This is a genomic window from Arcobacter sp. CECT 8985 (assembly GCF_004116495.1).
Taxonomy (GTDB): Bacteria; Campylobacterota; Campylobacteria; order Campylobacterales; family Arcobacteraceae; genus Malaciobacter.
The window spans coordinates 1-115343 of record NZ_PDKC01000001.1 but is presented as its reverse complement, the minus strand read 5'-3'; the positions used below and the strand labels follow the sequence as shown (position 1 = coordinate 115343).

118 protein-coding genes and 1 tRNA gene (1 of these 119 running past the window's edge) are annotated in these 115343 nt (G+C 26.7%); 95 read left to right on the top strand and 24 right to left on the bottom strand.

The window, feature by feature from the left end; all coding sequences use genetic code 11:
* Both CRU93_RS00590 and CRU93_RS00585 read right to left on the bottom strand, forming a co-directional pair.
* On the bottom strand, positions 1-160 hold the 5' portion of the coding sequence (locus tag CRU93_RS00590) for a fibronectin type III domain-containing protein (protein ID WP_129102240.1). It extends 1121 nt beyond the left edge of the window; only the first 160 of its 1281 coding nucleotides appear in the window; its start codon is at positions 158-160; the stop codon falls past the left edge of the window.
* On the bottom strand, positions 108-1094 hold the full coding sequence (locus tag CRU93_RS00585; RefSeq protein WP_129102239.1) for an RluA family pseudouridine synthase: 987 nt from the start codon (positions 1092-1094) through the stop codon (positions 108-110). Before CRU93_RS00585 ends, CRU93_RS00590 begins: the two co-directional genes overlap by 53 nt.
* Positions 1095-1113: 19 nt before the next feature.
* Between CRU93_RS00585 and CRU93_RS00580 the strand changes: the two genes are divergently transcribed.
* Positions 1114-2220, top strand: coding sequence for an FtsW/RodA/SpoVE family cell cycle protein (locus tag CRU93_RS00580; RefSeq protein ID WP_129102238.1), 1107 nt, complete (start codon positions 1114-1116; stop codon positions 2218-2220).
* Between the two features lie 40 nt (positions 2221-2260).
* On the opposite strand, the gene CRU93_RS00575 is transcribed toward CRU93_RS00580, so the two are convergent.
* On the bottom strand, positions 2261-3529 hold the full coding sequence (locus CRU93_RS00575; RefSeq protein WP_129102237.1) for a coproporphyrinogen III oxidase family protein: 1269 nt from the start codon (positions 3527-3529) through the stop codon (positions 2261-2263).
* Between the two features lie 141 nt (positions 3530-3670).
* Between CRU93_RS00575 and phsA the strand changes: the two genes are divergently transcribed.
* The 6 genes from phsA to CRU93_RS00545 are packed head-to-tail and all read left to right on the top strand — an operon-like array spanning position 3671 to position 10188.
* Positions 3671-5965 (top strand): thiosulfate reductase PhsA, encoded by a 2295-nt coding sequence (phsA, locus tag CRU93_RS00570; RefSeq protein ID WP_129102236.1) that lies wholly within the window; start codon positions 3671-3673, stop codon positions 5963-5965.
* An 11-nt stretch (positions 5966-5976) separates the two neighbouring features.
* Positions 5977-6546, top strand: a complete 570-nt coding sequence (locus tag CRU93_RS00565) for a 4Fe-4S dicluster domain-containing protein (RefSeq protein ID WP_129102235.1) — start codon at positions 5977-5979, stop codon at positions 6544-6546.
* Positions 6539-7513 (top strand): NrfD/PsrC family molybdoenzyme membrane anchor subunit, encoded by a 975-nt coding sequence (gene nrfD, locus CRU93_RS00560; protein WP_129102234.1) that lies wholly within the window; start codon positions 6539-6541, stop codon positions 7511-7513. Before CRU93_RS00565 ends, nrfD begins: the two co-directional genes overlap by 8 nt.
* 42 nt (positions 7514-7555) lie before the next feature.
* On the top strand, positions 7556-8221 hold the full coding sequence (locus tag CRU93_RS00555; RefSeq protein ID WP_129102233.1) for a response regulator transcription factor: 666 nt from the start codon (positions 7556-7558) through the stop codon (positions 8219-8221).
* On the top strand, positions 8205-9371 hold the full coding sequence (locus CRU93_RS00550) for a sensor histidine kinase KdpD (RefSeq protein ID WP_129102232.1): 1167 nt from the start codon (positions 8205-8207) through the stop codon (positions 9369-9371). The genes CRU93_RS00555 and CRU93_RS00550 overlap by 17 nt, the downstream gene beginning before the upstream one ends.
* A complete protein-coding gene (locus CRU93_RS00545; protein WP_129102231.1) occupies positions 9361-10188 on the top strand; it encodes a cache domain-containing protein in 828 nt (275 codons plus the stop codon). The genes CRU93_RS00550 and CRU93_RS00545 overlap by 11 nt, the downstream gene beginning before the upstream one ends.
* Here the strand turns inward: CRU93_RS00545 and CRU93_RS00540 are convergent.
* A complete protein-coding gene (locus CRU93_RS00540; RefSeq protein WP_129102230.1) occupies positions 10178-10996 on the bottom strand; it encodes an energy transducer TonB in 819 nt (272 codons plus the stop codon). The two genes, CRU93_RS00545 and CRU93_RS00540, sit on opposite strands and share 11 nt — an antisense overlap.
* Positions 10997-11047: 51 nt before the next feature.
* On the opposite strand from CRU93_RS00540, the gene hemL reads away from it, so the two are divergent.
* The 3 genes from hemL to CRU93_RS00525 are packed head-to-tail and all read left to right on the top strand — an operon-like array spanning position 11048 to position 13196.
* Positions 11048-12328 (top strand): glutamate-1-semialdehyde 2,1-aminomutase, encoded by a 1281-nt coding sequence (hemL, locus tag CRU93_RS00535; protein WP_129102229.1) that lies wholly within the window; start codon positions 11048-11050, stop codon positions 12326-12328.
* 12 nt (positions 12329-12340) lie between these two features.
* A complete protein-coding gene (locus CRU93_RS00530) occupies positions 12341-12658 on the top strand; it encodes an AtpZ/AtpI family protein (protein ID WP_129102228.1) in 318 nt (105 codons plus the stop codon).
* Positions 12591-13196 (top strand): hypothetical protein, encoded by a 606-nt coding sequence (locus tag CRU93_RS00525; protein WP_258238777.1) that lies wholly within the window; start codon positions 12591-12593, stop codon positions 13194-13196. Before CRU93_RS00530 ends, CRU93_RS00525 begins: the two co-directional genes overlap by 68 nt.
* On the opposite strand, the gene CRU93_RS00520 is transcribed toward CRU93_RS00525, so the two are convergent.
* Complete coding sequence (locus tag CRU93_RS00520; RefSeq protein WP_129102226.1) at positions 13168-13854, bottom strand: hypothetical protein; 687 nt, start codon at positions 13852-13854, stop codon at positions 13168-13170. The two genes, CRU93_RS00525 and CRU93_RS00520, sit on opposite strands and share 29 nt — an antisense overlap.
* Before the next feature lie 2 nt (positions 13855-13856).
* The gene (gene rpoD, locus CRU93_RS00515; RefSeq protein ID WP_129102225.1) at positions 13857-15722 is read right to left on the bottom strand and encodes an RNA polymerase sigma factor RpoD; all 1866 of its coding nucleotides are present in this window, start codon (positions 15720-15722) and stop codon (positions 13857-13859) included.
* A gap of 171 nt (positions 15723-15893) precedes the next feature.
* Here rpoD and CRU93_RS00510 point away from each other — a divergent pair, with 171 nt between their 5' ends.
* The 9 genes from CRU93_RS00510 to pepV all read left to right on the top strand — a co-directional run bounded on the left by CRU93_RS00510 (position 15894) and on the right by pepV (position 25285).
* Positions 15894-16397 carry a 3-isopropylmalate dehydratase small subunit gene (locus CRU93_RS00510; protein WP_129102224.1) on the top strand — a complete coding sequence of 168 codons (504 nt, stop codon included), beginning with the start codon at positions 15894-15896 and terminating at the stop codon, positions 16395-16397.
* Positions 16397-17464, top strand: a complete 1068-nt coding sequence (leuB, locus tag CRU93_RS00505; protein ID WP_129102223.1) for a 3-isopropylmalate dehydrogenase — start codon at positions 16397-16399, stop codon at positions 17462-17464. Before CRU93_RS00510 ends, leuB begins: the two co-directional genes overlap by 1 nt.
* Before the next feature lie 17 nt (positions 17465-17481).
* The gene (locus CRU93_RS00500; protein ID WP_129102222.1) at positions 17482-18786 is read left to right on the top strand and encodes a tellurium resistance protein TerC; all 1305 of its coding nucleotides are present in this window, start codon (positions 17482-17484) and stop codon (positions 18784-18786) included.
* 118 nt (positions 18787-18904) lie between these two features.
* On the top strand, positions 18905-20158 hold the full coding sequence (locus CRU93_RS14095; protein ID WP_164967592.1) for a hypothetical protein: 1254 nt from the start codon (positions 18905-18907) through the stop codon (positions 20156-20158).
* 60 nt (positions 20159-20218) lie between these two features.
* Positions 20219-21148, top strand: coding sequence for an exopolyphosphatase (locus tag CRU93_RS00490; RefSeq protein WP_129102221.1), 930 nt, complete (start codon positions 20219-20221; stop codon positions 21146-21148).
* Between the two features lie 145 nt (positions 21149-21293).
* The gene (locus tag CRU93_RS00485) at positions 21294-22049 is read left to right on the top strand and encodes an amino acid ABC transporter ATP-binding protein (protein WP_129102220.1); all 756 of its coding nucleotides are present in this window, start codon (positions 21294-21296) and stop codon (positions 22047-22049) included.
* Entirely contained in the window at positions 22050-22715 is a 666-nt protein-coding gene (locus CRU93_RS00480) for an amino acid ABC transporter permease (protein ID WP_129102219.1), read from the top strand.
* A gap of 267 nt (positions 22716-22982) precedes the next feature.
* Positions 22983-23780 (top strand): transporter substrate-binding domain-containing protein, encoded by a 798-nt coding sequence (locus tag CRU93_RS00475; protein WP_129102218.1) that lies wholly within the window; start codon positions 22983-22985, stop codon positions 23778-23780.
* Between the two features lie 101 nt (positions 23781-23881).
* Complete coding sequence (gene pepV / locus CRU93_RS00470; RefSeq protein WP_129102217.1) at positions 23882-25285, top strand: dipeptidase PepV; 1404 nt, start codon at positions 23882-23884, stop codon at positions 25283-25285.
* 17 nt (positions 25286-25302) lie between these two features.
* Here pepV and CRU93_RS00465 read toward each other — a convergent pair whose 3' ends face one another.
* Entirely contained in the window at positions 25303-25671 is a 369-nt protein-coding gene (locus CRU93_RS00465) for an HIT family protein (RefSeq protein WP_129102216.1), read from the bottom strand.
* A 365-nt stretch (positions 25672-26036) separates the two neighbouring features.
* Between CRU93_RS00465 and rpmJ the strand changes: the two genes are divergently transcribed.
* The 19 genes from rpmJ to CRU93_RS00370 all read left to right on the top strand — a co-directional run bounded on the left by rpmJ (position 26037) and on the right by CRU93_RS00370 (position 37757).
* Complete coding sequence (gene rpmJ / locus CRU93_RS00460; protein ID WP_129102215.1) at positions 26037-26150, top strand: 50S ribosomal protein L36; 114 nt, start codon at positions 26037-26039, stop codon at positions 26148-26150.
* Between the two features lie 6 nt (positions 26151-26156).
* Positions 26157-26528 carry a 30S ribosomal protein S13 gene (gene rpsM, locus CRU93_RS00455; protein ID WP_129102214.1) on the top strand — a complete coding sequence of 124 codons (372 nt, stop codon included), beginning with the start codon at positions 26157-26159 and terminating at the stop codon, positions 26526-26528.
* Positions 26529-26537: 9 nt separating this feature from the next.
* Positions 26538-26930 (top strand): 30S ribosomal protein S11, encoded by a 393-nt coding sequence (rpsK, locus tag CRU93_RS00450; RefSeq protein WP_129102213.1) that lies wholly within the window; start codon positions 26538-26540, stop codon positions 26928-26930.
* 10 nt (positions 26931-26940) lie between these two features.
* Entirely contained in the window at positions 26941-27567 is a 627-nt protein-coding gene (gene rpsD / locus CRU93_RS00445; RefSeq protein ID WP_129102212.1) for a 30S ribosomal protein S4, read from the top strand.
* Positions 27568-27582: 15 nt separating this feature from the next.
* A complete protein-coding gene (locus CRU93_RS00440; protein WP_129102211.1) occupies positions 27583-28581 on the top strand; it encodes a DNA-directed RNA polymerase subunit alpha in 999 nt (332 codons plus the stop codon).
* A 16-nt stretch (positions 28582-28597) separates the two neighbouring features.
* Positions 28598-28951, top strand: coding sequence for a 50S ribosomal protein L17 (rplQ, locus tag CRU93_RS00435; RefSeq protein WP_129102210.1), 354 nt, complete (start codon positions 28598-28600; stop codon positions 28949-28951).
* A gap of 164 nt (positions 28952-29115) precedes the next feature.
* Positions 29116-30477 (top strand): Asp-tRNA(Asn)/Glu-tRNA(Gln) amidotransferase subunit GatA, encoded by a 1362-nt coding sequence (gene gatA, locus CRU93_RS00430; RefSeq protein WP_129102209.1) that lies wholly within the window; start codon positions 29116-29118, stop codon positions 30475-30477.
* Between the two features lie 20 nt (positions 30478-30497).
* On the top strand, positions 30498-31943 hold the full coding sequence (guaB, locus tag CRU93_RS00425) for an IMP dehydrogenase (RefSeq protein WP_129102208.1): 1446 nt from the start codon (positions 30498-30500) through the stop codon (positions 31941-31943).
* 424 nt (positions 31944-32367) lie between these two features.
* Positions 32368-32679 carry an immunity protein Tsi6 family protein gene (locus CRU93_RS00420; protein ID WP_129102207.1) on the top strand — a complete coding sequence of 104 codons (312 nt, stop codon included), beginning with the start codon at positions 32368-32370 and terminating at the stop codon, positions 32677-32679.
* 185 nt (positions 32680-32864) lie between these two features.
* On the top strand, positions 32865-33248 hold the full coding sequence (locus tag CRU93_RS00415) for a hypothetical protein (RefSeq protein WP_129102206.1): 384 nt from the start codon (positions 32865-32867) through the stop codon (positions 33246-33248).
* Between the two features lie 150 nt (positions 33249-33398).
* Positions 33399-33812 carry a GNAT family N-acetyltransferase gene (locus CRU93_RS00410; RefSeq protein WP_129102205.1) on the top strand — a complete coding sequence of 138 codons (414 nt, stop codon included), beginning with the start codon at positions 33399-33401 and terminating at the stop codon, positions 33810-33812.
* Between the two features lie 54 nt (positions 33813-33866).
* Entirely contained in the window at positions 33867-34412 is a 546-nt protein-coding gene (locus tag CRU93_RS00405; RefSeq protein ID WP_129102204.1) for an AAA family ATPase, read from the top strand.
* Positions 34413-34707: 295 nt separating this feature from the next.
* Positions 34708-34995 (top strand): hypothetical protein, encoded by a 288-nt coding sequence (locus tag CRU93_RS00395; protein ID WP_129102203.1) that lies wholly within the window; start codon positions 34708-34710, stop codon positions 34993-34995.
* An 84-nt stretch (positions 34996-35079) separates the two neighbouring features.
* Positions 35080-35400 (top strand): ankyrin repeat domain-containing protein, encoded by a 321-nt coding sequence (locus CRU93_RS00390; RefSeq protein ID WP_129102202.1) that lies wholly within the window; start codon positions 35080-35082, stop codon positions 35398-35400.
* 77 nt (positions 35401-35477) lie between these two features.
* Positions 35478-35621 (top strand): hypothetical protein, encoded by a 144-nt coding sequence (locus CRU93_RS14090; protein WP_164967591.1) that lies wholly within the window; start codon positions 35478-35480, stop codon positions 35619-35621.
* Entirely contained in the window at positions 35614-36051 is a 438-nt protein-coding gene (locus tag CRU93_RS00385) for an SMI1/KNR4 family protein (RefSeq protein ID WP_129102201.1), read from the top strand. Before CRU93_RS14090 ends, CRU93_RS00385 begins: the two co-directional genes overlap by 8 nt.
* 94 nt (positions 36052-36145) lie before the next feature.
* Positions 36146-36586, top strand: a complete 441-nt coding sequence (locus tag CRU93_RS00380) for a hypothetical protein (protein WP_258238776.1) — start codon at positions 36146-36148, stop codon at positions 36584-36586.
* A 256-nt stretch (positions 36587-36842) separates the two neighbouring features.
* Positions 36843-37262 (top strand): hypothetical protein, encoded by a 420-nt coding sequence (locus tag CRU93_RS00375; RefSeq protein WP_129102200.1) that lies wholly within the window; start codon positions 36843-36845, stop codon positions 37260-37262.
* Positions 37263-37388: 126 nt separating this feature from the next.
* Positions 37389-37757, top strand: a complete 369-nt coding sequence (locus tag CRU93_RS00370; protein WP_129102199.1) for a DUF4430 domain-containing protein — start codon at positions 37389-37391, stop codon at positions 37755-37757.
* A gap of 219 nt (positions 37758-37976) precedes the next feature.
* On the opposite strand, the gene CRU93_RS00365 is transcribed toward CRU93_RS00370, so the two are convergent.
* The gene (locus CRU93_RS00365; protein WP_129102198.1) at positions 37977-38258 is read right to left on the bottom strand and encodes a DUF3144 domain-containing protein; all 282 of its coding nucleotides are present in this window, start codon (positions 38256-38258) and stop codon (positions 37977-37979) included.
* A 113-nt stretch (positions 38259-38371) separates the two neighbouring features.
* Here CRU93_RS00365 and CRU93_RS00360 point away from each other — a divergent pair, with 113 nt between their 5' ends.
* The 4 genes from CRU93_RS00360 (at position 38372) to CRU93_RS00345 (ending at position 39951) form a co-directional block, all read left to right on the top strand.
* On the top strand, positions 38372-38725 hold the full coding sequence (locus CRU93_RS00360; protein WP_129102197.1) for a hypothetical protein: 354 nt from the start codon (positions 38372-38374) through the stop codon (positions 38723-38725).
* 84 nt (positions 38726-38809) lie between these two features.
* On the top strand, positions 38810-39160 hold the full coding sequence (locus CRU93_RS00355) for a rhodanese-like domain-containing protein (protein WP_258238775.1): 351 nt from the start codon (positions 38810-38812) through the stop codon (positions 39158-39160).
* Between the two features lie 47 nt (positions 39161-39207).
* A complete protein-coding gene (locus CRU93_RS00350) occupies positions 39208-39561 on the top strand; it encodes a hypothetical protein (RefSeq protein ID WP_129102196.1) in 354 nt (117 codons plus the stop codon).
* Positions 39562-39744: 183 nt separating this feature from the next.
* Positions 39745-39951, top strand: a complete 207-nt coding sequence (locus CRU93_RS00345; RefSeq protein WP_128997673.1) for a hypothetical protein — start codon at positions 39745-39747, stop codon at positions 39949-39951.
* A gap of 65 nt (positions 39952-40016) precedes the next feature.
* Here the strand turns inward: CRU93_RS00345 and CRU93_RS00340 are convergent, their stop codons facing one another.
* Entirely contained in the window at positions 40017-40175 is a 159-nt protein-coding gene (locus tag CRU93_RS00340) for a hypothetical protein (protein WP_258238774.1), read from the bottom strand.
* Between the two features lie 88 nt (positions 40176-40263).
* Here CRU93_RS00340 and CRU93_RS14275 point away from each other — a divergent pair, with 88 nt between their 5' ends.
* Positions 40264-40542 carry a hypothetical protein gene (locus tag CRU93_RS14275; protein WP_258238787.1) on the top strand — a complete coding sequence of 93 codons (279 nt, stop codon included), beginning with the start codon at positions 40264-40266 and terminating at the stop codon, positions 40540-40542.
* Positions 40543-40701: 159 nt separating this feature from the next.
* Here the strand turns inward: CRU93_RS14275 and CRU93_RS00330 are convergent, their stop codons facing one another.
* A complete protein-coding gene (locus CRU93_RS00330; protein ID WP_129102195.1) occupies positions 40702-41133 on the bottom strand; it encodes a hypothetical protein in 432 nt (143 codons plus the stop codon).
* 143 nt (positions 41134-41276) lie between these two features.
* On the opposite strand from CRU93_RS00330, the gene CRU93_RS00325 reads away from it, so the two are divergent.
* From CRU93_RS00325 to CRU93_RS00285, 9 genes are all read left to right on the top strand, one after another.
* Positions 41277-41762 carry a DUF1566 domain-containing protein gene (locus CRU93_RS00325; RefSeq protein WP_129102194.1) on the top strand — a complete coding sequence of 162 codons (486 nt, stop codon included), beginning with the start codon at positions 41277-41279 and terminating at the stop codon, positions 41760-41762.
* Complete coding sequence (locus CRU93_RS00320) at positions 41755-42375, top strand: hypothetical protein (protein WP_129102193.1); 621 nt, start codon at positions 41755-41757, stop codon at positions 42373-42375. Before CRU93_RS00325 ends, CRU93_RS00320 begins: the two co-directional genes overlap by 8 nt.
* Before the next feature lie 34 nt (positions 42376-42409).
* Positions 42410-43183 (top strand): bifunctional 2-polyprenyl-6-hydroxyphenol methylase/3-demethylubiquinol 3-O-methyltransferase UbiG, encoded by a 774-nt coding sequence (locus CRU93_RS00315; RefSeq protein ID WP_129102192.1) that lies wholly within the window; start codon positions 42410-42412, stop codon positions 43181-43183.
* 109 nt (positions 43184-43292) lie between these two features.
* Complete coding sequence (locus CRU93_RS00310; protein ID WP_129102191.1) at positions 43293-44351, top strand: hypothetical protein; 1059 nt, start codon at positions 43293-43295, stop codon at positions 44349-44351.
* Positions 44351-44734, top strand: coding sequence for a DUF2809 domain-containing protein (locus CRU93_RS00305; protein ID WP_129102190.1), 384 nt, complete (start codon positions 44351-44353; stop codon positions 44732-44734). Before CRU93_RS00310 ends, CRU93_RS00305 begins: the two co-directional genes overlap by 1 nt.
* A 102-nt stretch (positions 44735-44836) precedes the next feature.
* On the top strand, positions 44837-45103 hold the full coding sequence (locus CRU93_RS00300) for a hypothetical protein (RefSeq protein WP_129102189.1): 267 nt from the start codon (positions 44837-44839) through the stop codon (positions 45101-45103).
* Between the two features lie 65 nt (positions 45104-45168).
* Positions 45169-45594 carry a hypothetical protein gene (locus CRU93_RS00295; protein WP_129102188.1) on the top strand — a complete coding sequence of 142 codons (426 nt, stop codon included), beginning with the start codon at positions 45169-45171 and terminating at the stop codon, positions 45592-45594.
* 146 nt (positions 45595-45740) lie between these two features.
* A complete protein-coding gene (locus tag CRU93_RS00290; RefSeq protein ID WP_129102187.1) occupies positions 45741-46643 on the top strand; it encodes a polysaccharide deacetylase family protein in 903 nt (300 codons plus the stop codon).
* A 56-nt stretch (positions 46644-46699) separates the two neighbouring features.
* Positions 46700-47263 (top strand): TIGR00730 family Rossman fold protein, encoded by a 564-nt coding sequence (locus CRU93_RS00285; RefSeq protein WP_129102186.1) that lies wholly within the window; start codon positions 46700-46702, stop codon positions 47261-47263.
* 18 nt (positions 47264-47281) lie between these two features.
* Here the strand turns inward: CRU93_RS00285 and CRU93_RS00280 are convergent, their stop codons facing one another.
* On the bottom strand, positions 47282-48295 hold the full coding sequence (locus CRU93_RS00280) for a coproporphyrinogen III oxidase (protein ID WP_129102185.1): 1014 nt from the start codon (positions 48293-48295) through the stop codon (positions 47282-47284).
* Between the two features lie 161 nt (positions 48296-48456).
* On the opposite strand from CRU93_RS00280, the gene CRU93_RS00275 reads away from it, so the two are divergent.
* Entirely contained in the window at positions 48457-48885 is a 429-nt protein-coding gene (locus CRU93_RS00275; RefSeq protein WP_129102184.1) for a DoxX family protein, read from the top strand.
* A 15-nt stretch (positions 48886-48900) separates the two neighbouring features.
* On the opposite strand, the gene CRU93_RS00270 is transcribed toward CRU93_RS00275, so the two are convergent.
* The 4 genes from CRU93_RS00270 to CRU93_RS00255 all read right to left on the bottom strand — a co-directional run bounded on the left by CRU93_RS00270 (position 48901) and on the right by CRU93_RS00255 (position 51602).
* Positions 48901-49389, bottom strand: a complete 489-nt coding sequence (locus tag CRU93_RS00270) for a type II toxin-antitoxin system antitoxin SocA domain-containing protein (RefSeq protein ID WP_129102183.1) — start codon at positions 49387-49389, stop codon at positions 48901-48903.
* A gap of 53 nt (positions 49390-49442) precedes the next feature.
* On the bottom strand, positions 49443-50057 hold the full coding sequence (locus CRU93_RS00265; protein WP_129102182.1) for an ACP phosphodiesterase: 615 nt from the start codon (positions 50055-50057) through the stop codon (positions 49443-49445).
* 53 nt (positions 50058-50110) lie between these two features.
* Positions 50111-51190, bottom strand: a complete 1080-nt coding sequence (locus CRU93_RS00260; protein ID WP_129102181.1) for a YeeE/YedE family protein — start codon at positions 51188-51190, stop codon at positions 50111-50113.
* 160 nt (positions 51191-51350) lie between these two features.
* The gene (locus CRU93_RS00255) at positions 51351-51602 is read right to left on the bottom strand and encodes a hypothetical protein (protein WP_129102180.1); all 252 of its coding nucleotides are present in this window, start codon (positions 51600-51602) and stop codon (positions 51351-51353) included.
* Between the two features lie 127 nt (positions 51603-51729).
* On the opposite strand from CRU93_RS00255, the gene CRU93_RS00250 reads away from it, so the two are divergent.
* From CRU93_RS00250 to CRU93_RS00220, 7 genes are all read left to right on the top strand, one after another.
* A complete protein-coding gene (locus CRU93_RS00250) occupies positions 51730-52179 on the top strand; it encodes a protein tyrosine phosphatase family protein (RefSeq protein ID WP_129102179.1) in 450 nt (149 codons plus the stop codon).
* A gap of 92 nt (positions 52180-52271) precedes the next feature.
* Positions 52272-53381, top strand: a complete 1110-nt coding sequence (locus CRU93_RS00245; protein WP_129102178.1) for a homoserine O-acetyltransferase — start codon at positions 52272-52274, stop codon at positions 53379-53381.
* Positions 53378-53587, top strand: coding sequence for an exodeoxyribonuclease VII small subunit (locus tag CRU93_RS00240; RefSeq protein ID WP_129102177.1), 210 nt, complete (start codon positions 53378-53380; stop codon positions 53585-53587). The genes CRU93_RS00245 and CRU93_RS00240 overlap by 4 nt, the downstream gene beginning before the upstream one ends.
* Positions 53588-53644: 57 nt before the next feature.
* Positions 53645-54310 (top strand): DNA repair protein RadC, encoded by a 666-nt coding sequence (gene radC, locus CRU93_RS00235; protein ID WP_129102176.1) that lies wholly within the window; start codon positions 53645-53647, stop codon positions 54308-54310.
* A complete protein-coding gene (locus CRU93_RS00230; RefSeq protein WP_129102175.1) occupies positions 54307-54708 on the top strand; it encodes a type II toxin-antitoxin system PemK/MazF family toxin in 402 nt (133 codons plus the stop codon). The genes radC and CRU93_RS00230 overlap by 4 nt, the downstream gene beginning before the upstream one ends.
* Before the next feature lie 210 nt (positions 54709-54918).
* Positions 54919-56475 carry a type I restriction-modification system subunit M gene (locus tag CRU93_RS00225; protein ID WP_129102174.1) on the top strand — a complete coding sequence of 519 codons (1557 nt, stop codon included), beginning with the start codon at positions 54919-54921 and terminating at the stop codon, positions 56473-56475.
* A gap of 15 nt (positions 56476-56490) precedes the next feature.
* Complete coding sequence (locus CRU93_RS00220; RefSeq protein ID WP_129102173.1) at positions 56491-57663, top strand: restriction endonuclease subunit S; 1173 nt, start codon at positions 56491-56493, stop codon at positions 57661-57663.
* Here the strand turns inward: CRU93_RS00220 and CRU93_RS14085 are convergent.
* Positions 57643-57819 (bottom strand): hypothetical protein, encoded by a 177-nt coding sequence (locus CRU93_RS14085; RefSeq protein WP_164967590.1) that lies wholly within the window; start codon positions 57817-57819, stop codon positions 57643-57645. The two genes, CRU93_RS00220 and CRU93_RS14085, sit on opposite strands and share 21 nt — an antisense overlap.
* A 97-nt stretch (positions 57820-57916) precedes the next feature.
* Here CRU93_RS14085 and CRU93_RS00215 point away from each other — a divergent pair, with 97 nt between their 5' ends.
* The 6 genes from CRU93_RS00215 (at position 57917) to CRU93_RS00190 (ending at position 66197) form a co-directional block, all read left to right on the top strand.
* Positions 57917-60814, top strand: a complete 2898-nt coding sequence (locus tag CRU93_RS00215) for a type I restriction endonuclease subunit R (RefSeq protein WP_129102172.1) — start codon at positions 57917-57919, stop codon at positions 60812-60814.
* A 124-nt stretch (positions 60815-60938) separates the two neighbouring features.
* Positions 60939-61619: a ThiF family adenylyltransferase gene (locus CRU93_RS00210; RefSeq protein WP_258238773.1), complete on the top strand. Its 681-nt coding sequence runs from the start codon at positions 60939-60941 to the stop codon at positions 61617-61619.
* A 131-nt stretch (positions 61620-61750) separates the two neighbouring features.
* Positions 61751-64993, top strand: coding sequence for a carbamoyl-phosphate synthase large subunit (gene carB / locus CRU93_RS00205; RefSeq protein WP_129102171.1), 3243 nt, complete (start codon positions 61751-61753; stop codon positions 64991-64993).
* Between the two features lie 2 nt (positions 64994-64995).
* Positions 64996-65439 carry a Sua5 YciO YrdC YwlC family protein gene (locus CRU93_RS00200; protein WP_129102170.1) on the top strand — a complete coding sequence of 148 codons (444 nt, stop codon included), beginning with the start codon at positions 64996-64998 and terminating at the stop codon, positions 65437-65439.
* Positions 65440-65525: 86 nt separating this feature from the next.
* Positions 65526-65601: transfer RNA gene (locus CRU93_RS00195), tRNA-Glu, on the top strand.
* Positions 65602-65975: 374 nt separating this feature from the next.
* The gene (locus tag CRU93_RS00190; protein WP_258238772.1) at positions 65976-66197 is read left to right on the top strand and encodes a hypothetical protein; all 222 of its coding nucleotides are present in this window, start codon (positions 65976-65978) and stop codon (positions 66195-66197) included.
* An 87-nt stretch (positions 66198-66284) separates the two neighbouring features.
* Here the strand turns inward: CRU93_RS00190 and CRU93_RS00185 are convergent, their stop codons facing one another.
* Complete coding sequence (locus CRU93_RS00185) at positions 66285-67196, bottom strand: SPFH domain-containing protein (RefSeq protein WP_129102169.1); 912 nt, start codon at positions 67194-67196, stop codon at positions 66285-66287.
* A 76-nt stretch (positions 67197-67272) separates the two neighbouring features.
* Between CRU93_RS00185 and CRU93_RS00180 the strand changes: the two genes are divergently transcribed.
* The 3 genes from CRU93_RS00180 to CRU93_RS00170 all read left to right on the top strand — a co-directional run bounded on the left by CRU93_RS00180 (position 67273) and on the right by CRU93_RS00170 (position 70708).
* Positions 67273-67935 (top strand): hypothetical protein, encoded by a 663-nt coding sequence (locus CRU93_RS00180; RefSeq protein WP_129102168.1) that lies wholly within the window; start codon positions 67273-67275, stop codon positions 67933-67935.
* A 102-nt stretch (positions 67936-68037) separates the two neighbouring features.
* Complete coding sequence (locus CRU93_RS00175; RefSeq protein WP_129102167.1) at positions 68038-68469, top strand: MarR family winged helix-turn-helix transcriptional regulator; 432 nt, start codon at positions 68038-68040, stop codon at positions 68467-68469.
* Positions 68462-70708 carry an ATP-binding cassette domain-containing protein gene (locus CRU93_RS00170; protein WP_129102166.1) on the top strand — a complete coding sequence of 749 codons (2247 nt, stop codon included), beginning with the start codon at positions 68462-68464 and terminating at the stop codon, positions 70706-70708. The genes CRU93_RS00175 and CRU93_RS00170 overlap by 8 nt, the downstream gene beginning before the upstream one ends.
* Here CRU93_RS00170 and CRU93_RS00165 read toward each other — a convergent pair.
* Together CRU93_RS00165 and CRU93_RS00160 are read right to left on the bottom strand one after the other, a co-directional pair.
* The gene (locus tag CRU93_RS00165) at positions 70703-71083 is read right to left on the bottom strand and encodes a VOC family protein (protein ID WP_129102165.1); all 381 of its coding nucleotides are present in this window, start codon (positions 71081-71083) and stop codon (positions 70703-70705) included. The genes CRU93_RS00170 and CRU93_RS00165 overlap by 6 nt on opposite strands.
* Before the next feature lie 118 nt (positions 71084-71201).
* A complete protein-coding gene (locus CRU93_RS00160; RefSeq protein WP_129102164.1) occupies positions 71202-71726 on the bottom strand; it encodes a MarR family winged helix-turn-helix transcriptional regulator in 525 nt (174 codons plus the stop codon).
* 104 nt (positions 71727-71830) lie between these two features.
* On the opposite strand from CRU93_RS00160, the gene CRU93_RS00155 reads away from it, so the two are divergent.
* Genes CRU93_RS00155 through CRU93_RS00145 form a run of 3 tightly spaced genes read left to right on the top strand, consistent with a single transcriptional unit; the run spans position 71831 to position 77278 of the window.
* The gene (locus CRU93_RS00155) at positions 71831-73060 is read left to right on the top strand and encodes a TolC family protein (protein WP_129102163.1); all 1230 of its coding nucleotides are present in this window, start codon (positions 71831-71833) and stop codon (positions 73058-73060) included.
* The gene (locus CRU93_RS00150; RefSeq protein WP_129102162.1) at positions 73057-74172 is read left to right on the top strand and encodes an efflux RND transporter periplasmic adaptor subunit; all 1116 of its coding nucleotides are present in this window, start codon (positions 73057-73059) and stop codon (positions 74170-74172) included. Before CRU93_RS00155 ends, CRU93_RS00150 begins: the two co-directional genes overlap by 4 nt.
* Before the next feature lies 1 nt (position 74173).
* A complete protein-coding gene (locus tag CRU93_RS00145; protein ID WP_129102161.1) occupies positions 74174-77278 on the top strand; it encodes an efflux RND transporter permease subunit in 3105 nt (1034 codons plus the stop codon).
* Positions 77279-77296: 18 nt separating this feature from the next.
* On the opposite strand, the gene CRU93_RS00140 is transcribed toward CRU93_RS00145, so the two are convergent.
* The gene (locus CRU93_RS00140; protein ID WP_129102160.1) at positions 77297-78946 is read right to left on the bottom strand and encodes a BCCT family transporter; all 1650 of its coding nucleotides are present in this window, start codon (positions 78944-78946) and stop codon (positions 77297-77299) included.
* A 211-nt stretch (positions 78947-79157) separates the two neighbouring features.
* Here CRU93_RS00140 and aroB point away from each other — a divergent pair, with 211 nt between their 5' ends.
* From aroB to CRU93_RS00080, 12 genes are all read left to right on the top strand, one after another.
* Positions 79158-80195: a 3-dehydroquinate synthase gene (gene aroB / locus CRU93_RS00135; protein ID WP_129102159.1), complete on the top strand. Its 1038-nt coding sequence runs from the start codon at positions 79158-79160 to the stop codon at positions 80193-80195.
* Positions 80195-81871 (top strand): mechanosensitive ion channel domain-containing protein, encoded by a 1677-nt coding sequence (locus CRU93_RS00130; protein WP_129102158.1) that lies wholly within the window; start codon positions 80195-80197, stop codon positions 81869-81871. The genes aroB and CRU93_RS00130 overlap by 1 nt, the downstream gene beginning before the upstream one ends.
* Positions 81868-83136, top strand: a complete 1269-nt coding sequence (mtaB, locus tag CRU93_RS00125) for a tRNA (N(6)-L-threonylcarbamoyladenosine(37)-C(2))-methylthiotransferase MtaB (RefSeq protein ID WP_129102157.1) — start codon at positions 81868-81870, stop codon at positions 83134-83136. Before CRU93_RS00130 ends, mtaB begins: the two co-directional genes overlap by 4 nt.
* Positions 83117-84601 (top strand): AAA family ATPase, encoded by a 1485-nt coding sequence (locus CRU93_RS00120; RefSeq protein ID WP_129102156.1) that lies wholly within the window; start codon positions 83117-83119, stop codon positions 84599-84601. The genes mtaB and CRU93_RS00120 overlap by 20 nt, the downstream gene beginning before the upstream one ends.
* Positions 84591-85103 (top strand): pimelyl-ACP methyl ester esterase BioV, encoded by a 513-nt coding sequence (bioV, locus tag CRU93_RS00115; RefSeq protein ID WP_129102155.1) that lies wholly within the window; start codon positions 84591-84593, stop codon positions 85101-85103. The genes CRU93_RS00120 and bioV overlap by 11 nt, the downstream gene beginning before the upstream one ends.
* 9 nt (positions 85104-85112) lie before the next feature.
* Positions 85113-85652, top strand: a complete 540-nt coding sequence (mog, locus tag CRU93_RS00110) for a molybdopterin adenylyltransferase (RefSeq protein WP_129102154.1) — start codon at positions 85113-85115, stop codon at positions 85650-85652.
* A gap of 206 nt (positions 85653-85858) precedes the next feature.
* Positions 85859-87193, top strand: a complete 1335-nt coding sequence (locus CRU93_RS00105) for a DASS family sodium-coupled anion symporter (protein WP_129102153.1) — start codon at positions 85859-85861, stop codon at positions 87191-87193.
* A 33-nt stretch (positions 87194-87226) separates the two neighbouring features.
* Complete coding sequence (locus CRU93_RS00100) at positions 87227-89428, top strand: endonuclease MutS2 (protein ID WP_129102152.1); 2202 nt, start codon at positions 87227-87229, stop codon at positions 89426-89428.
* Positions 89429-89527: 99 nt separating this feature from the next.
* Positions 89528-92740, top strand: a complete 3213-nt coding sequence (locus tag CRU93_RS00095) for an ankyrin repeat domain-containing protein (protein WP_129102151.1) — start codon at positions 89528-89530, stop codon at positions 92738-92740.
* Positions 92741-92825: 85 nt separating this feature from the next.
* Complete coding sequence (locus CRU93_RS00090) at positions 92826-96044, top strand: ankyrin repeat domain-containing protein (protein ID WP_129102150.1); 3219 nt, start codon at positions 92826-92828, stop codon at positions 96042-96044.
* Positions 96044-99316: an ankyrin repeat domain-containing protein gene (locus CRU93_RS00085; protein WP_129102149.1), complete on the top strand. Its 3273-nt coding sequence runs from the start codon at positions 96044-96046 to the stop codon at positions 99314-99316. The genes CRU93_RS00090 and CRU93_RS00085 overlap by 1 nt, the downstream gene beginning before the upstream one ends.
* Before the next feature lie 140 nt (positions 99317-99456).
* On the top strand, positions 99457-100278 hold the full coding sequence (locus CRU93_RS00080) for a mechanosensitive ion channel family protein (RefSeq protein ID WP_129102148.1): 822 nt from the start codon (positions 99457-99459) through the stop codon (positions 100276-100278).
* A gap of 4 nt (positions 100279-100282) precedes the next feature.
* Here CRU93_RS00080 and CRU93_RS00075 read toward each other — a convergent pair whose 3' ends face one another.
* The 3 genes from CRU93_RS00075 to CRU93_RS00065 form a co-directional block, all read right to left on the bottom strand.
* Positions 100283-100834, bottom strand: a complete 552-nt coding sequence (locus CRU93_RS00075; protein ID WP_129102147.1) for a hypothetical protein — start codon at positions 100832-100834, stop codon at positions 100283-100285.
* A gap of 111 nt (positions 100835-100945) precedes the next feature.
* Positions 100946-103822 carry a DUF748 domain-containing protein gene (locus CRU93_RS00070; RefSeq protein WP_129102146.1) on the bottom strand — a complete coding sequence of 959 codons (2877 nt, stop codon included), beginning with the start codon at positions 103820-103822 and terminating at the stop codon, positions 100946-100948.
* A gap of 57 nt (positions 103823-103879) precedes the next feature.
* Positions 103880-104764, bottom strand: coding sequence for a LysR family transcriptional regulator (locus CRU93_RS00065; RefSeq protein ID WP_129102145.1), 885 nt, complete (start codon positions 104762-104764; stop codon positions 103880-103882).
* Positions 104765-104869: 105 nt separating this feature from the next.
* Between CRU93_RS00065 and CRU93_RS00060 the strand changes: the two genes are divergently transcribed.
* The 6 genes from CRU93_RS00060 (at position 104870) to CRU93_RS00035 (ending at position 110848) form a co-directional block, all read left to right on the top strand.
* Complete coding sequence (locus CRU93_RS00060; RefSeq protein WP_129102144.1) at positions 104870-105904, top strand: YeiH family protein; 1035 nt, start codon at positions 104870-104872, stop codon at positions 105902-105904.
* Positions 105905-105952: 48 nt separating this feature from the next.
* A complete protein-coding gene (locus CRU93_RS00055; RefSeq protein WP_258238771.1) occupies positions 105953-106756 on the top strand; it encodes a sulfite exporter TauE/SafE family protein in 804 nt (267 codons plus the stop codon).
* Positions 106757-106791: 35 nt separating this feature from the next.
* Entirely contained in the window at positions 106792-107892 is a 1101-nt protein-coding gene (dapE, locus tag CRU93_RS00050; protein WP_129102143.1) for a succinyl-diaminopimelate desuccinylase, read from the top strand.
* A gap of 82 nt (positions 107893-107974) precedes the next feature.
* Positions 107975-108538, top strand: a complete 564-nt coding sequence (locus CRU93_RS00045; RefSeq protein ID WP_129102142.1) for an ORF6N domain-containing protein — start codon at positions 107975-107977, stop codon at positions 108536-108538.
* An 11-nt stretch (positions 108539-108549) separates the two neighbouring features.
* On the top strand, positions 108550-110400 hold the full coding sequence (locus CRU93_RS00040) for a P-loop NTPase fold protein (RefSeq protein ID WP_129102141.1): 1851 nt from the start codon (positions 108550-108552) through the stop codon (positions 110398-110400).
* On the top strand, positions 110387-110848 hold the full coding sequence (locus CRU93_RS00035) for a GNAT family N-acetyltransferase (RefSeq protein ID WP_129102140.1): 462 nt from the start codon (positions 110387-110389) through the stop codon (positions 110846-110848). The genes CRU93_RS00040 and CRU93_RS00035 overlap by 14 nt, the downstream gene beginning before the upstream one ends.
* Positions 110849-110870: 22 nt before the next feature.
* Here the strand turns inward: CRU93_RS00035 and CRU93_RS00030 are convergent, their stop codons facing one another.
* Positions 110871-111407, bottom strand: a complete 537-nt coding sequence (locus CRU93_RS00030; protein ID WP_129102139.1) for a carboxymuconolactone decarboxylase family protein — start codon at positions 111405-111407, stop codon at positions 110871-110873.
* Between the two features lie 105 nt (positions 111408-111512).
* Between CRU93_RS00030 and mmuM the strand changes: the two genes are divergently transcribed.
* The 5 genes from mmuM to CRU93_RS00005 all read left to right on the top strand — a co-directional run bounded on the left by mmuM (position 111513) and on the right by CRU93_RS00005 (position 115192).
* Positions 111513-112451 carry a homocysteine S-methyltransferase gene (gene mmuM, locus CRU93_RS00025; protein ID WP_129102138.1) on the top strand — a complete coding sequence of 313 codons (939 nt, stop codon included), beginning with the start codon at positions 111513-111515 and terminating at the stop codon, positions 112449-112451.
* A 46-nt stretch (positions 112452-112497) separates the two neighbouring features.
* Positions 112498-113070: a TetR/AcrR family transcriptional regulator gene (locus tag CRU93_RS00020; protein ID WP_129102137.1), complete on the top strand. Its 573-nt coding sequence runs from the start codon at positions 112498-112500 to the stop codon at positions 113068-113070.
* A gap of 10 nt (positions 113071-113080) precedes the next feature.
* Positions 113081-113560 carry an ATP-binding protein gene (locus CRU93_RS00015; RefSeq protein WP_129102136.1) on the top strand — a complete coding sequence of 160 codons (480 nt, stop codon included), beginning with the start codon at positions 113081-113083 and terminating at the stop codon, positions 113558-113560.
* 172 nt (positions 113561-113732) lie between these two features.
* Positions 113733-114728: a GNAT family N-acetyltransferase gene (locus CRU93_RS00010; protein WP_129102135.1), complete on the top strand. Its 996-nt coding sequence runs from the start codon at positions 113733-113735 to the stop codon at positions 114726-114728.
* A 17-nt stretch (positions 114729-114745) separates the two neighbouring features.
* Positions 114746-115192 (top strand): GyrI-like domain-containing protein, encoded by a 447-nt coding sequence (locus tag CRU93_RS00005; RefSeq protein ID WP_129102134.1) that lies wholly within the window; start codon positions 114746-114748, stop codon positions 115190-115192.
* Positions 115193-115343: the final 151 nt, after the last annotated feature.

Genomic DNA, 115343 nt, shown 5'->3' with positions numbered 1-115343 from the left:
CATTAATATCACTTATTGATCTAATTGAGTTAGAATCAACCACTTCAAGTGAATCATCTATCTTTGGCTTATCTGCTGACATCATGTCACCTTTATAACTACAACCACTAATTAAAAGTGCTAAAGCTAGAGATGATGTTATTTTCATCAAGTTGTTCATCAAAATTCTCCGTATTAAAATATTGTGTAAAAAAATTGTTCATATCGTTTGGTATATCTGCTTTAAAGTTCATTTGTTTGTTTGTGATAGGGTGATTTAAATATAAACTATAAGCATGCAGATAAAATCTATTTATTTTATTTAATTCGCCCTTAAAACCATATAAATTATCACCTATTATATGCCTATTTATCGAACTTATATGAACTCTTATTTGATGGGTTCTTCCTGTAAAAAGTTTTGCAGCAATAAGCTCATATTTTTCATTTTTACTAAGGGCAATTTTATTAAATGCTGATTTTGCAAATTTACCATTTTCAACTATTGCCATTTTTAATCTATTATTTGGATTTCTTGCAATTGGTTTTTCAATTATTATATTTTCTTTTAATGGAAGATCAATAATGGCAAGATAATATCGACCCATAGTTTTATCTTCTAACTGCTTTGATAAGTTAATATGTGCTTCATTTGTCTTAGCTACTACCATTACTCCACTTGTACCTTTATCTAGTCTATGTACAATGCCATGTCTTTCTTCACCACTTATTGTTGATAATGAAATATTTTTTAGTTTTAACCAATCAACCAATGTTGCATCTTTTACACTTGGTGCATCATGCACAGTCAAATTATAAGGTTTGTTAACAACAAGAATATGTTCATCTTCATATATTACTTTTACTTCTTTATCTTTTAAAGACTCTTTTATAAAATCTTCATCTTTTCTTTTATTTAATTCAACTTCTGGAAAACTTACATCTATCTTTTGATTTTGTTTTAATTTAAGCCCTGTTTTCGTAGTTTGCTTATTATCTACTTTAACAAATCCTTTTTTTATTAGTTGTTCAATTTGGTTTCTTGATGCATCAATATGCAACGAAAGAAATTTATCTAGTCTATTTGTTTCAAAAACAATAAAATTTTTATCCATATTTTGCTACTCTTTCATAATGCGTTTATTTGACAAAAGAATTGTATCTCATTTTGATTATTTAATTATAATTTTAATTTTACCATTAATACTATTATCATACCATTTGATAAGTGAAAATAATGATGCATTAGCCAATAAACAACTTATATATTTTTCATTATCTATACCATTTTTTCTAGGAGTGTTTTTTCTTCCAATTAGAAAATATATAAGATTAATACCTTTATGTTATTGGCTAGGTGTATTTTTATTAGCAGCTGTTGAATTTTGGGGTGAATCACGGCTTGGGGCTAAGAGGTGGCTGAGCTTACCATTTGTTAGTTCTACAATACAACCTTCTGAAATAATTAAACCAGTATTTATTTTAATGCTGGGATATTTAATTCATAATAATCCTCCACCAAGGGGAGGTTATGGATTAAAAGAATTTATTTATTTTTCTATTTATATCCTTTTACCTTTTTTTCTTATAGCTATTGAACCTGATTTAGGAACTGCATTAGTTTTACTTTTAGTAGGATATGGCATTTTATTTGTAATTGGTGTAAATTGGAAAATTTGGGCAATGATATTTTTTATAATTGCAGTTAGTTCACCTTTAAGTTATACATATTTAATAAAAGATTATCAAAAGAAAAGAATAAAAGATTTCATATCAGAAAAGCCAAGTTATCACGTACAACAATCAATTATTGCAATTGGTTCAGGTGGATTAACTGGAAAAGATAGTGATGAAGCTACACAGACTCAACTTAAATTTTTACCAATTGCTACTAGTGATTTTATTTTTGCATTTTTTGTAGAAAGATATGGATTTTTAGGAGCAATGGGACTTATTTTAATTTATTGCTTTATTGTTTTTCACTTATTACTTATGAATTATTATTATAAAGATGATTATGTCATTAGAACTTTTGCTTCAGGACTTGGGCTATTAGTCTTTTTTAATATGAGTGTAAATATACTTATGGTTATAGGGTTTGCACCTGTTGTAGGATTACCTCTTCCTATGTTTTCATATGGAGGAAGCTCCTTTATTAATTTTGTAGTTTTATTTGCAATTTTAGAAAATCTTTTAGCTTTTAGATTTAAAGATATGTATGATTTTGAAAGAAAACTATAATTCTCTTAAGTTTTACTAGCCAAAACTTAAGAGTACTATTTTAAACTATTTGTCCACTTTTAAATATAGCTCTAACTTTATCCATTTTGGAATAGAAATTAGCCATGATTACAGTAAGTACATATTGTCCTTTTTTTGTAAGGTATAATACATCTTCTTTTTCATAAACAAAATCAAGTTTTTTAATTAAAAATAGCTCTTTTTTTAAATATTTTTCTAAATCTATATTAAAGGTTTCATAATATTTTTTTATATTAAAAGAACCAGAAAATAAAGTACATAAAAAGTAATATTGAATTACCTCTTTTTTATTAAAAGTACTTTTTGCAATTATTGTATCTTTTCTTTTATTTAGTAATTTTTCATAATTGTCTAAATCATAACTATTTACAAATAAATTACCTTCTAAATAGCTAAAACCACCACTTCCAAGTCCAATGTATTCATTGTGATTTGATACATATTCATCATTTAATATCTCTACACACTCTTTAGAAAATGACCACATATTATTCATATGATAATCTTTTAGAATATCACAAATCAAGTAATAAAATTTTTCTTTATTTTGATTTGCTTGAAATCTATTTATGAATTTACTATTTAATGTAGAACTCATAAGAGGGTATGTTGTGATTTGTTCTACTTCTAAATTTTTAGCAATTTCTAAATCTTTTCTCAATGAAGCTTCAGTTTGATTTGGAAGATTAAATATCAAATCAACATTTGTAATAGGAAGAATTCTTGTTATATTTTTGATTTTTCTTATTAATTCTTTATCATTTCCAAATCTATCATATCTACTTAGTTTTTTTAATATCTCATTATCAAAGCTTTGTACACCAATTGATAATCTTTTTACTAAACCTTTTAATTTTTTTACAGTTTCTAATTCAATATGATTAGGATCCGTTTCACAAGATATATCATCAACATCAAATAACTCTTTTAAAAGTTTTATTGTTTTAATTATCTCAACTTCATTTATTAAAGGACTTCCTCCTCCAATATATATAGAATCAATTTTTGTGTTATATGATTTTAATACTCTAATCTCTTTTCTTAAATTTTTAAAGTATTTAATAGATTTTTTATGGTCATATTTATATTTATGAAATGTACAAAAAGGACATAAATTATCACAAAATGGAATATGAATATATAATAAATAAGAAGCATCTTTATTTAAATGATTAAATTTATTATCCTCTTTTGATGTTTTTATTATTTTTACAGAAGAATCAAAAGCTTTATTTACCGTACTATTTATAAGATTATTTATTAGTACATCTTTAATATTGTTAATCATTTCTAACTCCTTTTATGAAATTATAAAAGTATTGAGTAAATTTAAAGTAAATTAAAAAAATATTTAAAATCAATTTAAAATTTACATAAAATTTACTTTTAAAGATTAAGATTCTTTTAACAAATAAATAAAGGATTCAAAATGAGTAGTACTTATACAAGAAGAGATTTTCTTAAAACTACTGCTTCTACTGCAGTTTTTGCAGCAGGTACATCTTGTATGGCGGGTAAACTAGGTTCTCTAGATTCTCCTGTATTTGATGGCTCTAATAAGAGTGTATATACTTACTGTGAAATGTGTAGTAGTAGATGTCAGATTGAAGCGAAAGTTGAAAAAGGTAAAGTTACTTTTATTCAAGGGAATAGTAATTCAAAAGGTATGAACACGTCAATTTGTGCAAGGGGTGGATCTGGTCATTCACAGCTGTATGATAAACAAAGATTAGTAAAACCTCTTATTAGAGTAGGAAAAAGAGGTGAAGATAAATGGATGGTAGTTTCTTATGATGAAGCTTTTAATTTTATTACTAAAAAATTGAATAAAATAAAAAAAGATCATGGTGCAAAATCTGTTATATTTTCAGCAAAAACAGGTGAGCAATTTCATCATTTAGCAACTTTTTCTAGTCTATTTGGGAGTCCTAATTTATTTTCCCATGTCTCAACATGTCCAATTACATATAAAGTTGCATTCCACCATACTTATGGGTCTGGATTAAAAAGAGATTTTTCAAATGCAAAATATATATTAAATTTTGGACATAATTTATTTGAAGGAATTGCTGTTAGTAAAACTAAAAAGTTTGCAAAAGCAGTTAATAAAGATGATTGTAAATTAGTAGTATTAGATCCAAGATTTTCAATTGTTGCTTCAAAAGCAGATGAGTGGCACAGTGTAAAACCAGGAACAGATTTAGCATTTATATTATCATTAATTCATGTTTGGTTAAGAGATGGTAAATATGATAAAGAGTTTGTAAAAAACTATACAGTTGGAATTGATGAGTTAATTAAAAGTACAAAAACAACAACTCCTCAATGGCAAGAGAAAATTACTGGAATTAAAGCACAAGTTGCTGAAAAAGTTGCAAATGAGATCTATCAAGCAGCACCAAAATGTATCATTGATTGGGGTCACAAAACAACAACTGGTCAAAGTGAGTTTCAAAGAACAAGAGCTATCTTAGTAGCAAATGCACTAATGGGAAACCTTGAAAAAGAGGGTGGATTATTTTTTGGTAAAAAAGCAAAAACTGTAAATAAAATTGCAAATAAAAATATTGTTCCAACTATTGGTAATCCAGATAAACATATAAAAATTATAAAAGATTTAAGAATTGATAATGCAAGTCAAGAGGGTAAAAATATTTTTGTTTCAAGAAAATATGGAGTTTTACCAGATCTTCCAGAAGCTATATTATCAAAAAAACCATATGAAGTAAAAGCTTGGATAATGACAAGAACTAATCCTCTTCAAACTGTTGCAAACCCACAAAAAATGAAAGAGGCAATGAATCAACTTGATTTAATTGTTGTAAATGATGTTTATATGTCTGAAACTGCACAAATGGCAGATGTTGTACTTCCAGAAGCTACTTATTTAGAAAGAGATGAAGGAATTCATGATGTTTCATCTAAAGCACCAGCTTATATGATGAGAAATAAAGTAGTTGAACCAATAAATAAAACATTAACTAATTATGAGATTTTTAGAGAACTTGCAAAAAGATTAAAAATTGATTCTGCATACAAATGGAATAACATAAATGGCTTTAGAGCACACCAAGCAAAAGGTAATATTAAACTTTTAGAAAAACTTGCAAAAGATGGTTATGTTTCTTTTGGTGTTCCTGCATTATTTTATAGAGAAAAAAAATATGTAGATGAATTTGTAAAAAAATATCCAACAGCTGCATCAAACTTAGATAAAGATGGGTTATTTACAAAAATGATTAAATTTAAAACACCAAGTGGAAAAATAGAATTATTTGCACAAAATGTAGAAGATGCATTTCCAGGTTATGGAGTTCCAGCAGATCATGATATGGATGTTCAAAATGGCTATCCATATATTATTACTTCTGGTAAAACAGCACTTCATACAAATGGGCATACTCAAAATATTCCTTTTTTAAATATGTTAATGAGTGATAATCCAGTTTGGGTAAATCCAATTACAGCAAAAAAAGAGAATATAAAAACAGGAGATAAAATTTTCTTAGAAAATGATATTGGAAAAGAGAAAGCCACAGTATTCGTAACAGAAGCTATTAGACCAGATACACTTTTTGTATATATGGGATTTGATAGAGATTCAAAAGAGTTAAAAAGAGCCAATGGTAAAGGTACATGTCAAGGTAAACTTTTATCTTTAAAAACTGCTCCAGTTTGTTCAACGATGATTACAAATATTGGTGTGAAAATCACTAGAGTTTAAAAGGGTTTATTATGAAAAAAAATTTTAGAATGATACACGATGAAAATTTATGTATAGGTTGTCAAGCTTGTAGTGTTGCATGTAGAAGTGAAAATGATGTACCAGATGATGTATTTAGATTACAAGTTCGAATTGAAACAAAAGGTAAATTTCCTAATCTAAAAACAGATATGAATAGACACTCATGTGTAATGTGTAAAGATGCACCATGTGTTACAGTTTGTCCTACAGGAGCATCTTTTCAAACAAAAGATGGATTAGTTCAAATAGATCACAGTTTATGTGTTTCTTGTAAATACTGTGTTGTTGCATGTCCTTATGAAGCAAGATTTGTTAATCCTATAACAAAAAATATAGATAAATGTACTTTTTGTTTTTCAAATAGAGTTTCAAAAGGACTAAATCCAGCATGTGTAACAGTTTGTCCAACTGATGCATTAGTGTTTGGAGATATAAATGATACAAAATCAGCTGTATATCAAAAAGCAAAAGAGTGTAATCTTTTATATCCTAAAGCAGACTTAGGAACTAAACCACAACTTGCATTTGTTCCTAATAAAAAAGGAGTAAGTTATGAATAATGTATGGGGAAGTATGGCTCAATATGATGTTATTAATTGGCCATGGCCAATTGCAGTGTATCTATTTTTAGCAGGTGCAAGTGCAGGTTCTATTATTATTGCTTTATTAGTAAAATGGAATAGACATGATAAAGAAACATCAACAATTTGGGATGCAATGATTAAAGCAGGTGCATTAATTTCACCTCTTACAATTATTGTTGGATTAGGTCTTTTGATTTTAGATTTAGGTAAACCTTTGTCTTTTTATTGGTTATTAATTAGTTATAATTTTGAATCAGTTATGACACTTGGTGTAATTGCACTGTTTTTATATACACCTTTGTCATTGGTTTTTACAGCATTGATTTTTGAAGATGTAATCAAAAAAAATTCATTATTGTCAATTTTTTATCCAATAGTTAGTTTTGTAAAATCATTTTCAAAATATGCAAAAAAAATAGAGTATGTTCTGTTTTTCTTGGCACTAATTGTAGGAGCATATACAGGTTTCTTATTATCTGCAAATATGAGTATTCCTATGTGGAACTCTCCTATATTACCAATACTATTTCTAGCTTCTGGAATCTCAGCAGGAATTGCAGGGAATATTTTAGTTGGAATGTTATTTTTCAAAAGTAGTATAAATAAAGAGAGTATAAAATATCTATTAATGCTTGATTTAAGAGTTATTATGCTTGAAATTCCTTTATTACTTTTACTATTTGTTGGAATGTTTTATTCAGGCGGAGCATCAAAAATATCTGCAATTCAAGCACTAAGTATTGGAAACTGGGCACTTGTTTTTTGGGTTGGAGTAATTGCTGTTGGATTAGTAACACCTGTTTTAATCGCACTTACTGCATTAAAAAATCATGATTATAAAGTTAAATTCATTTTATTTAACTCAGTAGTTGTATTAATTGGAGTTATTTTATTGAGATTTTATATTGTATACGCAGGCCAAATTTTTACAGGAGTACTATGAAATTAGAGAGATTTTTAATCTCTCTAATAGTATACTAATATTATGAAAATATTACTATTAGAAGATGATTATAATTATAATGAAAGTATAAAAGAGTATTTAGAAGATAGTGGTTTTATTGTAGATAGTTTTTATGATGGACAATCTGCTTTAGAAGCAATTGTTGATAATAAATACTATCTTGCAATTTTAGATATAAAAGTACCAAAATTAAATGGACATGAAGTTATTAAATATTTAAAAGATATAAATAACAATACTCCTATTATTATTACTACTTCTCTTGTTGATATTGATAATATAACAATAGGTTATCAATTAGGTTGTAAGGATTATTTAAAAAAGCCCTTTGAGTTAAAAGAGTTAGAGTTAAGAATAAATACAATTTTGCAAACAGTATATAATATAAATATGGAAAAAATAAACCAATTAGAAAATGGTTATTCATTTGATATCTCAGCTGGTATTTTGAAAAAAGATAATAAACAAATAGATTTAAGTATAAAAGAAAAAGAGTTAGTTGAGTTTCTAATTAGTAATCCAAATATCTTTTGTGATATTGAAAATATTAGGGAAAATGTTTGGGAAGGAAAAGAGATTAATAATGCAGATATAAGAATGTATATCAGAAAAATTAGATTAAAAACACATAAAGATTTCATTATCTCACATAGAGGATTAGGATATAAAATTGTCATTTCCAACTAATGAGACAAAAGTTGCATATTTTTATACATTTTTATTAATGATTTTATTTACTATTCCTGTGTATTTTACTTTAAGTTATGCTTTGGAAAATGAGATTATTGTAAAGCAAATGAACCTTGAAAATTTTGCAAATGAATTAGAAAAAAATATTCATTCAGATGAAATAGGATTTGCAAGAAGTGTAAAGGTTAAATTTGCTTTATTTAACAAAAAAGATGAACCTCAAATTTATAATCTTTCAAATGATTTAGAAAATTTTGATTTTAAAATATTTAAATCTTACCCTTATATATATTATAGAAAAGATATTAGCGATAATATATATAAGATATCTTTCATTGTGTGTGAAGCTAAACTTGATTACTCAAAAGTAATTCTTTTAGCAACTATACTATTTTTCATTATTCTAATAAATATTTATATTTTGAATAAAAGTATTATAAAAAATATTTCAAGACCTTATGAAGTAATGCAAAAGTATACAAATATACTTTTTAATGATACAATGCATGAATTAAAAACACCACTTGGAATAATAAATATCAATTTAGATTTACTTTCAAGAAAAGAAGGTACAAGTAAATATATTAATAGAATGAAGATTGCTATTAAGCAAATACAAATAAATTATGAATCAATAGAATATTATATAAAAAATAAAAGAGTTTCTTATCCAAAAGATAAAGTTAATTTATCTAAATATTTAGCTGAAAGAATAGAGTTTTTTGAAGATATAGCAAATTCAAAGTTTATTAAAATAAATGTTTATATACAAGATAATATAAATATATTTATGAATCTTTTAGAACTGCAAAGAATAATTGATAATACATTAATTAATGCTATAAAATATTCAAAGCCTAATAGTAAAATTGATATTACTCTTATTTCAACACTTGAACTATGTGCTTTAACAATAAAAGATTATGGTGTTGGAATTAAAGATGTAAAAAAAGTATTTAGTAGATTCTCAAGAGAAGATCATACTCAAGGTGGATTTGGTTTAGGTTTAAACATAATAAAAAGTATTTGTGATAAAAATAATATAATTATTGAATTAAAATCAAAAGAAGATGAAGGTTCAAGTTTTACTTACAACTTTGAAATTTATAAAATGAGATTTTTGGATAGAATAGAAAATGAAAAATAAAAATTTAATAAGCATAATAGTATTTGTGCTTTTTAGCGCAGGAAGTTTAATTTGGGTTTTTAATAACTATTTGAGCTACCAAAAAAAGGAAAAAGATGAACAAATAATAGATTTATATTTGGATGAACTTACAAATTCTGTTAATAAAAATAAAAATCTTGTTTTAACAGCATCAGTTCTTTTAGCAAAAGATGAAAGTATAAAAAATTGTCTAACTACAGAAGAACAAAGTAGATGTTTTAAATATCTTACAAAATCAAAAAATGGATTAATTAATACAGATATTTTTGATAATTTAATGATTCATGTTCATGATAAAAATTTGAAAAGTTTTTTTAGATTATGGAATCCACAAAAAGATAATGATTCATTGAAATCATTTAGGTATTCTTTATCTATTGTAAAAAAACATAAAAACTCACTTGCTTGTATTGAAGTAGGAAGATATTCTATGTTAATTCGTGGAATAACTCCAGTTTTTGATAGTAAAAATAGATATATAGGTTCAATAGAAGCAATAACAGATTTTAATAAAATAATTAAACATTTTAAAAAACAAAATATTGGTTTATATATTCTCATGGATAAAAAATATAAAAATGTTGCTTCTAAAGTTGATTTTTCTAAAGAACAAATATTAAAAAATTATATTCTTTTAAATAAGACAAATGAAAATATATCTTTTTTATATGATTTGGATTTTAAAGGCACATCTTATAAAAAAATCGATTCTTATTATTTAATAAGTACTCCAATATACGATATTAGAAAAACAATAATTGGATATTATGTTTTAAAAGTATATCTTAATATATAATTTTATAATTAACATATATTCTAATTTTTGTTTTCTCTTTTGGTCTTGGATAATCTTTATAAGCAACTTCAATCGTCTCTTTTGAGTTTTTATCTAATGTCTCATAAGTTGAAGAGTTTATAACTTTTAAATCACTTATATCACCATTTGGATATAAATAGAACTCTAATACATTAACTCCCTCTTGCTTTGTTCTAACTGCAATTCTAGGATATCCTCTTTTATAAAGATATTTTTGTGTAATTCTTCCTATTTTTTTTAAATTGTTTTGTAAAAATTTTTTTTGAACTTTTGTGAATTTATCATATTCTTTACCATAAAGTTTTATATAACTTTTTGTCTCATTATCAAGGTATTTTTTATCCAATACAGGATTTGATAATAAGAATTTTTCTAAAGGATCTTGTTTTACACTTCTTTTTTGCTGTTCTTGTATATTTTGTTTTACTTCTTTTAACTGTTTTTTCTTATTTTCTTTTTTAACTTCTTGTTTCTTTTTAGAAATAGGTATTGCTCTTTTTGTTCTTTTTTTAATAGGAACAATATGTTTTTTTACTTTTTTAAATTTTTGTTTTTCTGATTTATTTATTTGTTTTTTTACTGCTTTTGATTCTATGCTTTTTACACTCTTTTGTACTTTTGGTTGAGCTTTTTTTAACCTAACAAATGTCAAAGAACTTTTCTTTGCATTTGGCTTTAGCTTATGCTCTTGCAAAAATTGCTCATCTTTTTTCTTCACTTTATAGTTATATAAAAAAAGAATATGTATAGTAATAGATAAAATAAAAGCTAGTATAATCGTTTTCATAACGGGATTATAGTATAATAGCTTTTAAATTTAACAAAGATAGGATATTAAATGTTTGATAAATCAATAGCAGCATATGAAGATGCAAAAAATGTAATTCCTGGTGGAGTTGATTCACCTGTTAGAGCATTTAAAAGTGTAGGTGGAACACCTCCATTTATTGAAAAAGGAGAAGGGGCGTATCTTTTTGATGTAGATGGGAATAAATATTTAGATTTTGTTCAAAGCTGGGGACCTTTGATTTTTGGACATTGTGATAAAGATATTGAAGAAGCAGTAATTAAAACAGTAAAAAAAGGTTTAAGTTTTGGTGCACCAACAGTTTTAGAAACAGATCTTGCAAAAGAGATTGTTGAGATGTATGACAATATTGATAAAGTAAGATTTGTAAATTCTGGAACAGAAGCTGTAATGAGTGCTATTAGATTAGCAAGGGGAGTTACACAAAGAAATGGGATTTTGAAATTTGAAGGATGTTATCATGGACATTCAGATTCATTACTTGTTCAAGCAGGTTCTGGAATGGCAACATTTGGAAGCCCAAGCTCACCTGGGGTTCCTGCTGATTTAACAAAGCATACTATGTTATGTGAATATAACAATATTGAAGAGTTAAAAAAATGTTTTGAAACAAATGATGATATTGCTTGTTTAATTATTGAACCAATTGCAGGTAATATGGGATTTATTCCTGCTGATGAGAATTTTTTAGAAGAGTGTAGAAGACTTTGTGATGAAAATGGAACACTTCTTATTTTTGATGAGGTGATGAGTGGATTTAGAGCAAGTTTAACTGGTGCACATGGTGTAGTAAAACAAAAAGCAGATATTGTTACATTTGGTAAAGTAATTGGTGCTGGTATGCCAGTTGGTGCATTTGCTGCAAATTCAGAAATAATGGCAAACTTAAGTCCTGATGGTGCAATTTATCAAGCAGGAACATTAAGTGGTAATCCAGTTGCAATGGCAGCAGGTTTAGTAAGTCTTAGAAAAATTAAAGCTGATAAAGATTTATATTCAAGATTAAATGCAAAAGTAGAAAAATTACTTGCAGGATTCAAAAAAGCAGCAGATGAAAATAATATAGCATTTCAACCAAATTCAATTGGTTCAATGTTTGGTTTCTTCTTTTGTGATGTAGCTCCAAAAAACTTCAAAGATGTTGGAACTTGCGATTTTGATAGATTTGCAAAATTTCATCATGAAATGTTAAAAAGAGGGTACTATTTTGCTTGTTCTCAATACGAGGCAGCATTTATGTGTGATGCAATAAGTGATGAAGATATTGACAATTGTATTAGCGCTGCAAATGAAGTAATGGCACTTTTATAATATAGGAAAAATATGGAAAATAAAAACAACGATTACAAAGAACCAAAACATGAAGGTAAGTTAAGAGCATTAGATAACTTATCTTTAGGAATATCTCTTGTAGCAGCAGTAGGACTTGGTTTTGCTGCTGGATATGGGTTAAAACATCTATTTGGATATGATTGGTTACTTTGGTTAGGTCTATTTTGGGGAATTTGTGCAGCTATTTTAAATGTTTATAAAGCATATAAAAGAGCACAAAAAGAGTTCGAAGGTTTAGAAAATGATCCAAGATATGCCTACAGAGCAAAGCATGGTGATAAAAAGTTTGATGATGATGACGACGATTAAACAATTTGCAAAAGTTTTTATAATTATTGACTTTTGCTTAATAGTTTATGCATTAGTTTTTCAAAATTTTTATTGGATAGTAAATTCACAAGTTGCTTTTTTTTCTTCAATGATAATATCTATTGCTTCATTTCTTTCTTATAAAAAGAATGTAACTAATAGGTTAAAAAACTATGATGCATCACTTAAAGATGAAGGTGAAGATAGAGATATTATTGATGATATAGATGATCCTTATGATTTATATTCTGAACAGATTGAAACTAAAGAAGAGGAATTAACTGCTAGTAAAATAAAACAGATTATAAAAGAGGAAAAATCTAAAGTAAAAAGGAATTCTTTTAAAAATACAATATTCTCAGCAGGTGGCTTTTTATCAATTTATAGAATAATTGGATATTTATTTTTAGTTCTAGGATTTTTTACACTAAATAATCATAATAAGTTTATTCCAATAGCATTTTTAATTGGATTAGCAGTAGTACCAATTGCTGTACTACTTACTAAACCTATTTTAAAATCAGAGGTAAGTCAATAGAAAATTTTGACTTATCTTTAGTAAGAATAAAATATGAATTTGCCTCATCATAATTAAATTTATTTAAATTAGCAGGAACATTTCCTGTTAATTCTATTGAAATTAAAGAGTATTTTTTTCCTTCAATTCTTATATATTCACCTATTTTTAACATTACAGTTGCTGTTATTATTGTAGAGTTATCAAAGCATACTAACGCTGCATTTAATATTTTCATAAACTCTTTTGCATTTAATTTAAAATCAGGTATTGAAGGATCATAGTTTTTTATAAATTTAATATTAGATTTTGATTTCATTGCTGATATAGATAAGTCAACTAAAGTAAATATATTTCCCATATCACTATTTTTTGTATTTAATTTAGACTCTTTTTTTACCATTGTACTTTTATAAAGTTTAATGTTAATAGCTTCTTCATCTTCATATGATACTGTTACTGCATAAAAAATATAATTTTTCATATGTAAGTCTATGTAAGAAGTTTCAACTCCAAAAGTCTTAGGAGCATGTTTTAAAGCAATATCAAATACCTCTTTTGAAGGTATTCGACTTAGTAAAAATTGTGCTTCTTGATTTGAGTAAAGAATTTTACCGCTTGATGAGAAAGAAAGAATAGGGTTTAAATCCATTTCTACCCAGTTTTCAAAAAAACCCATTATTAACTCTCAACATAGTTTTTAAGGTTTTTCCCAACTTTTGGGTGTTTCAATTTTTTAATCGCACTTGATTCGATTTGTCTTACTCTTTCTCTTGTAACACTTAACTCTTTTCCTATTTCTTCAAGTGTTCTATCACTTGCATCTTCCATAAGACCAAATCTCATTCTAACAACAGCTTGTTCTCTTTCATTTAACTGAGCCAAGATTTGATCTATTTGACCTTGTAAATCTTCTTTCATTATATTATCAACTGGTGTTGGTGCTTTTTCATCTGGAACAAAATCTCCAAATTTACCATCATCATCAGAACCAATTGGTGCTTCAAGTGAAACAGGCTCTTTTGTGATTTTTATTACTTGTTTTACTTTATCAACAGGTAATCCTACTTCTTTTGCAATTACTTCAACATCAGGCTCTTTACCATTTTCTTGGATACCTTTTCTAATGATTTTATTGATTCTATTAATAGTTTCAATCATATGAATTGGTATTCTAATAGTTCTAGCTTGATCTGCAATTGCTCTAGAAATTGCTTGTCTAATCCACCATGTAGCATAAGTAGAGAATTTATAACCTTTTTTATACTCAAACTTATCAACGGCTTTCATTAGACCAATGTTACCTTCTTGAATTAAGTCTAAGAAAGGTAAACCTCTATTTGTATATCTTTTTGCAATTGATACAACAAGTCTAAGGTTAGATTTTGCCATTCTAGTTTTGGCTTTATCTGTAATTTGTTTACCTCTTTTGATTTGTTCAAGAACATCTTTTAACTCTTCTGGCTCTAAATCAAAACCATCTTTACTAGCTTCAGCAGTTTGGAAAAGTTTTTTTATTTCCATATATGTACTAACCATTGTAGCTTCTGGAACCATTGATGTTATTTGTGCTTTAGATAAGTTAATAATATTATCTAAAATCTTTTGGTGATTTTTCTTTAAAATGTCATTAAAAAGTGGTAATTTATACTCAAGTCTTTTTAACTCATGTTCAAATCCCGTATCAGATTTTAGTGCAGTTTCCATTGCTTTTACAATTTCAGAAATAAGTTTAGAAGTTGGACCTAAGTCTAATAAAGCTTCTTTTAAAACTTTTTTCTTAAATGCAACTGCTAAATTATATTGCATTACATCTAACTCTTCATCAGATTTTGCAGACTCTTTTGCTAGGAATTTAAGCCAGTCTTTTTTTGCTTTTTCTAAAACTTTAAATGAAGCAATAATTGTTTCTGCTCTTTTGTCAAGTTTTTTTTGTTTTTTACCTTTTGATTCTTCTTCACTCTCTTCAATATCATCATCAGATGAACTATCATTGTCCGAATCATCAGAATCATCCGAATCTTCATCGTCAAAGTTTCTAAAAAGTTCTTTAACTTTTCTTTCTCTATTAACTAAAGGTTCTTTATATTCAAGAATAAAATCAATTAGATATGGAACATAACAAATAGCATCTAATATTACATCTTCACCCATCTCTATTTTTTTAGATATTTCAATCTCTTCTTCTTTTGTTAGAAGAGGAATTTGACCCATCTCTCTTAAATACATTCTTACAGGTGAATCTGAACGACTCCACTCTAAAAGCTCTTTACTCTTTAGTAAATCATAAACATCTTCTTCATTCTCTTTTAGCTTATTTCTATGCTCTTCTTTTCTTTTAGCCTCTTCTGCATTCATTCTTTTAGCTTGTTCTTGTGAACTGATAAGTTGAACATTATATAGTTGAACTAAAGCTATAAGTTTTTTTATGTTTGCTGATGAAGGTGCTTTAGGAAAGATTTTAATAATTTTTTCATAAGTTAAAATAGAATCCTTGTACTCTTTAACAATTTGTTCTATCGATTTATTTAAATCTTTTGCACTCATATTAGTAAAGTTCCTTAATTAAGATAGGTATATATTATACCGAGATTAGTTAAAAAAATAATTAATTATATTTATTTAATCTACAATTTTTGAAAAATTAGATAAAATGCCTCTTCTTTGAATAAAAATGTAGAGAAAAATGGTATTTGAAGTACTAAATAAGGACAGAATATGAATATAATTACTGGTAAAGTATGGAATTTTGGGGCAAATATTGATACAGATATAATTATTGCAGCTAGATATTTAAATAGCTCAGACCCTGAACACTTAGCAAAATATGTAATGGAAGATGCAGATCCAGATTTTCCAAAGAAATTAAATAAAGGTGATATTATTGTTGCTGGAGAAAATTTTGGATGTGGTTCAAGTAGAGAACATGCACCAATTGCTCTAAAAGCAGCAGGAGTTGCTGCTGTTGTAGCACCATCATTTGCTAGAATTTTTTATAGAAATGCTTTTAATATGGGACTACCAATTTTTGAATTACCAGAAGCTTTAGAGATTAAAGAAGGAGAGGAAATTTCTATTGATCTTGATAACGGTAAAATCAAAAATAATACAAATAATAAAACTTATGAATTTAAAGCAATCCCTGAATTTATGCAAGAATTAATCTCTGTTGGTGGATTAATTAATTATGCAAAAGCTGAAATTGCAAAGGAAAATAAATAATGAAAAATTATAATATCTCAATTATTAAAGGTGATGGAATTGGTCCAGAAATTGTAGATGAGGCGATTAAAGTTTTAGATGCAGTTTCATACTCTTGTGGATTTTCTTTAGAGTATAAAGAATACCTAATGGGTGGAGCAGCACTTGATGTTACAGGTGAACCTTTACCAAAAGAGACTATTACAGGTGTACTTCAATCAGATGCTTGTCTTTTTGGTGCTATTGGTGGAGAAAAATGGGATACTTTACCAAGGGATAAAAGACCAGAAACTGGACTTTTAAACTTCAGAGAGGCAATGGGAGTTTATGCAAACTTAAGACCGGCAATTATTTATGATGAATTAGTAAATGCTTCAACACTTAAACCAGAAGTAATAGAAGGTGTTGATATTATGGTTGTAAGAGAGCTTATTGGTGGAATTTATTTTGGTAAACCAAGAGAAAATGATGGATTTAAAGCATTTAATACAATGGTATATACAAAACCAGAAATTGAAAGAATTGGTAAACAAGCATTTGAACTAGCAATGAAAAGAGATAAAAGAGTATGTTCAGTAGATAAAGCAAATGTTCTTGAAGTTTCTCAATTATGGAGAGATACTATGGAAGAAATAGCACGTGATTATCCAGAAGTAGAATTATCACATATGTACGTTGATAATGCAGCAATGCAACTTGTAAGAAACCCAAAACAGTTCGATGTTATTGTAACTGGAAATATTTTTGGAGATATTTTATCAGATACTGCTTCTATGGTAGTTGGTTCTATTGGACTTTTACCTAGTGCTTCAACAGGTGATAAAACTGCAATTTATGAACCAATTCACGGAAGTGCTCCTGATATTGCAGGTCAAGGAATAGCAAACCCAATTGCAACAATCGAAAGTGCAGCAATGATGCTTAGATACTCTTTAGGAGAAAGTCTTGCAGCAGATAAAATTGATTCAGCTATTAAAAAAGCACTTAAAGATGGATATCGAACAAAAGATTTAGCAGCATATGATGCTAAGGAAGTTGTAACAACATCAGAAATGGGTGATATAATAGCAAATTATATAAATAAATAAGAGAACTTCTCTTATTTATGAAAAAAAATCTTATAAGCTTAAGTGGAATTAGTTTACTTCTTAGTTTAATTTCATCAATACTTTTTGAGTTTGAAATTTTACCTTCTATTTTACCAAGTGGTTTTTTTGCACTATTTTCTTCAATAATACTTTTTTTTAAATTAAATCGTTCAAAAAAGATATTTATTTCACTTCTTACTAGTTTGGGATTGATTTTTTATTTAATTGCTTATTTTTTAGACCCAAGTATTGATTTATCTAAAATGATCACTGCAAATCAATTTTTAATCTCTCTTCTTATTTCTGTACATTTTTTAAGATTAATATCTTTGTCAAATCTAAAAGAACAAGAGACTCTGCCTGTAGGTAAAAAAGCTTTTTTTAAAACATATTTAGGACTTCACCTTTTTGGTTCAGTGATTAATTTATCAGTTGTTTTACTTATTGCTGATAATTTATATAAAAAAGCAAAACTAACAAAAGAGCAGTTAATAGTTTTAACAAGAGCATTTTCAACAGATGCTTATTGGTCACCTTTTTTTGTTGCTTTTGCAGCAGCAACTACATATGCACATGGAAGTGATATACATTATGTACTCTCTTTGGGTCTATTCTTAGCAATTTTATCTTTTTTATATACTTATTTAGAATTAAAGTATAAACAATCATATTCATTGAGTAATTTTGTTGGATATCCAATCTCTATGCAAACTATTTGGCTTCCTTTTATACTTTTGGTATTTGTTAGTCTTACTCATTATTTTTTTGAAAATATTAAAGTGATTGTTCTTATTTCTTTTTATTGTATATTATTGGTATTTGTATTTTTGAGTTTTAAATTTAATATTAAAAAATCAATAAAAAAGATTGTTTGTCATAGCAAAAATAAACTACCTTCTATGCATTCAGAATTAATATTATTTTTAGTTGCTGGATTATTTGGTTCTGCTGTGAGTAATATGTTATTAGTAAATAATATAAACTTACCCTTTTCAACTTTTGATGGAATTACAGCATCTATTATTTTAGGAGTAATTATTTTAGTCTCTTTTTTAGGAATTCATCCAATTATTTCAATATCAATTTTAGGTCATTGGATGAATACTATGCCAATAAATCAAACATTAATGGGTGTGATGTTTTTATTATCTTGGGGAATTTCAGTTGGAACAAGTCCTATATCAGGATTAAACTTGACTTTACAAGCTAGATATGAAGTAACCATAAAGCAACTTTTTTCGATTAATTTATTATATGCATTGTTTAGTTATATCGTATCTTCACTTTGTTTAATACTGCTTTATTATTTTTTAAATGCATAGTATATTTAATTGTTTACATTAAAAAATTATTTTTTATTTTGTTAGTTTCGACAAATAATTTGTTCTTTCAATATAAATTAGGTAAAATCTATTAAGATATTTCTAAAGGCTATAAAAAATGGAAAGTATTATTGCATTAGAGGAATTAATTAAAGAGAACGAATCTAAAGTCGCTCTTCAACAAAAACAGATTAAAAATCATGAAGCGGGAGTTAATAAACTTTCTCGAATGGCACTTGCCTCAGCAGAAAATGCATTAGAACAAGCTACAGAGCTTCTAGAAAAATACAATAGAATGCTAGAACAATTAAAAGCAGTAGATGAAGAGGAGTTAAGAGAAAAAGAACAACTTGCTATTTTAAATGAAAGAAAAAAATATTTTGATGCACAACCTTCTAGAATTAAAGCAAAAAGAGAAGAGAGCACAGATAAAAAACTTGAAGTTTTAAGAATCATAGATGAATTACCTGAAGATGTTAAATTTCAAGATGAAGAATTATTTGAAATTGCTACAAAATCTTTAGAATTAGATCTTTCAGATATGGATGAACTTTATAATAAATTTGAAGATATAAAAAGTGAATTTGATGCAATAAAACAGCAAGCTTCTGAAGAAGAAATTCAAGAATTAGCAACAATTGATTCTTTGATCCCTATTGTTGTTCTTCATTTTCATGTACTAAAAACAAATATTTTAGAACATATAAAAAATGAAAATAAAAAAGCTTCTGAAAAACAAGAAAAGCTTTTAAATGAAAAAACACAAAGAATAGAAAAAATAAAAAAAACAATAGAAGAACAACAAGAGTTATTAGCAAAAAAACAATCTGAAGATAAAAAAAATAAAGTAGAGATTGATGAGATTAAAACTTATATAAAAACACTTAATAGCAAGTTGACTCAAACAAAAAATATTAAAATTCCTACTCCAGTAATGCAAAAATTTTCTGGGTTTCCTAAGTATGAGGATTGGTGGATAAGAGAATTATGGTTGAGCCATCAAGCCTATTTTGCACTTTATAGATGGAAACAAATTATAAATAAAGTTTGTATAACAATAGAGCAAAAAAAAGCATGGTCTATAATTTTTGATAGGTGGATATTTATAAAAAAACTTTTAAATGATAAAGGAAAATTATCATATCACTATCATTTTGCTTTTGATTCTTTACTAAGTACATATGCAGAACTTGATGAAGAAGTAAATAAAATAAATATAGAATCTATGGAAAAAATTATAAAAAGAATAACTGAAAAAGAAGATTTTACTAAAACAGTTCATTTCCATGATACTAATACTGATTATTTACAATATAAAGTAAAAAAAGTAAATAAAAGTGGGAAAATAAAAGAAGATAATGTATTATTTTAATATTTCAAATTTATATTTTTTATGCTAGAATTTAAAAAATCTACTTTAAATAGGAATATTATGGCTAAAAAAAAGTATAGACTTGTGACTAGAAGTGATATGGATGGACTAGTTTGTGGTACATTACTTAAATATTTAGATATTGTTGATGAGATTACTTTTGTACATCCAAAAGATATGCAAGATGGAAAAATAGAGATTACATCTACTGATATAACAACTAACTTACCATATGTTGATGGTGTATATTTAGCATTTGATCACCATTTTAGCGAAACTTTAAGAAATGAAAAAAAAGATAATCATATAATTGATGCAAATGCACCCAGCGCAGCAGAAGTTGTATATCAATATTATGGTGGTGATGAAAAATTTCCAGCTAAATTTAGACCAATGATGGATGCAGCTAATAAAGCAGATAGTGCAGCATTTACAAAAGAAGATATTCTTAATCCAAAAGGGTGGGAACTTTTAAGCTTTCTAATGGATAGTAGAACAGGACTTGGAAGATTTAGAGAGTTTAGAGTATCAAACTATCAATTGATGATGGATTTGATTGATTATTGCAAAGATCATACAATTGAAGATATTTTAGCATTGCCAGATGTTAAAGAAAGAGTAGAACTATATTTTAAATATGAAGAACAATTTAAAGAACAATTACAAAGATGTACAACAGTACATGATAATTTAGTAATTGTAGATTATAGAAACGAAGATATAATTTACCCAGGAAATAGATTTTTAGTTTATGCAATGTATCCTAAAACAAATATATCTATTCATGTTGTATGGGGTAAAGATAAACAAAACGTAGTTTACAGTACAGGAAAATCAATCATAAACAAAACTTCAAATACAAATGTTGGAGAATTAATGCTTAAATATGGTGGAGGAGGGCATAAAGCCGCTGGTGGATGTCAACCAAGTCATGAAGATGCACAAAAAGTGCTTGAAGAATTAATTGCTCAAATTAACCTTGATAAATAAAAGTTTGAAATAATAAATATTTCAAACTTTTACCTTTCTTTTTATTTCTTTAAAATTTTAAATTACTATATTTAAGTTAAAACTAATTAAAATTCATCTTTTCTTTTAATCATTAAAATAATTAAAATCAATAAATGAGGTGAAAATGGTTCAAGTCAAACATTTAAATATAAACTTTGCAGATAAGCAAGTATTAAAAGATATTAATCTTAATATAAAAAAAGGTGAAGTAGTTGCTTTAATTGGACCTTCTGGTTCTGGAAAATCAACATTACTTCGTTGTCTTAATTTTCTTGTAAAACCAACAAGTGGTGTAATATCAATAGATGATATTACAGTAAATGCAGAAAAAGTCTTAAAAAAAGATATTTTTAAATTACGACAAAAAACAGCAATGATATTTCAAAATTACAATTTACTAAAAAATATGACTGCAATTGAAAATATAATGGAACCAATGATAACGGTTCAAAAGATTCCCAAAGAAAAAGCAGAAAGAGTTGCTATTGATTTACTTAAAAGAGTAGGGCTACTTGATAATAGAGATTCTTATCCAAGTGAAATGTCAGGAGGACAGCAACAAAGAGTTGGGATTGCAAGAGCAATGGCTGTTAATAGTAATGTAATACTATTTGATGAGCCAACATCATCTTTAGATCCAGAGTTAGTTGGCGATGTATTAGAAGTAATAAAAAATCTTGCATTGGAAAGTCAAAAGACAATGCTAATTGTGACTCATGAAATGAAATTCGCAAAAGATGTGGCAGATAAAATTATATTTTTAGAAAATGGAACTATTTCGGTTGTTGGAACTGCTCATGAAATATTCGTAGAGTGTAAAAATAAAAGAGTTTCTAATTTTGTTAATAAAATGACTGAAAATACATTGGAGGTAAAATAGATGGATTTTGACTTTCAATGGTTCTTAGGATTATTTCCTATTGTTTTACCAGCATTAAAATTGACAGTATCTATTGCAATAATATCATTATTTTTAACTTTATGTTTATCTATTGTTATTGCATTTATTAGATATTATAAAGTAAAGTTTTTATATCAGATTTCTGGATTATTTATTACATTTTTTAGAGCTACACCACTTGTAGCACAACTGTTTATATTGTATTTTGGTCTTCCTAGCATATTTCCTTTTTTAGAATCTATGTCAGCTTTTCAAGCAACAATTATTGCATTGACATTAAATACATCTTCTTTTATGGCAGAAGATTTAAGAGGTTCATTAGAATCAATTGATAATGGACAAAATGAAGCATGCTATTCTATGGGAATGACAAAATATCAAACTATGAAGCGTGTTATTTTACCACAAGCGTTTATTTTCGCGTTGCCTTCAATAGGAAATAGATTTATTGGTATTATAAAAGGTACAGCATTAGGTTTTACCGTTGGTCTTGCAGATATTATGGCTATATCTAAAATGGAAGCAGCACTTAGTTTGCGTTTTTTTGAAGCATATTTTTGTGTTACTATTATATATTTAGTTTTAGTTATTATTGTGGAAAGAATATTAAAATATATAGAAAAAAGAGTAGAAAAAGTTAGTTAAAAATTATTTAATTATAAAAATATAAATATTAATTAATATTTAAGTTAATATTAAATAAAATTTTAGGAATTTAACTATAATAGTTATATATCCCTTTTATTTATTATTAAAATCTTTAAAATAGATTGAAAAGAGTTAGCATCTCTGTTAATAGATCCGTTATGTTCAGTTGAACACTTCTAGTTAGCATACATTATTACAATCCTCTTTATCATTGTTTTGAATATAATAATATTAAAATATAGTGTATATAAACAAAGGAAAAGCATGAAAAAATTATTTAAACTATTAGTTGTTGGGATTTTATTCTCTTTTATGAATGCAAATGCAGATGAAATGCCTACAAAAATTGTGGTAGCATCAGGTTCTACATCAATTCCTAATTCATATATAATTAGAGGAAAACATACAGGACATGAAGTTGATATTTGGAATGAAATCTCTAAAAAAACTGGATTAAAAGTAAAATTTATTACTGGTGAATTTAATACTTTATTTGGATATCTTGATTCTAAAAAAGCTGATACAGTTGGTAATACAATTACTGTAAATAGCAAAAGATTAAAAAAATATGATTTTTCAGAACCATATGCATATATTCCAGAAAAATTAGTTGTTCATCCAAATAGAACAGATATCAAAAAACTTAAAGATATTGATGGAATGACTTGTGGTTTCTCTGCTGGTTCAAATGGTGGAAACCTATTTAAACAAATAGCAAAAAAACAAAATATTAAAATCCATATGGTATCTTATGATAGTAGTGAACTATTAAATGAAGCATTTAGAAGAGGAAAAGTTGATGTTATGATTTTCTCTGCTGCAGAAGTAGCATATAAAATCAAAATTGGTTTTATTAAAGCAAGAATGGTTGAAGAAAATATTGCTATTGGTGCAAAAGCATATCCTTTTGTTAAAAATAACGAGCGTTCTAAAAAATTAAGAATGATTGTTACAAAAGCTATAAAACAGATGAAAAAAGATGGGTCATTAGCTAAAATTTATGAAAAATGGTATGGAATGGATTTTAGTCATAAACCAAATAATATGAAAATAGCAAAATAAATATATAATTACATAAAATAAGGTATATTATTAAAAATAGTATACCTTGCCTTTCTATAAATACTTACATAAACCACTAAACTTAAACTAGGATAATCCATATGATATTTGATGAACTAATAGAAAATATGAAAGATGAAATTGTTTGTAAAACTCAAGAGCTTATTCAAATTAAAAGTGTAGAAACACTTGCAAAAGCAAATATGCCTTTTGGTGAAGGAGTTAATGAAGCATTAGAATATACATTAAAACTTTGTGATAGTTTAGGTTTTAAAACAAAAAATATTGATGGATATGCAGGACATGCAGATTTAGGGGATGCAGAAGATATGGTGGGTATTCTTGTACATTTAGATGTTGTTCCTGAAGGTGACCATAAAAAATGGACTTATCCTCCTTATAGTGCAACAATAAAAGATGATTGTATTTATGGAAGAGGGGCAATTGATGATAAGGGACCTACAATTGCTGCAATTTATGCAATGAAAGCACTAAAAGATAGTGGTGTTTTATTAAAAAAGAAAATAAGAATAATATTTGGAACAGATGAAGAGAGTGGTTGGGAATGTATGAAATATTATCTTAAAAAAGAAAAACCACCTAAAATTGCATTTACTCCAGATGCAAATTTTCCTGTAATTTATGGTGAAAAAGGAATTTTAACTTTTAAAATTAGACAAAAATTTGATTTAATTAGTTCATCAAATATCAATATTAAGTATATTAAAGGTGGAGAATTATCTAATATTGTACCTAATTATTGTGAATCACTTATTTATATAAAAAATGATGTAAATGATATTTATAATAAATGTATTAGTATCATAAAGAAAAATGATTACTCAATACAGTTAAACTTAGATAATAACAATTTATATTTTAAATCCCATGGTATTTCTGCTCATGCAATGGAACCTCAAAAAGGTAAAAATGCAATATCTCAATTATTAGAATTATTTAGCAATTTAGATTTTCAATCAAAAGAGATTGATGAGTTTATAAAGTTTTATAATAATAAAATAGGTATGCAAACAAATGGAGAAAATTTAGGTTGCAAAATGAGTGATGAAGATTCAGGTGAACTTACACTTAATGTTGGAGTGATTAATTTAGATGAAAATGGCTTTGAGTTAAAATTAAATTTAAGATATCCTATCACAAAACATGATACAGAAGTTATTGATAAAATCAATAATAATCTTTATAATAATATGAATATTGAAATTATTAAATCTATGCCACCTTTATATGTACCTAAAGATAGTAAAATAATTAAAACATTAGTAAATGTATATAAACAGATTACAAATGATAATAGTGAAGCTAAAACATTTGGTGGAGGAACATATGCAAGAGCAATAGATAATGCAGTTGCCTTTGGTCCACTTTTCCCAGGTCAAGTTAACTTAGCTCACAAAGCTGATGAATGCATAAAAATAGATGATTTGTTGAAAAACTCAAAAATAATGGCATTGGCAATATATAATCTAAATTTGTTAGATTAAGATTAAAAAAACTAGTGTTATTTCACTAGTTTTTCTTTTAATACTTCATAAAACTCTTCAAAAGAAGGAAGTACAAGACTTGATTCTCTTTGTTTCTTACCCCACATTGACTCTGGAAAGTATGAATCAAGTTTAAATCTTGCCATAATATGAAAATGTACATGAGGTACATAATTACCAAAAGATGCAATATTTATCTTATCAGGATTAAAGTATCTAATCATCTCTTTTTCAATGATGTCTAATTTGTCCCAAATCTCTTCTTTTAATTTTTTTGGACATTGGCTAAACTCTTTATAATTTTCTACTGTAAAAATTTTGAGCCATGGAACTTCACTTTTTTCAATTTCAATTTTTATTAAATTATTTTCATAAATACATGACATTTAAATTCCTTTTATTTTTAAGATTTTATCAAAAAAAATATAATATAACACAAAATTAAAGAAACTATAAGCAATTCAAGATACTTTAAGCAAAAATTAAATATAATCCAATTCCATTTTTCAACCAATAAGGAAGTTTTTATAAAATATTTGTGTTTTATAAAAAGTTGGGCAGAACCGGAAAAAAGCAAATATCCTTATATACATAAAGGTATCAGGCTGTTTTGACTTGGCTCCGCCGATTTTTATCACAATATGCTGATATAAAAAATCGGGGCGAACTTCTAAAAAGCAAAACATTGCTTTTTTCAGCGTAGTTCTACCCTGTTGATAAGTGGAAATAACACAAAAAGAGGACAAGACTTATGAAAGTAAGAGCTTCAGTTAAAAAAATGTGTGATAAATGTAAAATTATCAAAAGAAACGGGATCGTGAGAGTAATTTGCGATAACAAAAAACACAAACAAAGACAAGGATAAAAAGACATGGCTAGAATTGCAGGTGTTGATTTACCAAATAAAAAGAGAATGGAGTATGCATTAACATACATTTATGGTATCGGTTTATATAACTCTAGATTAATCTTAGAAGCTGTAGGAATTGATTTTAATAAAAGATCTCATGAGCTTACAGAAGACGAAGCTGCGGCAATTAGACTAGAAATCCAAAAAAACTATATGGTTGAGGGTGATCTTAGAAAAAAAGTTGCAATGGATATTAAATCATTAATGGATTTAGGTTCATACAGAGGTTTAAGACATAGAAAAGGTTTACCTTGTAGAGGGCAAAAGACTAAAACTAATGCTAGAACAAGAAAAGGTAAAAAGAGAACTGTTGGCGCTGCAGCAGCGAAATAAGGATAACGTATGGCAAAAAGAAAAGTAACTAGAAAAAAAATAGTAAAAAAGAATATTGCTGACGGAATTGTTCATATTGCGGCAACATTCAATAATACAATGGTAACAGTAAGTGATAATGCAGGTAATGCAATCGCTTGGTCAAGTGCTGGTAACTTAGGTTTCAAAGGTAGTAAAAAATCTACTCCATTTGCTGCGCAACAAGCAGTAGAAGATGCGATGAATAAAGCTATTGAACATGGAATTAAAAATGTTGGTATTAAAATCCAAGGTCCAGGTTCAGGTAGAGATACTGCAGTTAAATCAGTTGGTGCTATGGAAGGTATCAGAGTTACATGGTTAAAGGATGTTACACCACTACCACACAATGGTTGTAGACCTCCTAAGAGAAGAAGAGTGTAAGGAGTAGCTAATGGCAAGATATAGAGGACCAGTAGAAAAAATCGAAAGAAGACTTGATGCAGATCTTGGACTTAAAGGTGAGAGAAGATTAGCAGGTAAGAGTGCTTTAGAAAAAAGACCATATGCTCCTGGACAACACGGACAAAGAAGAGCAAAAATCTCTGAGTATGGTTTACAATTAAGAGAAAAACAAAAAGCTAAATATCTTTATGGTGTATCTGAAAAACAATTTAGAAAATACTTTAAAGAAGCAGCAAGAAGAGAAGGTAATACAGGGGCAAACCTAATTACTTTAATTGAACAAAGATTAGACAATGTTGTATATAGAATGGGATTTGCTTCAACTAGAGCAAATGCTAGACAATTTACAACTCATGGACATGTTTTAGTAGATGGTAAGAAAGTTGATATTCCTTCTTATATCGTTAAACCTGGACAAAAAATTGAAATAAAAGAAAAATCTAAAACAAACACTCAAATCGTTAGATCATTAGAGTTAACAAACCAAACTGGTATTGTTGAGTGGGTTGACGTAGATAAAGATAAAGTATTTGGTATTTTTACAAGAATCCCTACAAGAGAAGAAGTAGTTATTCCTGTTGAAGAAAGATTAATAGTAGAGTTATATTCTAAATAATAAATAAGGTAGCATATGAAAAAGTTTGCAGACACACCGTTTTTACCGACAGAAGTTGAAATAGAAGCTATCAGTGAAACTGAAGCTAAAATATCAGCATATCCATTTGAGAGTGGTTTTGCAATAACTTTAGCTCACCCTTTAAGAAGACTTCTTTTAAGTAGCTCAATTGGATACGCTCCAATTGCAGTGAAAATTGAAGGCGCAAATCATGAATTTGATTCTTTAAGAGGTATGCTTGAAGATATAGCTATTTTTATTATTAATCTTAAAAATATTAAGTTTAAAATAAATGGTGATGATGAGCAAGTTATAGTTGAGTATTCTTTTGATGGACCAAAAGAAATCAAAGGTTCTGACTTAGCAAATGCAGATGTAGAAATAGTAAGCCCAGATGAACATTTAGCTACAATCAATAGTGATTGTAACTTAACATTCTCAATTGTTATTCAAAAAGGTATAGGTTATATGCCTTCTGAAGACATTAGAGAAATTGTTGGACCTGATTATATTCCAATCGATGCATTTTTCACGCCAGTAAAAAAAGTTGTTTATGATATTGAAAAAATGTTAGTTGAAGACAATCCTAACTTTGAAAAAGCTGTATTTACAGTACAGACAAATGGTCAAATTTCACCAATTTCTGCTTTTAAAGAAGCAGTATCTGTAATGTATTCTCAAATGTCAGTTTTCAATAAAGTATTCGATTTATCTGAAGTAACTGTTAATGATTCTGGTGAAGAACCAGTTGAGTTAAAAGACTTGATCGTAAAAATTGATGATTTAAATTTAAGTGCAAGAAGTTTCAACTCTCTAGATAGAGCTGGACTTAAATTCTTAGGTGAATTAGTACTTATGAGTGAAGTGGAAGTTAAAAATATTAAAAACTTAGGTAAGAAATCTTTTGATGAAATTTCTGATAAATTAGAAAGCCTTGGTTTCCCAATTGATAATGCGCTTCCAGAAAATATTGCGTCGGCTTTAAGAAGAAAGCTTGAACAATTAAAAGCATAGTAGTAAAGGTTAATATATGAGACATAAGCACGGATATAGAAAGCTAAATAGAACTTCTTCTCATAGAAAAGCATTGTTAAAAAATATGGCAATCGCTTTAATCGAAAGAGAAAAAATTGAAACAACAGTTCCAAAAGCAAAAGAATTAAGAAGATTCATTGAAAGATTAGTTACAGTATCTAGAAATGCTGATTTAAATACTCACAGACAAGTATTTGCAGCTTTACAAGATAAAGAAGCTACAAAAAAACTTATCAATGAAATTGCACCAAACTACGAAGGTAGAAATGGTGGATATACTTCAATTGTTAAAACAAGAATTAGAAGAGGTGATGCAACGCAAATGGCATTTATCTCTTTTGTTAAATAATTAATTTAACATCACAAAAGGGGATGAGAGCATTGCTCTTGTCCCCTTTTTTTATACTCAAAATTAAATTTCATAACTCTTTTTTTACTTTACTAGAATTTAATCATATTTTTTATATAATGTCGCGTAATACTATATTTGTAAACAATTTTTAGGAGCAATGATTGATAACTCTAAAAGAAGCACTACAACTAAGTAGTGAGGAAGTAAAAAACTTAAGAGAAGAATTAAAAACAAAAATAAACGAGAGTAATATAGGTGCTTATGTAGAGCAACTAACAAGTAGTGATATCTCTGTTTCTGGTGAGGGAATACCTATTGCTATAAAAGATAATATAAATGTAAAAAATTGGGAAATTACTTGCTCTAGTAATATATTAAAAGATTATATTTCACCATATAATGCAACAGTAATCAATAATTTAGAAAAAGCAGGATTAAGCGCTTTTGGAAGAACTAATATGGATGAATTTGCAATGGGAAGTTCAACAGAGTCTTCATGTTATGGTAAAACTTTAAATCCAGTAGATAATACAAAAGTTCCAGGAGGAAGTAGTGGAGGTAGTGCTGCAGCTGTTGCTGGTGGTATTGCTATTGCTGCACTTGGAACTGATACAGGTGGAAGTATTAGACAACCTGCTGCATATTGTGGATGTGTTGGTATGAAACCTACTTATGGAAGAGTATCAAGATATGGAATTACTGCATATTCATCTTCACTTGATCAATGTGGACCAATCACACAAAATGTAGAAGATGCTGCAATCTTATATGATATTATTTCTGGACATGATGAAATGGATTCTACATCTGCAAATGTAGAATATACAAAAGTAAGTGATAATTTAAACAGTGATAGAAAATTAACAATTGCAGTTATTGAAAATTTTATAGAAAAAGCAAGCCAAGAAGTTAGAGAAGGATTCAACAAAGCAGTTGAAGCTTTAAAAGAAGCTGGACATACGATCGTTTATAAAAATATGGTAGATACATCAAAAATACTTTCTTCATACTATATTGTGGCAACAGCCGAAGCAAGTGCAAATTTAAGTAGATTTGATGGCGTTAGATATGGAAATAGAAAAGGTGATGCAGGCTTAAAAGATATGTACACTCAAACTAAATCTCAAGGTTTTGGACATGAAGTACAAAAAAGAATTATGTTAGGTTCTTTTGTACTTAGTTCTGGATATTATGATGCTTATTATATCAAGGCTCAAAAAGTGAGACATTTGATTAAAGATGAATATGAACAAATTTTTAATGAAGCAGATTTAATACTTTCTCCAGTATCTCCAACAACTGCACCTGAATTTGGAAGCTTTAAAACTTCTTTAGAGATGTATTTAAGTGATATATATACAATATCTGTAAATTTAGCAGGATTACCTGCACTTTCTCTTCCTGTAGCAAAAGATAATAGTGGAATGCCAGTTGGTGTTCAATTGATAGGTAAAGCTTATGATGAACAAACTGTGTTTGATGGAGCTTTATCATTAGAAAAAACTGTAAATTATACAAAATAAATATTATAAGGGGATATTAAATGAGAATCAAAAAAAGAGCATTAACGTTTGAAGATGTACTACTAGTACCACAAAAATCTGAAGTATTACCAAAAGAAGTATCTTTAGAAACAAAACTAACAAAAAATATTACTTTAAATATCCCGTTTGTTAGTGCTGCAATGGATACTGTTACAGAATATCAAGCTGCTATTGCTATGGCTAGACTTGGTGGTATCGGAATTATACATAAAAATATGGATATTGAATCTCAAGCATTACAATGTAAAAAAGTTAAAAAAAGTGAATCTGGGATGATTATTGACCCTGTTACAATAGGGCCTGATCAATCACTTCAAGATGCAGAAGATATTATGGCATCTTATAAAATCTCAGGAGTTCCTGTAGTTGATGAAAATAATACATTATTAGGAATTTTAACAAATAGAGATATGAGATTTACTAAAGATTTCTCATTATTAGCAAAAGAAAAAATGACAAATATGCCTTTAATCACTGCAAAAGAGGGTACAACTTTAGATGAAGCAGCAGATGTTATGCATCAAAATAAGATTGAAAAATTACCAATTGTAAATGATAATAACAAATTAATTGGTCTAATTACAATCAAAGATATTAATAAAAAAAGAGAATACCCAAATGCAAATAAAGATGAATTTGGAAGATTAAGAGTTGGTGCAGCCATTGGTGTTGGTCAACTTGATAGAGCAAAAGCATTAGCTGAAGTTGGTGTTGATGTTTTAGTTTTAGATTCAGCTCATGGACATTCTAAAGGAATTATAGATACAGTTAAAGCTATTAAAGCTGAACTTGATATAGATATTATCGCTGGTAATGTTGCAACTGCTGAAGCAACTGCTGATTTAATTGCAGCTGGTGCAGATGGAGTTAAAGTAGGTATTGGACCAGGTTCTATTTGTACAACAAGAATCGTTGCTGGTGTAGGTGTTCCTCAAATTTCTGCAATTGATGAATGTGCAGCAGAAGGTAAAAAACACAATGTTCCTGTAATTGCTGATGGTGGTATTAGATACTCTGGTGATGTTGCAAAAGCATTAGCAGTTGGTGCTAGCTCTTGTATGATGGGAAGTGTATTAGCTGGTACTGAAGAATCTCCAGGTGATGTTGTTCTTAGTCAAGGTAGAAAATTTAAAACATATAGAGGTATGGGTTCAATTGGAGCTATGACAAAAGGAAGTACAGATAGATATTTCCAAGAAGGAACAGCAACTGATAAATTAGTTCCAGAAGGAATTGAAGGAATGGTACCATATAGAGGTGCAATTTCTGATATAGTTCACCAAATGGTAGGTGGATTAAGAAGTTCTATGGGTTATTCTGGAAGTGAAAGTATTCCAGTATTCCAAGAAAAAGCAGAATTCGTAGAGATTACAAGTGCAGGGCTAAAAGAGTCTCATGTGCATGATGTAACTATTACTAATGAAGCACCAAATTACCACATCTAAAAAAAGAGGTTTATAATAGCCTCTTTTTCCAAATTTCTGCGTTATCGCAGAAATTTTTTTACTCACTTACTAAAGTAAGCTCCCACAAAAAATTTTGCTCTTGCCTTGAACTTTAAAAAAATAGTCAGTTCTAAACATCTTTTTAAATATCATGATATTTTAATAAAGTAAATATTTAAACTTTATATTTTATAATATCTAGTGATTTTTAACCATTACTTTTAATATAATATCTAGCATTTTGTTTAACTATTGAGTTCTTTATTTGATATTAGTAAATCTTGTTATATATTATTTTGTATCTTATAAAAATATGCCTATTTATAGGATTTTGTCTAACTTAATATTATGACATTATTAAGTAATTTTATGGGTAATTAATATATAATGTATTACTAATAAATAGTTATGTGTAGGGAGAATTATGAGCCAAGAAGATATTAAAATAGCAATTTGCAAAAGAGCCCTGGCAACCTTCTTGACGAAAAAAAATGTAGTGGAGCCTCAAATACAAGAATCTATAGTCAATCAACTAAACTTTCTTATTTCCTACTTTCAGGGTCTTAATTCAGATAGGGAAAAATTATTTGAATTAACTTTTGGCCATTTCGCAACACGAGAAATCGATCCTAGCGAAGAGGAAATTATTTCTGCATTAAAGTCTGCATTTTATGTAGCATCGCAAACTCGAAATGGGCTCAAACTTGATCTTAAGGTGCTGGGAATTGACACATAACAAAAAAATTGAAGACGGACATTCCGCAAGAGTGGCGGACTGCCGCTTAATTTGGTGTTATACTCACTTGTAAAAGCAACGTAGCTATTAATTGTATTTTTAAAAATAGGTGGAATAGAAAAATTAAAAATTTATTTTTAAGAAGAAAACTTTTTAAAAAAGTTTAATTAAAATTTGGAGAAAAAATGAAAAAACAATTACTTAATTTAACAGTTATTGCTGTAATAGGATTCAGTTTTAGTGGATGTGGTGCATATAGAAGTTCATCAGGGATAAGTGTACCAGAAAATATTACTAATAAATCGAATATTATATTAACAGAAAAAGATTTTAATGATAAAGAATGTCAAACAATTAAACATATTGATGCGAGTGTTAAAAAACTAACTTTGTTTCATAAAGATCCAACTAAAGAACAAGTAGATTACATATTATTAGAAAAAGCTAAAAAATTAAATGCTAATGTTATTAGAAATATAAAATATAAATCTGGTGTAGGTTTTACAACATGGGGATATATTGATGCTGAAGGTGATGCATCAAAATGTAATTTAAATAATAAAAAATAATCATAATAAATCGGAGGAGAAGAACAAGTGTATAATGGTAAAAAATTTAAGCTTCAAATTGTCGAATAAAGATACTTAAAGTTCTAATTATTAAGTAGTGATACCACATCGTTCCTCACCTTAGGTGTTATATATACAAAGGAGTATTACTTGAATATCGAATATAAACTAAGTCTAAATATCACATCATCAAAATTTATAGAAGTTTTAAAAAACTCAACATTAGGTAAAAGAAGACCTATAGATGATTTAGAAACAATTAAGGGCATGATTGAAAATGCAGATATAATAGTGACAGCTACAATAGATGATAAAATAATTGGTGTTGCAAGAGCGGTAACTGATTTTAATTATTGCTGCTACCTCTCAGAGTTGGCAGTAGATGAACAATACCAAAAAAATGGTATTGGTAAAAAACTTATTTCAAAAGTTCAAGAACAATTAAATGATAAATGTAAAATCATATTGCTATCAGCACCAGATGCAACAGAGTATTATCCAAAAATTGGATTTACTCAACATAACTCAGCTTGGACACTTGGAAGACAAGATACCTTAAATTGAAAAAGTATATAACAAATCATTGCAAAGAAATATTAGATGTTTCAAGGATAAGTTTTGCTTCAAGATAATTTTATAGTATTTACTGGCGGTCCAGGCTCTGGAAAAACGACAGTTATCAATGAGCTAAAAGTTCGAAATTTCTTTTGCTCTGAAGAGGCTGGTCGCAAAGTCATTCAAACTCAAGTTGAGCAAAAAGGTGATGCGTTGCCGTGGGCTAATAAAGAAGCTTTTCGTGACTTAATGTTTAAATTTGAAATTGCATCTTATCAACAGCATCAAAGTAAAAATGAATTGGTTTTCTTCGACCGAAGTATCGTCGATATTCTTGGTTATTCAAATCTTGAACAAATCAAATTATCAGATGAATTAATATCAGCAATATCTAATTTTAAATATCATTCTAGAGTCTTCATTTTTCCACCTTGGGAAGAGATATTTACTAATGATAGTGAGCGTAAACAAGATTTTTCTATTTTTGTAGAGACTTATAAAGAAATGGTATCAGCGTATGAATTCGCAAATTATGAACTTATTGAGGTTCCATTTGGATCAGTTAATGAAAGAGTAGATTTTATATTGTCTACTTTGAAACAAAGCTAACAATCATATCAATACAATTTGTTACACTTAGTGTTGTCAATTTGCTTTTAGTTTCAGTGATTAAGGCGTTAAAATTCAACTAGATCTGCAAGATAGCAAACACATTTTATGCAGGCATTAGTACAATGGTAAAAGGGCATATACCTTACACTACGTTAATATTAGTATTGTCTTCTATAGTGGTATCTTTGGGTATAAATTTCCATATATCCTGATCGCTATTTGGTAAGATTAAAATCACTGAATTAGAACCTCTTTATGGCTTCATATACAAGTATATTTTAGATTTACAGCTTTGGCGTCTAGTGGTTTCAAATATTCAGATACTGAAATTGAAGGGTTCTCTTTAAAAATTAATAAAACTTGTAATAATCTTTTAAAAAGCGGCTATGATATTATAAATATTACGCCAATTAATAGTGGAAGATATAATTACAAATATAAAGACGTTAAAAGTTCTATGAGACTTGTTGGTAGCAATACTGAAAAAATAGATGGTGGTGGATATGGATATGATTATGGTTTTGGAATTACAGATGGAGTAATAATAATTGCAAAATTGAACAATTTTCATAATATTTAGTACTTTCTACCCATTTTACTTTTATATATTATTTATATATAATGTATTACTAATTAATAGTTAGATTTTTAATGGAGTAATGCGATGGCAATGAATGCTCTGATTCAAGCTGTTTTGAATAATGATATAGAGGAAGTTAAAGTTCTCTTGAGTCGTGGATATGATGTAAATGAACCAGATAAACAGCAAATGACAGCATTATTGCATTCTTGTGCAGAACAAAATGAAGAAATAATGAAAGTGTTAATCGAAGCAAATGCGGAAGTTAACCATAAAAATGAGCACGGATTTTCAGCACTTGATATCGCTACAATAGCAGGAGAAATTGCTATGGCAACGAGCAGTGCAAAGAGTATACGAATGCAGAAGTATTTGATAAAGCATGGTGCTCGCTCAGGTTTTTAGTGAGATTGAGAAAATAATCTACCAATCCAATGCAGAATTTATTCCACCAAAAGAAAATTTTGCGTTTTTAATTATTGTTGAGGGCTGAAGCAGATTTTAAAGAGATATTCTCAGAGCCATTGCCTGAAATTATTTCGGTTCTTAATTGTTATGAAACATATGAAGATGTAGCAAATAATCTACCTGATATTGAAATTATAAAGAAGTTGTTTTATGAATGAAATTGAACATATAATCGCTAAAAATGAAGAAATTTGGACATCTACTCCTGTTAGTTTAACTGTAATTAATGAATGTGAAACACGATTAGACCTGAAGTTCCCACCTAGTTATCGTACTTTCCTTAGTAAATTTGGAACAATGGATGTAGCGGGCAATTTTATTTCTGGAATTATTGATAATTCACTCGATGATCTTGGTGGCGGTTCAGTGCTTGGAGACACACTTTATTTTCGAGAAGAATGTCAGCTACCTAATAATCTAATTGTAATTCAAGCTGATGATGAGGCACCTTATTGTTTAGATATTAATAACGGTGACTCCGAATGTGTTGTTGTTTGTTTTGAACTGCATTCCGGACATTCTAAGGTCATTGCTTCCTCCTTTTTAGAATGGATAGGGTTATTTGTGTTAGGTGCATCTAATGATTAAAAGTATGTATTCTCTCGTGTATTTTATGGTAAGAATTAATACTTTGATGAGAATATTATTTTTTTTGCTCATTTTACTTATAGGAGATATATCTTTGGCTAAAACACAATTTACATACGATATTCAACATGCTGGATATGAATTTGAACAATATGATTTAAAAGGCAAAGCTTCTTATGATTTATTTTTAACTGAATTTGATAATTTTCCTTGGCAAGATGAAGTTGGGAAAAGCAATGGTGGAAGTGAAGCAACTATTTCAGTAAAAAATAAGTCTGCTAATGTAGATTTATTTGTATCAGTAGTTGGAAAGCCTCAAAAGTTTGCTTACCTTATCGGAATTGTAGAGCCTACAGTAAAGAAAGTTTTCTTCGGCCTGGGAAAAAAGAAGATTCATTGGGTTAAAATTTATCTTACGGAAGAGGCTAAGGATGTAAGAGAAATGTTTAGGCTATTTTTTAAAAATGATGATTTAAATTTAAAAGCAAAACTAAATAAATTGCCATTGTTTTTGGAACAAAAGGCCCGAAAGTAAAGTGCCTATAATGTGCCATTAACAGGTTTGCATTTTCTATATATTAGCTTATATGTTATGCATTATTTTTTAATATAGTTAAATTATATCCAAGAATGAATACCACTCTTTTAATTAGAAATATATGGACTTTTTATTTTATTAATTCCAGTTAAATTAATATATTAACATTAAAATATACTATAATTAAGTAATTTTATATATTATTTATATATAATGTATTATTAATAAAATTAAGATTATAAGAGGTTTACATATGTTGAAAAATAAAGTTTATTCACCAATGCAAGGGGCTTTAGGTGGTTTTTTAGGTGGTCCATTAGCATCGTTGTATTTTATTAAACAAAATTACTCTGCATTAAATAATGATGAAGGAATGAGTAAAACATTGTTATTGGGTGGAGTTGTTATATTTGTATTATTGGTTGTTTTACCATTTCTACCAGAAAAGTTTCCAAATATGGCGATTCCTATTGCAACAATTATTACTACGCGGTTGATTATAGAAAAATACCAGTTTTCTAAAGAGGATATATTATCAAATGAAGAGTTATCTTTCCAATCTAATTGGAAAGTTTTTTGGGTTAGTTTATTAAGTTTAGTTATTTTGATAATGTTATTTTTATCTATAATGTTTCTGCTGGATTTACTTGGTATCATTAATTTTATCTACTAAGGCATTTAGACAGAATAATAATAGTGGTTATATTTAATTTTATATATATTTTAATACACTTAATGTGCCATTATGTGTATGATAAAGTTAGTAAAGTTCAAACAATAAATTAAAGGAGAATTAATTATGTCTGTTAGTATTTCAATTACTGGGGGATCAAGTGTTAAAGTCAATTGGACGAATGGCATGAATGCACAACAAGCATTGGAGTTGGCAGAAGAAAGCCTTAAAGAAGAGTTTATTTATTCGCTTGAGTATTATGGTAAGTCTCTAGGTTATTTAGTTAATATGATCAACGAAACCTATGACACTTTCAAATCTACTTCTACACCATATTTTTACTGGGAGTTTTTAGTAAATGAAAGACCTTCTCCTACAGGCATCGATAATACAATATTGAACGACGGAGATAAGATTACATTTTCATTTAAAACCTATGATACTTCGTGTGTATCAGACCAAATTATGGCTAAACACAATCGACGAACAGTATAAAAGTATGAAATATAACAATGTTGCTGTAGTTGAAGTGCAAAATGTGCACACAACACAGCAGTATCGTTATATTAAAAAATAATATCAAATGTAAAAAAATAAAATCATTTCTAAGGATGAATCTTCACTTTCTTTTTTTCAAATGAATATACTTTGGTTTACTAGAAGTTTAATTAGAATGAAACTATGTTTTATTCACTTATATAATAGCTTCTTTTTTTATACATCATTTTGGCTAAAGTCATAGTTTTCTATATGATTATCTATATTTTCAGCTAACGCTATTTTATACTCTTTTATAAAATACTCTATAATTTTTTCTTTTTCTTCTTTCATTGCTTCTGCTGATTCAAATGATGTTGAAGCCATCCATGCATTAAATCTTGCAGCTGCATACATCAATGAAGCACTTACTTCCCCTTGTGTTGTTGTCTCACTTAATTGACTGTTTGCCAATTCAATATGCTCATCTGCTCTCATTAAAAATTGATTATTATTCATTATGACTCCTTGCTTTTTTACATTATATTAAAAAACAACTTCTATTTTAGTTTTAATATCTTATAATTTAAGTATAAAAGGAAAATTTTTTTAATAATAAAAAGGAGTTTAAAATGAAACTTAAGGGAATAACAATAGACTTTTACGATAAAAGAACATGTGGTTTTTTACCTGACTTATGTCTTTACTGGGATATTCGTTCTGAAGAATTAGAAGATAACGAAAAGCTTCTTAATTATTGGGAAGATAACTTAAAAAAAGTTCTTGCAAAAACAGAAAAAATAGTATCTGGTAACATTGATGGAAAATCAATAATTTATTCAGCTGATGAAGAAGCAATCAAAATTATTAAAGAAGAGTTTAAAGACTTAGAATTAACTACAATAGATTATGAAGATATTAAAAAATGTGAAAATTGCTTAAAATATGACTATATAGCACAGCAAAATCAAAACGGTGATAATTGATAATATAAGAATAGATAAAAATAGAGTAGAAATTAAACTCAAATGGATATAATCTAGTTTCAAAAAATTTAATTAGGAAAATTTATGAATGAAATTATGATATATCCTATTATAATAATAATAGCTTTTTTAATTTATAAAAAATATACTTATTATAAGGTATTAAAGCTTGCACCATCTCTTTTAGAGCAGGGTGGGCAGATTATTGATGTTAGAACAGAAAGCGAGTTTGCATTGGCTCATAAACAAGGAAGTATTAATATTCCACTAGCATCACTTAAAAATAAAATTAATGAATTAGATAAAAATAAACCTATAATTGTTTGTTGTGCTAGTGGGAGTAGAAGTGCATTTGCTAAAAGGGTTTTAATCAAAAATGGCTTTGAAAATGTACATAACGCAGGTAAGTGGAACTCTCTTTTAAAGTTAAAATAAGTGTTTAAAAATACAAAATAGAAAACAAATAAATAATAGGTGATTTTATGAAAGCTTTAGTTTTAGATCCTCAAAAAAGGTTTAGTTCAAATATCTTTGGTGCAGGAAAAGATGAAGTTAAGACAACCTATACATGTCCAGATTGTTTAACTAAAAGAACATTTTATGAAAATGAATTTGCAAGAAGTTTATTTAAAACAAATAGTTGCTTAGAAGATATTGTAATTAAAAAGTTCGATTTAGTTCGTCCTATTGATAAAATAAAATGGGAAGATTTCTTAGATTTTAGATGTGATAACTGTAGTCTAAATATAAGAGTTATATACACATCAAATGAATATAGAATGGCATGTCATTATTTTATCTTAAAAAGTGTTTTAGAATATAATAATCACAGCTAAATGTGCTTATTCTAATATATTAAGTTTTATTTTATGAATCAATATGATTATTAGTTTATGCAGTTATTTGTTTCTTTTTTCATATAAGCATTTATTAATATATATATAACTATTATTTCAAAGTTTTAAGATTAAGAATAGCTTGATTTTAAATAATAATCTAATAAAATTTTAGGATTAAAAATGGGCAAAAGTCAAAACAATAATAGTGTAAAAACTACTAAAATGAACCTTGTTGCAGCAAGACAAAATGCTACACCAAAAGAGTTTACAAAAGATACTACTACAGATAAACAAATAGTAAATGCTAGAAAAGCAGCAAGCTTAAATAAAGCAAAAGCAAAGAAAAAAGCAAAAATGGCAAAAGCCTCTAGAAAAAAATCACGATAATTTTTAAATATTTTTTCTGTTACTTTTTTTAAAGAAACAGAAATTTTTTAATGTGAAGACTATTTTTATAATAGAAAAGTTTTTAAATCTTCAAAAATCTCTTTTTGTTCTTTTTGTGATAACTTGACATAGTTTAAAGTCATAGCAGTAAACATTGCTTCAGAAAATAAAAAAGCCAATCTTAATTTTTTACCTTCATCAGTATTCGTATCAATTAAATCCAAAGCTATTTACAAATCTGAAGTTAGACCACAAATTGATGGTATTATAAAAAACAACTTTTCAAAGAGAGACATTATGTAAATAAAGGTGATGTTTGATCCAGACTCTTATCAAGCTGTTTATGATGAAGCTTTAGCAACATTAAAAAGTTCAGAAGCAAATTTAATAACACTTAAATTAAAGCGCCAAAAATATGAAAAATCTTTAAAATTCAATGTAGTATCACAACAAGATGTAGATAATATAAAAGCTGCATATTTACAAGCTCTTGCTCAATATGAAAAAACTATACAGTCTGCATTTAAAGATGTATCTGATGCATTGAGTGTAAGAGCAAATACTACTAAACAGCTTAATGCACAAAACTAAATGAGTTAATAAATAGAGTAAATTTATATACTTCTTTAGGTGGTAATGAGAAAATAGATTAATGTAATAATATTAACTTATTAAAAAATTAGAGAAATTAAGTTTATTTCAAAACCTATAAATATAATCATTTAAGGTTTTGAAGTTGTAAAGAGTTGATTAAAGATTTGCTTTTGCCAATAATGCTTTCATTAGTGTAGCTTTATTTTCTAAATCAGCATATCCATTGTCTTTTATCCAATCATTGATAACTTTTTTGCTATATTCTTTTTCATTTTCTTTATAAAAATTTGCTTCTGCTTCAAAGTCCCAATGCCCATATTTATCAAAAAATGGAGTATGACCCATAACATTTTTTATAATAATTTTTGTAGGAACTTCATTGTTATTTTTGTCATATTTAACTCCATCAAGTTCGATATCATTAAATTTAGGTTCAGTAGGTGTTTTACTTATTTCAGTAAGAGTACCATTAAAGTCTTTTAATTCTTCAGGTTTAGAAACGCTAAGATTAATAGGTTCTACAGTGCTAATTTTAGTACTAAAAAATCCAATATTAAAACTATCTACTATTTTATTAATTGAAGGCATAAAAACTCCTTATTTATTATAGTTAAATTATAACTCAATTAACTTTAAATATTTTTTAAACTAGAAATTATAAATTAGTTATTATAAGTTTTAAATGCTATAATTTAATTCTTATGTAAATTAATAATTTAGGATTTAATTAAATGAAATTTTTCTTATTTTTTTTCTTACTTTTTAATACTTCTATTTTTGCTGATTGTAAAAAAGTAGATAAATCTCGTTTTACTATTATGGAAAATAAGATATTTGACAAGAAAACAAAATTAATTTGGATGCGTTGTAGTATTGGTAGTAAATGGAAAAAGAGTATAGGATGTGTTCACGCTCCTAATACTATAAGTTTTCTTGAAGCAAAAGCCCTTGAAAAAAAATTAAAAAATGGTTGGAGAATTCCTACTTTAAAAGAGTTAAGAACTATTTTTGTTAGTAATTGTAAAAGTAGTGCTATTAATACTACATTGTTTCCTGATTTAAAGCATATGGCTAATTTTGCACCTTATTGGACTTCAACACCTGTAAAAGAATTGCCAAGACTTATTTATTATATTGATTTTATAAATAAAACAATAGATGCCCATAGTAAAGGTTTTACTATGTTTGTTCGTTTAGTAAAAAATAAAAATGAATAAGTTAATTTGTATTTTACTTTTATTTTTTAATACTTCCTTGTTTTCTTATAGTCAATTGTATGAATCTGATTTGTATTATTTAAATAAAAATGAAGTTTTATTATATAAGATTTTAAATTGGTGGAGTACAGTAGCACATGAAAATAGTAATGAATTCTGTTTTAGTGATATTAAAGTTAGAAGTAATAAAACTGTTGATTTAAAATATGATAAAAAAACAAAAATATTAAAAATATCTACAAAAGAAAAATTTGCTGATTTAATATCAGTTTTTGAAAATAAAAATACATATTTGCAAAGTGAATATATAAATAAAAAATATTTTAAAAGTTTAACAAACAAAAAAATCAACAATATAAGCACTATATGCTTGAAAAATGTTAGTTTTAATGAATATAAAAGATTAAATAAAATTAAAAATGATATTGCTTTTGAACTTGAGGGTAAAATAGTAGGTTTACTATCCTATAGTGGAAAAGCTTCTTTTCATAGTAGAGGTGATTTTTTGCGTACATGCCCTAAAAAAATAGATCAAAAATTTGATATTGGTTTTAAAATTTTAAATATAAAAACAAAAGAAATTTTTATTAAATACTTTTCAAAAAACAATTAAAAATAAAAATAAAATTAAGGAATATATTAAGGTTATGAATTATTTAAATATAAATAAACAAGCATGGAATAATAGAACAAAAATACATATGAAATCTAAATTTTATGATGTTGAAGCATTTAAAAAAGGTAAATGTTCGTTAAATAAAATTGAATTAGAACAAGTTGGAGATGTAAAAGGAAAGTCTTTATTACATTTACAGTGTCATTTTGGTCAAGATACATTATCATGGGCTAGATTAGGAGCAAAAGTTACCGGAGTAGATTTATCTTCTGAATCTATAAAAGAAGCAAATTTATTAAAAGAAACTTTGGGATTAGAAGCAACTTTTATTGAAAGTGATGTTTGCGTTTTTGATAAAAATAATAAACAACAATTTGATATTGTATTTACTTCATATGGAGTTTTATCATGGTTAGAAAACTTAAATGATTGGGCAAGAACAATTGCTAGTTCTTTAAAAGTAGGAGCAGAGTTTCATATGGTTGAGTTTCATACTTTTTATGATTTATTATCAGGATATTCATATTTTCCTAATAATAAACCTGATATTGAAGATGAAGGTACTTATACAGAAAATTGTGATGGTTCCACATCAACTATAGCAACTTGGTCCCATTATCCTAGTGAAGTAATAAGTGCTTTAATTGAAGCAGGTTTAAGTATTGAGTCTTTTTATGAATATGCTTATAGTCCTTATAATTGTTTTGAAAATTTAGAATTTGTACCTAATAAGGGGTATCAAATGATACATAAAGGACAACAAGTTCCATTATTATATTCAATAAAAGCAAAGAAACTTAACTAAAAGACAAATTTTATATCTTTAACATCCACTAATATCAAAGTCTTATGATAATTTTATTATGATGTCTTAGTAATATTTTTTTAATATATATAAAATTATGGATTTATTAATGCAAAATACAAAAATACAAATACCTATAAAAAAAACAAAAATAGTAAATAAATTTGAACTTTTAGAAGATGATTATATATCAGATATTTCTTTTTTAGACGAAAATATAGTTATCATTAAAGTTTGGAATCATATAAAAAAACAATCAAGATTTGATATATTTTCTTTAGAAACAAATAATGTAATAAATAGTTTTAAAGTTGATTATGAAGCTTTTAAATCATTGTGTTGGTGTAAGTTTAGAGATGGTGTAGCTGTACTTACTAATACTGGTTTGACATATTTGTCTTTAAAACAAAATAATAATAAACCAGTTTTTTTTAAAATAATAAATGCAAATAATTTAAAATATTTAACAGATGATGAATTTTTGAGAGTTCCTACATATTTAAATATTAATGCAATAGATGAAAAATATTTATTAATTAGAGTTAGTACTCCTGCAAGTAAACTAGGCCGTGCAATATCAATACTTGAAGTTGAAAAAGATAGTTGTGCTGTGATGAGTATTTATAAACAGTTAGATGAACCTAAAATAATAGATATATTAGGTATAGGATTTGCTCACCATAATTATATTTACTTAAAACAGTGTGCTTATAGTTATAATAAAATTTGGTGCTTAGCACAAGGAAATACTTTAGATGATTTGCTTAAAGATGAGCCTGATTATACATTGTGTACGAGTTATAGTTTTGATAAATTAGAAGATAAAAGAAATATTTTTAAAATATTAATTGATAATTTCAAAAATAAAGCAAAATATAATCCTTTTATTTGGAATGAAACAAAACTTAAAATAAGTGGTGGAAAAGTTTTCTTTTCAGATGATTCAAAATATATATGGAGTAAAAATAAAGGAAAAAATAGTATGTTTTGTCAAGATATTAGAACAGGTGATTTTCTTCATGAGATACGTATAACACCTGCTCAAAGTTTAGAAAAGATACCTCTTAGTCATGCTTATGTTAGAATGTATAATTCTACACGTTTTATAGTTTATGATGGAAATCACAATGAAAGAAAACGTTGGAACTTATGTGAGGTAGTTAATTAATGATAAAAGATTATAAATCATTAGGTATTAGTGTTATTTTATTTATTATATTAGTTTTTATAGCTTTATTTGTGCATGATAATTTTGTAAGACCTTTTTTAGGAGATACTTTAGCTGTAATATGGTTATATTTTACATCAAAAATATTTTTAAAGATATCTTCTTTTTTGCTTTCTGTTTTTGTATTATTTGTTGCATATACCATTGAGTTTTTGCAATATTTACATATTCTTTCTTATTTAAAATTAGAACATGTTAAAATACTTAAAATTATTTTTGGTTCAACTTTTGATATAAATGATATTTTGGCTTATACTTTAGGCTGGTTTATTATTTTATTTCAAATAAAATATTTTTCAACAGATGTAATTAATAATAAATAGTCTACAACTAAATAATTTATTTTGCGTTAGATTTTTTATAAAAGATTAATCTAATTTTTTAAATAGTAAGATTTAGTATATAGATAAAAAATAGGAATTATTATGTTTAAAAGAAAAAATGAATATATTAAAAAATTTAAATCTTATTATAAATTAATAAAAATAAAAAAAATTGATACTTATTTGATATTTGCAGGTATTCTTGGAGTACTTATTGGATTGGTTTTTGATCTACAGATTATAAATAAAATATTTGCATGGTTTGTCTTGTTTGGTACAGTTATTAAACTTTATGACTTTACTGAAGAGATAGAAAGATCAATTATCCCATATGATTTTAATCGTTTATTACCACCTCCAAAAAAATGAGATAATTTTTTAAAGGTTTAAAATAAATTTATCAGCTATAATGGCAAAAAATTAGAAGGAAATATATGCCTAAGGGTAAAAAAACTATCATAAAAGATATTAAATTACTAGATAATGATGAAATAATCATCAATGGAAAAGAGTATGTAATACTTGAAAATACAAAAGATATTCAAACAGCTAAAACAATGAAAATATCATCAAATGGAAATAGAATATTAAGATTTGAAGATGAAAAAAAGAAAGCTACTATTGATGTAAAAAGAGAAATTAATATTTTTAAAGTTACATTTATAGATAAAGAAAGAGCAAAAAAATTCAATAAAGACAATGATAAAAAATGGATTTTAGAAAATGATAAAAAAGAGTTAATTGCTACAGCAAATTCATTTATTAAAGCTAGAGAAATACTTGCAAAGCTTCAAGATAAAAAGAGTGAAAATTATGAAAAACAAATAGGAACTACAATCTTTTTTTATATTGAGTATTAGAATTTAAATTTATAATTGGAGTTGAAATGAAAAATATTTTAGTTATTTTGATGATAATTGTAGCAATGGGATATTTGTTTGTTATGATGAAAGATAAGTATGATACTATTCAAGAAACAAACAATAAAATTGCACAACAAAAATAGATGAAAAAATCTATAATTATAATATTATTTATTGTCTCATCTTTATTTTCAAGCCAGATAAAAGACTATCAAGTTGTTTCTGGTTCATTTTTTTACCAAAATAGTTATTACTCTTTTTTGCGTTCATTTTATCATGATAAAAAAAAGTATTTTTTGGTAGTTGATGAAAATAGCCTAAAAACAAAACTTTTCAAACTTTCTGATTTAAAAGCTATTATTTTATTAAATAATAAAAAAACAAGATATAAAAAACTATTAAAAAAGTATTCTATGGCATCAAGTAAATTACAAAATTTTGGTATCACTTCATTACATACAAAAGATGTATATTTAACTGCTGATTTGTGTCCTTCTTCAAAAAAAGGTTATGAAGATAGATTTATTAAATACTTTATTAAAAGATATTATAAAAACAAACCTTTAAAAATCACTTTTTTTGTATCTGGAAGATGGATACAAAAACATAAAAAAGAGTTTTATGAACTTATTTCTTTTCAAAAAAGTAAAAAATTAGATATTACTTGGGGAAATCACACTTTTACTCATTATTACAATCCACATCTTAGATTTGATAAAAACTTTATATTAAAAAAAGGAACTAACCTAAAAAAAGAGATATTAAAAGTAGAGAAGATACTTTTAGAAAATGATGTATTACCATCTATTTTATTTAGATTTCCAGGACTTGTATCTGATAAAAAGAGTGAAAAATTTATTAATACTTTAGGGTTACTCCCTGTTGGAACAAATGCTTGGCTAGCTAAAAATCAAAATATTCATGATGGAAGTGTTATTCTTATTCATGGAAATAAAAATGAACCTTTAGGTATAAAAAAAGCAATAAAAATATTTAAAGAAAACGATTATGATTTTGGCTCTATTTTAGAAGATTTAAAATTGTAAATTAAGATTTTTTGAATATAATCTTAGAAAATACAATTTTATAAGGATTTACTATAATGAAAATCGCAGTTTTTTGTGCTTCAAGCAATGGAAATGATGAAAAATATATAAATGAAATAAAATCATTAGGTGAGTTTTTTGCTAAAAATAATATTGAATTAGTTTATGGTGGTGGAAAAGTAGGGCTTATGGGTGCAATTGCCGATAGTGTTATGGAAAATGGTGGGAAAGTTTATGGTGTTATTCCTGAAAAACTACAAGAAAAAGAACTTGCTCATACAGGTATTACAAAATTAAAAGTAGTTAAAAATATGCATGAAAGAAAAGCAGATATGGCTCAAAATGCAGATGCTTTTGTAGCTTTTGCAGGTGGGGCTGGAACATTAGAAGAGATATTTGAAGTATGGACTTGGGCTCAACTTGGTTTTCACTCAAAACCTTGTGTTTTTTATAATACAAATGGATATTATGATAGTATATTTGATATGATGAAAAATATGGTAAAAGAAGGTTTTTTAAAGCAAGAGTATTTTGATATGCTTATTAAAACTGATGATAAAGATGAATTACTTAAAGCTATTAAAGAGTATAAAGCACCAACTCAAAAATGGACAAAATAAAAAAGAGAACTCTCTTTTTTATTTATGATTTTGAACAGTATGAACTGTTTTATCACCTTTAGCTTGTAAATTTATTGCATCTTTATTTTTTATATAATGCTCTCTTACACAATTTGCAAGCTTAATTTTTGTTTTTTCATCTATTAATCCATCTTCACCAATATTATCTACTAAACATTGAACTAATTGATTTTGAGGTTTAACTACTTTTTCTTTCCATGATAAAAGAAGTTTTTTATCTATATATTTAGGTAATGAACCCATAATTCCTTTATCATTTTGATTATGAACTAAAAGCCCAGCTGTTGTTCCTCTATCTAAAGTCAATACTTGAAATAGATATAAAGTATGGTATTGTAACTGTTCTTGTTTTTGTTGTTTTGTTAATGATGTTTTAATCTTATTTTTATTTGCCAAAATATCAATATATGTATCTATTACTTTTTGTCCAAAAGCTTTTGCAAAGTTATAATCTTCGCTACTATTTGAAGTGTAATAGTTTTCTAAATAAAAGTGGCTCACACCTCTATGTTTATTTAGTGCTGGAATAAAAAAGTATTTATCTCCTTGTTCTTTGGCTTCTTCATATTTTTCTTTTGATACTTCTTTTAATGCATCTTCAAATATTTGTTTATCTTGCATATTAAAAATGCTTGGATTTAAATCAGCCATTATTCTATAATAGTTCTTATCATCTTTTATTTGAGTATATGAAATATGCATATGCAATGATGGTAAATTAGGATTGTTTGGGTGAATAATAGTTGAAAGAGCAGTAGCACTTTGTAATCTTTTATTTAGTTTTGGATAATGAACTTGAGATACATTTACACTTGCAGTGTTAAAAAAATCATAATCCCTTGCTTCATATCTTGACCCACCACCATGAATGCCTTCATCTCTTTGCCAAAATACCTCTTGAAAGTCTATATTTGCTAAGTTATTTAGTTTAGAAACAAATCTTTTTTGAAGTTGTTTTACTAATTCTAATGCCTGTTTTGCTTCACTATCTTGTGAAAATAATATATTCATATTTATTTTTGCTCCAGCTTTTTTAGTGATTTTATCTAATATGATTAAAGAAAAAAGAAATTTTTAGAATTAATTCTAAAATATAAAAGATTATAATTGATACTAATTATTAAAATTAAGAAATAACTGAGTATAATTCGAGCCAAATTTAAGGAGTATATATGAAAAAAATCTTATTATTAAGTAGAATAGCATTAGGAATAATATTTATATGGTATGGTATATTAAAGTTTTTTCCACAATTAAGTCCAGCAGAAACACTTGCAACACAAACAATTGATATTCTTTTTGCACATATTATTCCAGCTAGTTTATCTATAAAATTACTTGCTATTTGGGAAGTTTTTGTAGGAATTGGTCTTGTTTTTGGAATATATTTAAGAGTTGCACTGATTCTATTTTTTACACATATGACATTGACTTTTACACCGTTGTTTTTATTGCCTGATGTTTCATTTACAAAAGCGCCATATGCTTTTACTTTAGTAGGGCAGTATATAGTTAAAAATGTAGTATTTATTTTGATGGGTATTTTAATCTATAAAGACAAATTTTGTGAAGGTATTTGTGATATAAAAGAAGATAAATAATATAACTCTTTTGAGTTATATTATTTTTTCATTTAAAGCTGTATTTCTTACTTCTTCAAGTTTAAAAGTATCATTTGCAATATTTCTTGCAGTTGTATCAATATAAGTAGATACAATTTTATGGATAGTTTTCATCTCATCTTTTGAAAAAATAGTATCATCAAACTCTTCTTGCATTTTTAAAAATTTTAACTCAATAAAGTTTTTCTTCTCAACAACTTCAATATCTATATATTCAAGTAGTTCTTGAATAAGATATAATCTTGCATCATCCTCTTCTAAATCTTCACTATTTGCAATAATATCAAAAAGCTCAGAGATAATTTTTGGTTCTGGATGTCTTTTTTCTTTGATATACTCATCACCAAATATTTTTTCACCACAATATTTTTGATGATTATAATCCATTAAAAAAAGCATAATTGAGAGTTTTTTATCATTTAAATGATTTACTTGCTTATGTAACATATATAAAATTACATTTGCTACTTTTGTCATATCCATATTTTAAAAATCCTTATAATTTTTTTGAAGTATACAGCATAATTGATTAGATATCAACTCTTCCAGTGTGTTAATAAACAATTATTTGTATTTTCTTTTACATGATTGCAAAGTTGTGGAAAGAATAGTAAAAAATCATCTTCAATGCCATTTATATTTTGACTAACAACTTCAAAGTATCTGCTTACACAATCTCTTTTTAAAAGTCTAAAAGAGAGTCTTTTATCAACTCTTAGAAAAGATTGTTTTAAATCATCTAAATTTTGGTATTTGTTTAATAAATCAAACTCTATAAGTTTTGTAAGCTTTATTTTTGCATAATCTGGAAGTGTATACATATTTGCTTTTGCATTTTTATAAAAAATATTTAAAAAGCTATCTAGGGAGATATTGCAGTATTTATGCCAATTTTTAGTAAGCAAATAATCATAAGTTAAATCAACGACAACTGATTTTAATAAACCTTTTTGTCCTAATCTATTTTTGCTGTTATGAAACTGTATATGACTATCTGTATATGTATCAATTAGTTTATGAACATTCATACCTTTTATGATATTTATGTCTGCATTATTCCATGCTTTACCTTTAAGTGGATCTGCAAGGTAGTTTCCAATTTGGAAATTGATATTGTTTTCTGATAAAAAAATATGTGCAAGCCAATTCATAAGTACAAGGGTACAGAAGTTTACTTTAATAAAAAGTAAACTTCATAAAAGTATTAGATTTGATAGTCTATATTGTTATCTTTCCATTCAAAGATAAAACACATTGGAAGTTTGCTTTTTTTGTTTAAGATAAGTGCTGTAACTGTTGCTGATGCAAAAATTGATGCGATTGCAAGAAATGAAGCAAATGCAAGTGTTGACATACCTGTAAGTCCTTCTCCTACAGTACAACCAATAGCTAATATACCACCAGTTCCCATAAGTGCACCACCAATCATATTGTATTTGATTTTGTGTTGTCCCATTGATGCAGTACATCCAAAACTATATTTTCTATTTACTTTTGACATCAAATATGCTCCAACTAATACCCCAAATACTATACAAATAGGGAATGTCAATGATGATATTTGATAATATGTAAAGAACTCCATTGTTTTTGCAGTTGGATAAACAAAAGTAATTCCATTTAACTCAATAACTCTTTCCATACTCTCTTCACCAATTACTGCAGTAACATACCATGAAGCAGCAATCAATAATCCAATAAGAACTCCATCCCATAAAGAGAAAATTCTTTTAATTCTTTTTACTAAGAAAATAAGCAATAAGATTAATACTCCTACAACAAAATATATATTCATAGCTACACTTCCAATATATGAAGATAGATGAATTAAAGTTTCATTGTTTGTAATAGGACTTAAAACTTCACCTAATAAACCTTTTGCTGTTGCATAAGCAAATATTGCTAAAAATACTAAAACTACTAGTGAGTTAATATCACCTTGTGCAAACTTAATCAAATGTCTGTTACTACAACCATCAGATAACATCATTCCTACTCCAAACATCAAACCACCTAAAATAACAGAAAAGTAGTTTATATTATCTTTGTAATATACTGTTTGTTGTAAATCTATCTCATATAAAGTAGATACAACATATGTAGAAATAATAGCTACAATCATAGCAACAATAACAGAGGAACCTCTCATTGTTGATTTTGTTAAGATGTAGTCCTTAATTGAACCACTAAAACAAAATTGCTTTTTTTGTGCAATCGCACCAAAAGCTAATCCAATGACAAATCCAAAAAAGTTAACAACTTGGTAAACTTCAAATCCAAACATTTTAAACCTTAGTAATTTAATATAGTTTATTTTAGTACAATTTTACAAAGAATAGTATTAAGGTAAAATAGCTATAAAATAGTTATTTTAAAATTTAAGCTAGAATATATGACTAATTTAGTCAAGATTAATTATGAGTATTTAAAAAGAAGATGAAAAATTAAATATCATCTTCTAATTGCATCTCATTTAGAACCGCTAATATATCTTCTGCTTGTTCTACTTCTAATTCATCTTTTGAAATAGCTACTAACACTTCTTCAAAGTATTTTTTTAAATCTTTTAAATATTGTAATTCTTCTTTATCATCTTCTGTTTTTATATTTTTTGAAACTTCTTTTATCGTTTCATCAAGTTCAAGAAGTGCATCATCTTCTAAAATATCTTTTAGCTGTTTTATTTTTGCATTCAAAATCTGTTCCTTATAATTTTTTAAAAGTATAACGAAATAAATATTATATTCGCTCAAAAGAAAAAAATTGATTTTACTTACTTTATGTGCTATAATTTTTTATCTTCGTAATAATTAAGGAATAGCTATGATTGATTCTATTTTAAACTACATAAAAATAAATGAAAATATTTCAACTTCTGGACAACCATCAAAAGAGGAACTTGAAGAAATTGCAAAAAACGATTTTAAAATTGTTATTAACCTTGCATTGATAGATTCATCTTTAGCTTTAGAAAACGAAGATAAAATAGTTAGTAAGTTAGGACTTACTTATATTCATATTCCAGTGGATTTTCAAAATCCAGAAATAGATAACTTAAAACTTTTTCTAAACATAATGAATGGCTTTTCTAATCAAAAAATATGGATTCATTGTGCAAAAAACTACAGAGTTACATCTTTTATGTATGTATTTCACAAATACTTTTTAAAAACGCCATTTGACCAAATTGACTTATCATTATTAGATGTTTGGACTCCTAGTCCAAAATGGCAAGAGTTGATGAAAATATCTTTTGAAGAGTTACAGTCTTAAAAGATTTTATGATACTTTTCGTTAAAATACTGCACTTATAATAAATTACTAAATAATATATTTTTAAAAATAAATAAACTATGGGATGAATTTTGAAGATAGAGACAAAAACGGCAAGGTTCACAACACCTCTATATTTAGAGAGTGGTCGGATATTAGAACCTTTTGAGATAATATATGAAACATATGGAGAATTAAACGAAGATAAATCAAATGTAATAGTTATTTGTCATGCACTAGCAGGAAGTCATCATGCAGCAGGAAGATATGCAGATGAGGCAAAGCCTGGATGGTGGGACAAATTTATAGGTGATGGAAAAGCAGTAGATACTACGAAATATTTTGTAATTTGTACAAATAATATAGGTTCATGTTTTGGCTCAACAAATCCTTTGAGTCCTGACTATCCAAGTAGTGAACCTTATAGATTTAAATTTCCTGTACTTACAATCTCTGATATTGTAAAAGCACAAAGAATTCTTTTTGATTCACTTGGAATCCATCATGTAAAAGCAGTAATTGGTGGTTCTATGGGTGGAATGCAAGCACTGTGTTATTCAATTGAGCATACAAGATTTGCTGATACTGTTATAGCTTTAGCAACAACAGCATACACAAGACCTTGGGCAATAGCAATAAACAAAATAGCAATGGAAGCTGTAAGACATGACCCTGCATTTAACAATGGACACTATAAAAAAGATGATTTATTAGCAAGTGGTTTGCCAGGACTTGCAATAGGACGAATGGCAGGATTAATTGCATACTTAAGCCCAACACTTTTTAATAAAAAATTTGGTAGAAACTATGCACATACAGATGGGCTTTATGAACTTTTTGGAAGATTTGAAGTTGAGAGATATTTAGAGTATAACTCATATAGTTTTCCAAAAATATTTGATCCATTGTCTTATTTGTATATATGTAAAACAATGAATATTTTTGATGTATCAAGAAATGAAGATACACTAGAAGATGTTTTTTCAAAAGTAAAATGCAATCTTCACCTTATCTCTTTTTCAGATGATATGTTATTTTTCCCAGAAGAGATGGAAGAAATATACGATATTATGTGTAAAATAGGGAAAAAAGATCAAGTAACATACAAAAAAATACAAAGTGAATCAGGACATGACTCATTTCTTGTAGAAGTTGAAAAATTTGAAGACCACGTAAGAAATATACTAAAAGGAATAAAATGAGCGAAGAAAAAAAAGAAGAAACATTAGCTTTTGAAGAAAAGATATTAAAAGCAAAAGAGCTATTAGAAAAATTAAATAACCAAGATATAACACTTCAAAACTCAATTGAAGTATATAAATCAGGTATAAAACAACTAGATGAAGCTCAAAAATTACTTGATGAAGCAAAACTAATATTTACTACTAAAGAAAAAGATAATAATTAAAATTATTATTTAATAGAAACTTAGATAAACTTTTCCAAGTAAATTTTGGAGAAGTTTATGCAAAACAGAATAAAATCACTAAACTCTATAGATAAACCAAGGGAAAAACTACTAAAAAAAAGTGCAGATTCTCTTAAAGATTATGAACTTATGGCAATACTTTTAGGAAGTGGAGTAAAAGGCAAAGATGTCATTACTTTATCAAAAGAGATAATCAAACTATTTAAATCAGACTTTGAAAATATAAGCTTAGAAAATCTACTTCAAATACATGGTTTAGGTAAAGCAAAAGCTTGTCAAATAGTAAGTGCAATAAACTTAAGTAAAAGATACTTAATTCAAAATCAAAGTACAAAAATAACATCACCAAATGATATATATGAAGAGCTAAAACCATACAAAAACAAACAACAAGAGTATTTTATAGCTATATATCTTGATGGAGCAAACTATATAGTAGATAAAAAAGTAATAACAATAGGAACTCTAAATCAAAGTTTAGTTCATCCAAGAGAAGTCTTTTCATACGCAATAGAGAAAAGATGCGCAAGTATAATAGTATCACACAATCACCCAAGCAATATACTAAAGCCAAGTAATGAAGATATGGAAGTAACAGAAATACTAAAACAATCAGGAAAAATCTTAGGTATAGAACTACTTGACCATGTGATATTTTCAAAAGATGGATTTATAAGTTTGAAAGAAGAGGGTGTTTTATGATAGAAAATGATTTTGACAAATGGAATAAAGTTAAAAAAGAAGCTCATAAGGAAAAAGTTCTTGTAGGCTTTCGAAATAGAGATATTTTTTATATAAAAATGGGACAAAATATTGGATTTGAGCAAAATGGCAAGGGAGATAATTTTGTTCGACCTGTTATAATTTTTAAAAAGTTTAATAAAAATATGTTTTTTGGAATACCTTTATCAACACAAATAAAAGAAGAACAATTTTATTACTATTTTGAATTTAAAAAAGGTAAAACTATTAGCAAGAATATAGCTTTATTATCTCAATTGAAATTATATAGTTCAAATAGACTATTAAATAAAATTGGAGTTATAAATAAGAATGATTTTGAAAATATGAAGAAAAAATTTATGGAACTAATAAAGTAACCTCACCTAAAAAGGTGAGTCGTCCCGAAGGATATTTGTAAAAGTATTATATCTAAGAATATTTGTTTTGTCAATTTGAAACAATTTGACCATGTGATATTTACAAAAGATGATTTTGTAAGTTTGAAAAATCAAAGAGTTTGCTTTTAGCTTATATATTGCAAATCTTTAGTAAAATAAACACCTTTAAAATAATACAATAGGTTTTTTATGGGCGAAGAAAATAAACGAAGATTAGAACAACAATTATGGAATATAGCAAATACCCTAAGAGGTAAAATGGATGCAGATGAATTTAGGGATTATATCCTTGGATTTATCTTTTTTAAATACCTATCTGAAAAGATGGAAACTTATGCAAATGAGCTTTTAGAAGAAGACAAACTTATATATACAAACCTTGATGAGAAAAAAGATATAGAATATCTTGAAGCTATTAAAGAAGATGCACTAGAACAACTTGGATATTTTCTAAAACCAAGTGAACTTTTTTCTGCTATTGCAAAAAGAGGAAACAGTGACGAAGACAATTTTATCTTAGATGATTTGACAAAGATTTTACGAAATATTGAAGCTTCAACTATGGGGCACGAAAGTGAAGATGATTTTGAGGATTTGTTTTCAGATATTGACCTTACTTCTAAAAAATTAGGAAGAACAGAAGAGCAAAAAAATACTCTTATTTCAAAAGTATTAGCTCATCTTGATGAGATAAACTTTGAACTAAAAAACCACGATAGAGATGTACTTGGTGATGCTTATGAATATCTTATCTCAAAATTTGCAGCGGGAGCTGGTAAAAAAGCAGGTGAGTTTTATACTCCTCAAAGTGTCTCAAAAATCTTAGCAAAAATAGTTACAACAAACAAAGAAAAACTAAAATCAGTATATGACCCAACTTGTGGTTCTGGCTCACTTCTTTTAAGGGTTGCAAAAGAGGTAAAAGATGTATCAAACTTCTATGGACAAGAGTTAAACAGAACCACATACAACCTTGCTCGTATGAATATGATTATGCATGATGTTCATTATAGAAAGTTTGACTTAAAACAAGAAGACACCCTAGAACGACCACAGCACGAAAATATGAAGTTTGAAGCAATAGTTGCAAATCCACCATTTTCTGCTCACTGGTCGGCAAATCCACTACACCTAAGTGATGATAGATTTTCCCAATATGGAAAGCTAGCACCTAAGACAAAAGCTGATTTTGCTTTTGTACAGCATATGATACACCATCTTGATGACAATGGAACTATGGCAGTTGTACTACCTCATGGAGTTTTATTTAGAGGAAGTGCAGAAGGACATATAAGACAATACTTGATTGAAGATAGAAACTATCTTGACGCAGTTATAGGATTGCCTGCAAATATCTTTTATGGAACTTCAATACCTACTTGTATATTGGTATTTAAAAAGTGCAGAGAAGATAGTGATGATGTACTTTTTATAGACTCTTCAAAACATTTTGAAAAGATGAAAAATCAAAATTATCTAAGAGCTAAAGATATAGAAAAAATAGTAACAACATACAAACAAAGAATCCAAGAAGATAAATACTCATACAAAGCAAGCCTAGAAGAGATAAAAGAAAACGACTACAATCTAAATATTCCAAGATATGTAGATACTTTTGAAGAAGAAGAGGAAATAGACTTAGATGAGGTTTCAAGTGAACTTAAAGAACTTGATAAAGAGATAATTGAAAATGACTTATTGATAAAAAGCTTTTGTGATGAGCTTGGTATTAAAACTCCCTTTTAAAATGAAGAGTGAATAATGAAAAATGAAAAATTACGAGTACCAAAGCTTAGGTTTAAAGAATTTTCTGGGGAGTGGGAAGAGAAAAGTTTAGAAAAGCTTTGTATAAAAATTAGTGATGGTATTCACAGTACACCAGTATATGATGAGTTAGGAGAATATTATTTTGTAAATGGGAATAATCTTAAAAATGGTGAAATTATTTTAGATGAGAAAACAAAGAGGGTGTCAAAAGAAGAATATGAAAAACATTATAGGGAACTAAATGATAATACTATACTTATGTCAATAAATGGTACGATAGGTAATATTGCTTTTTATAAAAATGAGAAAATAATGCTTGGGAAAAGTGCATCTTATATTAATATAGAGACATCTAAAACCAACAAATATTTTATTAGTAATCAACTTTTATCTAATAAAATACAGTATTTTTATACATCAGAATTAACTGGCTCTACTATTAAAAACTTATCCTTAAGAACAATAAAAAATACACCTATTCTTTTCCCTTCCAAACAAGAGCAAGAAAAAATTGCCTCTTTTTTATCCTCTATTGATAAAAAGATAAATCAACTATCAAAAAAAGATGAGTTACTACAAAACTATAAAAAAGCTATGATGCAAAAGATATTTTCACAAAAGCTTAGATTTAAAAAAGCAGATGGAAGTGATTATCCTAAATGGGAAGAAATTAAATTAAAAGAAGTTTTAGATTATGAACAGCCTACAAATTATATTGTTAGGAGTACAGAATACAGTGATAGCTATGATATTCCAGTTTTAACAGCAGGGAAAACTTTTATTTTAGGTTATACAAATGAAAAAGAAGGAATTTATTCTAAAGGTTCAGTGATAATTTTTGATGATTTCACAACGACAAATCATTATGTAGATTTTGATTTTAAAATTAAATCATCTGCAATGAAACTGCTAAAAGAAAAAAATAAAAATGTTAATTTAAAATTTGTTTATGAATTTATACAAAGATTACATTTTCCATTAGGTGAACATAAACGGTATTGGATTTCTGAATATTCTTATTTAAAAATAAAATTACCTTGTGTAGAAGAACAAACAAAAATAGCAAACTTATTATCTTCTCTTGATACAAAAATATCACAAAATAAAAAAGTCCTAGAAGAGACTCAAAAGTTCAAAAAAGCACTTTTACAAAAGATGTTTGTGTGAGTTAAAATGAATATTGTTATAGTATGCTATAAGTTCTTTTTTTGTGATTTTAGAACCTTCCACTTTAGCAGAATTATAAACAGAGTTTACAATCATTTTTCTTTTTTTAGTAACAGAAGAGAAGTGTTTGTTGCTATTTGCAATAGTTTTTTTCATAAAAATATACTCCTTTTAAGTATCTTATATTATACTAAAAAGAGTATAAATAATTAAGTGTTTTTACTTGATTATAAATAGAAGTAGGAATAGAAAATTGAGTACCCAAAGCGAAGCAATACTAGAAGAAAATCTTATCAAACAACTTGAATCTTTAAAATACCAAAGAGTATCTATAAAAGATGATGAACAGCTAGAACAAAATCTAAAAAGACAGTTAGAAAAACACAATAAAACTACTTTTTCAAATAATGAGTTTAAAAAGATACTAAACCATCTACAAAGTGGAAGTGTCTTTGAAAAATCAAAAAAACTAAGAGATAAGTATGTTCTAAACAAAGATGATGGTACAAACTTTTATATGGAGTTTTTAGACTCTGAACACTGGTGTCAAAATCTATTTCAAGTAACAAATCAAATAAGTGTAAATGGTACTTATGCAAACAGATACGATGTAACTATTTTGATAAATGGTTTTCCACTAGTACAAATTGAACTTAAAAGAAGAGGATTAGAGCTAAAAGAAGCCTTTAATCAAATCAATCGTTATCAAAAACACTCTTATGGAGCAAACAGTGCTTTGTTTCAATATATTCAAATCTTTGTTATAAGTAATGGAGTAAATACAAAGTATTATGCAAACAATAAAAAACAAACCTTCAAGCAAACATTCTTTTGGGCAGATAAAGATAATAAAAACATCACAAATATTGAAGAGTTTACCTCTTTCTTTTTAGAGCGATGCCACATCTCAAAAATGATATGTAAGTATATAGTTTTGGCTGAAGTTGATAAGATACTTATGGTGCTAAGACCTTATCAGTTTTATGCTGTTGAAGCTATTATAGAGCAAGTAAATACTTCAAAAAGAAATGGCTATATTTGGCATACAACTGGAAGTGGTAAAACTTTGACCTCTTTTAAAACAGCACAAATTCTTATGAAACTTCCAAAAGTAGATAAGGTAGTTTTTGTAGTAGATAGAAAAGACTTAGACTTTCAAACTACAAAAGAGTTTAACTCTTTTAGTGATGGAAGTGTAGATGGTACAGACAATACTGCTACTTTAGTTAGACAATTTAGTGATGATACAAAGTTAATAGTTACAACAATTCAGAAACTAAACACAGCAATCAAAAAAAGAAAATATATAGAAAAGATGTCAAAACAAAAAGATAAACATATAGTTTTTATCTTTGATGAGTGTCATAGAAGTCAGTTTGGAGAAACACACCTAAATATAAACAAGTTTTTTACAAACAATCAAATGATAGGTTTCACAGGAACACCAATATTCCCTGAAAATGCTATGGGAAATAAGTTAGGCAAAAGAACAACTGCAGATTTATTTGATGATAGACTTCATAGATATGTGATAACAGATGCTATAAGTGATGACAATGTTTTAAAATTTTCCGTTGAATATATAGGAAGATATAAAGAGAAAGAAAACAGTGCTACAAATATAGATATAGAAGTAGAAGACATAGACACACAAGAACTACTAGAAAGTGATGATAGAGTTGAAAAGATAGTTGACTATATTATAGCAAATCATAGCAGAAAAACTCACAACAAAGATTTTACTGCAATGATGACAGTAAGTTCTGTAGATATGCTTACGAAATATTATGAGATTTTTAAGAAAAAACAACACAATTTAAAAATAGCTACAATATTTTCATATGCAGATAATGAAGAGGACAAAAGTGCAGATGGTTTATATGAATCAGACGGTGCACATATCGATGAAGAACATATAAACAAACACAGCCGTGAAAAGCTAGATGAATATATCAAAGATTATAATAAAATGTTTGGTACAAAATACAGTACCAAAGATAGCAAGACTTTTTATAACTACTACAATGAACTCTCAAAAAGAGTTAAAAGAGGTGAGGTTGATATTCTTCTTGTAGTAAATATGTTCTTAACTGGATTTGATAGCAAAAGATTAAATACTTTGTATGTAGATAAAAATTTAAAATACCACGGACTTATACAAGCTTTTAGTAGAACAAATAGAATACTTGATGAAGTGAAATCTCAAGGAAATATAGTATGTTTTAGAAACATCAAAAAAGCTTGCGATGATGCAATAGCACTTTTCTCACAAAGTGATGCAAAAGATATTATTTTGATGGAACCATACGAAGAGTATGTTAAAAAGTTCAATGAAGCTTTTAAAGTTCTAATTAAAATAGCTCCAACAGTTGCTAGTGTAGATACTTTGATAAGTGAAGATGATAAACTAGAATTTATCAAAGCTTTTAGAGAGATAATGAGAATAAAAAATATCTTAGAAGGCTTTAGTGATTTTAAATGGTCTGATTTATCTATGAGTGAACAGATGTTTAATAACTACTTATCAAAATACTTAGATATGAAACCCAAAAGAGGTGAACAAGGCGAAAAAGTATCTATTTTAGAAGATGTTGATTTTGAACTAGAACTTATACATAAAGATGAGATAAATGTAGCCTATATTTTAAAACTCTTAGCTAAATACAAAGATTCAGATGAAGAAGAACAGAAAAAACAAAAAGAAAATATCTCAAACATCTTGACAAACAATCCACAACTAAGAAGTAAAAAAGAACTTATAGAAAAGTTTATCAATGAAAATCTATATGCAATAAACGAAGATGATATAGAAGAAGAGTTTGATAAATATTGGGAAGAACAAAAAGATAAAGCCTACAAAGAATTATGTAGTGATGAAAATCTTGATTGTAAAAAGGTGAGAAGAGTTGTAGATAAATATATATATGAGCAAAGATTACCTTTAAAAGATGATATAGCAAGTACACTAAAAATAAAACCCAAATTACTTGAACGAAAAAAAGTGATACCAAGAGTTTTAGATAAGATTGTAAATTTTGTAGAGAAATTCTATGATGACATAGGAACACAAACAAAATCAATAAATGACACAAATTATATAAACAATCAAAAAGAGTTAAAAGTAGCCCAGTCAAAACCAGAATATAGTTAGTTAAAATCAACTAAAATACTCAAGATTAAAATTGATTTGAGTCATGACTTTTTAAACTATTTTTGCTATCATTACAGTAAGAAATTTATAAACATAATGTTTACTTATTTACTAAGGATTAAATATGAGCGAAATTCACGAATTTTTTAATAGACAAATAAAGCTATGGGGTGAGGAAACTCAAGATAGCTTACAAAATAAAAAAGTTGCAATTATTGGTAGTGGAGGACTTGGTTGTTCTTTAGGTATTGCACTAGGTGCTTCAGGGATTGGAGAATTTGCCCTTGTTGATTTTGATGAGGTAGGAGTTCATAATATTCATAGACAAATAGGTTTTAAAGTAGGGGACGATGGTAAATATAAAGTTGATGTTTTAAAAGAACTTATGGAGTCAAGATGTCCTTATACTAAAGTTACTGCATATAATGAAAGTTTTCAAGACTTTGCAAAAAGAGGATTGGAGTTTGATTTGATTATTGATGCAATGGATAATCTTCCAACAAGAGCAGCGATAAATGAATATTGTATAAAACACAATCAACCTTGGATTTATGGTAGTGTTGAAGAGTTTCATGGACAAGTTTGTTTTTTTGAAAAAGCATCATATGAAGCTGTATTTCAAATAAATGATAGAAAACCAAATGGAATTGCTTGTCCTATAGTTATGCATATTGCATCACTTCAAGCAAACCTAGCTATTAGATATCTTACAGGTTTGCCAGTTAAAAAAGATATATTATACTATTTATCTTTTGATAATGAGGGTGTTTTGCAAAACCAAAAGTTTAACTTACCTACAAAATAGATATTAAAATCAATTTAGTGAAAAAAACTAAATTGATTTTTTGTCACTACTTCGTTTCAAATAACCAGTTTTTAAGTACTTTTTGGATATACTTCACAAATTTTTATAATACTAATGGGGAACTATAAACTATGCCAAAAAGAGAAGATATAAAATCTATTTTACTTATCGGTTCAGGTCCAATTATTATTGGTCAAGCATGCGAATTTGATTATTCAGGAACACAAGCTACAAAAACATTAAAAGAGTTAGGATATAGAGTTGTATTAATCAATTCAAATCCAGCTACTATTATGACTGACCCTGAGTTTGCTGACAAAACATATATTGAGCCTATTACAGAAGAAGTTGTTGCAAAAATTATTAAAAAAGAAAATATCGATGCTATTTTACCAACGATGGGTGGACAAACTGCACTAAATGTTGCTACTACAATGTACGACAAAGGTATGTTAGAAGGTGTTAAATTTTTAGGTGCAAACCCAGAGGCTATTAAAAAAGGTGAAGATAGACACTTGTTTAATGAAGCTATGGTAAAAATTGGTATGGATTTACCAAAAAGTAAAAATGCATATACTCTTGAAGAAGCAGTAGAAGTTGCAAAAGAGATAGGGTTTCCAGTAATTAGTAGAGCATCTTTTACACTTGCAGGTGGAGGTTCTGGTGTTGCTTATAATATGGAAGAGTTCAAAAACTTAGCAGCAGCTGGAATTGAAGCATCTCCAATCAATGAAATTGAAATTATGGAATCAATGCTTGGATGGAAAGAGTACGAAATGGAAGTTATCAGAGACCATAAAGATAACTGTATTATCGTATGTTCAATTGAAAATCTTGACCCAATGGGTGTGCATACAGGTGATTCTACTACAATTGCTCCAGCACTTACACTTACAGACAAAGAATATCAAGATATGAGAAATGCATCTTTTGCTATTCTTAGAGAAATCGGAGTTGATACAGGTGGTTCAAATGTACAATTCTCTATTGATCCAAAAACAGGAAGAATGATTGTTATTGAGATGAATCCAAGAGTTTCAAGAAGTTCTGCACTTGCATCTAAAGCTACTGGTTATCCTATTGCAAAAGTTGCAACATTACTTGCAGTTGGATTTACACTTGATGAGATTACAAATGATATTACAGGAACTGCTGCATCATTTGAGCCAGTTATTGATTATATCGTTACTAAAATCCCTCGATTTACTTTTGAAAAATTCCCAAAAGCAGATTCTACATTATCAACAGGGATGAAATCAGTTGGTGAAGTTATGGCTATTGGTAGAACATTTAATGAATCAATTCAAAAAGCACTTTGTTCAATGGAAACAGGTCTTGATGGGTTTGATCCTATTAGTGATAATTTAGAAAAAATAAAAGCAGAAATTAGAAGACCAAATGAAAATAGATTAAGATATGTAATGGATGCTATGAGACATGGTATTTCAAATGAAGAGATATTTGAAATGTGTTCAATTGACCCATGGTTCTTAAGTAAATTTAGAGAGATATATAATCTAGAAAAATCAATTGATGAATCAATCTTAACGGATGAATTACAAATGAGAAAAATCAAATCAAATGGTTTCTCTGATAAGATGATTGCTAATTTATTAAACAAATCAGAAGAAGATGTATATCAAGCAAGAAAAGCAATGAATGTTGAGTTTGAATACAATGAAGTAGATACTTGTGCGGCAGAATTTAAAGCACTTACTCCATATTTATACTCTTCAACAAATGTACATAAATTACCAGATGTAGTAGAAGAAAAATCTGACAAGAAAAAAGTACTTATTATTGGTGGTGGACCAAATAGAATTGGACAAGGTATTGAGTTTGATTATTGTTGTGTTCATGCATCTTTTGCTCTTAATGAAATGGGTATAGAAACAATAATGTACAACTGTAACCCAGAAACAGTATCAACTGATTATGATACATCTGATGTTTTATACTTTGAACCAATTGACTTTGAACATGTTAGAAGTGTAGTTGAAAAAGAGAATCCAGATGGTGTGATTGTACACTTTGGTGGACAAACACCTCTAAAACTTGCAAATGCACTTACAGATGCAGGAGCAAAAATAATAGGAACAACTGCTGAAGTTATTGATTTAGCAGAAGATAGAAAAAAATTCTCAACATTTGTAGAAAAAGCAGGGCTTTTACAACCTGATAATGGAACAGCAGTAGAAGTTGAAGAAGCAATACAAATCGCTGAAAAAATAGGATATCCAGTGTTAGTTAGACCATCATTTGTTCTTGGTGGTAGAGGTATGAAAATCGTATATTCTACAGATGAGTTAAAACAATACATGGACGAAGCAGTTTCTGTATCAAATGATGCACCTGTATTAATTGACAAATTCCTTGATAGAGCAATAGAACTTGATGTAGATTGTATTAGTGATGGTAAAGAGGTTTATATTGGTGGAATCATGCAACATATTGAAGAAGCAGGTGTTCACTCAGGTGACTCAGCTTGTTCTTTACCTCCAATCTCTATTGATGATGAACTTATCAAAGAGTTAGAAGAAAAAACTAAAAAAATGGCACTAGAACTTGGTGTTATTGGTCTTATGAATACACAATATGCGATTCATAAAGGGCAAATTTATTTAATCGAAGTAAACCCAAGAGCATCTAGAACAGTTCCATTTGTATCAAAAGCAACAGGAATGCCACTTGCAAAAGTTGCAACTAGAGTTATGTGGGGTGAAACTTTAAGAGAAGCATTGAATGTATATGATAAAGATATTGTATATGAAGATAATGGAGTTTTAAAACCAATTTTGAAAAACCATGTTGCAGTTAAAGAAGCAGTATTTCCATTTACTAAATTAAGTGGTTCAGATATGATTTTAACTCCAGAGATGAAATCAACTGGTGAAGTAATGGGTATTTCTTCAACATTTGGTGAATCTTATGCAAAATCACAAAGCGCAGCTAAAAATGACTTACCAACAGAAGGAAAAGTATTTATTTCTTTATCTGATTTAGATAAAGATTTTGCACCAAAAATAGCACAAGGATTAGTAAACGAAGGATTTACAGTTGTTGCTACAAGTGGTACACACAAAGTTATCACTGATGCTGGAATAGATTGTGAAAAAGTTCTTAAGATTTCTGAGGGAAGACCAAATATTACTGATTCAATTGCAAATGGTGAAATAGCATTGGCATTTAATACAAGTGATGGAAAAGAGTCTTCAAAAGATGATGGTATAAACATAAGAAGAGCAGTTCTTAAAAATAGCGTACCATATGTTACAACAGCAGCAGCAGCTTTAGCATGCGTTGAAGCAATGAAAGCTTTAAAACAAAAAGACGGTATATCTGTAAAATCAATTCAAGAATTTTTACATAACTAAGAATGAACTCAAATCTTGTATATTTAGTACAATCAGATACAACTGTAGGCTTCTCATCAACAAATGATGAGAAGCTTTCAAATCTAAAAAAAAGACCTCCTACTCAAAAAATACTTCAAGTTGTTGATAGTTTCAATACATTAAAACAAAATGCAAGAGTACCAAAAGCACATAGAAAACTTGTAAGAAGAGCAAAGAAAAGTACTTTTATTTATCCAAATACACACTCCTTTAGAGTAATACCAAAAGATGATAAATTTTATGATTTTGTAAAAAAATTCAAAAAAATATACTCAACATCAGCAAATATTACGACAAAAAGCTTTGATGAAGAATTTGCTACAAAAAATGCAGATGTAATAGTAGAAGATAAAAATGGATTTAGTGAAACAATATCTTCATCAATTTATTTATTAAAAAAGAAAAAATTCAAAAAAATAAGATAATTATTATTTAATAAAGAAAATAATTAAAACTTGGAAACTTTAAGCAAAATAAAATAGAATCTAAACTATAATTTCACTCTTACAATGACCCTGTCGTCTAGTGGCCAAGGACCTCTGGATTTCCTCCAGATGACATAAGTTCAAATCTTATCGGGGTCGCCAACCATTTTATGGTACTTTGGTGAACTTTTTAAAAAGCTGAAAATTGCTTTGGGTGTCCTTTTGGGTGATACTTTTTCAAATATTTTAATGTGCTAAACTTTAAAATTACCCATTGATTAGATAATTAACTCTAAATATGTTTTATGATTAGTTTCAACCATTATTTCATACAGCCTTAAATATAATATAAGTATAAATGTATTATTCCAATTTAAATAATTTCTAATAGTACAGAAAATGATTATCTTGTTATATTATGCAATTAAAAAAACTGGTCGAGTATTTAAGTTGTATTCGTTGTAATAACTCTCTAAATATAAATTTAAAAAAATCATAAAAAAAGTTCTAATTACTATAATGATAGATATAGTCAAATGACTTTTTTAATTCTTTTAAGTGAAGATTTTGAAGGTGGTGAAACACAATTTTTTGTAAATAATAATGGTAAAAAAGAGTTAGTAAATGTAAGAATACCTAAAGGTGGAGTGTTATGTTTCCCTCATGGTCTTCATCCATTACATTGTTTACATAGCTCAAATACTATAAACTCTGGAGTTAAATATATTATAAGAACTGATGTATTATTTGAACTTTAAATAATTTCTTATTTGATAATACAGAAATAGTATGGATTAAATCCATATTATTTCTATATCCTTGAAGTTTGTCTATAATAAAAATATCTAACTTTTTTCTTTAACTAGATTACCACTTATAACAGCATTTCTAATTTGTTCAGAAATATCAGTAAATCCAGAAGGACTATTTGGTAACATAATTGTATTTGATTCAGATTGTGCAACATCTTTTAATGTATCAAAATATTGTGTTAATAAAATCAATGATAATACATCTGTTGTATTTATACCTTCGATTTTTTTCATATCATCAATACTTTCTTGAAACCCTGCAATAATTGCTTTTCTTTGATTTGCAATACCTATACCTTGTAACTCTTTACTTTCTGCTTGTGCTTCTGCTTCTTTAACTACTTTGATTTTTTCTGCTTCTGCTTCATTTTGCATAGCTTCTTTTAGTTTTTGTGCAGTTAGAACTCTGTTGTATGCATTTACAATTTCTTCACTTGGTTGTGGTTCATCAACAAGTACATTAACTACTTCATATCCATAGTGATTGAACTTCTCTTCTAGTGTCTCTTTTATACTATCTTCAAAATCATTTTTAGATTTATATAATTCATCAAGAGTTTTATCTGAAGCTTTACTTCTTATTATATTGAAAATATAAGACTTGATTTGTTGTCTTGGATTGTCTAATTCATAAAAAGCCTCTTGTACTTTTTCTTCAATAACTTTATATTGCACTTTAACTGGCATTTCTATAAAAGAATTATCAGAAGTCTTTGCACTAATATCAACTGCTAGTTCTTGAATTTGTAAACTTATCTCTCCTACTACTGAACCAAATGGAAATGGAGGTTTAAGTCCTAAACCTGCTCTTTTAATCGTATAAAACTTACCCAATAACTCAACTACTTTTGCTTTTTTTTGTCTTACAATTACAAAAAAAGTTGGTGTCCAAGCAATTAGAACAAATATCAATACTACTAAAATTGCATCTGTTAATTCATTCATAAATTATCCTTTGTTTTAAGTTTGAGTTTTTCTATATAAATATATAATAACATAATATTCTTTCAAGGAATAAAATATGAATAAGAAAAAAGTATCAATATTAGGATGTGGATGGACAGGCAATGCTTTATATAAAAAACTTATATCAAAGTATGAAGTAAACTGTTTATGTAAAGATATTGAAGAAAATGATAGATGTGGTTTTTATGATGTAGATGTTTTAGTTATTGCTATTCCTCCTAAAAATAACTATTTAGAAGTATTAAAACAAACATTACAAAAAACACATAAAAATACTTATATTATACTACTTAGTTCAATCTCTTTTTATAAGAATAGAACCATAGTTGTAGATGCTGAAAAGTTAATACAAAAAGAGTCTAGTAAATATGTTATTTTACGTTTAGGCGGACTTATGGGCTATGATAGAATATCAGGTAAATATACAGCAGGAAAAACTTTAGATAATAATACAGTAACTAATTATGTTCATAGAGATGATGTTGTAAGTGTTATTGAAACTCTAATTAAAAAACAAATAGAAAATGAAATCTTTGATGTAGTTGCTCCTATACAATCAACACAAAAAGAGATTTTTTCATTGAATGCAAATAGATTTGGTTTTGAAAAAACCTCATTTTTAGATGACAATCCTATTGGTAAAAAAATATCTTCTTTACCATTGATTGAAAAAACAGGATATAAATTTAAAAAAAATAATGTGTTAGATTTTTGGTAAAAGTTAAATCAAGGTATTTATAATCAAGAATATATTTTTAAAGTAGATATAATATATAAAATAATATAATTTCCATATAGAAACTATTATTAAGAGTAATAAATGGAAAAACTAAAAACAGCTTTAATTGATTTACAATGTGAAATGGTTGCCCAAAGAAACATCGTTAATCCTGATAATATTTCATGGTTACAATATGATATTTTATATCAATTAAATAAACAAAAACAGATATTGCCTTCTGCTTTAAGTACTACAATAGGTACATCACGTACTAAATTATCAAAAGCATTAAAAGAGCTAAAAATATTAGATTATATTTGCCAATACCCTAATAAATTAGATGGTAGAGAGTTATATACATCAATCACTAAAAAAGGTAAAGATTTATTAGATAATATATCAAAAAAACATAACTATTTATATGAAACTACACTTCAATCTTTAAGCAAAGAAGAACAAATCAAATTTGAAGAACTTGCAAATAAAGTCTCAAATGCTCTAAAAGAAAAAAGAGTTAATACTAATGAATAAAAATATAGTTATTAAAAATGCAACAACTAATAATCTTAAAAATATATCTATAGATATTCCAAAAAACAAAATAATTGCAGTTACAGGAGTATCTGGTTCTGGAAAGTCTTCTTTTGTATTTGATACAATCGCAAGCCAATCCCAACGCTTGTTAAATGAAACTTATTCAAGTTATATTCAAGATTTATTACCAAAATATAAAAAACCTACTTTTGATTCTATTTCTAATCTTCCAGTATCTTTAGTAATAAATCAAAAAAGAATTGAAGGTAATTCAAGATCTACAGTTGGAACTATCACTGATATTTATACAAACCTTAGATTACTTTTTTCTAGAATTGCAGTGCCATTTATTGGATATTCGATGAATTATTCTTTTAATAATACTGAAGGGATGTGTTCTATTTGCAAAGGTTTAGGAGAAATAAAACAGATGAATATTAAAAGATTGATTGATTTTGATAAGTCATTAAATCAAGGAGCAATTTTATTTCCAACTTTTCAAAATAATGGCTGGAGATTATCAAGATATACTGAATCTGGTTTTTTCAACAATGATAAAAAAATATCCCAATATTCAAAAGAAGAACTTGATTTACTTTTATATTCAAAAGAGATAAAACCTGTAAATCCAACTACAAAATGGCATAAAACTGCCACATACCTTGGTGTAGTGCCTAGAATAGAAAATGTATTTATTAACTCTGAAACAACTAAATACAAAAAAGAATTAAATAATATTTTAGATGTAAAGGTATGTCCTCAATGTAAAGGAACAAGATTAAACAACAAAGCTTTAAGTGCAAAGATTATGAATAAGTCTATTGCAGATTGTTCTTCTATGTCTATTAATGAACTATTTGATTTTATAAATAAAATAGATGATGAAAAAGTAAGTATTATTATAAATGATTTAAAAAAGAAATTAAAAAGTCTGCAAATTGTGGGACTTGATTATTTATCTTTAAATAGAAATACAAATACTTTATCAGGTGGGGAATCACAACGTATTAAAATGACAAAATATCTTAATAGTTCATTATCAGATGTATTATATATTTTTGATGAACCAACTATAGGTTTACATCCACATGATATAAAAGGGATTGTCAATATATTTAAAGAGATTAAAAATAATGGAAATTCTATTTTATTTGTTGATCATGACAAAGATATAATATCAATTTGTGATAAAGTAATAAATTTTGGAGAAAAAGCTGGAATAAATGGTGGGAATATCACTTTTTATGGTATATATGAAGAGTTACTAAACTCAAATACAATAACAGCCAAAGCTTTTTTAAAAAAGCACAATATCAATGAAAAAGAAAAAGATTTTTCATCTTTTTATACACTTGATAATGTCTCAAAAAATAATATCAAAAATCTTTCAGTAAAGATACCTAAAAATGCACTAACTTTAGTAACAGGAGTTGCTGGTTCTGGTAAAAGTACACTAATCAGATATCTTTTTAAAAATAAATACCCAAAAGCTGCAATTTTAGATCAAAGTTTACCCCATACAAGTGTTCGTTCAAATATAACAACATACATAAATATATACAATGAAATAAAAAAACTATTTGCAAAAGCAAACTCTGTAAATGCAAATATGTTTTCTGCTACAGGAAAAGGTGCTTGTTTGGTTTGTAAAGGCAAGGGGTTTATAAAACTTGATTTAGCTTATTTGGGAGATTCTACGCAAGTATGTGAAAAGTGTAAAGGCAAAAGATTTAATGATACAGCTCTTTCGTATTATTATAAAAATAAAAATATAAGTGAGATTTTTGACTTATCTGTTCAAGAAGCATTAGAGCTATTTTTTGATAATACACTTATCAGAAATAAATTAGAATCTATAGTTAATGCAAACTTAGATTATATTAAATTAGGGCAAACCCTTGATACTTTTTCTGGTGGAGAATTACAAAGATTAAAAATAGCCAAAATGTTAAGTGAAAACACAGATGAAATAATAATCTTAGATGAACCAAGTACAGGTTTACATGAAGCAGATATAGAAAACTTGATAAAACTATTTAATGTTTTAATAAAACAAGGGCATACTTTAATTGTATTAGAGCATAATTTATCAATAATAAGCCAAGCTGATTGGATTATTGACCTTGGCTTAAAAGGTGGAAGTCTTGGAGGTAAACTATTATATCAAGGCTATTTAAAAAACTTTTTAAATAATGAAAACTCATTTACTGCTAAGTATTTAAAAGAATTTTTATAAATAATTTGATAATTCTATTAAGTTTTTATCTGGATCTCTAATATAAATAGATTTTATATTACCATTTGCTCCAGTTCTTGAAACTATACCTTCTTCTATATTTATATTATTTTCTTTTAAATAATCAATAATATCTTCTAATTTTTGTTCAATAATAAAACATAAATCAGCACTACCTTCTTTTACATTTTGTGCTTTAGGTTCAAACTCATTTCCTAATTTATGAAGGTTTATTTTTTGATTACCAAATTTTAAAGCAATTCTAGAGTTTTTAAATATCTCTTTTTTCATTCCTAATACTTCATAAAATTTTACAGTTTTTTCTACATTTTTTACTGTTAAAACTAAATGATCAAGTCTTTTTATATTAAGCATTACAAAATCCTTTAAGTTAATGTTTACTTAATTTTCTTAGTAATATAATAAATTCGATATATTTAATTATTATACTTAATAACCATAAAGAAATTATAATATTATATATAAATAATTTCTAAAAAAGTTGATATGTTAGTTTTTTTAATATATTTTCTAGTGTTTGTTTCTCTGAGTCACTTAATATACTGAAAAATTCTTCTCTTCTTAAGACAAGTTTTTCTAAACAATCAAGTATTATGTCTTCACCTTTTTTTTCAAGAGAGACTAAAAGACTTCTCTTATCATTGGGACAGGCACATCTTGAAATTAGTTCTTTGTCTTCTAGTTTTTTAAGAATTTTAGTCATTCCACCAGAAGAGAAAACAGTCGCTGCATATAAATCAGTTGGAGTAAGTGTCTTTTTTAAACACGTCGTTGAATCATACAATTCTTCAGATGTAAGTGGTTCTCCATTGAAATATAATGCTGCTAACACATCAATGTCAGAGTGTATTAAATCATAAGTTTTTTTAGTAAAACACTCTGCATCATTAAAAAGGTTTTTATAAATTACTGTTATTGGTAAAATTAAACCATATTGTTTATATAAAGGATTTTTTAAAATATCCTTGTAAAATTTATCTAAATGTCGTTTTTCCATAGTAAAATAGTATCATAAAAAACTTTAAAAATTAAATCTTTCTAGAAAGATAATATTAAGTTAAATAATGTTATCTTTCCGGCAAGATAAGAAAAGGAGTAACATTGAAAAAATTATTTTTTATTTTCTTTATCCCAATTTTATTAATGGGAGAGAATTTAAATGAATTAATAGATTTATCAATAAAGAATAAATTAGTTGATTCGTACAAAGAAGATTTAAAGTCTTTAAAAGATGAATATACTAGTGTAAAAAGAGGTTATTTGCCATCTTTTGATGTAAGTGCAAGTTATTCAAAAGCAAATCATGAAACTCAATCAAGACCAGATAAAGATACTACTGTTTCAGCTTCAGTTGATTTTACAGTTTATGATGGAGGCAAAAGAGAGAATACATTTGATAGTTATAAAATGAATATCAAGAGTAGTAAAAAGACTTTAGAGTCTGTAAAAAATCAAATTTCACTAGACGTAACAAAATACTATTATGAATATTTAACAGAATTAGCAAAAAAAGATGCAAAATTAAAAGAAATTGAACAATTAAAAGCTGAATATAAAAGATTGAGCAAATTTCTAGATGTTGGTACTACAACAGAAGATGAAGTTCAAAAAATTATATCAAGATTAGAAAGTTCAAATGTAGATTTACATGAAATTGAACTAAATTTGCAAACTGTTCTTCATAACTTAGAGTATATTACTGGTAAAAAAGTTGATATACAAAATGGTTCTGAAATAAAAGTGTTTAGTTCTGATGAGTCAAAAGATGAAAGAGATGATATTGAAGCATTAAAATACTCAATGAAAGCAAAATTAGAAAATGCAAGTATTGCCAAAAGTGATTATTTTCCAACAATTAGTCTAAATAACACATATTCTCATTATGATATGGATTTTGATAATAGTGCTTTTACTCAGCCTTATGATGATCAAAATATTTTATCAGTTAATTTAAAATGGAATGTATTTTCATTTGGAAAAACTAAAAATAATTATGAATCTAAATATAAAAAATATTTAAGTGCAAAATCAAATTATCAATATGAAAAAAATAAAGCCGATGTTGATTTAGAATTAGCAAGAAAATCATATGATATAGCTAAATTAAAAATAAAATCTGCAAAAGCTGGGTTAGTTGCTGCAAATAGTGCATATAGAGTAATTAAATCAAAATATCAAAATGGATTAATCGATAATGTGGCTTTTTTAGAAGCTTTAAGTGAAAAATATGATGCTATTAGTGTGTTAAAAGAAGCAGAATATGATTTACAAGTAAAAAGAGCCAATGTAATTTATAACAGCGGGAAAGATATCAAGGATTATATTAAATGATAAGATTTTCAAATAAAAAAATCGTTGCTTTAGCAGTAGTTGCTGCTTTAGCATTTAGTGCTTGTAGTGATGACAGTTCTAAAAAACAAGCACAAAAAACACAACAAGAAAGGCCAGCTTTACCAGTAAAAGCCTATACAACAAAAAGTGAAACTCCAGTAATTACAAAAGAATATCCTGGTTTAATAAAAGCAGTTGAAGATGTAAATGTAATTGCAAGAGTTTCAGGAACTTTAGAAAATAAATATTTTAAAGAAGGTGAATTTGTAAAAAAAGGTAAACTTTTATACAAGATTGAGCAAGATGTATATAAATCAAATTTAGATATGGCAAAAGCAAATGTAAGAAAAGCAAAAGCAAATTATGATAAAACATTAAAAGATTATCATAGAGCACAAAAACTTTTCAAAAATAAAGCAATTAGTCAACAAAGTTATGATGATTATGTATTTTCTTACCAAGATGCATTAGCACAGTATGAAAGTAATAAAGCTAGTTTACAAAAAGCACAAATTGAATATGATTATACTACAGTTGAAGCTCCAATAAGTGGTATTGTAGGTATTAAAAAAAGAGATATTGGTGATTATGTTGGAACGACTCAAGATAATTCACTTTTAGTAACTATTACTTCAATTAATCCTATTCATGTAGAATTTTCATTAAGAAAAGATGATATAGAAGATGTTTTACCTCAAATTAAAAAAGGAAAAACAACAATTACTTTAGATGCTATGGGAAAAACATATACAGGTAAAATTGATTATATCTCACCAAAATTAGATGTAAATACTGATACTTTATTATTAAGAGCAAAATTTAAAAATGATACAAATGATTTAATTGTTGGTCAATTTACAAAAGTAAAAATAAATAATATTAAAATGAAAAATGTATTTATTATTCCTGAAAGTGCAGTTATGAAAACTGTAGATGGAGATTTTGTTTATGTTATTAAAAATTCAAAAGCAAAAATTAGACCAGTAAAAGTAGGACAACTTCTTGATAGGGGACTTGTAATTACAGATGGACTTAAATCTGATGAAAAAGTTATTATTAGTAATATAGCGAAAACTAAACCTGATACTAAAGTACAAGTGATAGGTAAATAATATGTTTTCTGAATTTTTTATAAAAAGACCAGTTTTCTCTGCAGTAACTTCAATAGTTATTTTACTTACAGGGCTTGCTTCAATGATAAATTTACCAATTGAAGAGTATCCAAGAGTAATTCCTCCACAGATTATCGTTTCTACGAATTATCCAGGTGCGAGTGCAGATACAATATCAAAAACTGTTGCTGCTCCTTTAGAAGAGCAAATCAATGGTGCCAATGATATGATTTATATGAGTTCTACTTCTGCTGATAATGGAAAAATTTCTATTAATGTATTTTTTAAAGTTGGAAAAGATGCGAATAATGCAAAAATTGATGTAAATAATAGAGTTCAAGCAGCATTAGCTAAATTACCAGAAGAAGTACAAAGACAAGGTGTAACTGTAAGAGAAAGATCTCCAAGTATGCTAGAAGTTATTATGCTTTATTCTCCTGATAATTCAAGAGATATTACTTATCTTTCTAATTATGCGCTTATTAATGTTGCTGATGATCTAAAAAGAGTTCAAGGTGTTGGTGATGCCACAATTTTTGGGCAAAAAGATTATGCAATTAGAGTTTGGATTGATCCTCAAAAATTAGCAAAACAAAAACTTACAACAAAAGAAGTTGTTAATGCAATTAAAGATCAAAACGAACAATATGCAGCAGGTAAATTTGCAGCAGAACCACTTGTAAATAAACAAATGTTTACATATACTATACAAACTCCAACAAGATTATCAAATCCCAAAGAGTTTGGGAATATTGTAATTAGAGCAAATGAAGATGGAAGTTCATTAAGATTAAAAGATGTATCAACTATAGAACTTGGTTCACAAAGTTATGATATGAAAACTGCTTTAAATGGTAATCCATCTATTCCAATAGGTATATTTTTACAAAATGGTGCAAATGCGTTAGATACTGCAAATGCAATAGATAAAGTTTTAGAAAAAGCTAAAAAAAGTTTTCCACAAGGGGTTACATATAAAATTCCTTATGATACGACAAGTTTCGTAAAAATTTCTATTAAAGAAGTTGTTAAAACATTTATTGAAGCTATTATTTTAGTTATTGCAATTATATTTTTATTTTTACAAAACTGGAGAGCGACATTAATTCCTATTTTAGCAGTTCCTGTATCAATTATTGGTGCATTTGCAGGTATGTATGCTTTAGGATTTAGTATTAACTTACTAACATTATTTGGGCTTGTACTTGCTATTGGTATTGTTGTTGATGATGCAATTATTGTAATTGAAAATGTCGAGAGGCACATGAGTGAAGGTATGAGTCCAAGGGATGCTTCTTTTAAAGCGATGAAAGAAGTATCAGGGGCTTTAATTGCTATTGTTCTTGTATTATGTTCTGTATTTATCCCAGTTGCATTTATGGGTGGATTAACAGGGGAAATGTATAGACAATTTGCAATTACTATTGTTATATCTATTATTGTTTCTGGATTTGTGGCATTAACATTAACACCATCATTATGTGCAACAATATTAAAAGATGACCATGTAAAACCAAAAGGTTTCTTCAAATGGTTTAATGATATGTTTGAAAAAATAACTCATGGTTACTCTTTTGTTGTTCAAAAAACAATTAGATACTCTTTAATAAGTATATTATTATTTGGTGGATTGATTTTTATATCATATGATTTATTCAAAGATATGAAAACAGGTCTTGTACCACAAGAAGATAAGGGATATATAATTTTATTTAGTTATAACCCTCCTGGTTCATCTTTATCAAGAACTGATAAATTAGTAAAAGAGATTACAAATGTTGTAACAAGTAATGAAAATGTTAGTGATATTATTACATTAGCAGGTTTAGATTTAGTAACTTCAGCAAGTAGAACATATGCAGCTACTTCATTTATTAGACTTAATGATTGGAGTGAAAGAAAAAGACCAGATCAACATGCTACTGTAATTGCAAATAAGTTCAATGGTCAATTAATGGGTGCTACATCTGACGGATTTACTTTTGGAGTATTACCACCACCAATTATGGGTATGAGTATTTCTGGTGGATTTGATATGTATGTACAAGATAGAACAGGTGGTACAGTTCAAGACTTAAGTAAATATGTTAATAAAATCATTGCTAAAGCAAACAAAAGACCTGAATTACAAGGAGTAAGAACAACATTAAATGTAAATATTCCTCAGTTCAAAGTAACAGTTGATGTTGATAAAGCTAAAGCAAAAGGTATTAATGTTGCAGATATTTATAATACATTAAGTGCATCATTTGGAACATATTACGTTAATGATTTCAATTTATATGGAAGAACTTATAAAGTTGATTTACAAGCAAAAGCTGACTTTAGAAAAAGTCCTCAAGATTTAAAATTTATACTTGTAAAATCAAATAAAGGTGAACTAATTCCAATTAGTTCTCTTGTAAAAGTTGTACCAACAGTTGGTTCTGATGTAGTAGAAAGATTTAACCTTTTCCCTGCGGCAAAAGTTTCTGGTCAGCCAGCACTTGGTTATAGTTCAGGGGATGCTTTAAAAGCTATAGAAGAAGTTTCAAAAGAGGTATTACCTGAAGGTTATACTATTAGTTGGGTTGGTACAGCTTATCAAGAGAAACAAATCTCTAGTAGTAGTTTAAAAGCCTTTGTTTTTGGTGTTGTATTATTATTCTTAATTCTTGCAGCACAATATGAAAGATGGTTAATGCCAATTTCAGTTGTTTTAGCCGTTCCATTTGCTATATTTGGAGCTATTTTGGCAACTCTTTTAAGAGGCTTGGAAAATGATATTTATTTCCAAGTAGGACTTTTAGTTCTTGCAGGACTTGCAGCTAAAAATGCTATTTTAATTGTTGAGTTTGCAATACAAAAACAAAAAGAGGGATTAAGTCTAAAAGAAGCTGCAGTTACTGCTGCTAAGATTAGATTAAGACCTATTATTATGACTTCTTTAGCCTTTACTTTAGGAGTTATTCCTCTTGCAATTAGTAGTGGAGCTGGTGCAGGAAGTAGACATTCAATTGGTACGGGTGTTATTGGTGGTATGCTATCAGCAACATTCTTAGCAATTTTATTTATTCCACTATTTTATATCTTAGTATCTAAACTAAGTAAAAAACACAATAAATAAATTATAAATATTAGAGAGCTACCTATATTCAGGTAGTTCCTCTAATTTTTTTATATTTGGATTTAATTCATCAATAATTGTTGCTTCTTCCCCTGTATCTTCATCTAAAATCCAAGGTTCTCTTACATTTTGTTTTTCATTACCAGAACGAGCTGCAGTATCTTCTAAACTTAAACTTTTTAATAATCCAGATATCATTGCAATCATAACAATTGAAAAAGGTAATGCTGCGGCTATAACTGCTGATTGAAGTATCTCTAAACCACCTGCTATGATAAGTACAACTGTCAATAAAGTAAGTATAATTCCCCAAATGACTCTGTGCATTGATGGAGGAGTTGTTGAACCTGATGATAAAATAGTGGTAATTACTAATGTTCCTGCATTAGCAGAAGTTATTAAATAAGTAGCAATTAGAATAATCATGAGAAAAGACATAATATTACCTAAAATACCCATATTTAGATTTTCAAGAATTATAAATACTGCTGAAGGGATATTGTTATTTACTGCTTCAATAATATTTTGGTTCATAAATAACTCTTGATAAAAAGCAGTTCCTCCAAAAAGACCAATCCAAATTATTGTTATTAATGTTGGTGTTAATAATACACCTGCAATAAATTCACCAAAAGTTCTACCTCTTGATATTCTTGCTATAAACATACCAACAAAAGGAGACCAAGCTATCCACCATCCCCAAAAGAAAACAGTCCAAGTAGCCTGCCAATCAGAATTATGATTTACATTTGTAAGAAAAGTTAGTTTGATTATATTTTGTATATAGTTTCCAGTTGCTTCTAAAGTTAATCCAATTAAATATTGCGTAGGTCCAAAAAAAAGTAAAAATAACAAAGCAACAATACTTAACCAAAAATTTCCTTGAGATAAAAGTTTTACTCCTTTACTTACTCCTGATACAACAGAAACAGTTGCTATTATCATTATTATGATAGTAACAGTTAATTGTAATGTTAAAGATATATTTAATCCTATTACTTCTTTAAGTCCTGCATTCATTTGTTCTACACCTAATCCAAGGGTTGTTGCAATACCAAAAACAGTGGCAAATACAGCAAGTATATCAATAGTATCACCTAATATTCCATCCATTTTATTACCAAAAATAGGATAGAGTGCAGAACGAATAGTTAGTGGGTAATTATGTCTAAATGAGAAGTATGCCATAGTAATTGCAATAAATGAAAAAATTGCCCAACCATTTAATCCCCAATGGAAAAAACTAAGGCTCATAGCCATTGTTGCAGCTTCAGGTGTCATTTGTGAACCAGTAAAAGGGTTGTTTTGAAATTGTAAGATTGGTTGTGCAACAGACCAAAAAAGTATCCCAACTCCCGTTCCTGCTGCAAAAAGCATAGATACCCAAGTAAAAAATGTAAATTCTGGTTGTTCTAAATCTCCTCCAAGTCTTACATTTTTATATCTTCCCATTCCTAACCATATCATTAGAACTAATAAAAATGCTACTAAAAGTACATAATACCATTCTAAAAATGGATTTAATATTTCCCTTGTTTTTTTTAAAATTTCTGAACTTTTTGATGGAAAATATCCGGTTAAAAATACACTTATTAGTATAAGTAACATACTAATAATTGACATTTTTCTATTCATACCTTTAAACATTCCACTGCTGGCTACTTTCATCTTTTCTCCTTGCAGTTATGTGAATAATATGTAAAAATAACATAAAAAGTTTTGTTTTTTACTAAACTATAAAAGAATAGTTAAACAAATTTTATAATTTATGAGCTATATAATTATTAGATAAATTAATTAGATTTTATATGAAAAAATTTAATACATTCATTAGAAAATTTTAGATAAAATCAAGCAAATTACACTAAATGGATTTTTAATGATAGTAAATATAACTTTACCCGATAAAACGATGTATGATATAACTATTGAGCAGTTAAATAATATATATTTTGATACAAAAGTGGTTGTTGTAACAAACCCAACTGTAAGTGGATTTCACTTGGATTATTTAAAAAATAAATTAAATGCAAAACAGTTAAGTATTGTAACAATCCCAGATGGTGAACAATATAAAAATATGAGTACTATTGATATGATACTTGATCACTGTTTTGAACATAGACTTGATAGAAAATCTCTTCTTGTGGCTTTTGGTGGTGGAGTAATTGGAGATATGACTGGTTTTGCTGCATCAATTTATCAAAGGGGAATATCTTTTGTTCAAATACCAACAACTTTACTTTCTCAAGTAGATGCAAGTGTTGGAGGTAAAACAGGTATAAATAATAAATATGGTAAAAATCTTATTGGTGCATTTCATCAACCAAAAGCTGTTTATATTGACCCAAGTTTTTTATCAACTCTACCAAAAAGAGAGTTTGGTGCAGGTATTGCAGAGATAGTTAAAATGGCAGTTACTTTTAATAAAGAGTTTTTTGAATGGTTAGAACAAAATGATTTAACAAAAGAAGAAAATATTAAAATTGCTATTAAAAAATCTGTTGAAACAAAAGCTGATGTTGTAATAAAAGATGAAAAAGAAAATGGCATAAGAGCAGCTTTAAATTATGGACATACATTTGGTCATGTAATAGAAAATGAAACAAACTATGATACATATTTGCATGGCGAAGCAGTTGGAATTGGTATGGTTATGGCAAATGCACTTGCAGTGAAATTAAATCTTATGAGTAAAGATGAAGAAAAAAGAGTAAAAGATTTACTTGAAAAATATGATATTCCAATTTCATATAAAATAAAAGATGTTGAAGATTTTTATTCTCATTTCTTTTTAGATAAAAAATCATTAGATAATAAAATTAAATTTATTCTTCCTAAATCAATTGGTGATTGTTTAATTACAAATGAAGTAAATAAAGCTACTGTTATAGAAGTACTAAAGGGTTTTAGTTAATGGAAAAAACTTTTTCTAAAGTATTATTACTTTTATTAATTTTTAATATCTGTGTATTTGCACAAAAAGAAGATACTCAAATATCAGATAATAATATTAGCATACAAGAAAAAAAGAATAAACAAATTGTTGAAAAACAAAAAGCTTTAGAAAAAAGAAGTATGCAAGATTTAGCTCAAATTGGTATATTAAAAGAAAAAATTAAAAGTTTAGATGAAAAACTAAAAGATAATATATTACTAAAAAGATATAGCAATTATATTGCATATAGAAAAATTTCTAATGAGTTAGAGTTTTTAAAAAAAAGTATAAAAAGAAAAAAGAAAAAATCAGATGAAATTTATTCGCAATTAAATAATAAGATAAGAATCAAACAAAATGAACTTGAGTTAATTTCAGAATACAAAGGCTCACCAATAGGAAGTCTTTTAACACCTCCTGAAATTGAAAAATATGAAGAAATAACAAATCCATTTGGGATTATAAATGCACTTTCATATATTAAAAAATTGGAAAACAATAAAAAAGAGTTTATTGAAGTTGAAAAAAGTTTAAGAAAACTTGTTGGGCAATTAGAGGAAAAAGTCTTTTTATATCTAGAATTATATAATTTAGATCAAAAAAAACAGTATAAAGATACTTTAACATTCTTAGATAAACAAAAAAAAGATTTTAATATGGTACTAGAAATAGTATCTACAACAGAAGAAGTATATACTAGAAAAGTAGAGCAAGTAACACTAGAAATAAAATCACAAATAACAAGTCAAGTTGAAAAAATATTTGGTTTATTAATTTTTATATTTTTACTTTTCTTTATTTCTTTTTTAATTAAATTAGCTTTAAAAAAGTATTTTTCTCAAAATGAAAATTACTATTTTACTAATAAAATAATAAATTTTTTAGTTGTATTGACAGTGGTATTTATCGTACTATTTTCTTATATAGACAATGTATCTTATGTAGTTACAATCTTAGGGTTTGCATCAGCTGGTATCGCAATTGCTCTAAAAGATTGGTTTATGTCTATATTTGGGTGGATGGTAATTGTTACTTCTGGTTCTATTCAAGTAGGAGATAGAATTAAAGTTACTAGAAATGGATTGCAAGTAGTTGGAGATGTTCTTGATATATCATTATTTAAAATGACAGTTAGAGAAGATATTACTTTAACTTCTTATACTGTAAATAGAAGAACAGGAAGAATATTTTTTATTCCTAATAACTATATTTTTTCAGAAATGATTGCAAATTATACACATTCTGGATTGAGAACAGTTTGGGATGGCATTGATATTACAATTACTTTTGATTCAAATTATAAAAAAGCGCAACATATTTCTAAAGAGATTTTAAAACATTATTCAAAAGGTTATACAGATATAACTAGAAAACAGTTGTCAAAGATGAGAAATAAATATCAACTAAGAGCAACAGGAGTTGAACCAAGAGTTTATACTTTTGTTGAACCGTATGGAATTGTAATATCTTCATGGTATCTTACAAATTCATATGCGGCACTTGTATTAAGAAGTACAATGTCTCCAGAAATTTTAAAAGCATTTATGGAAGAAGATGATATTCATATTGCTTATCCTACTCAAAGTATTAATCTTAATACTACAAGAGAAAAACCAGCAGACTTACCAGATGTAGAAGAAGGCAAAATTATATGATATTTTCAAATGAAAAACCAAAAGTATTTTTTAAAACTTTTGGCTGTAGAACTAATGTATTTGATACACAAGTTATGATGAGTAATTTAAAAGATTTTGAAGTTACAAAAGATGAAAAACAAGCAGATGTTGTTGTAATAAATTCATGTACTGTTACAAATAGTGCAGATTCTACTGCAAGAGGTTATATAAATCAGCTAAATAAGCTACCTAAAAAACCAAGAGTAGTATTTACTGGCTGTGGAGTTTGGACAAAGGGTGAGAGTTTATTTAATGAAAATAAAGTTGATTCATTGTTTGGTCATAGTGAAAAAGAGAAAATCAATGATTTATTAAAAGATGAAAATAGATTTTTTAAAGCAGGTGATTTAGAGCATATTGATGATACAATAGTCGAAGAATTCATCGGGAAAAGTAGAGCATTTATTAAAATACAAGAGGGCTGTGACTTTAGATGTAGTTATTGTATTATTCCTCATGTAAGAGGTGATGCTAGAAGTTATAATGAAACAAAAATATTACAGCAAGTTGAAAAACTAGCAAGTAATGGTTTTGGGGAATTTATTTTAACAGGAACAAATGTAGGAAGTTATGGTAAAAAACAACATACTTCTTTAGCAAAACTTTTAAAAAAAATGTCTTTGATAAAAGGTGTTAGAAGAATTAGAATGGGAAGTATTGAGCCTATTCAAATTGATGATGAATTTAAAGAAATAATAAATGAACCTTTTATGGCAAAACATCTTCATATTGCATTACAACATACTTCAAAAGAGATGTTAAAGATAATGAATAGAAGAAATAAAGTATTAAAAGATTTAGAACTTTTTGAATTTTTAAGAGATAATGGATATGCATTAGGAACAGATTTTATTGTAGGTCATCCTGGTGAAACAAATCAACTTTGGAAAGAAGCTATGGATAATTTACACAATTTTCCATTGACTCATATTCATGCATTTACTTATTCAAGAAGAGATGGAACACCAAGTGCATCTATGAAAGATATTGTAAAAGGTGATGTCGCAAAAGAGAGATATAAAGAACTTGTATCTATAATAGAAGATAAAAATTATAAGTTTAGAAAAGACAATAAACAAACACTAGAAGTTTTGATTGAACAACAAAAAAATGGAAAATATGTTGGACTTGATCAGTTCTTTAATCATATTGAAGTTGAAAGTGATGTTGACTTGACTGGTGATTGGATTTTTCTAGACGATTACGAAGTGAGGCAAGATATAAATGTCGCAAAATTCAAATAAAAATTTAGACAAAAATTTAAAATTAATGATACTTTCTGCAACTATTTTAGTTGTATTGTTTATATATACTATGTATAAAAGTAGTACCCAAATTCAAGGAGGCTCATATTATATGGGGCTTCTTTTTTTATTTTTATTATTAGTAGTTGCAATTTTTCTTAAATTAAAGCAAGATAAAATTAAAGCATACTTTGATAAAAAAGGAATTAAAACTAAAAGTGGTTTTGAAACTGAGCTTCAAAAACAACAAGTAAAAGAAGAATCTAATACACAAAATCATGAGATAGAAAACTCAAATATAAAAGCAGTAACTTCAAATATAACTTTTAAAGATGTTGCTGGGATTTCAGAAGTTAAAGAGGAACTTGAAGAGATAGTTGACTTTTTAAATTCTCCTAAAAAATATATTTCTCATGATGTAAAGCTACCAAAAGGTGTACTTTTAGTTGGACCTCCAGGTGTTGGTAAAACTTTAATTGCAAGAGCCGTTGCAGGTGAAGCAGATGTTCCATTTTTTTATCAAAGTGGAGCTAGTTTTGTTCAAATATATGTAGGAATGGGTGCAAAAAAAGTAAGAGAGCTTTTTATAAAAGCAAAAGCAAGTGCTCCTGCAATTATATTTATTGATGAAATTGATGCTATTGGTAAAAAAAGAACAGGAACTTCAAATGATGAAAGAGAAGCTACACTAAACGAATTATTGACTCAAATGGATGGTTTTGAAGGTGATAATGGTGTAATTGTTATTGCTGCAACAAATAAAATTGATGTACTTGATGATGCACTTTTAAGAGCAGGAAGATTTGATAGAAGAGTATTTTTAAATTTACCAAATATTGAAGATAGAAAACATATTTTATCTTTATATTTAAAAAATAAAAAAATAGATTTTGATGTTAGTAAACTAGCAGATAATACTGCAGGTTTTTCTTCAGCAGCACTTGCAACTTTAGTAAATGAAGCTTTATTAAATATGATAAAACGTGATGCAAAAGTTTTACAACAAGAAGATATTGAAATCGCAAAAAACAAACTTCAATTTGGTAAAAAACAGATGAAAATACTTGATGAAAGACAAAAAGAGATTTTATGTATTTATCAAGCTAGTAAAGCATTTATTTGTAAAAGTAAAGTTGCATTGTTTGATGAGGGGATTCCTTTGTTATCTTCAACTTATCCTTCATACAATGAATTAGTAGAGAATATTAGAAGATATTTAGCTGGTAATATTGGTGTAGAAGTTATAAAAAGACAACAATATGCTGTAAATAGTGATGATTTAAAAAATGCGTTAAAAATAGCAACTAATATGGTTGAAAAATATAAAATGGCAAATGATGCTAATGAACTAATAACACGAGTTAAAAATGAACTTCGTTCAGAGTTGTCTCATAATGCTGATGAGATAAATGAATTAAAAGAGATAATGAAAAAAAATGAGGTTATAACAGAAGATGATTTCTAACTTTTATAGTGGATTTTGTTTAAAGGATGAAAAAGAGCTTTTTAAAGAGTACTTAATAGAAAATGATTTCACAGTAAGTGGATTTTCTTATGGTGCTATTAAAGCTTTTGAATCTGTATTAAATAATGATACAAGAGTTGATTTATTACAACTGTTTTCTCCTGCATTTTTCCAAACTCAAGAAAAAAAATTTAAAAGAACTCAAGTTATGTACTTTAAAAAAGATGCAAATACATATTGTGATACTTTTTTGAAAAATGTAATATTTCCTAAAAAAATTGATATTTCAAAATATTTTAATTTAGGAACAGCTTCACAATTAGAAGAGTTATTAAATTATGAGTGGAATAAACAAGAGTTGCAACAGTTAGTAAATAAAGGAACAAAAATAGAGGTTTATTTAGGTGCAAAAGATAAAATAATTAATGCTAGTGAAGCAAAAGAGTTTTTTAAAGATTTTGCAACAGTATATTTTTTTAATAATGATGGACATATTTTATAAAGGATTTAAATGGCAGAAAATTTAGCAAAAATTGGAATAGTAACTGCAAGTGATAGAGCAAGCAAAGGTATTTACGAAGATATTAGTGGAAAAGCAATAGTTGATACAATGAATGATTATTTAAAGTCACCTTGGGAACCTGTATATAGATGTATAGAAGATGATCAAAAAACTATTGAAGATACACTTAAAGAACTTGTGGATAAAGAGGGTTGTTGTCTTGTTGTTACAACAGGAGGAACTGGTCCAGCTGCAAGAGATGTAACTCCTGAGGCTACAGAAGCTGTATGTGATAGAATGATGCCAGGTTTTGGTGAACTTATGAGAGCAGAGTCTTTAAAGTTTGTTCCAACTGCAATTTTATCAAGACAAACTGCTGGATTAAGAGGCAGTTCTTTAATTGTTAATTTACCTGGAAAACCTAAATCAATTAGAGAATGTTTAGATGCAGTTTTTCCTGCAATTCCATATTGTATTGATTTAATGGAAGGACCATATTTAGACTGTAATGAGGACGTAATAAAACCATTTAGACCTAAGAAAAAATAGGGTTTTAGGAGCATATGCTCCTTTCAAATGTTATAAAAATGTAACAGTTATGTGTTTATTATGTAAACAATTTTTTTTATGTAACTATATGTAATAATCCAATAATTAAGAAAAAATTTTTTTATGAAATAAAAGCTATATTAGTTTCTTGGAACTAAAATATATTGACATTAGATTATAAGTAAAATTTATTTTAAAGGAATATTTTGAAAAAATTATTGACTACATTGATTTTAACATTAGCTACTTTTTTGATTGCTAGTTTTGCATTTAATACTCAACATTCAATCTTATTAGCAATTATAGTTTTTCTAGTTACATTATGGACAAATGAAGCTTTACCATTGGGTGTTGTTTCTTTATTTCCAATACTTTTATTCCCCTCATTTGATATTATGAGTACAAGTGCAACAACTGCAAACTATTCAAAATCAATTGTTTTTTTATTTTTGGGTGGTTTTATGATTGCAATTGCAACTCAAAAAACAGATTTACATAAATATGTTTCAAATAAACTATTAACTCTTTTCCCTAATACTCCAAGAGGGATTATTTTTTCATTAGCAATTACATCTGCTGTATTAAGTTCGCTTATTTCAAATACTACAACTGCTTTATTATTAATTCCAATTGCAATGTTTTTAACAAAAGATATAAAATTAAAAATTAGACTAGTTCTTGCTATTGCATATGGTGCAAGTATTGGAGGTATTTTAACTCCAATTGGAACACCTCCTAACCTTATATTATTAGGGTTTATGGAAGAAAATAATATTGAACCTATTGCCTTTGTACAATGGATTGTTCTTTCATTGCCACTTGTAGTGGTTATGCTAATTTTAATTCCATATGTTCTTTCATTAGGTGTTAATCATCTTAAATTTGATACACATTTAGAACAAAGAGAACATTTGACAAAAGATCAAAGAAGATTACTTTATATTTTGGGTAGTTTAGTTCTATTACTGTTTGTAAATTCAAAAATAGAACCTTATTATTCAGGTTTAGGATTAAATGAAAAAGGAATCTTACTTGGGTATGGATTATTGATGTTTATGCCTAAATTTGGTTTTTTAAATTGGGAAGATACAAAGAAAATTCCATATGAAATTATTTTCTTATTTGGTGCTGGTTTTTCAATTGCATCAGCATTTTCATCAACAGGTCTTGCAAATGAAATTGCAAACTATTTACTTGCGTTAACTCATATGCCTGTTATTTTATTAATTTTACTTGTTGCTTCATTAATTACTTTTACAACTGAAGTTACATCAAATACTGCATTGATTTCAATTGCTTTACCAATTATTTATTCGTTAGGAAAAGCTGCAAATATCGATGTGAATCTTATCTTATTTGTATCAACAATCTGTGCTTCATATGCCTTTATGCTTCCTATTGCAACACCACCAAATGCTATTGCTATGAGTAGTGGTGCAGTAAAAGTAAAAGATATGGCAAAATTTGGATTAATATTTAATTTCTTAGGAATTATATCTATTACATTAGTTGCCTTAGTATATTGGCAATACTATTTATAAAAGTATTATAGCCCTTTGGCTATAATACGCGTTATGCAAGATATAATAAAAAAACTAGACTTAACAGAATATTTAGAGACATTTCAAGAGCTTTTTTCAAGAAGAAAAAATATTATTCTTGAAGGTGATATAAATTTACATTATAAACTTATAAATGAACTTTCAAAGTATGATTTTACTGCACCAAAGCAGGTTGCAAATTTAGATAAATGCTTAGTTCATATTCAAAAACAAGGTGTTTTAAAACTTGATGATATCTATGAATTTACAAAAATAATTAGATATTTCTTATACTTAAAAAAGTTTAATTTTGAGGGAAAATTAAAAGAGTGGATTGATAAAATAGTAATTCCAGATGATATTCTAAGTTTAGATGATTTTTTTGATTCAAAGGGGAATTTAAAAGAGGGTGTAGATGATGATTTTGATAATATTCAAAATGCAATCTATAAAAACAAAGAGTTAATTAGACAAAATCTACATAAAACAATAAATTCATCAAAGCTAAAACCATATTTAGTTGATTCTCAAGTTCACTTAGTAAATGACCAAGAGGCAATTTTAGTAAGAGGTGGTTTTAATCATGTTTTAAAAGCAACAGTAATACATAGATCTAATTCTGGATTTTTCTATATTGTTCCTCACTCAATTAGTGAATTGAAGCAAAAAAGAAGTGACTTAATAAACAAACAAGAAGAAATAGTTTTAAAACTTTGTAAACAAATTTCAACAATGTTTGAAAAACATCTATTATTTCTAAAATTTGTAAATAAAGAGTTTGATAGATTTGATCATTATCAAGCAAGGTTATTTTTTGCTAAAGCAGATGATAAAAACTTTTTAATACCAAGTAAAAAAAATAGTTGTAAATTGATTGATTTTAAACATCCCGCATTACGTGGAGCAAAACCAATAAATGTTGATTTTTCCAAATCAGTTATTATGATTACTGGTGTAAATGCAGGTGGTAAAACAATGATGCTAAAATCAATTTTAGCTTCAGTATTTATGTCAAAATATTTAATTCCTTACTATGCAGATAAATCATCTCAAATAGGAAATTTCAAAAACATATTAGCAGTTTTAGATGATCCACAAAGTGTTAAAAATGATATTTCTACTTTTGCTGGTAGAATGGTGGAATTTTCAACTTTATTCACACAAAGAAATGCAATAGTTGGTGTTGATGAGATTGAATTAGGAACTGATTCAGATGAAGCTGCAAGTTTATTTAAAGTAATAATCGAAGAGTTAATAAAAAAAGATATTAAAATTATCATAACAACTCACCATAAAAGATTGGCTGCACTTCTTGCTTCAAATGATGATGTAGAGTTAATTGCTGCACTTTACGACGAAGCAAACCAAAGACCAACATATGATTTCTTACAAGGTACTATTGGAAAGTCATATGCTTTTGAAACTGCAAGTAGATATGGGATTCCCCATAATATTGTAAAACTAGCTAAAAAAGTTTATGGTGAAGATAAAGATAAATTAAATGAACTTATTGAAAGAAGTAGCGATTTAGAAAGAGAATATAAACAAAAGATACAAAAACTTGATGAAGAGTTAGAAAAGACAAAAAGATTACAAAGAGGTTTAAAAGATCAAAGAGAGAGTTTAGATGAATTGATTTATTCGGAAAAATCTAAATTACAAAAAGAGTATAAAGATGCAAGAGATGAAGCTAAAAAAGCAATAAAAGCAAAAATTTATCAAGAAGGTCATAGGCATTTAAATACTGCACACTCAAAGGCTTCAAATATTAAAACAGAAAAAGTAAAAGAGCATGAAGATTTAAAAGTAGGTGATAGAGTAAAATATAGAAGTTCAAAAGGTATTTTAGTATCTATAAAAGGTAAACAAGCTTTTTTTGAAAATGATTCTGGAATGAAAATGAAAGTACCATTGGAAGAGTTATCACGAAGTGGTAATATTCCAAAACCACAAGTTAAACAAAAAGCTACTGTTACAGTTTCAAAACCCGAGAGTGGACATGTTACACTTGATTTACATGGACAAAGAGCAGATGAGGCAATTGAAAACTTAGATAAATTTTTATCAGATGCACTTATTGCAGGATTTGATGAAGTTCTTGTTTACCATGGCATTGGAACAGGTAAATTATCTTTTGCAGTAAAAACATTTTTAGATAAACATCCTAAAATAAAGGGTTACACTGATGCTCATCCAAGTCAGGGTGGATTTGGTGCCAAGATTATTAAACTATAAAGATTAATACTTATGTATTAATCTTTAATAATTTTAATATGTATAAAATAATTAAATTGATAATATTAAAATCAAAAAAATAATTTTACAAGGCATTGTGTGTTAGATTCCATAGATTTTAATAACCCCGAATTAATTAATATAATCCAAAAAGATAATATTCAAGAGTTTAAAAATTTGATAAATGAAGAATATTTAAAAAAACAAAATTCAAATTTTTTTATGCCTATTGTTTATGCTATTGAGTTCTCAAGTATAAATATTACTAAGTATTTATTAGAAAATAAAATTAGCTTTGATTTTATTTTAAATGGTAGTAGTAAGCTATCATATCTTTTAAGTAGGAATGTTTCCCTTGAATTACTTGAATTTATGAAAGATATGGATGAATTTAATAAAGAAAGAGATTCTTTACCTTTAGATCAACTTTTAGAAAATGGAACTGATTTCGAAACTTTCAAATTTGTAGTTAATAATTTTGGAATTAAAAGGTATGAGAGTGCAAGGGGAGTAATAGAAGAGGTAATTGATTCTGAAGTTATCGGTGATAATGTAAAGATTAAGATAATTAACTTTTTAATTAATGAACATAATTATGATATTAATGAAAATGAAGAAGTAATTGATTTAGCTTCAAAGCTTTTGGGAAATAATGAGTTTTACTTATTTGAAGAGTTAGTAAAACTAGGTTTATGTGTAAATAAAGTTGCTTTTGCACTACCTGAATTTTTTACTGAAGCAAAGGTAAAAGAGTTAGTTTTTTATATGAAAAAATATGAAATAAATAATATAAATGATTGTCTTTGTATTTACGATTTTGATACTTTTGAAAGATACTTAATAGGCTTAGACAAAGTAAAAGATGAAAATTTTTTCATTCCAATAATTATAAATCAATTTTTAAATGAAAAAGAAAAGATAACTCTATCTCAAATAATTTTGCAAAAGGGTGCAAATATAAATGAAATAGTAGAATTAGATAATCCTACTAATATTTTTTGGCAGTTTATTACAAAATATTATAAAAAAGAAAACTCATTTGAGTATTTACAATTTTTGATAAAAAATGGTGCAAAAATAGAACAAGAAGAACAATCAGCACTTTTTAGTGCTGTTTCAAACAATGATATTGAATTGGTAAAATATTTAATAGAAAATGGCGCAAACATTAATTTTATTGATTATAATGGAGCAACTATTATTAATCATATTTTAAATCCACAATCAAAATATAAAAATGAAGATGAACAAATACAAATGTTTGAGCTTTTATTAAATAATAAACTTGATACAGAGTTAAAAACAACTTTTTATATTAATTCTAGTTCAAATACAACAAATCTTTTTGAAGCAATTGTGAATACGCAAAAAGAAAAATTAATAGAATATATTTTAGAAAAAATACCAGATATTAAGATAAATACTACTAGTGTTTATATAGCTTTGAGTAAAAAATTAAGCATAGACCTTCTTAAAAAAATTGTTTCTAAAAACCCTTATATGATTTTTGAAAGATGGGTATTTTGTCCTGTTAGAAAGCAAAGGTTTGACTCTGGTTTATTAGAACTTACTTTACATCATAAAAATGAGGAGTTGACAAATTATTTAATAGATAATTATCCTGATATAAAAAAAGATAGTGAATTTTATGTTTTATCTTTATATGCAATAAATAAAGGTTTTACTCTTGATACTGTAAAGAAATTAATTGATATAGACCCTGATTTAAATAAGATATATTATGAATCACCAGAAAATAGTGAAACTAATGCAAAGTTTACTAGTGTAATAGGCTTACTTAAAAATTGTGCAGAAGTTTTAAATGAAGATGATAAGGCGATGTTATTAAAACAGATGATAAAAAATGGTGCTGATGTTTCAATCCCTTATAAATATCTTGATGATAGTAAAGATGCAATCACAGAATTGGGTTCTATTGCAATTCATGGAATCTATTGTAATAAATTTGAACCAAAAATTATGGATGTTTTATTGGAACAAAATCAAGACCCTTTTGAAGCTACATCTAATCAAAATGAATCTCAATTAGTAACTTTGTTAACTAGATTTTATTCTGTATCTGATGAATTAGGCTTAAAATATTTGAAATATTTCGATGAAAAAGGTTTTACTATAGATTTTGAATCAGAAAGTATTGATTCTAGAAATATTTTAATTGGTCTTTCTATGGTGAATAAGGCTTTATGTATAAAATATTTAGCTTCAAAGGGTGCTAAAATTAATATTGTAAATGAGATTAATGGTTTTACACTTTTACATTATGCTGTAAGTCATTATGATAAATTAAATCCAATAAAAAGAGCCCAAACTGTAAATACTTTAATTGAACTTGGATGTGATATTGAAAAAGTAGATTCAAATCAATACACTGCATTAATGTATGCTTGTCAATATGCATCTTTTGAAATTGTAAAAACACTTTTAGAAGCAAGTGCTAATGTAAACTTTTGTAATGAAAGAGGAGAGTGTGCAGTTACAGTTGTATTAAATACTATTATGACAATGCATGAAAATAGTGAAGAATCTGAACTTTATCGTTCTAAAATTTTAGCTTTGCTAAAAGATTATGGGGCTAATTTAAATTATTATTCAGAACATATTTATCCTATTTTACATCAAAGTATACTAAAAAATAAAAAAGTAATTTTTAACACTTTATTAAATTTAGATATTGATTTAAATGTTCTTGATTCTCAAGGAAGAACAGCTTTAATGGTAGCAGTAGCTTATGCAAATATTTATTATGTAAATGCTCTTATTACTAAAAAAGTTAGGATTGATTTAATTGATAATGACAATAAGTCAATCCATTTTTATGTTTTGAATAGGAATAATACTCAAGAGTCTGTAATGCTATTAAAATATTTTTTATCACAAGATATTGAAATAGCAAGTGGTAAAGATGGATTTTCTTTACTTCATCATATAGCATCTGATGTAAAAGTAGAACTATTTTCTGTAATCAAACCATATATTACAAATATGAATATAAAAGATATTAGAGGTTTTACTCCTTTACATGAGGTTTGTTATTCTAATACATATGCTTATGAAAAAGATAGAATGAAGCTATTAGAGCTATTTATTGAAAATGGTGCAGATGTAAATTTACGAACAGTTGATGGAAAGAATGCTTTAATTCTTGCAATGTATAAGGCGCATTTTGATTTACAAAATCGATTAATAGATTTAGGTACTGATATTCAAGTAAGTATAAGTATATTAAAGCAATTAAATGACTTTGATGAGGAAATTGAATATTTACAATCAAAGTTAAAACCTTTTTCATAAGGAAATATAATTGTGTGATTTAACTATACTAAAAGTCAATAAAAGCTAGTATTTTAGCAAAAATAATTAATTAAAAAGGTTTTAGATGTCATTTTTTAAAAATTTTATGAATAGTAATTCAGAGCCAACAAGTGACGAATTAATAGAAGCTATCAAAAAAAATAATGTAAAAAAAGTTAAAAAAATATTGCCAATGGAAGATATTAATAAAGAAGATAATAATTTTCAAAGACCAATTGATTTTGCATTACAATTTTCAAGTTTAGATGTAACAAAATATTTATTAGAAAATGGTGCTATTTTAGAAGAGACTATAGATAGTGAAAGTATTTTATCTTATGTGATTTCTTATAATGCATCGTTGGAAATAATTAAATATTTACATGAATTTGGAGCAAGTATAGAATCTGATTATGGTACAACTCCCTTAAATATGGCACTAAACAAAGGAAGTTCTTTCGAGGTATTTGAATACTTATTTAGAAATTTTGGAACATCAAGACCCCAAAATAATGATTATTTAATTCATGAAATAGCAGATAGTGAAACTATTGATACTAAAACAAAAGGAAAACTTCTAACTTTATTAGTAGAAGAATATGATTTTGATATAAATGAAGAAGAGAAAGTGCTTCACATATCAACAAGACTTTTTAATAAAGAAGATTATGAACTTTTAAAAGTTGTAATAAAATTAGGTGCAAGAGTAAATTCAATTGCAGAACATTTAGTTAATAAATTAGGAGAAAGAGAAGTTAAAAAACTTCTTCCATATATCTTAAAATCACCTCAAAATAAAATGGAATACATTAGCCCTATTTTAGATTTTAAATCATATAAAGAGTATATTCAAGGGCTTGATAATACAAAAGGAAAAGGGCTTATTCATTCTATCTCATTAAGTCATTTATTTCATGATAAAGAAAAAATCGAGTTAATAAAACTTGTATTAGAAAAAGGTGCAGATATAAATGAGTTAAGTAATAAAGAACATCCTACAAATGCTCTTTGGGCTTTTACTGCTAACTTTGTAATTGGTAAAAATACACTTTTATTGGACTTTTTAATTGATTGTGGTTGTAAGATTGAGTGTGAAAAACAATCAGCACTTTTTGTGCCAATTGTAGATAATGATATTGATTTAGTTAAACATCTTTTAGAAAAGGGTGCTGATGTAAATTATGTAAATTATTTTGAAAATACTGCAATAAATTCTATTATTTTACCAGATGCAAAGTTTGCAAATGAAAAAGAACGTATTGCAATGTTAGAATTATTATTAGATAATGGTCTTGATATTAATCTTAAAAGTTCTCATTATCAGAATTCAAGTACAAATTATACACCTATTTTGGAAGCTGCTGTTGATGTATGTCAATCAGAGTTTATAGAATATCTTTTAGAAAAATTTCCTGAACTTGAAATAACCAATAGAGTTGTGAAATTTGCAATTGAACGAGATTTAGATTTTGAAACATCAAAAAAAGTTATTTGTAAAAATCCAAATGTAGTATTTGAAAATGAAGTATATTGTAATGTTAGAAAAAAAAGTTTTAATGCAGGAATTTTTGAACTATCTATTTTAAATTATAAAGAAGATTTAACAAATTTTATTATGGATAATTTTCCTGATGTAAAATCTTATTCTGATACTTATCCTTTGGCTTTAAAAGCAATAAATGTAGAGTTTAACATAGATACAATAAAAAAGATAATTTCTTTTGATAAAAATATAAATAGATTATATTATTGTGAACCAGATGGTATTGAAACTTGTTCTTTGCCAATATTTTTATTAGATGCTTATCATAATCGTTTTAATGAAGATGAAAAAATAGAGTTATTATCTTTAATGGTTGAATGTGGAGCTGATTTATCAATTCCTTTTACAAAATTAAACTATGAAAATAAATCTCTAGGCTCTAGAGGAATATTTCTTAATCACGCTATATATTCAAAACATTTTGAATCTAAAGTAGTAGATTTCTTACTTCAAAATAATGTTGATCCTTATGCACCTGTTTCAAATCTAAATGAATCTCAAATGCATTCTATTATAAACAGATATACACAAATTAGTGATGAAAAATGTTTACAATATTTAGAATATTTAGACCAAAAAGGTTACAAAGTAGATTTAGAACATAAAAATACAATGGGTACAGATATTTTACTTGGTGCTTGTATGATGAATAGACCAAAAACTTTAAAATGGATTATTGATAAAGGTGCAAACATTCATGTAATAGGTGGTTTTGATAATTCTCCAGCTTTACATAAATCAATTTCAAATTATTCTCATTTTATAGATCCATTATTAAGAGCTCAAACAGTAAAAGTCTTAATAGATGCAGGTTGTGATATAGAACAAATAGATTCTGAACAGTTTACACCTTTAATGAGTGCTGCAAATTATGGTTGTTTTGAAGTAGCAAGAGTTTTAGTAGATGCAGGAGCAAATATAAACTTTTATAATGAAGCAGGTGAGGGTATTGCTCATAGGGCTATTATGACTGATGTTGAAGCATATGATGATAAAGATAATTCTAATTTAGTATATTCAAAAATATTAGCTTTATTAAAAGATGCAGGATTAGATTTAAATAAATCTTCTGCTGAAGTTGTACCTGCCTTACATTTAAGTATTCTTTATGGTAAAAAAGAGATTTATGATGTATTGTTACAATTAGAACTTGATTTAAATGCAAAAGATATGCAAGGTAGAACACCTCTTATGCTTGCAATTTGTTATGCTGATATGTATTATGTAAATAGTTTAATGAGTAAAGGTGTAAAAATTGATATTATAGATTCATATAATGAATCTATACATTATTATGCAATTAGAAGAGAAAATGAAGATGAGAGTATAAAAATGCTTAAATACTTCCTTTCTCAAAATATAGAAATAGGAAAAGGATATAATAATAGAGACCTTCTTCATATTTCAGCTTATTATGTAAATCTTAAAGCTTTATATGTAATAAAAGATATGTTTGATGATTTTAATCAAAAAGATTTAACTGGTTTCACCCCTTTACATTGGGCTTGTTATAGTAATTTAGATATTGATCAAAGCAAAAGAATTGAAGTAGCAAAATTTTTGATTGAAAATGGTGCTAATATAAATGAAAGACATCCAGATGGAGGAAATGCTTTAGCTTTTGCTGTTTTAGCAGGACTTAAAGATTTAGCAGATGAATTAATAAATTTAGGTTCTGATGTTCAAGTAGCATTAAATAGTGTAAAAAATGTAGAAGGTATAGCTCCTGAAGCAATATCATATCTTGAAAGTAGCTTATAATGTCCTTTTTAGATAAGTTATTTGGAGAAAATAAAGAGGGAAAAGGACTTACCTCAAATGAACAAGAGAGTACAAACTTTTTTGATATTGATAATATAAAAGATACAGAAACTATAGAAGAGATCATAAAATATAATGATTTTAATATTTTAAAAACAAAAATCAATAGTTCTAATTGTAGGCAAGCAGATGATAATTTTAAGATGCCTTTATATTATGCAACGATTAATAAAAGAATTGAAGTTATAAAATATCTTTTTGAATTAGGTTGTGATTTTGAAGATGCAAAAGAGATGCTTGGAGGTAGTGCAATAAGTACTATCATAAATACAGGTAATAAAGAAGTTTTAAAAACTTTTATTGACGTTGGATATAAAGTAATCTCAGGGAAAAGTGCTGTTATGGCAATCTCAGTTGAAAATGCACCATTAGATTTTATAGAATATTTGATTGAACTTGATATTCCTATGGATAGTTTAGAAAGAAAAATATCAAAAGATTTAATTGACGAAGATACAAAAGAGCAGTATGAAAAATACACACCTTTAGAATTTGCAGTATTTAATAATAGAGAATATGAAGTTTTAGAAGTTTTAATCCAAGCTGGATGCCCTTTAAATGAAGAAAAAAATATCAATTTTGTTTCAAGATTAATAAACACTAGTCTTAGTCCTTCTACGAAAGCAAAAACTTTACATCTGTTAAATAGGTTAAATAAATTAGATTTAAATATAAAAGATGAAGAAGGGAATAATTTAGTAAAACAAGCTATTAATGTTGGTGATACTAGATCTTTAAAAGAGTTGATTTTATTAGGAGCAGATTTTTCTGATTATACTTATATAATAAATAATATGCTAACTATAAAAGATTTAGAATATATTATAGATTCTATTAAAAGCCAAGGTAAAAATATAGATGACTTTTTATGTTTATTTGTAAAATCAAGAATAGAAAGTTATATGCAAGAGTATGATGATTTAAGTCATAAAAATATTGTATATCAGATTGTTATAAATACTAGATTAAAAGAGAATGAAAAGGTTGAATTATTACAAATAGCTCTTTCAAAAAAAGCTGATATAAATTTTACTGTGAGTGATGATAAAAATACACTATTTATAGTTTGTAAAAATTTATTTATAGGAAAAGATATTTGTGTTGCCAAATTTTTATTAGAAAATGGTGCAAAGATTGAATATGGTGGAAATAGTGCTCTATTTCATGCAATTAGTGAATATAATATTCCTTTAATAGAACTTCTTTTATCATTTAATGCAAATACAAATTTTGTAAATAATGAAAAAGAAGGGGTAATTAATTATTTTTATAAAGAACATATAAATTTAAATAGTGTAGTTAAAAAAAGAGAAGTCTTACAACTGCTTATTAATTCAGGTTTAAATATTAATACTCAAGTTAAATATGAAACAAAAGATAAAAAATTTGAAGATGAACTTATTTCTTTTTTTGCTATTTTTTGTATTGAAAATGAGTTTAGACTTATTGATTATATTTTTGAAAATAATATTGAAATTAAAGATGAAGAGTCTATTTATTATGCAATAAAATATCTTAAAAAAGATATTTTATTAAAAGAGATCATTAAAATAAATCCATATTATGAAAGAAAAGATTATTATGAAAGATTTGGTGAAAAATCAAATGCAAATATTATACATTTAGCTTTTGAAAATTATTTATCTGAAGAGTTTATTTATTATGTTTTAGAAACTTATCCTACTATAAAAGCATACAATGAGATTGAACCTATTACTTTAGATATTGTTAAGTCAAGATTCTATTCTTTAGAGATTTTTGAAAAAATCATTAAAAAAGATAATAATATAAATAGATATTATATTTTTGAAATAGAAGATGATACTCTAGGGGAATATTTATCAAAAGGAACATTATTATTATGTCTTGCCGAATTAGCTAAAGATTTAGATAAAAATAATAAATATTTTAAAGCTATACAAATTCTTTTAGAAAATGGTGCTGATATTAATTTGGCTTATAAATTTGAACATAATGATAAAAGATATGCCAAAGGACATTCTATTTTCATTCGAGCAAAAAATGAAAATAGATTAAATAAAGAGTTATATGATTTATTTTATAAATATGGTGGAAGTTTGATAAAACCAGTAAAAGAGTGTTTTAATGAATTTTCTATTCATTCAATAGTTAGATTTTTGCATGATGATAAACTTATTGTTGAATATTTAGACTATTGTTGGGAAAAAGAACCTTTTGATTTAGAGTATAAAAATAGTATGAATTCTACTATCTTATTAAATGCTGCTATGAGTTGTCATGCAAAAGTTTTAAGATGGCTTGCTAATAAAGGTGCAAATATTCATATTGTAGGTGGTTTTGATAATTGTCCTGCTTTACATAAAGCAATCGCCAATTACTCTTTTATTGATCCATTGCAAAGACTTGATAGTATAAAAACATTACTTGACTTAGGTGTAGATATAGAACAGTTTGATAGTGATCAAATGACACCTTTGATGGTTGCTGCAAATGTGGGAACAACTCATGTATTAAAAGAATTATTACAAAGAGGTGCTGATGTAAATCATGTTAATGAAAACAATGAAAGTGCAATACATTTTGCTGTATTAGGTAAATATAGTTATGATTTGGATTTTAGATTTGAGACAATAAAAAGTAAAATAATTACTGATTTAGTAAATGCAAAAGCAGACATAAATTTAGTAAGCGATGATGGAGCAACAGCTCTTATATATGCCATAGATTATGGATATAGGGAAATCTTTGATACTTTAATTAATTTTGATGCTGATGTTAATCAGGCTTGTTCAAAAGGAAATTTACCTCTTTATTATGCAAGCCTATCAAGCGATAGATATTTTGTAAATAAACTATATAATTCAGGAAATCTTGAACCAAATAAAGTAAATGAATTTAATTTTACAGTTTTACATCAAATTGTAAACTTAGATATACCTAATGAAGTGTTTAAAAATATGCTTATAAAACTTGTTGAAATGGGCTTAGATATAAATTATCATAAAAATATTGAACCTGCGCTTTTAATGTATATAAAAACAATGGAATTTGTTGGTGAAAGACAAGTTGGTTTTATTTCATATGAAAAAAAACCTAGAGAAATAGAACACAAAAAAGTAGAAATTTTTATAGAAAATGGTGCAGATGTTTCTTTATGTTTAGAAATTGCAAAACAACAAAATGAGGCTAAAGATATTATAAATTATTTAGAAAAGCTTAAAAACAATTAATTTTTTAATGATTATTATATTTTATTACTGCTTATAAAGTGTCTATTAAATTTAAATCTTATGGATAAAAAGATATACTTTATCACATCCTTTTTTATAATGGATGTGGCATAAAAGTATTTTAATTGTAAGGAAAAATAATGGAACAACAATTACAAAGTTTGCAACAGTTTTATAATATAATTATTGAATTTTTTGTTAATTATAGTTTTCAAATACTTGGTGCAATTATTGTATTTGTTATTGGATGGTTTTTCTCAATTAAAATTTCAAATGCAGTTGATTCTTTGTGTAAAAGAAATGATCTTGATGTGACATTGACTAAATTTATTGTAAATATAGTTAAATTTGGTTTGATTATAGGTGTTACAATAATTGCAGTTGGAAAATTAGGTATTACATTAACTCCATTTATTGCAGGTATTGGTGCTGCATCACTTGGAGCTGGATTAGCCTTGCAAGGAACTTTGTCAAATTATGGAGCAGGTATTTCTATAATAATTGGAAGAACATTTGTTGTTGGAAATACAATAAGTGTTGAGGGTGTTAGTGGTGTTGTAGAAGAAATTAAACTTGCATATACAGTTCTTTCAACAGAAGATGGTGAGATTATAACAATTCCAAACAAACATATTATTGGTGAAGTTTTAGTAAATTCTTTTGAATATAGAGTTGTTGAAAGTGTTGTAGGAATTGATTATTCTTGTGATCCAAAAGAAGCAATTGAAGTAATAACAAAAGTATTAAATGATTTTAAAGATGATGTTTCTCAAGAAGCAAAAGCACAAATAGGAATCAAAGAGTTTGGTGATTTTTCTATTAATATTGAAGTTAGATATTGGGTTTATACAAAAGTATATTTTGAAACACAATATAAAGTAAACTTAGCTATTTATGAAGCTTTCAAAAAGCATAATATTAGTATTCCTTTCCCTACATATAATTTAATAAAAAAAGATTAAAAGTTCAATGACTATTTAACGTGATAAATGACTTAATAGCACAATCAATTCTTTGTTTTATATCCGTTGAACTATTATTCATATAATCAGTTTGAATTTTATATAATGTTTTATTATTTAAGATAAATTCAATAAGTACATATCCTTCAAAAAGTTTTGATTTGGCACTTTTTTTATTTATATCTTTTTTATCATTTTCATATAAATATGCTTTAATCGTAAGCTTTTGTTCAGTTGGTTTTTTTTGAGATTTTATTTGTTCTTTTATTGAATTATTTATGATTTTTATAAAATTATCTTTTGAAAAATGATTTATTAACTTGCTTTTCATATATTTTGAATATTCTATTTGTGTAATTAAGTTATATGAATTATTAAAAAGTAATTTTTGGGCTTTTTTTAATTGTTGATTATCATATAATTTTTCAAACGTAGTGGTTTTCTTTTGGCAATCTAATCTTATAATTTTTGTTTTTACTTTAGTAACTTCTTTATATACTCCATATGATATTGCACTTATAAATAATGCAATAAATATATATAAAATTTTATTCATAAACTTCCTTATAATAGATATTATAAAAGCGATTTAGAATAATAACCTAAAAAATAATATAAGTCAATCAAATAATACATAAATAAGTAAAAATTATAATTCTAGCAATTTTTACTTCTTAGCAACACTAACTTCAAGTTCATATTTTGTAAAGTTTTTATTTGTATCATTTGTTTTTTGTTTTTCAATAATTATCTTATTATTTGATATTTTTTTGCCAATTATTAGATAATCTTTTATATTTTTTATTCTAGCATTTGTAAGTTCTTGTATAGATTCCTTTGTTATGTTTTGTTTTAAAGAGATTTTATTTTTTAGATATTTTAGATATTCTGTTATATCTAATTTTTCATCATCGTTAATGAATAGTTTTTTTATTTCATCTAAATTTTTTGAGTCTTTATATGATAAATAAATACTTTCAAGAGCTACTTGATATTTGTTTTTTTCAACGGAATTTTTCATTTTATCATTGATTAATTTTTCTGCTTTTAATTCTTGTAATTTAGCTTTATCTTCTTTTGTAATTGCTGGGTTTATTTTTATTGCAAGATTTGGTCTTTTTATTAATATTTTTGCAATATTATCTAATGCTTCTTTTTCTGAGTCAAGAAGTCTATGCTCAGCAAAAATAAAATCGATTGATTTTATTTTATCTGGTTCTATACCAAGTAATGAAGCTAATAAATTAAAAGGTGAACTTACCGCTTTGATTATTAAGTTTGTAAAAGCATGCCACACAATAGGTGCAATTGCAAACTGAGGATCATCTACATTTCCTGTAATTGGAATATCTAAATCAATTACACCATCTTTGTTTTCAAGTAGCGCAATTGCAAGTTCAAGTGGTAAAGATACTGCGTCTTTACTTTTTACTTCTTTACCTAATCTTATATTACTTATTATGATTTTATTTTTTGCTTTTAAATTAGATTTTTTGATGTTATATTTTAAATCTAAATCCAACTTACCATTTGCAATCTCTCTACCTACGAATTTGCTAGAATATGGTGTAAAATTTTTGATTGCAATATTTTTAAATATCATATTTACATCTGTAAGCTCTTTGATATTTTGTTCATTTATTAAACCTGTTATTTTTGTATAACCATACTTATTAACTTTTCCTTCGACATTAAAAGTTGCTGGTTTTAGATTTGATGAATTAAGTTCACTAAATGCTCCATTTAATTTTGAAATCAATGTTTTAAATGGAATTGGCAAGTTTTTATCTTCAAAAAGCAACTTAGCATTTGATATTTTCATTGGTCCTAAGTTTAATACTAGACCCTCTTTTGAATCTTTTTTAGTAACTTGTGTAGAGTCTTTTTTTGTTTTGTTATTAGTTTGTTTTGTATTATCTTTTTTTGCAAGTGATATTGATACATAAGGATTTTTAACAATTGATTCTTTTAAAGAAAGAATATTGTTTTTATAAGCAAGATTTTTAACTATAACATTTAAGTTTTTAGCTTGAAATTGATTTTTATTTTTATCAATAAATGCAAAGAATTTTTTATTTAAAGTTAGTTGTTTTATATCAATATCATTGTTTTGTTTAGATATATTATTTGCAGAAATGTTTAGATTTGATATATTTGCTTTTAGATGATTTTTTTTATCATTAAAATTTAGACTTTTGTTGTTTAAAAATGCTTTATCTAAGTATATATTATTATTTTTAAAATTGAAGTTGTTAATGTCTAAGTTTGCTTTATCTATAGTAGCATAAAGTAAGTTTTTTTTATTTTTATATGTAATTTTAGGATCTTTAATATTAAATGATTTTAGATACAAGTTATTATTTTTAAATTCTAGATTTTTAGTATTTATATTTAAATTGGCAATTTCTAGATTATCACTACTTATTTTATTTGAATACGCCAAATTTGTATTATTAAGATTAATATTTTTAATATTTATATTCCAAGGTTTTGTTTTTGTTGTTGTTGTTTCTTTTTTCTTTTTTAGTTTACTTTCTTGTTCTTTTACTAAAGTTTGAAGATTAATTGATTTATCTTTATTAATGATTACATTTGAATAAAAATCATTAAGATTTACACTATTTATATTTACTTTTTGTTGTGGATAATAAAGTGCTAAATTTTTTAGATTGAAATTTTTTAATTTAATTTGTGATTTATTATTTTGAGTAATATTTATATTTTTTACATCTAAATTTAGTTTTTGGATTTTAACTTTTAGTTCTTTGTTCATATTAACTTGATATCCAAGATTTAAATCTATATTTGCATCTTTATTTATTTGAAAATTTAACATGTTTTTTTTATATGGAAGTATTTCATATGGTTTTAACTGTTTTAAACTAATATTTCCATAGATTTGTAATGGAGTTAATCTAAATCCACCTTTCATATCTAAAGATGTATTTTCATTTATTATTGTATGCAAAGTTTGAGAAGCTGTCATATTTTTAAAACTACCTAAGTCATATAAAATGTAATTTAGATTTTTTAATTTTATTGAAAATGGTTCTGTTTTACTAAGTTTTGTATAGTTTATTGTTGCATTTTCTAGTTCTGTCTTTGAAATTAGAAAATTTATAATATTTGAATTATCATCTTTAGTATTTGTTTCTTTTTGTTTTTTAGAAGTTGTTTTTATCATATTGATTATATTTATTTTTGAGTCTTCATTTTCTATTATGTTGATTACTGGATCTTCAAGCTCAATATATGCAAATCTTATGTGCTTTTTATCAATTGATTTAAACAAAGAAAAATCTACATAAAGTTTACCAAATGATATGATAGTTTTATCTTTGTCTTTAATCTTAAAATTTCTTAATGTAACATGAAAAGTAAAAGGGTTAAATCTAATTTTTTCTAGAGTTGCTTTTTTTGTAATATTTTGATTTATAATTTCAATAAGTTTAGGCTTTAAAATCATTGGAATAGCAATAAAACCAATAATTGAATAGATAGACAAAATTGAAAAAAGAATAATAAGTAGTTTTTTATTTTTCATAAATAATCCTTTTATTTATATAAATTATATCACATAAAAATGTGATATTTATAATGTCTATTTGAATTTATTATTAACTATCTCAGCTAAAATAAATTTTTTAAATGTTGAAAAAAGAAAATTTGTAGTCTTGCTTTTGTGATAAATTAAATGAAACTCTCTTTTAAAATCTATGTTTATTAATTTGATCTGAAAAAGTGTTTTATTTCTTAACTCTTCTTCTACTGCAACTTTTGAAATAGCAGTTACCGTATCTTTATTTTTTACTAAAATTTTTTTTATTTCATCAAATTCATAAAGTTCCATAAAAATATCTAAGTTATTTGCTAAATTGCCTAATCTTTTTATAAAAGTATCTCTTGTTCCTGAGCCACTCTCTCTTAATATCCATTTTTTATTTATTGTATCGATATAAGCTTCTTTTTTAGCATCTTTATCACTTGTTACAATTATAAGTTCATCTTCAATTATCTTTTCTTTTATTATATTTGCATTGTCACACGGTGCTTCAATAAGACCTATATCTAACTCCCCATTTAATATTTTGTTTATAATTATTGAAGAGTTTACTGAATTTATATTTAATGATACATTTTTATATTTTGATAAAAATTTAAAATAAATATTTGGCATTATAAAGTTTGCAATTGTTTTACTAGCTGCAATATTTAAAGTACCAGCAATTTTGTTTTTTTGGAATATATTTTTAGAATCATATAGATATAAAAAATGTTCATGTGTCATATTTTTGAAATATCTTCCTCTTTCATTTAATATTAATTTTTTTCCTACTCTATCAAATAACACTTCTTCTAAGTCATTTTCAAGTGATTTGATAGCTAACGATACTGCTGATTGGCTGATATTCATCTGTTTAGCCACTTGACCAACTGATGGGTTTTCACATAATTTATAAAAAAAGTTAAGTTCTTTAAGTGTCAAAATATACTCCTTATTAAAAATATTTATTATTATAATAAAAATAATATATTTTACAAATTAAAAGCAGAGTGCTATACTTCAATTCATATTTAAAGAAGGACTAATATGTTTACAAAAGATAATAGAGCAAATACTTTAAGTGGTATTTTATTTGTAGCCTTATTTTCATGTGCTGCAACTTTTCTTTCTGATTTTCACGTATTTAAATCTATAGGAATAAGTCCCTTAATTATTGGTATTGTTTTAGGGATGATATATGCAAATACATTAAGAAATAAATTACCTAAAGAGTGGCAACCAGGAATAATATTTTCTACTAAAACAATTTTAAGAACTGGTATCGTTTTTTATGGGTTTAGACTTACATTTCAAAGTATTGAAACAGTTGGATTAAGAGGTATTTTAGTTAGTGCATTAATAGTATCATTAACTTTTATTATTGGTTATATAGTTGGAACAAAAATACTTAAACTTGATAGAGATACAACTATCTTAACAACAGCAGGTAGCTCTATTTGTGGTGCTGCAGCAGTTTTAGCAACAGAACCTGTAATCAATGCAAAACCATACAAAAGTGCAATTGCAGTATCAACTGTTGTACTATTTGGAACAATTGCAATGTTTTTATATCCATTTTTATTTAAAGCTGGTTTTATTCCTTTAGATGAAGCATCAATGGGAATATATATTGGTGGAACTATACATGAAGTTGCACATGTTGTTGCTGCAGGTAATGCAGTTGGACCTGTTGCAAGTTCAAATGCTATTGTTGTAAAAATGATAAGAGTGATGATGATTGCACCATTTTTAATTTTCTTATCAATTTGGTTAGCAAAAAGCGTAAAAGATAAAACTAAAAATAAAGCATCAAAAATTACAATACCATGGTTTGCAGTTATGTTTATTGTAGTTGTTGGTTTTAATTCTTTTAGTTTTTTACCTCAAGAAGCAGTATCTACAATCAATAGTTTAGATACTTTTGCATTAACAATGGCAATGTCAGCACTTGGTATGGAAACAAGCATTGATAAATTTAAAAATGTTGGAGCAAAACCTGTATATTTAGCAATTATTCTTTTTGCATGGTTAATGGTCGGTGGTTTTTATATTGTAAAATTTGCTAATGCAGTTGTAGCATAATGTAAGAAACGAAGTGATAAAATTTCTTTATAATTTACAGGACTAATTATGATAGGAATTGAATCACTTTTACTTTATATTCTTCTTGGTTGTTTTGTTGGCATCGCAGCAGGACTTCTTGGAATTGGTGGAGGAGGTATTATCGTGCCTTCTCTTGTTACAATTTTTGCAATGCAAGGAATGGATTCTGAAAATATAATCCATTTAGCTCTTGGAACATCAATGGCTACAATTATTGTTACTTCATTCTCAAGTTTTAGAGCACATCATAAAAAAGGTGCTGTTCTTTGGAGTGTATTTAAAATGATGACTCCAGGAATAATCATAGGTACTTTTTTGGCTACTTTTTTAGCTTCACTTCTAAGCTCATTTTATTTAGCTATTTTCTTTTCCATATTTATGGCATATGTATCAATTCAAATGTTTATAAATAAAAAACCAAAACCAAGCAGAAAACTTCTTGATTCAAAGGGTCAATTCACTGCAGGAACAATTATTGGTGCAATCTCTGCAATGGTTTCAATAGGTGGTGGTTCTTTGACTGTTCCATATCTTATTTGGCAAAATGTTGATATTCGAAAAGCAATAGGAACAAGTGCTTCGATAGGTTTTCCTATAGCTGTTAGTGGAACAATAGGATTTATTATAAATGGCTGGAGTAACACAGATTTATCAAATTATACTTTAGGATATGTTTCACTACCAGCTTTTTTCTTTGTTGCAATTTGTAGTTATTTTACTGCACCAATTGGAGTAAAACTTGCTCATAGTTTACCTGTTGGGATTGTAAAAAGAGTTTTTTCTCTACTTTTAGTATCTTTAAGTGTTAAAATGCTTTTTTCTTTTATCTAGTATTTGATAGAATTGCGCAGATAAAAGGAGAGGATTTGACAGTTATAGAGTTATTTCAAAAATTATTACGATTTAAATCGCTTACACCAGATGATGATGGAGCTTTTGATTTTATTGAGGAGTATCTTGGAGATACTTGGAATTGTATCAAAGTTGATATGGAAGGTGTAAAAAATAGATTTTTTTATAAAAAATTCAATGACAAAAAGCAACACTTATGTTTTGCCGGACATATTGATGTAGTTCCAGTAGGTGAAGGATGGGATGTTGATCCTTTTGCTGCTGATATTATAGATGGAGTAATTACAGCACGTGGAACACAAGATATGAAAAGTGGAGATGCTGCTTTTTTATATGCTTGTAAACACGCCGTTGATTTTGATGGAACGCTAAGTATTTTGATGACAAGTGACGAAGAGGGCGAAGGAACTTATGGAACTATCAAAATGCTTGAACACTTAAAAGAGATAGATTTTATTCCTCAATATGCAGTAGTTGCAGAACCTACTTGTGAAGATGTTTTTGGTGATGCTATTAAAGTAGGGCGAAGAGGAAGTATAAACGGATATATCACTATAAAAGGTAAGCAAGGTCACGCAGCATATCCAGAAAAATGTATAAATCCAGTACACAATTTTGCAGAAATTTTACCAAAACTAGCAGGACATAATCTTGATAATGGTGATGAATATTTTGCACCAAGCAAGATGGTAATCACAGATATTAGAGGTGGAATGCAAGTAACAAATGTAACACCACCAGATTTAAAACTTATGTTCAATGTAAGAAACTCAACAAATACAAAAAGAGAAGATGTAGAAAACTTCATACATAAAAACTTAGAAGGTTTAGAGTATGACTTTAGAACTACACAAGGCTCATTTCCTTTTGTAACAAATAAAGAATCAAAAGTGGTAAAAGCTATGGAAAACTCTATTGAAAAAATCCTTAACGTAACTACAAAACACTCAACAGCAGGTGGAACAAGTGATGCTAGATATTTCGGAGCATTTGGAATAGAAGCTATTGAATTTGGTGTTATAAATGATACTATTCATAGTGTAGGGGAAAGAACAACAGTTAAAGAAGTAGAGGGCTTAGCTGATGTTTATATGGACTTGATTAAGAACTTTTAGATTTAATTACATTATGTAATATTTTTTATTATTTATAAAAAATATTGATAGAATTACTTTATATTCATTATGGAGTAATTCTATGGAAAACTTACCAACTAATTTTATAGAAAATAAAATATATGAGATAAGAGGTTTAAAAGTGATGCTAGATAGTGATTTGGCTTCACTTTATGAAGTTGAAACAAAAGTTTTAAACCAAGCTGTAAAAAGAAACATCGATCGCTTTCCATATGATTTTATGTTTCAACTTACAAAAGAAGAGCTTGAAGTTTTGCGGTCACAATTTGTGACCACAAAGTTTTCTAAAACAAGAGCTATACCATACGCTTTTACCGAGCAAGGCGTCTATATGCTTGCAACTGTACTAAAAAGCAAAGTTGCCACAGATGTAACTATAAATATCATGCGAACCTTTACAAAGCTTAGAGAGTTTGCACTTACTTACAAAGATATAGTAATAGAGTTAAAAAATCTAAAAGAAGATTTGAAACTAAATAAAAATCAAACAATAGAAAATACTAAACATATCAAAACAGCCTTTGAACTACTCACTCAAATACTTGAAGATACAAAAAAGACAGATGATAAAGTTATGGGTTTAGGGTTGAAAAAAAGAATTAGATATAATAAAAAACTTGAATAAAGAGGTGAATTATGCCCAATAAACACATTAATGAATTTTTAGATTATTATATAAAACTTACAAATCCCCAATACGCAGTTCTTTTAAAAGGAAAATGGGGAAGTGGGAAAACACATTTTATTAATAAATATAAAAATCAATTAGATAATAGTGAACAAAAATATATTTATGTTAGTTTATATGGAGTAACTTCGTATGATGAAATTGAGACTAAGTTTTTAGAAACTATACATCCAAAACTTTACAATAAAAAGACTATTTTTGCAGGAAAGATTGCTAAACAACTTTTAAAAGGTACATTAAAAATTGATTTAGATGATGATGGGAAAGCTGATGGAAATGTAAGTGTTCAAATACCTAATTTTAAGCCTGAAGATTTATTAAATACTAAAGATTATATTTTAATATTTGATGACTTGGAAAGAAGTGGTATAAATATTATTGATTTGCTTGGGTACATAAACTTTTTTGTTGAACATCAATCATACAAAGTAATATTAATAGCAAATGAAGAAGAACTTGAAAAAATAGACAAATATAAAAATATAAAAGAAAAACTTATTGGAAAAACTTTTGAATTTAAAACAAATTCTGATTTAGCTTATGATAGTTTTTTAAGTGAGCTTAAAAAAGAAATAAGAGTAAAAGAAGATGTTTTAGAAAAAGAAAAATCAAAAATATTAGAACTTTTTAAAAAATCAAAGTCTAATAATTTAAGAATCTTAAGACAAAGCTTATTTGATTTTGAGAGGTTTTATGATGAAGTTTTAAAAAAATATTATGAAAAAGAAGAGATGATTAATGATATTTTATATTGGTTTTTTCTATTTTCATTTGAAATTAAACAAGGAAATAAAGAAGTTTTAGATTTGTTTAATGATGAAAAAAACTCTAATTCTTTATTATTTTTTTCTGTTAAAAAGAAAGAAGAATTACCCTCTTTAAAAAAATATGAACTTGATGATAATTGTTATGTAATTATTCCTATTTGTCAATGGAAAGAAATATTGATTAATTCAAATATTCAAAAAGATAAACTTGAAAAAGCTTTAAAAAATAGTAAATATTATATTGATAAAAACACTCCTTCATGGAAAAAATTAAGCTACTTTTATAATTTAACAGATGATGAGTTTAAATTCTTATTAGAAGATGTATTTGAAAGATTTAAATCTAATGAATATAAGGATTATAAACATTTTAAATTTGTATCATCATTGTTGTTATTTTTTCAAGAAAAAGGGTTATTAGATATTGAAATTGAAAAACTTTTTGATTTAATAAATACAAATTTTAATGTATTATTTGATGAAAAGAGTCTCAATCTAGAAAAAATATATTTTATAAAGAATAGAGCAAATACAGATAGGAATTATGAAAATATTGCATATTTTGAAAGTGAAAATTTTGAAAGATTGAAAAGTTATATAAATGAAGTTTTGGAAGAAAAAAAGATTTTAAAGCAAAAAGAAGATTCAGAAAAAATCATTTTAGCAATAAAAGAAAAAGATACACAAATACTTCTTGATTTATTAGAAAGTAAAAATGATGTTAGATTTATTGATTATAAAAATATACCAATATTAAATTATATAAATATTGATGACTTATTTAATGCACTTATAAAAACAGATGGTTTAACTATGCATTATTTTGGTGGAATTTTAAAAGATAGATATTACCAAGGAAAAGAAATATTATTTGAAGAAGAAATTTTTTTAAAAGAACTAATAAAAAGACTTGAAGATTATGTATCTAAAAATAGAGGGAAAGTAAGTTCATATAATTTAAAAGAACAAATAGTTAAAAATTTAAAAATCGCACTGAGTAATATAGAAAAAATAAAAAATGCAAATAATTAAATATAATGAAAAATATAAAAAAGAGCTCCCCTTGCTATTTACAAATACCATTCATAAAACATGCAACAAAGACTATACTTGTGAACAGTTAAATGCTTGGGCAAATTTAAATATTGATTATAAAGCTTGGGAAGAAAGATTAAGTAAAACAAGACCTTATTTAGCGATAATGGATGAAAAACTTGTAGGCTTTGCTGAGTTTTATGAGGATTATATTGATTGTTTTTATGTACACCACGAATATCAAGGTTGTGGTGTAGGAAAAATGCTTTTAAATAATATTTTTAAAATAGCAAAAGAGAATGAACAAACTTTATTAAGAGTAGATGCAAGTATCACTGCAAAACCATTTTTTGAGAAGTTTGGTTTTAAACAAATAAAAAAGAATAAAGTTGAAAGAAATAATATAGAGTTAGTAAATTTTAGTATGGAAAAACAGATATTCTAAAAAAAGCTAATGAATTTACTCATTAGCCTTGATAATCTTCTATTTTAAAGCTATTAAAAAGTATATCTGTTGCATACATTCTAGCACCATGGTTTAGTGCATCTAACATATCTTTGTCACTCCAACCTTGCATTTTTAGTTCATTTATAATATCTTCATCAACTGAATGAGAATCTTTTACAGAATCAACTACAAATTTTAAAAGTGTATTTTCTTCTTTTGATAGTTTTTTACTATAAGTATTATTTCTTAAGCTATCAATATCTTCCTCTGTCCAATCAGCTTTATTTATAAGAAGTGCAGAATTAAAATCAATACAAAATCTACACTGTTCTTGATTTGAAACACATACTCTTATACTTGCAAGTAAAGCCATAGACAAAGTTTCATGTGTTGCATAATATTTGATAAAATCCAATTGTTGTCTTAATAATTCAGGACTAGAACTAAATAATTTAGCATTATTCCCTACATTCCCTCTTACTTTTATAAGTTCTTCATATAGTTCAAGAAGTTGTCCCGTTGCTTCTTCTTTTTCATATGTTTTTATTAGTGGCATTATAACTCCTTGTTATTACTTGACTTATAGGTCAAATAAAATATTACAATATATTGAATAATTTGTCAAGTTCAAAATGATATAATCTAAAAAGGAGAGAAAAATATGATAATTGATGAAATTTTAAAAACACAAAAAGCAGTTATTCTTGATGGTGCTTTAGGCACACAAATTCAAAAAAATGGATATGATGTAAATGATAAATTATGGTCTGCAAAATATTTGGATGAAAATATAGAAGTTATATCGCAAGTGCATAGACAATATTTAGAAGCTGGTGCAGATTGTATTATTACTTCATCTTATCAAGCAAGTATTGAAGGTTTTATACAAAAAGGCTTCACTTCTCAAAGAGCAAAAGAACTTATAAAAAAATCAATAGAAATAGCAAAAGAAACAGTAGATGAATTTTGGCAAAATACTCAAAATAAAAACACTAGAATTAAGCCAATTGTAGCTGCTTCAATAGGACCTTATGGTGCATATCTTGCAGATGGTTCTGAATATAGTGGTGATTATAAAATCTCAAAAGAGAGTCTAAAAGAGTTTCATAAAAAAAGATTAGAAATAATAATAATAAAAACAAATCCAGATATTTTAGCAATAGAGACAATTCCTTCTTTTTATGAAGCCAGTGTTATTTGCGATTTATTAGAAGAACTTGATTGTAAAATTCCTGCATGGGTGACATTTAGTGCAAAAGATGGCTTTAAAACTAATGCAAATGATGACATAAAAAAATGCATGAGTTATTTGCAAAATCATAAATTTATACATGCTTTAGGAGTGAATTGTACTGCACCTCAATATATTTTAAAATTAATAAAAAATATAAAAGAAGTATCAACTAAACCAATTGTAATTTATCCAAATGGAGGCTCTAGATATAATCCTATAACTAAAGAGTGGGAAAAAGGTGAATTATCATCAAAAGAGTTTTCAAAGCTAGCATATCTTTGGTATGAAAAAGGTGCTAGAGTTATTGGAGGATGTTGTGAGACTACTCCTGATGAGATAAGTGAGATTAGAAAAGTAATAATATAATTTTTACTTGACTGTTTTGTCAACTCTAACATGCTATAATTAATTTATGGAAAATAATACAAGAATAAATCTAATTAATTCATCATTTGACGAAATATATAAAAAAGGATATCAAGGAGCTTCTCTTACAACAATTTTAAAAAATGCAAAAGTACATAAAGGTTCAATGTATCACTTCTTTGCAAATAAAAAAGAGTTAGCACTTGTTTCAATAAAAGAGAAAATATATGAAAGGTTTTCTCAAAGATATAGTGCAATTTTACAATTAGAATCAAACTATTTAGAAGCTTTTATAAAAAGTATAAAAGATGTTAAACAAAGAGATTTTAATTTAGGTTGTCCAATTGCAACTGTAATTCAAGAGATGTCAAATTTAGATGATGATTTTAAAATATTGATGAAAGAGATATATCAAACTTTTAGAAAAAATATAAATAATATTTTAGATAAAGCAGTTGAAAAAAATGAGATGAAACAATGTGATACTGCAAAGTTAGCACTTTATATTGTTTCAACTTTAGAAGGTGCTATACTTTCTGCAAAAGCAACAGGAAATGTAAAAGATTATATAGATGTTATAGATATACTTTCATCTTATATTTTGTCATTTCGTTTATAAAAGGAATTATATGAATAATAGATTACATTTTATGTGTGGAAAAATGGCAGCAGGTAAATCAACACTATCAACAAAAATATCAAATGAAAATAATGCAATTTTTTTAAGTGAAGATGAACTTTTGAAAAAGTTATATCCAGATGAAATAAAAAACATTGAAGATTATGTAAAGTATTCAAAAAGATTAAAAGATATGATGTATGAATATATTATAGAACTTTTAAAAAAAGGAAATGAAGTTGTTTTAGATTTTCCTGCAAATACTATTTCACAAAGGCAATGGTTTAAAGATATATTTGAAACAGCAAATGTTGAGCATATTATGTATTATGTTAAAAGAAGTGATGATGTGTGTAAAGAGCAGTTAAAAAAAAGAAATAAAAATTTACCAAAAGATGCCCCTTTAATAGATGAAGCAACTTTTGATGCGATTACAAAATATTTTCAAGAACCAAAAGAAGAGGAAGGTTTTAATATAAGGTATGAATAAAATAGGGCAATACTTTTAAGTTATTGTCCCATTGCTACTTTTGTTGCAAAAATTACAATTGCAATAGCAAATAATAAAACTACTAAAAGTGAAATAATTTTACTAAAATGATATTTTGTGAAGATTAAAAAAATAATAATAGAATAATTTTTTATTAAAAGGAAAAATATTAATGGATTTTAAAAACTATTTAGAACAGACTCTTATAGTTGATTATAAAAATGAAAAGATAGAAAAATTAGCTAAAATTTTATCAAAAGATTGTACAACAGATGAACAAATTATTGAAAATTGTTTTAAATACGTAAGAGATGAAATAGCTCACAGTGGTGATATAAAAGCAGAAGTGACAACATGCAAAGCAAGTGAGGTTTTAAAATATAAAACAGGATGGTGTTATGCAAAATCTCATCTTTTAGCAGCACTTTTAAGAGCAAATAATATTCCCACTGGATTTTGTTATCAAATTGTTAGTTTTAACAATATATATGGTTTGCATGGATTAAATGCAGTATATCTAAAAAAATATGGTTGGTATCGTATTGATCCAAGAGGAAATAAAAAAGGTGTTGATGCACAATTTAATCCACCTATTGAAAAATTAGCTTTTGAATTAAAAGATAACGAATATGACTTAGCCCAAATATATGATAAACCACTGGAAGTTGTAATAAATAATTTACAATCTTTTGAAGGTTTTAGTCAAATGTCAAAAAATCTTCCTTTAACTAATGAGTTTATAAGAAGACCAAAATTAAAAGATGCAAAAGAGTTAAGCATCTTAGTTACAAGTTTATTATCATATCTTTTTGAAGATATTACTCCTTCTTGGTTTAAAGACGAAATTAGCGAAAATACTTTTGAAGAAAGATTAAAAGATAAGAGTTATAAACATTATATTTATACAATAAATGAAAAAATTGTAGGATTTATAACTATAAAAGAAAAAAACAAACTTTTTCATCTTTTTGTTGATGAATCATTTCATAAAAAAGGAATTGCAAAAAAACTTTTTGAATGTGTAAAAACAAATATGGATATAACAAATATGAAAATCAATGCTTCTTTATATGCAATACCTTTTTATGAAAATTTGGGTTTTGAAAAAAGTGGTAAACAAAAGCATTTTAAAAGCTTGGATTATCAGCCAATGCAATATAAAATATAGGAATAAAAGGAATTAATATGAAAGTAAAATATGTAGACAAATTTTATGTATCAGGTCTTACAGTAAGAACAAATAATAAAATAGAATTAGATGAACAAGAAGCAAAAATTCCAGATTTATGCCAAAAATATTTAGATGAAAATATTGAAAAAAAGACTTTTAATAAAGCAAAATCAATGGCAATGTACGGAGTTTATAATAAGTATGAAAATGATGTAAATTCAGATTATGATTATACAATTGGTGTAGAAGTTACAAAACCTAAAAATGCAATAACAATACCAAAAGATAAATATTTAGTATTTTCAAAAGAAGGTGAGATTCCAGAAGTAGTAATTGAAACATGGAAAGATATATGGAATTATTTTGCATCTGAAAATTGTGAATATGAAAGATCTTATAATTTTGATTTTGAAAAATATGAGAAAGAAGATGAAATAGAGATTTATATTTCTATTAAATAAAATAGATTGATATTTACTACTCACAAAAGATATTACTTTGAAAACTAACTAGTTTAGAGTAAATGGCTCTTTTTTCAGTTCAAATAATCTTTATTTGCATTTATATATCTCCTCTAAATAATTTTATTAATTATTAAAATAAGCTAATACT

What these genes read in the sequence shown, in the direction of transcription:
- CRU93_RS00045 (WP_129102142.1), top strand. Translation starts at nt 107,975, where the DNA reads ATGGAAAACTTACCAACTAATTTTATAGAAAATAAAATATATGAGATA.
- CRU93_RS00070 (WP_129102146.1), bottom strand. Translation starts at nt 103,822, where the DNA reads ATGAAAAATAAAAAACTACTTATTATTCTTTTTTCAATTTTGTCTATC.
- CRU93_RS00530 (WP_129102228.1), top strand. Translation starts at nt 12,341, where the DNA reads ATGGAAAATAAAAACAACGATTACAAAGAACCAAAACATGAAGGTAAG.
- CRU93_RS00325 (WP_129102194.1), top strand. Translation starts at nt 41,277, where the DNA reads ATGAAATTTTTCTTATTTTTTTTCTTACTTTTTAATACTTCTATTTTT.
- CRU93_RS00175 (WP_129102167.1), top strand. Translation starts at nt 68,038, where the DNA reads ATGGAAAAACTAAAAACAGCTTTAATTGATTTACAATGTGAAATGGTT.
- CRU93_RS00525 (WP_258238777.1), top strand. Translation starts at nt 12,591, where the DNA reads ATGATCCAAGATATGCCTACAGAGCAAAGCATGGTGATAAAAAGTTTG.
- CRU93_RS00200 (WP_129102170.1), top strand. Translation starts at nt 64,996, where the DNA reads ATGAACTCAAATCTTGTATATTTAGTACAATCAGATACAACTGTAGGC.
- rpsK (WP_129102213.1), top strand. Translation starts at nt 26,538, where the DNA reads ATGGCAAAAAGAAAAGTAACTAGAAAAAAAATAGTAAAAAAGAATATT.
- mtaB (WP_129102157.1), top strand. Translation starts at nt 81,868, where the DNA reads ATGATATTTTCAAATGAAAAACCAAAAGTATTTTTTAAAACTTTTGGC.
- pepV (WP_129102217.1), top strand. Translation starts at nt 23,882, where the DNA reads ATGATATTTGATGAACTAATAGAAAATATGAAAGATGAAATTGTTTGT.
- rpmJ (WP_129102215.1), top strand. Translation starts at nt 26,037, where the DNA reads ATGAAAGTAAGAGCTTCAGTTAAAAAAATGTGTGATAAATGTAAAATT.
- CRU93_RS00270 (WP_129102183.1), bottom strand. Translation starts at nt 49,389, where the DNA reads ATGGATATGACAAAAGTAGCAAATGTAATTTTATATATGTTACATAAG.
- CRU93_RS00415 (WP_129102206.1), top strand. Translation starts at nt 32,865, where the DNA reads ATGAAAAAACAATTACTTAATTTAACAGTTATTGCTGTAATAGGATTC.
- CRU93_RS00005 (WP_129102134.1), top strand. Translation starts at nt 114,746, where the DNA reads ATGAAAGTAAAATATGTAGACAAATTTTATGTATCAGGTCTTACAGTA.
- CRU93_RS00120 (WP_129102156.1), top strand. Translation starts at nt 83,117, where the DNA reads ATGTCGCAAAATTCAAATAAAAATTTAGACAAAAATTTAAAATTAATG.
- CRU93_RS00010 (WP_129102135.1), top strand. Translation starts at nt 113,733, where the DNA reads ATGGATTTTAAAAACTATTTAGAACAGACTCTTATAGTTGATTATAAA.
- CRU93_RS00545 (WP_129102231.1), top strand. Translation starts at nt 9,361, where the DNA reads ATGAAAAATAAAAATTTAATAAGCATAATAGTATTTGTGCTTTTTAGC.
- CRU93_RS00490 (WP_129102221.1), top strand. Translation starts at nt 20,219, where the DNA reads ATGGCTAAAAAAAAGTATAGACTTGTGACTAGAAGTGATATGGATGGA.
- CRU93_RS00260 (WP_129102181.1), bottom strand. Translation starts at nt 51,190, where the DNA reads ATGTTTGGATTTGAAGTTTACCAAGTTGTTAACTTTTTTGGATTTGTC.
- CRU93_RS00210 (WP_258238773.1), top strand. Translation starts at nt 60,939, where the DNA reads ATGAGCGAAATTCACGAATTTTTTAATAGACAAATAAAGCTATGGGGT.
- CRU93_RS00350 (WP_129102196.1), top strand. Translation starts at nt 39,208, where the DNA reads ATGAAAGCTTTAGTTTTAGATCCTCAAAAAAGGTTTAGTTCAAATATC.
- CRU93_RS00575 (WP_129102237.1), bottom strand. Translation starts at nt 3,529, where the DNA reads ATGATTAACAATATTAAAGATGTACTAATAAATAATCTTATAAATAGT.
- CRU93_RS00360 (WP_129102197.1), top strand. Translation starts at nt 38,372, where the DNA reads ATGAAACTTAAGGGAATAACAATAGACTTTTACGATAAAAGAACATGT.
- CRU93_RS00390 (WP_129102202.1), top strand. Translation starts at nt 35,080, where the DNA reads ATGGCAATGAATGCTCTGATTCAAGCTGTTTTGAATAATGATATAGAG.
- rpsD (WP_129102212.1), top strand. Translation starts at nt 26,941, where the DNA reads ATGGCAAGATATAGAGGACCAGTAGAAAAAATCGAAAGAAGACTTGAT.
- CRU93_RS00555 (WP_129102233.1), top strand. Translation starts at nt 7,556, where the DNA reads ATGAAAATATTACTATTAGAAGATGATTATAATTATAATGAAAGTATA.
- CRU93_RS00320 (WP_129102193.1), top strand. Translation starts at nt 41,755, where the DNA reads ATGAATAAGTTAATTTGTATTTTACTTTTATTTTTTAATACTTCCTTG.
- mog (WP_129102154.1), top strand. Translation starts at nt 85,113, where the DNA reads ATGGCAGAAAATTTAGCAAAAATTGGAATAGTAACTGCAAGTGATAGA.
- CRU93_RS00185 (WP_129102169.1), bottom strand. Translation starts at nt 67,196, where the DNA reads ATGAATGAATTAACAGATGCAATTTTAGTAGTATTGATATTTGTTCTA.
- leuB (WP_129102223.1), top strand. Translation starts at nt 16,397, where the DNA reads ATGAAAAATTATAATATCTCAATTATTAAAGGTGATGGAATTGGTCCA.
- carB (WP_129102171.1), top strand. Translation starts at nt 61,751, where the DNA reads ATGCCAAAAAGAGAAGATATAAAATCTATTTTACTTATCGGTTCAGGT.
- CRU93_RS00520 (WP_129102226.1), bottom strand. Translation starts at nt 13,854, where the DNA reads ATGGGTTTTTTTGAAAACTGGGTAGAAATGGATTTAAACCCTATTCTT.
- CRU93_RS00230 (WP_129102175.1), top strand. Translation starts at nt 54,307, where the DNA reads ATGATAGAAAATGATTTTGACAAATGGAATAAAGTTAAAAAAGAAGCT.
- CRU93_RS00365 (WP_129102198.1), bottom strand. Translation starts at nt 38,258, where the DNA reads ATGAATAATAATCAATTTTTAATGAGAGCAGATGAGCATATTGAATTG.
- CRU93_RS00315 (WP_129102192.1), top strand. Translation starts at nt 42,410, where the DNA reads ATGAATTATTTAAATATAAATAAACAAGCATGGAATAATAGAACAAAA.
- CRU93_RS00075 (WP_129102147.1), bottom strand. Translation starts at nt 100,834, where the DNA reads ATGAATAAAATTTTATATATATTTATTGCATTATTTATAAGTGCAATA.
- CRU93_RS00180 (WP_129102168.1), top strand. Translation starts at nt 67,273, where the DNA reads ATGAATAAGAAAAAAGTATCAATATTAGGATGTGGATGGACAGGCAAT.
- CRU93_RS00420 (WP_129102207.1), top strand. Translation starts at nt 32,368, where the DNA reads ATGAGCCAAGAAGATATTAAAATAGCAATTTGCAAAAGAGCCCTGGCA.
- CRU93_RS00080 (WP_129102148.1), top strand. Translation starts at nt 99,457, where the DNA reads ATGGAACAACAATTACAAAGTTTGCAACAGTTTTATAATATAATTATT.
- CRU93_RS00300 (WP_129102189.1), top strand. Translation starts at nt 44,837, where the DNA reads ATGTTTAAAAGAAAAAATGAATATATTAAAAAATTTAAATCTTATTAT.
- radC (WP_129102176.1), top strand. Translation starts at nt 53,645, where the DNA reads ATGCAAAACAGAATAAAATCACTAAACTCTATAGATAAACCAAGGGAA.
- CRU93_RS00310 (WP_129102191.1), top strand. Translation starts at nt 43,293, where the DNA reads ATGCAAAATACAAAAATACAAATACCTATAAAAAAAACAAAAATAGTA.
- CRU93_RS00265 (WP_129102182.1), bottom strand. Translation starts at nt 50,057, where the DNA reads ATGAATTGGCTTGCACATATTTTTTTATCAGAAAACAATATCAATTTC.
- CRU93_RS00055 (WP_258238771.1), top strand. Translation starts at nt 105,953, where the DNA reads ATGATAGGAATTGAATCACTTTTACTTTATATTCTTCTTGGTTGTTTT.
- CRU93_RS00140 (WP_129102160.1), bottom strand. Translation starts at nt 78,946, where the DNA reads ATGAAAGTAGCCAGCAGTGGAATGTTTAAAGGTATGAATAGAAAAATG.
- rpsM (WP_129102214.1), top strand. Translation starts at nt 26,157, where the DNA reads ATGGCTAGAATTGCAGGTGTTGATTTACCAAATAAAAAGAGAATGGAG.
- CRU93_RS00305 (WP_129102190.1), top strand. Translation starts at nt 44,351, where the DNA reads ATGATAAAAGATTATAAATCATTAGGTATTAGTGTTATTTTATTTATT.
- bioV (WP_129102155.1), top strand. Translation starts at nt 84,591, where the DNA reads ATGATTTCTAACTTTTATAGTGGATTTTGTTTAAAGGATGAAAAAGAG.
- CRU93_RS14275 (WP_258238787.1), top strand. Translation starts at nt 40,264, where the DNA reads ATGTTTGATCCAGACTCTTATCAAGCTGTTTATGATGAAGCTTTAGCA.
- CRU93_RS00485 (WP_129102220.1), top strand. Translation starts at nt 21,294, where the DNA reads ATGGTTCAAGTCAAACATTTAAATATAAACTTTGCAGATAAGCAAGTA.
- CRU93_RS00280 (WP_129102185.1), bottom strand. Translation starts at nt 48,295, where the DNA reads ATGAATATATTATTTTCACAAGATAGTGAAGCAAAACAGGCATTAGAA.
- CRU93_RS00475 (WP_129102218.1), top strand. Translation starts at nt 22,983, where the DNA reads ATGAAAAAATTATTTAAACTATTAGTTGTTGGGATTTTATTCTCTTTT.
- CRU93_RS00465 (WP_129102216.1), bottom strand. Translation starts at nt 25,671, where the DNA reads ATGTCATGTATTTATGAAAATAATTTAATAAAAATTGAAATTGAAAAA.
- CRU93_RS00370 (WP_129102199.1), top strand. Translation starts at nt 37,389, where the DNA reads ATGTCTGTTAGTATTTCAATTACTGGGGGATCAAGTGTTAAAGTCAAT.
- aroB (WP_129102159.1), top strand. Translation starts at nt 79,158, where the DNA reads ATGATAGTAAATATAACTTTACCCGATAAAACGATGTATGATATAACT.
- CRU93_RS00375 (WP_129102200.1), top strand. Translation starts at nt 36,843, where the DNA reads ATGTTGAAAAATAAAGTTTATTCACCAATGCAAGGGGCTTTAGGTGGT.
- CRU93_RS00290 (WP_129102187.1), top strand. Translation starts at nt 45,741, where the DNA reads ATGAAAAAATCTATAATTATAATATTATTTATTGTCTCATCTTTATTT.
- CRU93_RS00500 (WP_129102222.1), top strand. Translation starts at nt 17,482, where the DNA reads ATGAAAAAAAATCTTATAAGCTTAAGTGGAATTAGTTTACTTCTTAGT.
- CRU93_RS00355 (WP_258238775.1), top strand. Translation starts at nt 38,810, where the DNA reads ATGAATGAAATTATGATATATCCTATTATAATAATAATAGCTTTTTTA.
- CRU93_RS00240 (WP_129102177.1), top strand. Translation starts at nt 53,378, where the DNA reads ATGAGCGAAGAAAAAAAAGAAGAAACATTAGCTTTTGAAGAAAAGATA.
- CRU93_RS00585 (WP_129102239.1), bottom strand. Translation starts at nt 1,094, where the DNA reads ATGGATAAAAATTTTATTGTTTTTGAAACAAATAGACTAGATAAATTT.
- CRU93_RS00225 (WP_129102174.1), top strand. Translation starts at nt 54,919, where the DNA reads ATGGGCGAAGAAAATAAACGAAGATTAGAACAACAATTATGGAATATA.
- nrfD (WP_129102234.1), top strand. Translation starts at nt 6,539, where the DNA reads ATGAATAATGTATGGGGAAGTATGGCTCAATATGATGTTATTAATTGG.
- CRU93_RS00580 (WP_129102238.1), top strand. Translation starts at nt 1,114, where the DNA reads ATGCGTTTATTTGACAAAAGAATTGTATCTCATTTTGATTATTTAATT.
- rpoD (WP_129102225.1), bottom strand. Translation starts at nt 15,722, where the DNA reads ATGAGTGCAAAAGATTTAAATAAATCGATAGAACAAATTGTTAAAGAG.
- CRU93_RS00190 (WP_258238772.1), top strand. Translation starts at nt 65,976, where the DNA reads ATGACTTTTTTAATTCTTTTAAGTGAAGATTTTGAAGGTGGTGAAACA.
- CRU93_RS00330 (WP_129102195.1), bottom strand. Translation starts at nt 41,133, where the DNA reads ATGCCTTCAATTAATAAAATAGTAGATAGTTTTAATATTGGATTTTTT.
- CRU93_RS00165 (WP_129102165.1), bottom strand. Translation starts at nt 71,083, where the DNA reads ATGCTTAATATAAAAAGACTTGATCATTTAGTTTTAACAGTAAAAAAT.
- CRU93_RS00015 (WP_129102136.1), top strand. Translation starts at nt 113,081, where the DNA reads ATGAATAATAGATTACATTTTATGTGTGGAAAAATGGCAGCAGGTAAA.
- CRU93_RS00285 (WP_129102186.1), top strand. Translation starts at nt 46,700, where the DNA reads ATGAAAATCGCAGTTTTTTGTGCTTCAAGCAATGGAAATGATGAAAAA.
- CRU93_RS00020 (WP_129102137.1), top strand. Translation starts at nt 112,498, where the DNA reads ATGGAAAATAATACAAGAATAAATCTAATTAATTCATCATTTGACGAA.
- CRU93_RS00060 (WP_129102144.1), top strand. Translation starts at nt 104,870, where the DNA reads ATGTTTACAAAAGATAATAGAGCAAATACTTTAAGTGGTATTTTATTT.
- guaB (WP_129102208.1), top strand. Translation starts at nt 30,498, where the DNA reads ATGAGAATCAAAAAAAGAGCATTAACGTTTGAAGATGTACTACTAGTA.
- CRU93_RS00035 (WP_129102140.1), top strand. Translation starts at nt 110,387, where the DNA reads ATGCAAATAATTAAATATAATGAAAAATATAAAAAAGAGCTCCCCTTG.
- CRU93_RS00250 (WP_129102179.1), top strand. Translation starts at nt 51,730, where the DNA reads ATGATTGATTCTATTTTAAACTACATAAAAATAAATGAAAATATTTCA.
- CRU93_RS00090 (WP_129102150.1), top strand. Translation starts at nt 92,826, where the DNA reads ATGTCATTTTTTAAAAATTTTATGAATAGTAATTCAGAGCCAACAAGT.
- CRU93_RS14085 (WP_164967590.1), bottom strand. Translation starts at nt 57,819, where the DNA reads ATGAAAAAAACTATTGCAAATAGCAACAAACACTTCTCTTCTGTTACT.
- phsA (WP_129102236.1), top strand. Translation starts at nt 3,671, where the DNA reads ATGAGTAGTACTTATACAAGAAGAGATTTTCTTAAAACTACTGCTTCT.
- CRU93_RS00295 (WP_129102188.1), top strand. Translation starts at nt 45,169, where the DNA reads ATGCCTAAGGGTAAAAAAACTATCATAAAAGATATTAAATTACTAGAT.
- CRU93_RS00220 (WP_129102173.1), top strand. Translation starts at nt 56,491, where the DNA reads ATGAAAAATGAAAAATTACGAGTACCAAAGCTTAGGTTTAAAGAATTT.
- CRU93_RS00160 (WP_129102164.1), bottom strand. Translation starts at nt 71,726, where the DNA reads ATGGAAAAACGACATTTAGATAAATTTTACAAGGATATTTTAAAAAAT.
- CRU93_RS00385 (WP_129102201.1), top strand. Translation starts at nt 35,614, where the DNA reads ATGAATGAAATTGAACATATAATCGCTAAAAATGAAGAAATTTGGACA.
- CRU93_RS00510 (WP_129102224.1), top strand. Translation starts at nt 15,894, where the DNA reads ATGAATATAATTACTGGTAAAGTATGGAATTTTGGGGCAAATATTGAT.
- CRU93_RS00150 (WP_129102162.1), top strand. Translation starts at nt 73,057, where the DNA reads ATGATAAGATTTTCAAATAAAAAAATCGTTGCTTTAGCAGTAGTTGCT.
- CRU93_RS00100 (WP_129102152.1), top strand. Translation starts at nt 87,227, where the DNA reads ATGCAAGATATAATAAAAAAACTAGACTTAACAGAATATTTAGAGACA.
- CRU93_RS00040 (WP_129102141.1), top strand. Translation starts at nt 108,550, where the DNA reads ATGCCCAATAAACACATTAATGAATTTTTAGATTATTATATAAAACTT.
- CRU93_RS00540 (WP_129102230.1), bottom strand. Translation starts at nt 10,996, where the DNA reads ATGAAAACGATTATACTAGCTTTTATTTTATCTATTACTATACATATT.
- CRU93_RS00145 (WP_129102161.1), top strand. Translation starts at nt 74,174, where the DNA reads ATGTTTTCTGAATTTTTTATAAAAAGACCAGTTTTCTCTGCAGTAACT.
- CRU93_RS00130 (WP_129102158.1), top strand. Translation starts at nt 80,195, where the DNA reads ATGGAAAAAACTTTTTCTAAAGTATTATTACTTTTATTAATTTTTAAT.
- CRU93_RS00275 (WP_129102184.1), top strand. Translation starts at nt 48,457, where the DNA reads ATGAAAAAAATCTTATTATTAAGTAGAATAGCATTAGGAATAATATTT.
- CRU93_RS00345 (WP_128997673.1), top strand. Translation starts at nt 39,745, where the DNA reads ATGGGCAAAAGTCAAAACAATAATAGTGTAAAAACTACTAAAATGAAC.
- CRU93_RS00480 (WP_129102219.1), top strand. Translation starts at nt 22,050, where the DNA reads ATGGATTTTGACTTTCAATGGTTCTTAGGATTATTTCCTATTGTTTTA.
- CRU93_RS00440 (WP_129102211.1), top strand. Translation starts at nt 27,583, where the DNA reads ATGAAAAAGTTTGCAGACACACCGTTTTTACCGACAGAAGTTGAAATA.
- CRU93_RS14095 (WP_164967592.1), top strand. Translation starts at nt 18,905, where the DNA reads ATGGAAAGTATTATTGCATTAGAGGAATTAATTAAAGAGAACGAATCT.
- CRU93_RS00085 (WP_129102149.1), top strand. Translation starts at nt 96,044, where the DNA reads ATGTCCTTTTTAGATAAGTTATTTGGAGAAAATAAAGAGGGAAAAGGA.
- CRU93_RS00030 (WP_129102139.1), bottom strand. Translation starts at nt 111,407, where the DNA reads ATGCCACTAATAAAAACATATGAAAAAGAAGAAGCAACGGGACAACTT.
- CRU93_RS00170 (WP_129102166.1), top strand. Translation starts at nt 68,462, where the DNA reads ATGAATAAAAATATAGTTATTAAAAATGCAACAACTAATAATCTTAAA.
- mmuM (WP_129102138.1), top strand. Translation starts at nt 111,513, where the DNA reads ATGATAATTGATGAAATTTTAAAAACACAAAAAGCAGTTATTCTTGAT.
- hemL (WP_129102229.1), top strand. Translation starts at nt 11,048, where the DNA reads ATGTTTGATAAATCAATAGCAGCATATGAAGATGCAAAAAATGTAATT.
- CRU93_RS00565 (WP_129102235.1), top strand. Translation starts at nt 5,977, where the DNA reads ATGAAAAAAAATTTTAGAATGATACACGATGAAAATTTATGTATAGGT.
- rplQ (WP_129102210.1), top strand. Translation starts at nt 28,598, where the DNA reads ATGAGACATAAGCACGGATATAGAAAGCTAAATAGAACTTCTTCTCAT.